Source organism: Streptomyces natalensis ATCC 27448, from assembly GCF_000935125.1.
Lineage (GTDB): Bacteria > Actinomycetota > Actinomycetes > Streptomycetales > Streptomycetaceae > Streptomyces > Streptomyces natalensis.
On sequence record NZ_JRKI01000009.1, the window covers coordinates 228,396 to 339,816 of the forward strand.

Sequence of the window (111,421 nt, forward strand, 5' to 3'; positions counted from 1 at the left end):
CTTCTCCTCGTACGCCGCCGAGGAGGTCGGCTGGCTGCTCCAGGACCTCTCCGACGTCACGCTGGAGGCGCCCACCGAGGAGCGCGAGGAGGCGATCCAGAGCGGCGGCGCCCACTACGCCGAATCGCTGCCCGTCGAATACCAGCCGAGCGAGCAGTACCAGGCGCTGTTCCACAGCGCGTTGGGGACTTCGGCGCGCCGGATCGCGCAGGCCGTGGGGACGGTCACCGAGACCGTGCTCGCCGAACGCACGAAGAGCCCGGTGCTGGTGTCGCTGGCGCGGGCCGGGACGCCGGTCGGGGTGCTGATGCGCCGCTGGGCGCGGCACGCACACGGCCTGGACCTGCCGCACTACGCCGTCTCCATCGTCCGCGGCCGGGGCATCGACACCACCGCACTGCGCTGGCTGGCCACCCACCACGACCCGGCCGACGTCGTCTTCGTGGACGGCTGGACGGGCAAGGGCGCCATCACCCGCGAACTCGCCCAGGCCCTCGCGGACTTCCCCGGCTTCGACCCGCGGATCGCGGTGCTCGCCGACCCCGGCGGCTGCGTCGAGACCTACGGCACCCGCGACGACTTCCTGATCCCGTCCGCCTGCCTCAACTCCACCGTCTCCGGCCTCATATCGCGCACCGTGCTGCGCGACGACCTCGTGGGCCCGGACGACTTCCACGGAGCCAAGTTCTACCGCGAGCTGACCGGCGCCGATGTGTCGGGAGCCTTTCTCGACGCGGTCGGCGCGCATTTCGACGAGGTCGCCGAGGACGTCGCCGCGCAGGTCGAGCAGTTGGCCGCCGCCGATCGCACGCCCACCTGGGAGGGTTGGGCGGCCGTCGAGCGGATCAGCGCCGAGTACGCCATCGACGACGTCAATCTCGTCAAGCCCGGTGTCGGCGAGACCACCCGCGTTCTGCTGCGCCGGGTTCCCTGGAAGATCCTCGCCCAGCGCGGCGCCGGCGACGATCTCGCCCATGTGCGCCTCCTGGCGGAACAGCGCGGCGTGCCCGTCGAAGAGGTCGACGGCCTGCCCTACACCTGTGTCGGGCTGATCCACCCCCGCTTCACCCGCGGCGCCACCGGCGCCGACGGCAAGGCGGTGGCCGCCTGATGAACGCCCTCGTCGCCAGCGACCTCGACCGCACCCTGATCTACTCGGCCGCCGCGCTGGACCTCGCCATGCCGGACGCCGAGGCCCCGCGCCTGCTGTGCGTCGAGACGTACGAGCGCAGGCCGCTGTCCTATATGACGGAGACGGCGGCCGCGCTGCTCGCCGACCTGGCCGCCGGCACCACCTTCGTGCCGACCACCACCCGCACCCGCGAACAGTACGGACGCATCCATCTCCCGGGCCCGGCACCGGAGTTCGCGATCTGCGCCAACGGCGGCCATCTCCTCGTACGCGGCGAGTCGGACCCCGACTGGCAGCGCGTCGTCGCCCGGCGCCTGGCCGCGCAGTGCGCGCCGCTCGCCGAGATCCGCGCGCATCTCGTCCGCACCGCCGATCCGGCCTGGCTGCTCAAGGAGCGGGTGGCCGAGGACCTCTTCGCCTACCTCGTCGTCGAGCGGCCGCTGCTGCCCGACACCTGGGTGAAGGACCTCACCGGCTGGGCGGCGGAACGCGGCTGGACCGTGTCGTTGCAGGGCCGCAAGATCTACGCCGTACCGAAGCCGCTCACCAAGGGCGCAGCCGTTGCGGAGGTGGCCCGCCGCACCGGCGCGTCCGCGGTCCTGGCGGCCGGGGATTCCCTGCTCGACGCCGATCTGCTGCTCGCGGCGGACCGCGGATGGCGGCCGGGACACGGTGAGCTGGCGGACACCGGCTGGCAGGCCCCGCATGTCACGGCGCTCGCGGAGCGCGGTGTCGCGGCCGGTGAGGAGATCGTCCGGGCGTTCCTCCGCGGCGCCGCAACCCGGGAGGGCGCCCGTCGGCATCGGGACGCGGTGACGGGGGAAGAGTGAAGCGGACAGGAGGAGACCCAGTGACCAAGCCCAAGAGCACACCGATCACCCCCGAGCTGTACGACTACGTCCTCGCCCACAATCCGCCGCTGGACGCCGTGCAGCGCGACCTGGTGGAGCTGACGCACCGGCTGTTCCCGGACGCGGCGGTGATGCAGTCGGCACACGAGCAGGGGCCGCTGCTGGCGTTCCTGGCGCGGCTGATCGACGCGCGGCACATCGTCGAGGTGGGGACGTTCACCGGATTCTCGGCCCTGGCGATGGCCCAGGCGCTGCCCAAGGACGGCACGCTGATCGCCTGCGACATCTCCGAGGAGTGGACCGCCCACGCCCGGCGGGCCTGGGAGCAGGCCGGGGTGGGGGACCGTATCGAGCTGCGCATCGCCCCTGCGCTGGACACCCTGCGGGCGATGCCGGCCGACCCGCATATCGACCTCGTCTACCTCGACGCGGACAAGCCCGGCTACATCGCGTACTGGGAGGAACTGGTGGCCCGGTTGCGGCCGGGCGGCCTGATCGTCGCGGACAACGTCCTCTACAACGGCCAGGTCGCCGATCCGGCGGCGACCGGATCGGCGCGGGCGATCCGTGAGTTCAACGACCATGTGCGGGCCGATGAGCGCATGGAGGCGGTGATGCTCACCGTGGCGGACGGGGTGACGGTGGCCCGCAAGCGCTAGCGGGCCCGGCGTGAACGATTACCGGCGGGCCCGTCGTGAACGGTCACTGGCGGGCCCGGCGTGACCGGTCAGCCGCAGCAGCCGCCCCCGCAGCAGCCTCCGCCTCCGCCACCGGCGGGCGCGGGGGCCGAGGCGGAGCCGCCGACGGCGACCGCGGACAGGAGCTTCACGGTGTCCTCGTGGCCGTCGGGGCAGACGGCCGGGGCGGAGGACTCGGCCATCGGCCGGTTCAGCTCGAAGGTGGTGCCACAGGGACGGCACCGGTATTCGTAACGGGGCATGGCCACAGGTTAGCCGCGGTGCGGTCAGCGCACGACCGTACCGGGCGGTGCGCCCAGCAGGCCCAGCTCCGGGCGGGTCGGCGCGCCCTCCCAGTCCCCCGGGGAGGCGACCGCGAAGGCACCGGTGGTGACCGCCCGCTCCAGACGTTCCGCCAGGCCGGCGCCGTCCAGCAGGGCCGAGAGATAGCCCGCCACGAAGGCGTCGCCCGCGCCCACGGCGTCCACGGCCCGTACCGGGCGGGCGGGCCGGTGCAGTGACCCGTCGCCGGTGAAGGCCGTCGCGCCCGCCGCACCCCGTTTGACCACGACCTCGCCGACGCCCCGCGCCAGCAGGGGCGCCGCCTGCGCGGCGAGCGCGGCGGCCGGATCCGTCGGCTTTTCCGCGTCCGGCCCGCGCGGCGGCAGACACAGCGCCAGCTCGTCCTCGGAGGCGATCAGCACATCGACCGAGGGAACCCACTCGCGCAGGACCGGCGCGGCCCGCTCCGCGGTCCACAGACGGGACCGGAAGTTGACGTCGAGACAGACCAACGCACCGTGCTGTCGGGCGAGTCGAAGGGTGCGGTCGGCCGCGGAAAGCGGGTCCGGGCCCAGGGCGGGAGTGATACCGGTCAGATGCAGGACGCGCGGCGGGGCCGCCGAGAAGGCCCGCTCGACCGCGCTCGCCCGGAGGCGGGAGCCGGCCGACCCCGCGCGGTAGTAGTGCACCCGGGTGACCTCGGGGAGCCGCGGCTCGAAGAGGATCAGGCCGGTCGGCGCCTCCGGGTCGGCCGAGGCGCCGGAGACGTCGACGCCCTCGGCCCGCAGTGTACGGAGCACCAGCGCGCCGGCCTCGTCCTCGCCCACCGCACCCGCCCACCGCACCCGGTGGCCGAGCCGGGACAGGCCGATCGCGACATTGCTCTCCGCACCGGCGACGGAGACCTGCATCGTGCCGCCGAGTTTGAGGGGGCCGCTGCCGCGCAGGGCGACCATGGTCTCGCCGAAGGTCAGGACGTCCGGCCCCTCGCGCCCCTTTTCCTCCTCCCGCCCCTGCCCGCTCACAGGGCACACGCCGCACGGAACTCCGCAGCGCGCCGGCGCAGCGCGTCCAGGTCGCCGCCGTCCGCCGCGTCCCCGATCAGCGGCGCGCCGACGCCCACCGCCACCGCCCCGGCCGCGAAGTAGGCGCCCGCCGTGGCCACGTCCACCCCGCCGACCGGCACGAACGGCAGCTCGGGGAAGGGCGCGCGCAGCGCCCGCAGATGGTCCGGCCCGCCGAGGGAGGCCGGGAAGAGCTTGAGCGCGGAGACCCCCAGGGCGTCGGCGGCGATCACCTCGGAGGGCGTCAGCACCCCGGCGAGCGTGGGCAGCCCCTGCCGTACGGATTCCGCCAGCCCCTCCCCGAGGCCGGGCGTGACCACCAGATTCGCGCCCGCCTCGGCGGCCCGCCGGGCGTCGGACGCGGTCAGGACGGTACCGGCGCCCAGCCAGGCGGCATCGCCGAGTTCGGCCCGCGCCCGCCGCAGGACCGTCAGGGTGTCGCGCCCGACCAGCGAGACCTCGACCAGCGGAATGCCCTCCTCCGCCAGGGTCATGACCGTACGGAAGGACGCCTCCGCGTCCTGGCCCCGGACGATGGCGACCAGCCGCTCGGCCCGGAGCGCCGTGCTGAGGTCCATCGGATTCCTCCTCGCGTCGAGCTCGGATGCGGATTCCCCGGTCACCATTCTGCGAAGGCGCCGTCCTCATGGCGCCAGACGGGGTTGCGCCAGGCGTGCCCTTTCTCGTCGGCCGCGCGCACGGCCGCCTCGTCCACCTCCACCCCGAGTCCCGGCCGGTCGGTGCGCAGCAGCGTTCCGCCGTGGAAGCGGAACGGTTCCGGATCGACGACGTAGTCCAGCAGCTCGGCACCCTGGTTGTAGTGGATGCCGAGGGACTGCTCCTGGATGAGGAAGTTCGGTGTGGTGAAGGCGATCTGGAGGCTGGCGGCCAGCGCGACGGGGCCGAGCGGGCAGTGCGGGGCGAGCTGGGCCCCGTACACCTCGGCCAGGGCGGCGATCCGGCGCAGTTCGGAGATGCCGCCGGCATGCGAGACGTCGGGCTGGAGGACCGACACGCCGGATTCGAGCGGCGCCAGGAACTCACGGCGGGTGTAGAGACGTTCACCCAGTGCGAGGGGTACGGGGGAGGAGTTCACAAGATCATGAAGCACCTGCGGGTAGTCGCAGAGCACGGGTTCCTCGACGAACATCGGCGCGGCTTCGGCCAGCAGCGGAAGCAGCCGTCGGGCGTTGGCGGGGGAGACCCGCCCGTGGAAGTCGAGCCCGAAGTCCCGTTCGTCGCCGAGGACTTCGCGGGCGGTCTCGGCGCGCCGCAGACACGCCCGTACCTCGGCGCGGGTGGCCACCGGGGTCATCCGGCCGCAGCCGTTCATCTTGACGGCCGTGAAACCCGCCTCGATCTGGCCGGTCAGCGCGTCGCGGAGGGCGTCCGGCTCATCGCCGCCGATCCAGGCGTAGGCGCGGACCGCGTCCCGTACGGGCCCGCCGAGCAGCTGGTGGACGGGGACGCCGCAGCGCTTCCCCTTGATGTCCCACAGCGCCTGGTCCAGCCCGGCGACGGCGGACGACAGGACCGGCCCGCCCCGGTAGAAGCCGCCCTTGGTCATGACCTGCCAGTGGTCCTCGATACGCGACGGATCCCGCCCCAGCAGATACTCCGACAGCACTTCGACGGCCGCCCGCACCGGCTCGGCCCGCCCCTCGACCACGGGCTCGCCCCAGCCGACGACGCCCTCGTCGGTCTCCACCCGGACGAACATCCAGCGCGGCGGGGCGAGGAACGTCTCGATGCGGCTGATCTTCATGGAACGGACCGTCCTTCCGGCGCCGGATGCCTAAGCCTCCTCCTGCCCGCGGCCCGCCGCACCGCAACCGCGGTCCTCCGGACGGCCGCACGGATGGCTCGGATCCTGTGGCGAGCGGGCGTCCCCCTACGGGTGATCCCGCGCCGACTTGTCGAGCAGTTCGAGCATCGCCATATAGGCGCCGTCGATGTCCCGGTGGCGTACGGCCTCGACCACGGCGGCGTGGACGGCATGCGGATGCTCGACATCGCCGCCCCCGGCATGCGCCTCCCGGTCGCGCCGGACGAGAACGGGCACGATCACCCGGCGCAGCTGCGCATAGAACCGGTTGTTGGACGCGAGCAGCATCGCCGTGTGGAAGGACGCATCGGCGCGGACGAGCATCACCGGATCGTCGTCGGCGGCGGCCATCGCGTCGAGCGCGGCGTCGAGCGCCGCGAGGTCGCCATCTGTCCGGCGCTCCGCGGCGAGCCCGGCCGCGGCGGGCTCGATGGACCGGCGCAGTTCCAGCACGTCGGCGAAGAAATCGGACGAGGCGCCGGCCGTGAGCTTCCAGCGCAGTACGTCGCTGTCCAGGAGGTTCCAGTCCTCGCGGCGCCGGACCACACCGTCGCCCTTCTGGCTCGCATCGATCAGCCCCTTGGCGTCCAGCACCTTGAGTGCCTCGCGCACCACGGTCTGGCTCACGGCCAGCTCCGCGGTCAGCTCCGGCAGCGCCAGGGTCTCGCCCTGCTCGTAGGTGCCGTCGAAGATGCGCCGGGCGAGTACTTCGGCCGTCGCCTTGTGCGTCCCGCGTCCGGCGGGCGAGTCGGCCTGCCCCGACTGCGTCATGCTGCTGCTCCCTGCTCCTGCCCCCTGCACGGCATCCGGCCGCCGCCCGCGCGGGCCGCGCTCGGGCCCACCGCCTGCCCAGCCGTCAGGGCGTACCGGGCCACGACCCCACCTCGGTACGCCCTGACGCCTCCCCGCCCCGGGTCACGACTCCTTGCTGCCGCTACCGGCGCCGGTCCTGGTGTCGCCGCCTCCGCTGCCGGTCCCGGCGTGGTGGTGCGGGCCGCTGCCCGTGCCGGTGTCGGTGCCGGTCCGGCGGTGCGGGCCGGTGACGCTCGTACCGGGAGCGAGCGAACCGAGCCCGGCGTGCAGGGTGCCCTGAATCCGCGTACGGAACGACATCCGCCCGGCCGTCATCCCGGGCACGGCATGCAGTTCCCCGCGGTCGAAGGCCTCCGCGTCCTCCGGGTGCCGGGCGCGCCAGTACGGGTTGTCCTGCGAGAGCCCGCCGCTCACCCGTCCGTACATCCCGAAGACCAGCAGCAGCAGCCCGACCACGAAGCTGAAGAGGACGTTCTGGATCCGGAAGGCGAGGAAGTTCACGTTCGTCTGGAGCAGGGCCAGGTTCACAAATCCGCTGAGGAGGAACAGGGCGCCCCACACGATGTTGAGGGTGGAGGCGAAGTTCCCGCCGATGACCATGCCGGCGACGAGGATCGCCCCGACGACGATCGAGAGCACGCTCAACGAGTCATTGGTGTTCAGCCCGGCAACGGTGTCGCCGCCGGTGTCGAAGAAGCCGATGTGATGGGTCAGACCGACGATGCCGAAGGCGATCAGCACCAGGCCCATCAGCCCCGCGCCGATGCGGTAGACCTTGCTGAGCCGGTGATCCACCGGCAGATGCTCGTCGAGCCGCGTGTGTCGCCTCTTGCCCCGGCGCAACGGGTTGGCGGGCCCGTGCAGGGTCGGATGGGTAGCCCCAGAAGCCATGTCCGGCCTCCTTCGCGCAGATGTCTCGCCTGGGCCGTACTACACCCCCCAGCATCCGACACGGGACGGCGTCACGCCATTGCGGGGGGTGGGGAGGGGCGGGGGAGCCGAGGGCTCCCCGATCTTCTGCGTCACCCGCGCGCCCCGCCCGTACCTCGCGGCCCAGCCGCCGCCTACGCTTGCCTGGTGCTTGCCTGGTGCTTGCCTGGTGCTTGCCTGGTGCTTGCCTGGTGCCTGGTGCCTCCCGACTGCGCCCTGATCTCCTGCGCTGCCCGCGCCACCCGCGCCCCACGCGCATCGCCCCACGCGCACATAGCCTTACGCGCATAGCCACACGCGACATAGCCCTACGCGCACAGCCCCACGCGCATAAGGTGCATCCCCCGGCTCAGCCGCCGGCCGTCCCCCGGGCCTCCCGGATCTCCTGTACCACCCGGGCCGCGGTCTCCCGTACGGCCTCGGTCTCGGTCAGGAAGTGCCACCAGTCCGGATGCCGCCCCTCCAGGCCCGCGACCGCGCGCTCCAGGCGCGCCACCGCGTCGTCCAGCGGGCCGGCGTGCCGCGGATCGGGGGTGTGGCGCCCGGCCATCGCCAGCCGCTGGGCGTCGCGGATCGCGAAGCGGGTCCGCTCGACCTCCTTCTGCCGGTCGAACGACACCGCATCCAGCCGCTGCAACCGGTCGCCGGCCGCCGACACCGCCGCGTCGGTGCCGTCCAGCAGCGCCCGTACGGTCCCCAGCCGGCTCGTGGCGTCCGCCCAGCGCTGCTCGTCGCGGGCCTGCTGCGCCTCCCGCAGCTTCACCTCGGCCTGCCGTACGGACTGCGTGGCCTGCTCCGGCACCTGCTGCAAGTCCTGCCAGCACGCCGAGCTGTAGCGCCGCCGCAGCTCGCTGAGGATCGGATCGACCTTCTCGGCACGCGTCGTGATCGCCTGCGCCCGTGTCCGCAGTGACACCAGCCGCTTGTCGATCTCCGCCGCCCGCTCCGGCAGCCGCGCCGCCTCGGCCCGTATCTCCTCGGCCTTGCGCAGCACATCGTCGGCGCGCCGGATCGTCTCCTGGACGCCGTGCTGCCCGGCCCCCTCGTTGAGCTTGGTCAGCTCCGGCGCGAGCCCCGCCAGCCGGGCCGCCAGATCATCGGCCTTCAGCCCCTGCGCCCGCACACCGTCCAAGGCATTGCTCGCCCCCAGCAGTGCCTGCCGCGCCCGCTCCACCGCCGGCGCCAGCCGCGCCAGCTGCGTCTCGGCGCCCTGCAACAGCGGCCCCAGCCCCTGCGCAAAACGGTCCAGATCACCCTTGACGCGGTCCAGCTCGTCCTTGGCCCGGGCCAGATCCGCCCGCGCCCGCGACATGGCCGCGCCGTCCACCTCGTCACGGTCGAGATCATGCGAATCGACGGCGGTGATATAGCCCAGGCTCACCTCGTCGATCCGCCGGCCGAGCCCCTCGTACTCCTGCGCCGCCCGCCGGGCCGCCGGCGAATTGTCCACCGCCGTGATCGTCTCTATCGAGATCCGCAGATCCCGCTGCGCGGTGTCCAGTTCGTAGAACGCCGTCGCCGCCGCATCCTTCGCGGCCTGCGCCTCGGCCCGCTGACTCTCCCCGCGCCCGAACCACCGGCGCGTCCCCCCACCGGTGAACGACTGCGGCGCCATCGCCACCAGCACCGGCAACGGCAGCAGCACCAGCGCCACCACATCCCTGACAGGTCCCCCGCGGCGCCGACGGCGTGCCCGCTGCTCATGCGGCTGCGTGTGTGTCGCCGTCACATCCCTCTCCCGACCGGATACGCCCCAGAACCGACTGCCATTCTCCCACTCCCCGGAAACGAACACACCGGCCGGTAAGTTCGCACTTCGAGCACGGGTTTGCAGGGCAGCCCCGTCGGCAAGGTACTCTGTCGGCTCGGCCAGGGCGCATAGCTCAGCGGTAGAGCGCTGCTCTTACAAAGCAGATGTCGGCGGTTCAAATCCGTCTGTGCCCACCAGCCAAAGACCCCCTGTTGATCATGACAGGGGGTCTTTGACATCTGGTTTTGACATCGACGGCGGTGGTCACCCGGAGGTGGGCCGCCGCTTCGGAAGCCGGGCCATATGGCTCATGGGCTCACGCTGCGTGTCCTGCACGACGTCGGCGAGACTGTCGAGGACAGCCTGCGATGAATCGACGGCCGGGGAGTTGGCTGACGCCGGACGAGATCGAGGTCAATATGAGTGAGGTCTTCGCAGTGCGCGTTACCGATGCTCTCCGGAACGGTCCTTCGTGCTTCCGAGCCCACGACGGCAGCGGCCTTCAGCTCTAAAGGCGTGTCCGGTGAGTCAGTAGCGGAGCCAGAGAAGTACGGCATCGTCAGCGCAGCTTCCCTGCGTCTCCGGCTACCCGGATGACCCGCCAGACAGAACTCAGCCCTTCTTCTGTTTGTACAGTTCGATGTCCCTGTTCACGAACAGATGCACATAGCCGCAATTCCAGCAGATCAGCCCGGTTGCCGACTCGTTCGCCCAACCCAGGCTCATGAACTCCATGCCGGAGCTGTTGAGCTTCACCTCGCGGTCCCTGAACAGGTCCCCCTGACAGAAGTTGCATGTGATCCACACGCCCCCGAGAGCCGCGCGAACAGGTTTAGCCATGCCTTCACCTTTCCTATGAGCCGCCGGAGTGGCGCACCCGTCTCACACACAAACGGTGAGCGGGCAGCGTAATCGGGCAGCGTAATGAGGCCCCGAGCCGGACCATGGGTGAGAGAGGCGCCGCATACGCCCTGCCACCGCGTCCGCCCGGTGACTGCCCGGCCACGAACGAGGACGGCGATGGCGCGCTCCGGGAAATCAGGCGATGCCTGCCCGCCGCTGGGAGTCGCGGCGACCGACGAGGAACCAGAGCAGGCATCCGAGGAATGGGGCCGCCAAGGCGAAGACGATCCAGACCAGCTTCATGCCTCCGGTGAGGTCAGACCTGACGATGCTGAGCAGAGCGCCGAAGAACAACACGAGACAGCCGACGATCGCAGAAGCGGCCATGCCGCCGATCACGATGTTGCCCACAGGGGCAAGGGCCATTTGGTGTGCGAGCTGCGCCTGCATCGTTCTTTCCTCTTGCTGATGGGGGGATTGGCAGAGTTCGCCGGTCGGGCAACCTCCGCTGAGCCATTCTGGCCGCTCCGCCATGCCGACCACGTCATACTCCGGGCCCATCTTGGTCATCCCGAGGTCGCACGGGCATCCGAGACTGTCCGCGCTCTGAACCGCGGCGGCAGCGCTACCCCTGACCAGCCCCATCGGCTTCGCCAACAAGCCACACAAGGGCCCGCTCCGGCCGAGTCTGCTGACCAGCGGCGTTCCGCGCCTACGAGCAGCGCCGCCCCGACTGGAGCCGTGGCACCTGGCGCTTCCCCGATGCGACAGCCGGGCACGCGCACTGCTCGAAAACGCCCAACAAGCCAGAACGGTCTGCTGGTTGGACTGCCGAGCCGTCATGAAATGCCGAGGCTAGACGGTGTCATCGCTGCCGACGAAGGTGACGGTCACGCCGTGTCCCGGTTCGACCGCGACGAGCAGGGTCGAACCGAAGGCTCGGGCGATCCTTTCCATCAAAGGGAATGTCGGCATGCATTTTCCGTGCTCCAGCCGGGAAATCGCTGCCTGGGTCAGACCGGAAAGTTCGGCGAGCCGGGTCTGTGTCATTCCGGTTTTTTCGCGCCATTCACGCACGGCTCGCCCGAGAGTTTCCTCCAGCCTTTCATCTGGAATTCTCCTGGGCTCGGCGCGCTCCAAAGTCATCCCCCGTTGATGACCCACCGTCACTCCTGCATGCTCGAAACCGACGAATCTCGGAACAGATGTGCATTCGGAGACTAGCCGAAGTGTGGCCGTGGCCGACGCCCACTTGAGCAAGATCTGAGCTTCTCCTCATTTCTGCCGACGGACGCCTGGAGCATCCCGCCCATGGCGTATAGCGAGACTGGTATACGGCCGGTCGACTCACGCATAAGGCGAGGTCAGGCGCTCGGAGTGTCATATTCCGTATTTCTCGATGCGTCGGCCGAGAGTGAGTCAATTGATCCCGTGGCGCGGACATGTCATCGTTGCCGCCACCTCAACCGGAAAGGGAAAGCAGCCTTGACCAAGTTGCGTGCCACACTGACCGGAATCGCCCTTTCGGGCGCTCTCCTCACCACCGGGGCAGCGCCTGCGCTGGCGGATTCCGCGCCCACCGGAACCGTTTCCCACTCGGCGACCGCCGCCGTGTCCAAGGCGCAGAAGCTCGCCAAGATGAAGAGCCTCACCCAGGACTCGAATGCCTCGACCGGTAAGTGGCTGGACGCGATGAATCAGCACCTTGCCCACAAGCAGTCGATCGACAAGTACAAGTTCAACTGGAACACCGATTACTGCTCCGACTCTCCGGACACGCAGCCGGGCGGCTACAGCTTCAAGATGGGCTGCTGGCGCCACGACTTCGGCTATCGCAACTACAAGTCACTCGTCGGCAATTACTACTTCAAGAGGGATCACAAGAAGCGCATCGACAAGGCCCTCCTCAGGGACCTGTACAGCGCCTGCGACTACAAGCCCTGGGCGGACCCCTACCCGCCCGCGGCGCGCGCTCGGCTGAAGGCGGCATGCCGTAAGGCCGCAAGGACGTACTACGGCGCGGTCAGCGCCGCCGGCTGACCCACCGGGATCCACCGCTGCCCACCGTGACCGGTGGCGAGCACACGGACGGCGGGGCGCGGTGCTGGTCTCCGCGCCCCGCCGTTCCCCTTCCCCCGCCGCCGTGCGGAGCCCCACATCTTCAAGGACGCTGCCCCGGCGTGACACTCGCCCCACACTGCTCAGCACGAAGCCGACGACGCCGGTAGGGCCGATATGTGCCCCTCGCTCCGGGTGCGAGCCAGGTTTGTCGCTCCAGTGCACCCATCACTCCAAAGCCCCCCAAGCCCCCAAGCCCCCCAAGCCCCCCCTGCTGATCATGGCGGGGGGCCTGTGGTGTCTGTCAGGCCGTTCCATGGAACTTCGGTGCCGGCCCGGAAACCACCAGGCTCATGCGGTCGATTCCGCCCCCGATCGCGAGAGTGGAGTGGTGGTGATGCCGGTGAGGGTGGATGCCTGGATTGCCCGAGTGGTGGTTGTGACCGAAGGAGAAGGGGAGCTGAGTGTTCACTAGGGGGTGGTCAACCAGCGGGCTGTTGAAGCATGTGCCGCCGGCGCATGGATATACGACCCTGCCCCGGCCGCTCGCCGCGTTGTGATCTTCAGTGAGCGCATGATGACGCTCCCTCGATCCGAGGGCCGAATCGCGATCTTGAGTTGGGGCGGCTCGGACCGGCGACCGTGCCCGCCGCACGACGACGCTTCGCAGCGGCTTCGTTCTTCCATCCTTTGATCGGCGGCAGCGTGGGGGGTGGACGGCCCAGGGTGCATGAGTCGGTCGGGCAAAGTGCGCCGTTGGCTCGGCCGGCCGTTCGTATCTGTCCCGGCCCGTCGTGTGTGACCAGCGAAAAGGTCGCGTACCGAGGAAGGTCCGGGGCTTGTTGGTGGTGGCTCGTTATGGTCCGTGCATGCAAGCGGGAGATATCGGGACATGGGCGGGCGTAGCCCTCACACTGCTTATTTCGATCGGGGCCTGGACGGATGCGCAGCGGCAGGCCCGGATCGGTCGGGAGGCCAATGAGATCAGCCATCGGCAGGCGGAGGCGGCGGAGCGGCGGGCGCGGGCGGTGGAAGAGGCCCTGGCGTCGGCGCTGCGGCTGTTGGGGGAGCGGGCGCCGTCGTTGGAGTTGCCGGAGATGCCGGAGATGCCGGAGATGCCGGGGGTGGGTGGCGGCGGGCCGGGCGAGGTGCGGTGGGAGGTCGGGCGGCGCGGGCGGTATGGGTTCGAGCTGAGGAATGTGGGGTCGGCCACTGCGTTCGGTGTGCGTGTCGACCCCGACGACCTGGGGGGTGTCGCGCGCAATCTGCCGGAGGATGCCACGGTCCGGCCCGGTGAGGGTGTGCGGTTCGTGATGGCGGCGACGTTCGCGCGCCGGCTGCCTGGTGAGGTGTGTGTCCGGTGGGGTGGTTACGGGCGGGCGGAGGCGCAGGTGGTGCCGGTTTCTGCGGGGTGAGGTGGCTGGGTGCTGGGTGCCGGGTGCCGGGTGCCGGTTCCGCGGCCCGGGCCCGGGGCCGGGGCCGGGGCCGGGTCCTGGGCGACCCGTGGGTGTGAGTGGAGTGGTGAGCGGGTGGTGAGCGGGGTGGGCTGTTCGGCTTGTTCGGCTTGTTCGGCTTGTTCGTGGTTGTTCGTTGCGGCGGCGGCTGTGTATCGTCGAAGGCATTGACTTGAAGTTTCAAGTAAATCGCCTCGCCTCGTGGAGCCGCCCGAAGACGGCACCCGAAGACGGCACCGGACCACGACAACCGCCTCGACACGGGAAGAGCGCTCACCATGACGTCCCCCCACAGCACCCTCCAGGCCCCCCGGCTCACCATCGAGAGGCGCCACGCCCCCTCCTCGTCCGGTTATGACGCCGGTCTTCTCCTTTTCCGCATCGTGCTCGGGCTGACCATGGCCGGTCACGGGGCGCAGAAGCTGTTCGGCTGGTTCGGCGGGGGCGGGCTGGAGGGGACGGGGCAGTTCTTCACGATGAGCGGCTATCCGTCGGGCACGTCGATGGCCCTGGTGGCGGGGCTGAGCGAGATGCTCGGCGGGCTCGGCCTGGTGAGCGGTCTGCTCACACCGCTCGCGGGCGCCGCGGTCGTGGGCACGATGATCAATGCGCTCGCCGTGAAGTGGGGCGGCGGGTTCTTCGCGCCCAAGGGCGTGGAGTACGAACTGCTGCTGACCGCGGGCGCGGCCGCACTCGCACTGACCGGACCCGGGCGGTACGCCGCCGACCGCCTGGTCCCCGCGCTGCGCTCCCACCGCCTCGCCTACGGAGCGGCCGCGTTGGCGCTCGCCGTGGTGCTCGCCGGGGGAGTGCTGCTGCTGCGGAAGTAGCGCGTTCGGAAGTAGCGCGGTCGGAAGTGGTTCGTTGGGACGTAGTTCGTCCGGAAGTAGCGCGTGTGGTGACAGCAGGCGCAAGTGAAGAGAACTAGGTGGTCCACGGTGTCCTGGGGCGCCGCGGCCGGGAGTTGAGGAGAGGGTCTTGTCCGTACGACGTCTCAATCACGCGGTGCTCTACATCCGCGACGTGGAACGGTCCGTCGCTTTTTACACCGAAGCCCTCGGGCTGACGCTGGACGTCGAGATACCGGGGCGCGCCGCCTTCCTCAGCGCGCCCGGCTCGCTCAATGACCACGATCTGGGGCTGTTCGCGGTGGGGCCGGACGCGCCGGGGCCCGAGGCGGGCCGGGCCGGGCTCTACCACCTGGCCTGGGAGGTCGGCACGCTCGGCGAACTCGCCGCGGCCCACGCCCGGCTGGCGGCTCGCGGCGCCCTGGTCGGTGCCAGCGACCACCTCGTCTCCAAGTCCCTGTACGCCAAGGACCCGGACGGCAATGAGTTCGAGGTGATGTGGCGGGTACCGCGGGAGGAGTGGCCCGCCCCGGACGAGGCGCACCGCCTGCGCCCGCTCGATCTCGCGGCGGAGCTCAAGCGCTGGGGCCCCGACCTGATGACCGGCGCGGCGGCCGGCTCGGCCACCTGACGGGCCAAAGGCCCCGGCCAGGGCTTGTCCGGTCGACCGGCGTCGCGGGCCCCGACGGCCCGTCCGACAGCCCGTCCGACGGCCCGTCCGACGGCCCGTCCGACAGGCCCTACCCCTCCGCCGAAGACCCCCGCGCCGCCCACCGTTTTTCCACGCCCGCCAGGCGCCAGTACGCCAGGGCCGCTGCCCACACCACCACGAACAGGCCGACGATGAGGAAGCCGACATTGTCGAGGTCGAGTCCGGCGATCCAGCCGGTCAGCGGGTCGTCGAGGCCGAGTTTGTCGTGCAGCACGGTCACCAGCTCGATCGTGCCGATGAAGAAGGCGACGGCGATCGACAGGCCGGTGATGGTGAGGTTGTAGTAGACCTTGCGCACCGGGTTGGAGAACGCCCACTGGTAGGCGAAGTTCATGAACGTGCCGTCGAGGGTGTCGAAGAGGCTCATGCCGGCCGCGAACAGCAGCGGCAGGCACACGATGGCGTACCAGGGCAGCCCGGCCGCGGCGCCGCTGCCCGCCATCACCATCAAGGTCACCTCGGTCGCGGTGTCGAAGCCGATCCCGAAGAGGAAACCCAGCGGGTACATCTGGCCGGGGCGCGATATCGAGTGGGTGAGGCGTCCCAGGATGCGGTTCATGAACCCGCGCGCATCGAGCCGTTGCTCCAGCTCGGCCTCGTCGTACCGGCCGTCGCGCATACCGCGGAAGACCCGCCAGATTCCGGTCAGCGCGATGAGGTTGAGCGCGGCGATGAGGTAGAGGAACGTCCCCGAGACCGTGGTGCCGACGGTGCCCAGGATCTGATGCGTACGGGAGGAGTCGTTGAGCAGGATGCCGGCGAGCTGGGCGCCGCCCGCCACCAGGGCCGCCATCAGCACGACCACGCTGGAGTGGCCGAGGGCGAACCAGAAGCCGACCGAGACCGGCCGTTTGCCGTCGGCCATCAGCTTGCGGGTGGTGTTGTCGATGGCCGCGATGTGGTCGGCGTCGAAGGCGTGCCGCATGCCCAGGGTGTACGCGGTGATGCCGAGCCCGACGCCGAAGACCTGGCTGCCGACGGTGTAGTGGCGGGGCACCACCAGCAGGAAGAGCACGCCGAAGGCGACGACGTGCAGCCCGGCTATGACGGCCATCAGGCCCGCGGTACGGACGGTGTCCTGCCGGCGCCAGCGGAACGCGGCGGGGGCAGGGGTGGTCGGTGTATCGGTTGACGTATCGGTGGACAGGGCCATCCGCGGTCACGCTCCAGCACCTCGTGGATCAGTTCGTGAGATGCCGTGGCCGGTCTCCTGGCTTACGGGTGGTGCGCGCCCGTCCCCGCCTTCCCGGCCGCGGGCTGCGGTCAGTGGCGCCGTATCCGCGGGGCCGCGCATACGGAAGAGGGACGGAAACTCCCCGATCACAGTGGCGAGGGCCGCTCCGGCCTGGGACCCACTGGGTCCGTCACCGGTCTTCCCGAACACCACGGCAGGGTCACTCTATCGGGCGATGCCTGATGGCCGATGACCGATGGCCGTTGGCCGCGGAGAGGAACGTGCGCAGTGCGTGGTCGAAGGCGGCGGCGTTTTCCAGGTTGACCATGTGGGCGGCGCCCGGTACGCGGACCCGGTGGGCGCCGGGGACGGCCAGGGCGATGGCATGGGCGTTGGCGGCGATGTCCCTGCTGTCGAGGTCGCCGTCGAACACCACCGTCGGCACCCGTATCTCGGACAGCCGGTCGGCCGCACCGACCTCCAGCGGCATCCCGGCCCCCATGCCCTCGGCGTGCGCCTCGGCATTGGCCGCGGCCGAGGCGCGGAGCCGCTCGCGCAATCCGGGGTGGACGTCGCAGGGCCGGCGGTGCGGGCCGTCCACCCACATCCGCAGGAAGTGCTCCACGAAGCGCTCCATGCCGTCGCCGTCCGGCGCGCTGATCGCCGCCACCTGGCCCTTGATGTGCTCCAGGAGGAACGGATCGGTCAAGGCGCGGCCGCTGACACCGGGGGAGGCCAGGGCCAGGGCGCCGACCCGCTCCGGGTGGGCGAGGGCGGTGTCCAGGGCGACCCGGGCGCCGTGCGAGAGGCCGACGAGGACGGCGCGCGGGACGTCGAGCGCGTCCAGCAGGGCGCACAGATCGTCGTGGTGGGCCCAGTCCCCGGACACCGTGGAGGACAGGCCGTGGCCGCGGAAGTCGTAGCGGATGACGCGGTGGCCGGACCCCACCAGCCAGGAGAACTGCTCGTCCCACATGCGCTGGTCGAGCATTCCGCCGTGCAGCAGCACCACCGCGGGACCTTCGCCGGCCGTTTCGTAGAACAGCTCGCCGTCCTCGACCGGCACCAGGCCGTTGTCGATCTCGGTCCAGGCGGCGAAGGGGTGGGTCATCGCGGGTACTTCCTTGTGGCGCGGTCGGCGGCGGTCGGGGGCGGTGCGGCGGTCCTCGGCGTCGGGATCCACCGGTGCAACGTCCGGGCCGTCCGCCAGGTGCCGGAAACGCTCATTTCGCTGCATTCGGCGGCAGAGGGGCTTCTTCGGGGGCGAAGGTGATGACGAGATCGGCGCGGTGGCGGGTCGCCGCCACCGTGCGGGCGTTGGCCTCGTCCGAGGCGTGGACGAACCGTTCGGCGTCGGCGCGCGGGCGGCCGAAGCGGGTGTGACGGTCGATCAGCCGCGGGACGCGGTCGCGGGCGTCCAGATCGACGTACCACGCCTCGTCGAGCAGTCCCCGGATCCGGCTCCACGGCGCGGAGTCGAGGAGGAGGTAGTTCCCCTCGGTGACGACGAGGGGGACATGGGGTGGCACGGGGATGCTGCCGGCGACCGGCTCCTCGATACGGCGGTCGAAGGCCGGGGCGTAGACGTCGGTAACGGGCTCCGGCTCGCGCAACCGGGTCAGCAGCGCCGCGTATCCGGCAGGATCGAAGGTGTCGGGTGCGCCCTTGCGGTCGAGCCGGCCCAGGCGGCGCAGCTCGGCCTCGGCGAGATGGAAGCCGTCCATCGGGACCAGTACGGCCTGTCCGGCCAGCTCCGCCACCAGATGGGCGGCGAGGGTGGACTTGCCGGCGCCTGGCGGACCCGCGATGCCGAGCAGCCGACGGCGGCCGGGGCGCGCGGAGGCGGCGAGGCGGCGGGCGCGGGACAGCAGGTGCGGGGTGTCCATGGTGCGTCCATGGTGCCCGATGGACGGCGGGTCGCCGGGGCGGGCTTCAGCGCCGGTATTCCATCCCGTGTGCGGCGCCGATCTCGTTGAGGCGGTCGAGGTCGGGGTGTCCGTTCTTCATGACCACCGGACCGGCTTCGAGCATGTCCTCCACGAACTCCTCCCAGCCTCCCGGTGACGAGATCTGGAGGCACCTGGCGGGCGGGCGGGAGGCGTTGCGCAGGGCGTGGGGTGCCCAACTCCTCGCCCGCGGCAAGGAGGAGGGCACCGTGCGGACGGATGCCGAGGTCGGTGATGTGGTGATGATCGTCTGCGGGCCGGCCGCGGTGATCCGTCATGACGCCGGGGACTGGCGCCGCTGTGTGCGCAATGCGTGCGCGGGTCTGCGGGCTCCGGGCTGAGACCTGGGGCGAGCGGGTGATCCGGCGCGTGGCCCGCAGGTCTTACGGCCTCGGCTCGTCGCAGGCAGATCTTACGGCGTCGGCGCGTCGCCCGCAGGCTTACGGTGTCAGCCCCGTGCCCCCAGCCGCCACAGCGAGGTGACCTCGGCCGCGCGAGCCACATGGAGCGGGTCGGAGGTGTCGCGGGCGCGGGGGTGGCGGGGGGTGATGTCGAGGCGGTCCAGGACGGTCAGGCCGCCGCGGGCGAAGGCGTCGAGGAGTTCGGTGCGGGGGCGCAGGCCGAGGTGTTCGGCCAGGTCGGAGAGGATCAGCCAGCCCTCGCCGTCCGGTGTCAGATGGTCCGCCAGGCCGTCAAGGAAGCCGTGCAGCATCCGGTTGCCCGGGTCGTAGACCGCGCGCTCCACCGGGGAGGTCGGTTTGGCGGGGACCCAGGGGGGATTGCAGACGACCAGGGGGGCGCGTCCGGCGGGGAAGAGGTCGGCCTCGACGACCTCCACCTGACCGGCGACGCCGAGACGTTCGGTGTTCTCGCGGGCGCACGCCAGCGCGCGGGGGTCCTGGTCGGTGGCCACGATCCGCCGCACCCCGCGCCGCGCCAGCACACAGGCCAGGACTCCGGTGCCGGTGCCGATGTCGAACGCCAGCTCCGTGCCGGGCAGCGGCGCCTCGGCGACCAGGTCCACGTATTCGCCTCGGGCCGGTGAGAAGACGCCGTAGTGGGGATGGATCCGGTCGCCGCCCAGGGCCGGGATCTCGACGCCCTTGCGGCGCCATTCGTTGGCGCCGATCAGGGCGAGCAGTTCGCGCAGGGAGAGCAGGGAGTCGCCGGGCGGGGCTCCCGCGGCGTCCGGTGCCGACGGCGGCCCGTACGCCCTGGTGCAGGCCTCGCGGACATCGGGCGCGCGGTGCAGCGGGACCGTGTAGGACGCGTCGAGCGGGATCAGCAGCATGCCCAGGATGCGGGCGCGCTGGTTCTGGGCGGCACGGTGCAGATGGAACGCCTGGGTGACATCGGTGGGCGGCGTTTTGCGGGGCCGGCGGTCGATTCGGTGGGCCAGCGCCGTCAGCAGCTGCCGGGCGTTGTGGAAATCGCCGCGCCACAGCAGGGCGGTGCCCTCGCAGACGAGTGTGTAGGCGTCGTCGGCGCGGGTGCGGTCGTCGGCGAGGACGATCCGGCGGGGCGGCGGGGAGCCGTTCTCGGAACGCCAACGGGCGGAGCGGGGCTCGTCGGCCTCGGTCCATGCGACGACCGTCGGAGAGTTCACCGGAATGTGCCTCGGGGGGTGAGTGGTGCGGGCCCCTCCCTGCGAAGGGGGAGGAGGGTGACGGTCGACTTTACTCCGTGCCGGACTCCGTGCCGGACTCCGTGCCGGACTCCGTGCCGGACTCCGTGCCGGACTCCGTGCCGGACTCCGTGCCGGACTCCTGCCGGGCGGGAACCCCGTCGACTGTCGTTCCGATGCGGGCGGGCGCAGGATGGAGACGGGAGGGGAGCGGGGGAGTCGGGACGGGGAGCGTAAGGGGCGGCATCGCGGGGGCCGACGTTCAGGGGCGTGTATGGCGGACAGCGGCAGCCTCCCGGTCGTCGTTGCGGTGGACGGCTCCGTGGACGGCGAGCGGGCGCTGCGGTGGGCCGCGGAGGCGGCGCGGCTGCGGTCCGTGACGCTCCGGGTGGTGCATGTCTGGCCGTACGTCGCCGCGCACCAGGTCGCCGACGACGATGCCACCGGAGATCCGGTGCTGGACGAGCTGCGGGCGCAGCCGCTGACCCGGAGCCTGCCGGAGGTGGAGTTCCGCAGCCTCAGCGGACTGACCGGCGCCCAGCTGCCCACGCTCGGCGACGCGGCGCATCTGCTCGTCCTGGGCTCGCGCGGCCGCGGCGGCTTCGACGGACTGCTGCTCGGCTCCAACGGCCTGGTCTGCGCCGACCGGTCGGCCTGCCCGGTCGTGGTCGTGCCCCGCCCGGACCGGGCGGGCACCCGGCGCGACGAGGACGGCGAGCCGCTGCCGCCGGATGTCCCGCAGGTGACGCTGGGCCTGGACGCGTCCGCCGGCGAGCCCGGCGCGGTCGGCTTCGCGCTGGCCGAGGCGAGCCTCCGTGGCGCGCGCCTGAAGATCGTCTCCGGCTGTGCCTGGCCCGAGCGGGTGCCGCCCGTCGTCGCGGCGGGAGCGGTGCATGCGGCCACACAGCGGGAGTACGAGGCCGCGCTCGACGCCCGGCTGTCCGGTGTCCTCGCCCCGTACCGCGCTCGGTACCCGGAGGCCGACATCGAGGTGGAGCTGCGGAACGCGGACGCCGCCGGGCAGTTGGTGGCGGCGTCCCGGGACAGCGATCTGGTCGTGGTCGGCCGGCGCCGTCGGCTGGGCCCCGTGGCGCACGCCGTACTGCTGCACGCCGCATGCCCGATCGCGGTCGTTCCGGAGCAGCCGGAGCCGACGGGGTAGCGGGGACCGCGGCCCACCGCCCTCAGTCGATGCCGAAGGCCGCCGCGTAACGGACCGTGCCCCGCGGAGGTATGGAGTCGTCCAGGGACAGCGCCAGGAAGGCGTCGTCCGGCCAGGGCTGCGGGGGCTGGATCCCGTAGCGGGACGCGGCCGGTACGAAGCCGAAGCGCGGGTAGTACGACGGGTGGCCGAGCACGAGCGCGGTGCGCTCACCGGCCGCCCGCGCGGCCGCCGGCAGCGCCCGGATGACCGCACTGCCCGCGCCGCTCTTCTGATGCCCGGGCAGCACCGCGCACGGGGCGAGCGCCACGGCCGGGACCTCGCCGACGTAACAGCGCGTCAGCAGGGCGTGGGCGGCGGGCGTGCCGTCCGGGGCGTCGGCGACATACGACAGGCCGGGGAGCCAGGCCGGCGGATCGCGGCGCAGCGCGTCGACGAGATCCGCTTCCTCTGCGGCCTCGAACGCGGCGAGATGGATCCGGCGGACGGCCGGTATGTCCGCGGCGGTCTCGGGCCGCGGACGCCAGTAGCCGTACGGATCGCTCGGCACGTTCGAAATGCTCATGCCCGCAATGGTCGCAGCCGGGTCTGACAACGGGCCATGCGTTTTCCGCCCGCCGGAGCCAGGGGCCCCGGCCGCGCCGCCGTCAGTGGGCGGGCTGCCGCTCCGGCCGCCGTATGAGGAACAGCGCCGCCGACCCCGCCGCGAAGAGGGCCAGCACCGGGACCGCGGTGCTCACCCAGGACGTGCCCAGCCACCGGCCGCCGAAGTAGCCCAGGCTCACGCTGTACGCGGCCCAGGCCAGCCCGGCCAGCGCGGACCACGGCAGGAACTCGCGGACCGTACGGTGGGCGACCCCCGCACCGAGGCTGACCACCGAGCGCCCGGCGGGGGCGAAGCGGGCCAGGACCACGAGGCCGCCGCCCCCGCGCGAGAGCGCCGCGCCGAGACGTTCCTGCGCGGCGGCCAGGCGGCGGGAGCGGGCGAGGGCCCGGTCGAAGCGGTCCCCGCCGCGCCAGGCGAGGCGGTAGGCGACCATATCGCCCAGCACCGACGCGGTGGCCGCGCACAGCACCAGGGAGAGCATCGCGGCCAGGTGGTGGGTCCCGCTGTGGACCGCGGTGGCGGTCCGTACGGAGTCGACCGTATCGGCGGCGGTGCCGGCGCCCGCGGCCGTGGTGGCCGCGGCGACCACCAGGACGCCGCTGGGCAGGATCGGCACGAAGACGTCAAGGACGATGGAGAGGCTGACGATCGCGTATACCCAGGGGGTGCCGCTGAGCGGCCCCAAGTCTTCCCACAACGTGCCACTCCCGGTCCGGACCCCGCCGCGACGTCGCTTCGTGCGGCAGGGGCGGCTCTAGCGCCATACAGCGTACGCCTGGCCTTTTGGGGCCTCTGACCTGGGGCGGGCGAGGCGCAACGGCGACCGGTGACGACAACGGCCCGTACGGCGCCGTGCTGCGCGCCGTACGGGCCGGAGGGTGCCGGGCGCGGGGCCCGGGCAGGGGTGCGTCAGACGGCGCTCGCCTCGGGCTGCGCGGCGGGGGCCTGCGCGGCCTGGCGGTCGCCGAAGAAGAGGCGGTCGAGCGACCAGGCGCCGGGGCCTATGAAGGCGATCAGCAGAAAGGCCCAGCAGAACATGACGGACGGCTCGCCGCCGTTCTGGAGGGGCCACAGCGCGGTGCCCTGGTGGACCGAGAAGTAGGCGTAGGCCATCGAGCCGGAGCTGACGACCGCCGCCGCGCGGGTGCTCAGGCCGACCAGCACCAGGATGCCGCCGCCGAGCTGGATGACCGCCGCGTACCAGGCCGGCCAGGCGCCCGTGGGCACGGATTGGCCGGAACCCATGGCGCCGCCGAGGACGCCGAACAGCGACGACGCGCCGTGGCAGGCGAAGAGCAGCCCGACGACGACGCGGAACAGCGCGAGGACGTGCGGGGTCGCTCTCTGGGTGAACGACGCGAGGGAAGCGGACATGTCAAACTCTCCTACGGTTTCTGGGGACGAGGGAACCGTTGGAGGCATAGGTTAGGGCCACCTAACCAATGCTTGCAAGTTCAACATCTGGCGGGATCGGCGACGGCCGGAACGTTTCGGCGCCCGCACCGCGCCGCCACCTGGAGCGCAGCCCGCGCCACCGCATCCGTATCGGAGAGCGTCACCGACCCCACTCCGGGCCGCGCCCCGGCCGCCGTCACCCAGTGCACCCCCTCCGTCGGCACCCCCACCGCGAAGCGCCGCGGGTGGCGGCGGCCGTCGGCCTCGATGAGGTGGTACGGGCTGGGCGACACATCCAGCCCGCCGGTCTCGTAGCCGTCCACCGTGTGCGGCCGGCAGCCCCCGTCGGCCAGCAGACCGGCCAGCAACTCATCCCCGGTGCGCCGCAGATCCGGCTCCGGCAGCCGCGCCTCTATCAGTGCGCCCGCCGTCACCGCGGCCCCCGGAACGGCCCGCGACGACGCCGTGAAGCCCGCCCCGCGGTCACCGGGAGCGCCCAGGCGGATCTCCATCCGGGGCCCGACCACCTCCAGCACCCCGGCCTCCAGGAGCGCGGCCATCTCCTCTATACGGCGCCGCGGCGGCCCGATGGACAAGAAGGCGTTGAGCGGGGTGTACCAGCGGTCCAGGTGGTCGCGGCGGGAGGCGCCCCGAAGACCGCCGTGGTCGACGATCTGCCGCAGCTCGTTGCGCAGATCCCGCAGCACGTCCAGCGCCGCCTTCACCGGGCCCGCGACATTGCCCTGCCGGGCGTCCGCGACGTCCTCCCGCAGCCGCGCCAGCAGCCAGGCGCGGAAGGCGGCGCGGTCGGCGAACCGGCGGTCCCCGTACGGGCGGGAGATCCGGTCCCAGCACCAGCGCTCGGCGGGCGCGATCCCGAACGCGTCGAGGGCGGCGGCCTCCTGCGGGCTGCGGTGCGCGCTGCCCAGGAAGCGCGTACGGAACCGCTCCCGGAGCGCCGCGCCTCCAGGAGCGCGGCGCCGCAGCAGCGCCTCGTAGTAGACCGACTCCACCTCCTTGGCCACCAGGGGCCACACCTCCCCCAGGAAGTCGGGCAGTTCACCGGAGTCGGCCCGTTTGCGGAAGGCGGCTATCACGTCGGGGGTGAGCAGCAGCGGCAGATGACGCCCGTGCGCACCCTTCGCGTTGTCGCCGCGGGCGTGGTACGGCAGGCCGCGCCGGGACCCCGCGTACAGCCGGGGTTCGTGCCCGGAGGCCCGGTAGGCGAGCCCGCCGTCCGCGCCGCGGACGAACCGTCCGCCGCGGCCCGTGGTCAGCAGCGCCATGTGATCGAAGAAGTTCAGCCCGAGCCCGCGCAGCAGGACGGGTTGGCCCGGGGGCAGCGCCGCCAGATCCTCGGTGAGATCGGCGGGATTGGCGGGCGGGAGGTAGTGCAGCCCGTGCGCGGCGGCGTAGTCGGCCAGCCGCTGCTGCTCCGGGGCGGGCGCGGACGGCAGATGCCCCTGGGCGAGCACCACCGCCCCCAGGCCGTGCAGCGCCCGGCCGTCGTCCAGGTGGAGCGACTGCGAGCCATCGGGCGCCTCCGTCAGGCGCACCGCACGGGCCCGGTGCGGCACCACCGTCACCTCCGGGGGAGCGGTGCGCACCACCTGGTCGTGGAACCACTCCAGATAGCGGCCGTACAGCGCCCGCCCCGGATAGTCGTCCGGGCCGACGTCGCAGCCCTCCCAGGCGTGCAGGCTCGGCCCCGGGCGGACCGGCCCGGCGCACTCCACGCTCTCATCGGTGAACAACGTGACCTGTGAGGCGACCGTGTTCATCAGCAGCTCGGGCGACTGGGCCGTACGCCAGACCTGACCGGCACCGGGCGGTGCGGGGTCGATGACATGGACGGTCAGGCGGGCGCCCGGGGCCAGTTCGGCGGCGGAGGCGCAGATCCGCTCCAGCACACTCGTCCCGCGCGGCCCGGCGCCGACGAGAGCGAGGGCGGGCCGGGCGGGGCGGTCGGCGATGAGGTCGGCGGCCAAGAGGGGCTCTCCCTGGGGGCGGGCGGAACGTGCCGCCTATCATCACCGCACGCCCCCGCGGCCCAGCACCCGGGGCACCCAAAGAAACTCGCGCGATACCAGGGGCCGTCGGCCCCGTGACCGCCGGCCTACGGGGCCCGATCACCCGCATCACCGCGTTCCCGGTCAAGCCGTGCGAGGGCGGCCGAAACCCCTCGGATGCCCCCAACGCGCCCGCCGCCCCGGTGGCGCCGCCCCCGCCGCACCGGCCCTCGTCGGACGTCTCGGCAAACGTCTCAGCCGAGCACCAGCGTTCCGGCCGGCGCCGTGGCCGCGCCCAGGGCGACCGAAACGTGACGCGTGCAGACCTTCGCCATCGGAACTCCCGTGAAGTGGGGGGAAGGTGGCATGCGGTGCGAGCCAGGTTGGCGAGGTGGGGTGTCCACCGGACGGGCCCCGAGTAACGGCGTGGCGACATGTGCACGTCACTTCAAGGCGTTCGGTGCCGCCCTGCCAGCCCGCCATGAGTGGGCCGGAGCAGTCCGGTTGGGACGTGCCCGCGCCGCGCCCTCCTAGAGTGAGCGGGTGCTGCTGCCGGTCAACGCCACCCTCGGGATCGTCCTCGCCGTCCTGTTGGCGGCCGCCGTGGCCGTCGCCGCCGTGGCGCGCCTGGGGCACTCCCGGGCCATCGCGCTCGCCGGACTGCGCGCCGCCGCCCAGCTGGCCGCCGTCTCGTACCTCATCGGCTGGGTGGTGCGGGCGCTGCCCTGGCTGCTGTGCTTCCTCGCGCTGATGTTTGCGGTGGCGGCACGGACCGCGGGCCGCCGGATCACCCAGAACCGCACCTGGCGGTGGGCCGCCGTACCGATCGCCGTCGGGGTCGCCCCGGTGATCGCCCTCCTGCTGCTCACCGGCCTCCTCCCGCCCCGCGGCCTCACCCTCATCCCCGTCACCGGCATCCTCATCGGCGGCGCGCTCACGGCCACCGTGCTCGGCGGGCGGCGCGCGCTGGACGAGCTGGAGATGCGGCGCGGGGAGTTCGAGGCGGGGCTGGCGCTGGGGCTGCTGGACCGGGAGGCGCGGATGGAGGTGGCCCGCCCGGCCGCGTCCGATGCGCTGCTGCCGGGGCTGGACCAGACCAGGACCGTGGGGCTGGTCACACTCCCCGGTGCCTTCGTCGGGATGCTGCTGGGCGGCGCCTCGCCCGTACAGGCCGGTGCGGTCCAGCTGTTCGTGCTGGTCGCGCTGCTCGCGGTGCAGGCTGCGGCGTGTGCGGTGGTGCTGGAGCTGGTCGCGCGGGGACGGATCCACCGCGTACCCTTGCGGGCAGCAGAAGGGGAGTAGCTCTCTGCCGGACCGTCGACATACTGCCCACTCGTCGCCCGACCACCGCCCCCGGTGGAGCGCGCTTCGCGCGTTGTGACTCGTGAGCCGGCGCCCGGAGGCGTGTGACGCGCCCAGCGAGACCTTCGGCCGCAGTGTTCGACGCTGCCGTGCCGAAGCGATCCCTCCCCCGGGCCCCTTTGGTGCGGCCCTACCGATCGAGGTTCCACTCCGTGTTCAGCTTCACCGTCGCCGCCGTGGTGTTCGGCGTCATCTTCCTTGCCGAACTGCCCGACAAGACCGCGCTCGCCGGCCTCGTGCTCGGCACCCGGTACCGGCCGTCCTACGTCTTCGCCGGAGTCGCCGCCGCCTTCCTGGTGCATGTCGCGCTGGCCATCGCCGCCGGCAGCGCGCTCGCCCTGCTCCCGCACCGCGCCGTCCAGGCGGTCGTCGGGGTGCTCTTCCTGGCGGGCGCCGCCGTCCTGCTGTTCAAGAAGGACGACGGGGAGGACGAGGTGACCGCGCCCGCCGACCAGAGCTTCTGGAAGGTCTCCGGGGCGGGCTTCATGATGATCCTGGTGGCCGAGTTCGGCGATCTGACCCAGATCATGACCGCCAACCTCGCCGCCCGTTACGACGACCCGCTCTCGGTCGGCATCGGCGCCGTGCTCGCGCTCTGGGCGGTGGCGGGTCTGGGCATTTTGGGCGGCCGCACGCTGATGAAGTACGTACCGCTGAAGCTGATCACCAAGGTGGCGGCCGGGGTGATGGCGCTGCTGGCGGGGTTCAGCCTGTACGAGGCGGCCACGGGCTGAGGCGGCCACGGGCTGAGGCGGGGCCGGGCGGGGGCCCGGGGGCCGCTCGCGTGCGGGATGCGCCGGGCGCCGGGCCGCTCGCGTCTCAGGCCGTGAGGTGCAGCGCGATGAGGCCGTCCGGCAGCGCCTCGACGCGGACCTGGGTGAGGTCGCGGACGTGGGCGGTGGGTGCGAACGCGGCGGCGCGGTCGCCGACGCCGAGGACGCGCATCCCCGCCGCGCGCCCGGCCAGGATGCCCGCCTCGGAGTCCTCGAAGACCACACAGTCCTCGGGGCGGTGACCCAGTTCGGCGGCCCCCTTGAGGAAGCCCTCGGGGTCGGGCTTGCTGGCGCTCACGTTCTCCGCGGTGATCCGTACGGACGGCATGGGCAGCCCGGCGGCGCCCATCCGGGCGTCGGCGAGCGGGCCGTTGGCGGAGGTCACCAGGGCGTGCGGGAGCCGGGCTATGGCGGCCATGAAGGCGGGGGCGCCGGGGACCGGCACCACGCCGTCCGTGTCGGCGGTCTCCTGCGCGAGCATGCGGCGGTTGTCCGCCAGGTTGAGCTCCATCGGGCGGTCCGGGAGCAGCGCGGCCATGGTGGCCCAGCCCTGGCGCCCGTGGACGACCGCGAGGACCTCGTCCGCGGCCAGCCCCTGCTCGGCCGCCCAGCGGCGCCAGCAGCGTTCGACGACGGCCTCGGAGTTCACCAGCGTGCTGTCCATGTCCAGCAGCAGGGCGCGGGCGGTGAGCGTGGTGGTGGCCGTCATCGGCGGGCTCCTGGGCGCTACGGGCGGACGGGACGGGAGCTGCGAAAAAACACAAGCGGTCCCGCCCGCCGGTCAGGGAGTGCGGGCGGAACCACTTTGTTTCTACACGATACAAAACGCTCCCGGGTGCCGACAACCGCCCTGGTGAGCGCCGCTGTCAGAGCCTGTGGCTCCCGGGTCGGCGACTGCGCGTCCAGGGCCCCCTGGGTCACCGACTCCAGGTCCCGGGCTCCTGGGTCAGCGACTCCAGGGAAGCCCGCGTGCGCGCCCCGTAGACGCCGGTGGGGTCGCCGGTCACTCCGTACGCCTCCTGATAGCGCGCCACCGCGTCCCGTAGGTCCGCGTCGTAGCTGCCGTCGGCCGGGCCCGGATAGCGGCCCAGCTGCCGCAGCCGGTTCTGGAGCTCGGCCACCTCCGGACCGCTGGATCCCTCGCGCAGCACGATCGGGCCGGTGGGCGCGGCGCTCGGGCGCCCGCCGGAGGCGGGGTCGACGCTGCCGGAGACCCGGGTGGGAGCGGGCGGGGGCGGCGCCGTCCGGTACGGCGCGGGGGTGTCCCCGGGGGCCGGGGCGGTCCCGGTGGGATGCGCGGGCGCAGAGCGCGCGGGGGCGGCGGGGGTGGCGGTCCGGGAGGGGTGGGGGTCGGCGTGCGTGGGGACGGCGGCGGTGGGGGCGGTCGTGCCGCGGTCGGGCGGCGCGGCCCGGTCCCGCTGGCCGCCGGAGAACGCCTCGGCGCCGATCAGCACCGCCGTGGCGGCCACCGCCGCGCCGGTGACCGCCAGGAGGGCGGGTACGGCGCGCTTACGGGGCGCGCTGGGGCCGGCCGGGCGGTCCGGGCCGTCCGCGGAGGCGTCGGCCGAGTGGAAGATCCGGAAGGTCCGGGAGGTGGGGCCGGGGCGGGGCGGCCTCAAGGGCGCGGGGGGCGCCTCCGCGGTGTCGCCTACGGGGGCGTCGAAACGGACGTCTGAGCGGTCGTCCAGGCGGGCGTCAAAGCGGCCGCCCAAGGGGGCGTCTGAACGGGCGCCCCATAAGGGTCCGCCTAAGGGCCCGTCCGCCTCATCCATCTCATCCGCCCCGTCCGCCCTGTCCTCCTCGGCCCCCGGGAGCGACACATACGGCCGGATGCGCAGCGGATCGAAGTCCTCCGCATCGACCGCCGCACACAGGCAGGTCGGTCGGCCGTCGCCGCGTACGGGAGCGCGGCAGTGCGAGCAGGTCTGTACGGTCACGAACGGTCGCCTCCAGGGAGCCATCCAGCCATCGAGCCCTCGAACCGGCAGCGATTATCCAGAGCCCGCACGGGTCTGCACAGGAACTCGGGACATCCGCGGGGCATCAGCAGGACGTCCGACGGATGTCCGCCAGGGGGCCTTACGGCCCCGGGGCCGGAGGCCCGCCCCCGCAGGCGCCGCTCGGCGGGCCATATCGGGCGGAACCCACCACGATGGAAGGAACGCGCAGGGCGGTCCACCAGGGGCGGGCCGCCCCGGACCGAGGGAGACGCTCATGGCGCACGACACGCGCGCGCCGAACATACCCGGTGAGGGCCGGTCCCAGCGGACGGTCCTCGTCGCGATCGGCGCCCTGTTGCTCGGCATGCTGATCGCGGCACTCGACCAGACCATCGTCGCCACCGCACTGCCCACCATCGTCAGCGATCTGGGCGGCCTGGACCATCTGTCCTGGGTGGTCACCGCCTATCTTCTGGCCTCGACGGCCGCCACGCCCCTGTGGGGCAAGCTCGGCGACCAGTACGGCCGCAAGAAGTTGTTCCAGACCGCGATCGTGATCTTCCTGATCGGCTCGGTGCTGTGCGGTATCGCCCGCACCATGGGCGAGCTGATCGCCTTCCGGGCGCTCCAAGGGCTGGGCGGCGGCGGTCTGATCGTGCTGTCGATGGCGATCGTCGGCGATCTCGTACCGCCCCGGGAACGCGGCAAGTACCAGGGCCTGTTCGGCGCCGTCTTCGGCGGTACCAGCGTCCTGGGGCCGCTGCTGGGCGGGCTGTTCGTCGACCACCTCAGCTGGCGCTGGGTCTTCTACATCAACCTCCCCATCGGCATCGTCGCCCTCGCCGTCATCGCCGCCGTCCTGCACATTCCGCGCCGCCGTACCCGGCACCGGATCGACTACCTGGGCACCGTCCTGATCGCCGGCGTCGCCACCTGCTTCGTGCTGATGACCTCGCTCGGCGGCGTGAGCTACCCCTGGGGCTCCTGGCAGGTCGAGGGATTCGGCGCACTGGGCGTCGTCCTGCTCGGCGCCTTCATCCTGGTGGAGCGCAGGGCCGCCGAACCCGTCCTCCCGTTGCGCCTGTTCACCCTGCGCACCTTCACCCTCTGTGCCGTCATCGGCTTCGTCATCGGCTTTGCGATGTTCGGTTCGATGACCTATCTGCCGACGTTCCTCCAGGTCGTGCAGGGGGTCAGTCCGACGATGTCCGGTGTGCACATGCTGCCGATGGTGCTCGGCATGCTGATCTCGTCGACCGCCTCCGGGCAGATCGTCTCCCGCACCGGCCGCTACAAGGTCTTCCCGGTCCTCGGCACCGCCGTGGTGGCCCTCGGCCTGCTGCTTCTCCACCAGCTCACCCCGGCCAGCAGCGTCGTCGAAATGAGCGGCTACTTCTTCGTGTTCGGCTTCGGCCTCGGCCTGGTCATGCAGGTCCTGGTGCTCATCGTGCAGAACGCCGTGCCCTACCAGGACCTCGGCGTGGCCACCTCCGGAGCCACCTTCTTCCGTTCCATCGGGGCCTCCTTCGGCGTCTCCATCTTCGGGACGATCTTCACCAACGCCCTCGGCCCGCGGATCGTCCGTGCCCTCACCGGTGCGCAACTGCCGCCCGGCGTCACCCCGGCGACGATCGCGCAGGACCCGCGCACCGTCCACCGGCTCCCGCCCGCGGTGGTGGCCCGGGTCCTGGACGCCTACTCCGTCTCGATCACCGATGTCTTCCTCTACGCCGTCCCGGTCGTCCTCCTGGCCTTCGCCCTGGCCTGGTTCCTCAAGGAGGAGCCGCTGCGCCGCAGCGTCACCGCCCCCGAGACCAGCGAGGTTCTCTCCTCCAACCCCGTCGAGCGCTCCTCGCGCGACGAATGCGCCCGCGCGCTGTCCAAACTGGGCAGCCTGGAGGGCCGTAAGCACATCTACGAGAAGATCACCGCGCGGGCCGGACTCGACCTCAAACCGGCCGCCGCCTGGCTGGTGTTGCGCATCTACCGGTACGGATCGGTGGAGGCGGCGCTGCTGGCCGAACGCACCAATGTGCCGCTCGGCGTGATCACCGAGGCCGTCCGCCAGGTCGAGGAGCGCGGACTGGGCGAGCGCGAGGGCCTGATGCTGATGCTCACCGACCTCGGACGCGATGCGGCCGCCCGCCTCTCGATCGCCCGCCAGGAGTCGCTGGCGGAGCTGCTCGGCGACTGGTGGACCAAGGACCGCCCCACCGACCTGACCGAACTCGTCCGCGAGCTGACGGCGGAGCTGTGCGGCTCGGACGCCGAGGAACCGCACAACGGCGACGCCCGCCAGACCGTACCGCGCACACCGCGCGCCTCGCGGCCGCCGGGGTGACGCGGTGCGGGGACGCCCTCGCGGCGGACCGGGAAGCGCCGGGCGCGGGCGCGCCGGGGGATTGTCGGTGGGTTCGGTTACGGTCGTGAGCAGGTGCTGAGAAGTGCCGGAATCGGCAGCGGAGGAGGGGGCCGGCGTGTCCGGGCAGCGGGAGTTCTTCGATCAAGTCCCTTGGGTGGGGGTCAACTCACCCACCCAGCCGCTTCTCAAAGAAGATCTCCGCATAGATGTCGTCGTGATACCGCGGGATCTCGGCGAACCCGTGCCGCCGGTAGAGCGCAAGCGCCTCCACCAGATCCAGCCGGGTGTCCAGCCGGATCCGTTCGGCCCCCATCCGTATCGCGGCCGCCTCGGCGGCCGTGAGCAGCGCGTTCGCGCCGCCCCGGCCGCGGTAGGGGATCCGTACGAACATCTGCTTGAGCTCCGCGGTCCGCTCGTCCAGCAGCCGCACCCCGGCACAGCCCGCGGCGACGCCGCCGTAGCGCACGATCAGCAACACGCCATGAGGGGGCGTCAGATGGTCGGCCGGATACTCGGCCAGGCCCTCCGTGATCTCCTCGGGCGTCGCGCGCCGCCCCTCGTGCAGCTCGAAGTACCGGTCGGCGACCTCGGTGTAGTAGTCCCGCAACAGCGCCCGGGCATCCGGCGAAGCGAAGGGCTCGGCGGAGACGGCCCCCGGGAGACGGAGGGCGGCGGTGTGGCTCATGGCCGCATTGTCACCGCGGAAGGGGAGCGGGAGGCAAGGGATTTCCTGCGATGTCCTGCGCCCCGGCCTCAAAGAGAACGGGGCGCATCCGCGACGAGCTCGGACCGGGCAGCGGCCGGTGACGGCGTCGGAGGCTAGGCGGTCTTGGGCGCCGCCTGCTGTGCGACCTCGAAGGACCACACGGTGGAGCCGCTGGCGGCGGGCTTCGGCCGATCGCTGCCACCCTGGTGCGCGGCCTTCATGGGCCCTTCCATCCATGCCTGGAACGACTCCTCGTCACGCCACCGCGTGTACACCAGGTAGTCGTCGGTGCCTTCGACCGGGCGGAGGAGCTCGAACCATTCGAAGCCGTCCGAGCTCTCCACCGCGTGGGCACGGGAGGCGAAGCGCTTCTCAAGGGTTTCCCGCTGTTCGGCGGGGACGGTCAGCACATTGATCTTGACGATGCTCATGCTGCCCATCGTGCCGTATCCGGCCGACCGGTCGGCGACCAGGTCGGCGGTGGCGCGGCGCCTCCCCCGGGCGGTCACCGGGGGTCACCTCGCCGACGGCTCCTGCGCCGCGGCCGCGGCTGACCCGCGCCGCCGGGCCCGTCGCCGGGACGTCAAGGCGATTGCCAGGGCCGTCACATGGAGGAGGACGAGCGCGCCGCCGACCACCACGATCCAGGCCGGGACGCCGCCCAGCTTCAGCAGTACCTCGATGTAGTGGACGCGCCGATAGGGCGTATCGGTCGCCGCGCGTCGTAGCTCGTGGTCGCCGGTGATGCGTTCCGGATGAGGGAAGTGCTGGTCGAGGGCGGTCAGGTAGGTCGGGGCGGGACCGGTGAGGCGGCGTACGGCCCCGGTGGGCCTGATGCGGCCGGCGAAGAAGACGTGCGGTTCCGCGCCGCCGATGGCGCTGCGGGGCTCCATGCGGTGGGGGGCGAACACGTACAGGCCCAGCGACTGCGGGGTTTTGGCGAGCCGGGACAGGCGCATGGGATACACCAGCCGGTCGCTGGCGAAGGACAGGCGCAGCGGGTCGAGGGTGCCGGTCAGATAGCCGCGATAGCCGTGCCGGTCGTCGGGAGCCAGACGCACCGCGACGTACTCCCAGTGCTGCGCGACGTACGGGCGCAGCGCACCGGCCAGCGCGGACGGCAGGGTGAAGCCGTGGGAGCGCAGCCAGCCGCGCAGCGCCTCGGGGTCGGTGGCGGTCAGCCGGGCCACGTCGAACGGGCCCAGGCGCTGGCGGCCGACGACGCCGACCCCGGGGCGGGCGCCGGGCAGCGGGGCCTCGGCGCTGTCCCCCGCGCCCCAGGAGAACGGCCAGTCGCCGCTGTGCGGCCAGAAGTAGGTGCGCCTCTTGTCGGCCGGTGCCGTGACCCTGGCGAGCTCGTCGAACAGGGCGGAGTCGCCGAGCTTCACCGTGGCGCGGTGCGGCACCGGCATGATCCAGGCGGCGTCCGGGGCAGTGCCGGCCACCGCCAGGCTCATCACGATCTGCTCGGTCTTCCCGTCCCAGCGCACCGCCGAGGTCTCCCGGTCCACCGACAACGTGGTCTTCGGATCGACCACCATCGCCCCGCAGCCGCAGGCGTACGCGGGTCTGGCCAGCCACACCAGCTGTACCGCCAGCAGCATCAGCACCACCAGCAGGGCCTGCCGCCGCCGGAAGCCTCGTACCGCGCCCATCTCGTCCCCCGATAGCCGTGACGTCGCCGATCACGGTGATCGACGACGTCACAGACGGGCGGGGAGGTGGCTGCGGTTCCCCCGTGGCCGGCCGGAGCCGTCAGGCCGCCGAACCCACCTCGGCGCGGCGGGCGGCGCGCACGAGCTCGCGGGCCTCGGCCTCGGTCTCGACGGCCGGCGGCGAGCCGGGCAGCGGCCGGCCGGCGCTCTCGGACATCCGCCAGACGGCGATACCGCCGATCACGGCCGCCGCCATCATGTAGTAGGCGGGCATCATCTTGTTGCCGGTCGCCCCGATCAGCGCCGTGACCACCAGGGGCGTCGTACCGCCGAAGAGCGAGACGGAGATGTTGAAGCCGATCGACAGCGAGCCGTAGCGCACCTTGGTGGGGAAGAGCGCGGGCAGCGTGGACGGCATCGCCGACGTGAAGCAGACCAGCAGCAGCCCCAGGGCGGCCATGCCCAGCGCGATGGCGGCCAGCGAGCCCTGCCGGATCAGCAGCAGCGCCGGAACGGACAGCACCAGGAAGCCCGCGCAGCCCGCGGCGATCACCGGGCGGCGGCCGAAGCGGTCGGACAGTTTGCCCGCGAACGGCTGCACAGCCATCATCACGACCATCACGCCGAGCACGACCAGCAGTCCGTGCGTCTCGTCGTACTTCAGCTCCGAGGTCAGATAGCTCGGCATGTACGACAGCAGCATGTAGTCGGTGACGTTGAAGACCAGGACCAGCCCGACGCACAGCAGCATCGACCGCCACTGGCCGAACACCATCTCGCGGACGCCGATGCGCTTCTCGGCCTCCCGGCGCTCCTTCTCCTTGGTCCGCGCCTCCTTCTCCAGCTGCGCGAAGGCCGGGGTCTCCTCCAGGCGCATCCGCAGGTAGAGGCCGATGATGCCCATCGGGCCCGCGATCAGGAACGGAATGCGCCAGCCCCAGGCGTTGAGGTCATGGGTGGACAGCAGCGCGGTCATCAGGGTGACCAGGCCGGCGCCGCCGACGTATCCGGCCAGCGTGCCGAATTCCAGCCAGCTGCCGAGGAAGCCGCGCTTCTTGTCGGGCGCGTACTCGGCGATGAAGGTGGACGCGCCGCCGTACTCGCCACCGGTGGAGAAGCCCTGCACCAGGCGCGCGACCAGCAGGAGGATGGGCGCGCCGACGCCGATGGTGGCGTAGGAAGGGATCAGGCCGATGGCGAAGGTGCCCGCGGCCATCATGATCATGGTGATGGCCAGGACCTTCTGCCGGCCGATCCGGTCGCCGAGCGGCCCGAAGACCATGCCGCCGATGGGGCGCACCAGGAACGCCGCCGCGAAGGCGCCGAAGGTCGACAGCAGCTGCGCGGTCGGGTTCCCGGACGGGAAGAAGACATGACCGAGAGTGACCGCGATATAGCTGTAGACGCCGAAGTCGAACCACTCCATCGCATTACCGAGGGCGGCCGCGGACACCGCGCGTCTGACCATTGCGGGATCGACGACGGTGACCTCGTCCGACGTCCGCTTCTCCAGGTCGGGTGCGGCGTCGGTACGGCTGCGGCCGTGGGGAAGGGCCCCGGATGCGACGGGGGACTGCGTCGGCACGTGTTCGCTCGCCTGCGCTCTCTTGGACGACTGCATGACAGCGCCCGCCGTGGGGTGACGGGCGCAAGCCCGCCATGGTGAGACGGGCAAAGGTCGACCATAGGGGCAGAACAGGTCATCACGGACGGTATGCGGATGACCGCGTGATCGGTTGCCTACCCGCTCCTCGCTGGGCAAACGTGTTTCCGTAGGTAATTTCGCGGGACCTTCGTCTGTGATCCATCTCGCGGCAATTCACTGCAACCATCACGCTCTGTGAGGAACGGGTTTCACGTTCCGTGACGTGACACCACGCAAAGGCGTGCCGCAACGAAAACGGCGCGGCGGCCCTCGGCCACCGCGCCGATGGATCGTCGCGTCCCTCCAGCATCGACCCTCCGCGCGGGCCCCGCCACTTGGGACCACGCCCGCCGTGCCGCGTACCAACTGCTGGCGCGGCGCCGCGGGGTTGGCCGGCGGGTACGGTCACCGGGCGGCCGGGACGCCGCGGGCATGCGACGACGGCGCGACGGGCGGCTCGGCGGCCTTGGCGCTGCCCGCCCCCGAGAAGGTGCCGCATCCCCGATTATCTGGCGGCCGACGGATTCACCACGCTCAACACCGTCTCCAGTATCTTCTCCTTCCTCCTGGGAATGTCGATCCTGCCGTTCCTCTACAACATCTGGAAGACCGCCAAATACGGCGAGAAGGTCGCATCCGACGACCCCTGGGGCTACGGGCGTTCGCTGGAGTGGGCTACCTCCTGCCCGCCGCCGCGGCACAATTTCCGTACCCTGCCGCGCATTCGCTCCGAATCCCCGGCATTCGATCTGCATCATGCGGAGAGCGTGCGCGAGGTGGAAAGCGGGGTCCGCGGATGAACGACGTCGAGGCGGCACTCAACGAGATCGAGGGATATCTGCTCTGGGAGGCGGAGAAGGGTCTCGCCCGTACCCGCGCGGGCGCCTTCTGCGCCGGACTGCCCTGGCTCACCGACACCCAGCGCGAGGACGTGGAGTTCCGTTATTGCCAGGACCAGCGCGAAATCACCCGCGCCTGTCTGCACCGCATCGCCGCCCGGAGCGCCTCCCTGCGCGCCGAGTACGAGGGCGCGTACCGGGCCTTGCGACGGCGCCTGCTCGCGGCGTACCTCGGCGCGACGGTGGCGGCGACGGCGCTGGTGACGACGGCCGTCGGTCTCCTCGCACACTGAGATCCCGGATGCCGGGGGCTCGTCAGCCGTACCGCACCCGAAGCTCCTTGACACCGTTGAGCCACGCCGAGCGCAGCCGCCGGGGATCGCCCGCCAGGGAGATGTCCGGCATGGCGTCCGCGAGGGCATGGAACATCAGGTTGATCTCCAGGATCGCGAGGGATTTGCCGAGGCAGAAATGGGGGCCGCCGCCCCCGAATCCCAGATGCGGATTGGGGTCGCGGGTGATGTCGAAGACCTCCGGCCGGTCGAAGACCTCCGGATCGTTGTTGGCGGAGGAATAGAAGATCCCGACCCGTTGCCCCTGCTTGATTTTCGCTCCGCCCAGTTCGGTGTCCTGGGTGGCGGTGCGCTGGAAGGCCACGACCGGCGTCGCCCACCGCACGATCTCCTCGGCCGCCGTTTCGGGGCGTTCCCGTTTGTAGAGCTCCCACTGGTCGGGGTGGGTGAGGAAGGCATGCATACCGTGCGTAATGGCGTTCCGCGTCGTCTCATTGCCCGCGACCGCCAACAGCAGCACGAAGAAGCCGAATTCATCGGAGCCGAGATTGCCCTCGTCCTCCGCCGCCACCAGCCGGCTGACGATGTCCTTGGCCGGACACTCCTTGCGCGCCGCGGCCAGATTCATCGCGTACGAGATCAGCTCCATGGCCGCGTTGGTGCCGACCTCTTCGGTGATGGCCAGTTCGGGATCGTCGTACGCGATCATCTTGTTCGACCAGTCGAAAATGCGGGCCCGGTCGTCCTGGGGAACGCCGATGAGTTCGGCGATGGCCTGGAGGGGGAGTTCGCAGGCGATATCCGTGACGAAGTCCCCGGTCCCCTTGGCGCGCGCCGCCTCGACGATCCGCGTCGCCCGCCCGCGCAGCGCGTCCTCCAGGGCGCGGATGGCGCGCGGGGTGAAACCGCGCTGCACGATCTGCCGGACCCGGGTGTGTTCCGGCGGGTCCATGTTCAGCATGATCAGTTTCTGGACGTCGATCTGGTCGCGGGTCATGGCCGCGTTGAAGCGGATGATGGAGGTGTTGAGATGGGCGGAGAAGAGGTCGGGTTTGGTGGACACCTCCTTGACGTCCTCGTGCCGGGTGACGACCCAGTAGCCGTCGTCGCCGAAGCCCGCGATGCCGTGCGGCTGGGCGTTCCACCACACGGGCGCGGTCCCCCGCAGCTGTGCGAACTCCGGGAGCGGGACGCGGTGCTGGTAGACGTCGGGGTCGGTGAAGTCGAACCCTTCGGGCAGGGCGGGGCATGACATGGGCGACTCCTGACGGGCCATCAGTTCCAGTCGCGGCGAAGGTAATGACGAGTTCGGCAAGTAGCAAGGGGGACGGCACGGCCTGTTGCGGACAGTGCGGTGCACGCCCCTTGCGCCCCGGGGTGGCCCTCGTGAGACTGGTCGGAGAAGTAGAACGCGTACTAGTTCTTCTTCCGTGGGTGCCGGGACGCCCCGCGGACGCGAGGAGAGGACGAGTCAGTCATGGCCGCGGAACCCGTCATCGTCGAAGCCGTACGCACCCCCATCGGCAAGCGCCACGGCGCGCTCGCCAACCTCCACCCCGCCTACCTCCTGGGCGAGACCTACCGCGAACTCCTCGCGCGTACGGCCATCCAGCCCGACTGCGTCGAGCAGATCGTCGGCGGCACCGTCACCCACGCCGGCGAACAGTCCATGAACCCCGCCCGCAACGCCTGGCTCACCATGGGCCTCCCGTACGAGACCGCGGCCACCACCGTGGACTGCCAGTGCGGCTCCTCCCAGCAGGCCAACCACATGGTCGCCAACATGATCGCGGCCGGGGTGATCGACATCGGCATCGGCTGCGGCGTCGAGGCGATGTCCCGGGTGCCGCTGGGCAGCGGCTCCAAGCACGGCCCTGGCAAGCCCTGGCCCGACGAGTGGAACGTCGACCTGCCCAACCAGTTCGAGGCGGCGGAACGCATCGCCCGCCACCGGGGCCTGACCCGCGAGAGAGTCGACGCACTCGGCCTGATCTCCCAGGAGCGGGCGGCCGCCGCCTGGTCGGAGGAACGCTTCAAACGCGAGACCTTCGCCGTCCAGGTCCCCACCACCGAGGAGGAACAGGCCGCGGGCCAGGGCATGTGGCGGCTGGTCGACCGCGACGAAGGGCTGCGCGACACCAGCATGGAGGCGCTCGGCGGCCTCAAACCGGTCATGCCGACCGCCGTCCACACCGCGGGCAACTCCTCGCAGATCTCCGACGGCGCGAGCGCGGTGATGTGGGCCTCCAAGCGCATGGCCCGCGCCCTCAAACTCAGGCCCCGGGCCCGTATCGTCGCCCAGGCCCTGGTCGGCGCCGATCCGCACTTCCACCTCGACGGGCCCGTCGACGCGACCCGCGCCGTCCTCGGCAAGGCCGGAATGTCGCTCAAGGACATCGACCTCGTCGAGATCAACGAGGCTTTCGCCTCCGTCGTGCTCTCCTGGGCCCAGGTCTTCGAACAGGACCTGGAGAAGGTCAATGTGAACGGCGGCGCCATCGCCCTCGGCCACCCCGTCGGCGCCACCGGCGCCCGCCTGATCACCACCGCGCTGCACGAACTCGAGCGCAGCGACAAGGAATTCGCCCTGATCACCATGTGCGCGGGCGGGGCGCTGGCGACCGGGACGATCATTCAGCGCTTGTAGTCCGTCCCGGCCCGAAGGACACCGGGGCCTCGAAGGCGGCGCGGCGGGTGGCGCGACGGAGGGCCTTGAGGAGGGGGCCGCCGAGGGCGGAGGTCAGCACCACGGTGACCAGGGCGCGCGGGAGGTCCCAGCCGAGGGAGGTGGCCAGGCAGTAGGTGAGGAAGCGCGTGAGGTTGTCGTGGAGCGGGGCGCCGGGGACGAAGGAGACGCCCGAGGCCATCCCGGCGATATAGGGCCAGCCCTGGAGGTTCATGATCAGGCCGTAGAGGACGGCGGCGAGGGCACCGTAGGCGGACAGCAGGGCGAGTTCGCGGCGGCCGCGCCATCGGTCCGGGCCCGGCAACAGCCCGGCGCCCATCGACACCCAGCCCATGCTCAGCATCTGGAACGGCATCCACGGGCCGACCCCACCCGTCAGCAGCGCCGACGCGAACATCGACACGGAGCCGAGGACGAAGCCGAAACCGGGCCCGAGCACCCGGCCCGACAGCACCATCAGAAAGAACATCGGCTCGATACCGGCCGTTCCCGCACCCAGCGGGCGCATCGCCGCCCCGGCCGCGGCCAGGACGCCGAGCATGGCGATGGCCTTCGCATCCAGCCCGGCGTCGGCGATGGTCGCCACGACGACGGCCAGCAGCATCGGCAGCAGCGCGGCGAACAGCCACGGGGCGTCCTGGGAATGGGCGAGCCCGGAGGCCGAACCGGCGAGCAGCGGCCAGCCGAACGCCATCACGCCGAGGGCCGAGACGAGCACCAGGGCGGCGAGGGCGCGGGGGCCGAGGCGGACCGCGCGGGTCATGGCCTGGCCTCCAGGGCACGGGCGACCTGCGGAACGGTCAGCCAGGGGAGCGGAGCGAGCACCTTGGAGACCTGCGGCGCGAAGGAGGGGGAGGAGAGCACGACCTCACCGGTGGGACCGTCGGCGACGACCTCGCCCTCGGCCAGGATGACGACGCGGTCGGCGAGTTCGGCGGCGAGCTCGACGTCATGGGTGGCCAGGACGAGGGCATGCCCCTCGGCGGCCAGCGCGCGCAGCACCTCCACCAGACGGGCCTTGGCGGCGTAGTCCAGGCCGCGGGTCGGCTCGTCGAGAAGCAGGAGCGGGGGACGGGCGGTGAGGACGACGGCCAGGGCCAGGGCGAGACGCTGGCCCTCGGAGAGGTCGCGCGGGTGCATGCCGTCCGCCACATCGGGCAGCAGCCGGCTGACCAGAGCGCGGCAGGTTCCGGCGGGGGCGTCCGCGTCCTGGTCGGCGGCGGTGCATTCGGCGGCGACGGTGTCGGCGTAGAGGAGGTCGCGCGGCTCCTGGGGGACGAGGCCGACGTGCCGGAGAAGGGCGCGCGGCTTGGTGCGGTGCGGGGTGCGGCCGCCGACGCGGACCGTGCCGGACGTCGGCTCGTGCATCCCGGCGAGCGTGGTGAGCAGGGTGGATTTGCCCGCACCGTTACGGCCCATCAGGGCGAGCGTCTCGCCCGGCGCCACGGTGAGGTCCACCCGGCGCAGCGCCTCCACCCGACCGCGCCGGACGCCGAGTCCGGAGATCACCGCGGGGGCGGACCCGGACACCGCGACCGCCTCGGCCGTCGCCCCCGCCCCGCCGTGCCCCTGGGCCGTCGCCCCCGTCAGCCGCTCCCGCAGGCCCCCCGCCTTGCGGCGGGCGTCGCGTACGGACAGGGGAAGCGGGGACCAGCCGGCGAGGCGGCCCAGGGCCACGACCGGGGGGTGGACGGGGGAGACGGCCATGATGGCGGCGGGGTCGCCCATCAGGGGGGCCGCGCCGGGGGCGGGAAGCAGGATGACCTGGTCGGCGTACTGGACGACGCGTTCCAGGCGGTGTTCGGCCAGCAGGACCGTCGTCCCGAGGTCATGGACCAGCCGCTGGAGCACGGCGAGGACCTCCTCGGCCGCGGCCGGATCGAGGGCCGACGTCGGCTCGTCCAGGACCAGCACCTTGGGGTGCGTGGTGAGTACCGAGCCGATCGCCACCCGCTGCATCTGGCCGCCGGAGAGCGTGGCGAGGGGCCGCTCGCGCAGGTCGGCCAGACCCAGCAGGTCCAACGTCTCCTCGACACGGCGGCGCATCACGTCCGGGGCGAGGCCCAGCGACTCCATACCGTAGGCCAGCTCGTCCTCGACGGTGTCGGTGACGAAATGGGACAGCGGGTCCTGGCCCACTGTGCCGACGACATCGGCCAGTTCGCGCGGCGGGTGGGTGCGGGTGTCCCGGCCGTCGACGGTGACCCGGCCGCGCAGGGTGCCGCCGGTGAAATGCGGGACGAGCCCGCTGACGGCCTGGAGCAGGGTGGACTTGCCGACGCCGGAGGGGCCGACCAGCAGGCACAGCTCGCCCTCGGGAACGGTCAGGTCGATGCCCTGGACGGCGGGCGCGGCGGCGTCCCCGTAGGTGACCGAGACCTGCTCGAACCGGATCAACGGCTGGGCTCCTTCGTGAACGGGGCGGCGGACCGCGGCGCACCGGCCCCGTGACCGCGGGGTGCGGGTGCGGGCGGCGCCGGAGCGATGAACGCCGGCAGCAGACCGGCCAGGACACAGAGGGCCGGCCAGAGGGGGAGAACGGGGGCGGTGAGCGGGACCGCGGGGGGATGGAGGGCGTCGGGCGCGTAGGCGTTCGCCGCGATCATCAGGGCGGCCACGGCGATACCCGAGCCGGCGACCAAGCAGGCGCGCGGGCCCCAGCGTTCGGGCCGGTAGCGGGTGCGTACGCAGCGGCGGCCGCCGAGCCACAGCCCGCCGAGCGCCGCCGCCAGCCCGGCGAGCAGCACCCACAGCCCGTAGCCCGCGCCCGTATCGGACAGCAGACCGTACGTCCCCGCACACACCCCGAGCAGCCCGCCGAGCGTGAGGACGGAGGTCAGGCGCCGTACGGCGGGCGGGACCTGGGCGGTGCGCCCGTAACCCCGCGCATCCATCGCGGCGGCCAGCGCGACCGACCGCTCCAACGCCCCCTCCAGCACCGGCAGTCCCACCTGAAGCAGCGCCCGGAACCCCCGGTCGGGCCGCCCGCGCAGCCGCCGCGCCGCCCGCAGCCGCTGCACATCGGCCACCAGATTCGGTGCGAAGGTCATCGCGACGACGACCGCCACCCCCGCCTCGTACAGCGCACCGGGCAGCGACTTCAGCAGCCGGGACGGATTGGCCAGCGCATTGGCGGCGCCCACACAGATCAGCAGCGTGGCCAGTTTCAGCCCGTCGTAGAGGGCGAAGACCATGCCCTCCGCGGTGACCCGGCCGCCGATCCGCACCCCCTTCGCCCAGTCGGGAAGCGGCACTTCGGGCAGCGTGAGCAGGGTGTGCGTCCCGGGAATCGGGGAGCCCAGGACGCAGGCGAAGACCAGCCGGATGGCGACGACGATCAGCCCGAGCCTGACGAACGCCCCGTACGAACGGGCCCAGGGCGCATCGCCCCGGCGGGCCGCCACCACATATCCGGCCACCCCGATCAGCAACCCGAGCAGCAGCGGATTGGTCGTACGCGAGGCCGCGGTCGCCAGACCCAGCGCCCACAGCCACCACGCGCCGGCGTGCAGCGCGGTGCCGCGGGTCGCCCGTGGGGCGCTCATCCGCGCCGGCGGCGCGCCTGCCACACCGCGGCCGCACCCAGGAGGACCACGGCCGCGAGGCCGCCGAGCAGACCCGCGGAGGGCCCGCCGTCCCCGTCCACCGCCTTCGGCGACGACGCCGCGGAGGGCTTTTTCGCGCCACCCGATCCGCTCACCTGCTCCGCACACCCGGACTTCGGATACCCGCCGATGGCACACAGCAGCGCATTGGGGTCATAGCGCAGTGGCTGGGCGACCGCGGCCAGCGCCTCGCCCGCCGAGGCGTCCTCGGGCACCCGGGCACACTCCGTACGGGCCTTCGGCGGCCGCTCGCCGCCGGGCGCATCCGCCGCGGTGCCGAAGTCGATGACGACGCCGATCCGTTTGCTGCCGTGCCGGGCGGGCGTGTCATGGCACAGCGCCGCGAAGTCCGCGGCGGCGCGCGGCTTTCCGGCCGCCGCCGAGTCGGCGCTGACGGTGAAGCGGAAGCCCTGGACGCTGCCGTCGGCCGGGCGCACCGTGGCCGGGCCCTCGGAGGCGTACGCCCAGGAGCCGCCCTTGCCGTCCCAGAACGACCAGTAGCGGTAGTCCTGCGCCTGCGCGGGCGCGGCGGCCAGCCCGGAGGCCGCGCCCGCCAGCAGCAGCACTCCGGCCACCCTGCGGCGCCGCGGGGAACCGCCCCGCCAGGGGGAACCGCCCCGATACGGGGAACCGCCCCGCCGCCCCGCGGCCGGTATGACGGCCGGCTTCACAGCTGGTTCTTCTTCTTGCGCCCGCTGATCAGGAACCCGATCCCGGCGCCGAAGGCCAGCCCCACCCCGATGACCCACCAGGGGATCCCGCCGTTGTCATTGTCCTCGGCGTCCTTCTCCGGGCCGGCCGACGGCGCCGCGCTGCCGGCCGGCTCGGGCCCGGTGGCGTTCAGCGCGGCCACCAGGTCGTGGCCGCCGAACGAGCGGGGATCGGCACCGGTGGCGTGCGCGGCCAGCACCAACTGGGCGTACGCGGCCGGGCCGCTCTGCCGGGCCCAGTCCGCGGAATGCTTCTCCAGCCACTTCAGCGGCCGTTGCGCGGCGGCGCCGTGCGAACCGGCCGCCAGCGCGACCACCGCATCGACCGTGTTGCCGACATCGGGCTGCTGCGCGGCGCCCGGCATCGCGGACGGCAGATGCTGCCCGTTCGCGTCGAGCTGCGCGACGAGGTAGGCGTCCGCGGCCGGCGCCGCCTGCCGCGGATCGTGCGCCCCGCCCGAGGCGCCGCCCGTGCAGCCGAGCGCCTTGACCGGCTCGTCGACGTCCTTGCCCGCGGGCGCCACGACAAAGCCCTCGCCCAGGGCGCCCAGCGCGGCCGCCGCGGTGGCATCGGCGTTCGGGGCGAGCTTGCCGTCCTTGGGCTGGTAGGCGAACGCCCCGCGCTCACCCTCCTTGGCATCGCAGCCCAGCTGGAAGGCGAGCAGCGCATCGTAAGGGCTGTGGCCGCCCTTGGTGACGGATGCGGGCTTCTCCCCGGCCGCGGCCAGCGCCCCGATGACCACCGAGGTGGAGTTGGCGTCACTGGGCGAGCCGGGCATCGCGCTCCACCCGCCGTCCTTGTTCTGTACGGACTTCAGCCAGCCGACGGCCTTCTGCACGGCCGCGTCGTGCCCGCCGAGCGCGGCCAGCGCCTGCACCGCGGCGCCCGTCTGGTTGGTGTCCCGCATCGTCTTGGTGTCGCAGCCCTGGTGCGGATCGGCACGGAAGGCGGTGAACGCACCGTCGGCGCACTGCTGCCCGGCCAGCCACGCGACACCGGAGGCGGCGGGCCGCACGCCCACCGTGTGCTGCGCCAGCAGGGCCAGCGACTGCCGCCAGACACCGTCGTACTGCGGGTCCTTGGTCCCGTACAGCCCGTCCGGCAGCTTCGGCGACGCGGACGGAGACGGGGAACCGGCGTATGCGGCGGGGGCGGCCGCACCCAGCAGGGCCGCGGTGGCCAGCGCCGGGGCGGCGCGGCGTGCCAGGACGGCGAGCAGATGCGTCGTGGGAGCCATGGTGGCCATCGGGTCGGTGTGCCTCTCGGGTCGGTTCGCAGCGCACACCGGCCCGACCCAACGGCGGACCTGGTGGCGGGAGCCTTGGTTCGTGCCCCGGCGGGTGCTCCGGCTCGAACGAAGCCGAGAGCTTGGGGGAGGGTCAGCGCCGGATTTCCACCGGCTTCCCCCGATCGGGCACGAATGAAGTTGTCCCGCACACCTTAACGGGCGGCCGGATCGGCGCCGCCGCCGTGTGGCGCTCGGCAGCTCCGGCCCGCGGCCTCAGACCGCCACGTACCGCGTCGGGTCCGACCCCGGCACCGGTTCGGCCCGCCCCAGTTTCACCAGGCGCCGGACATGCGCCTCGGCCTCCGAGACGGCGATGGTCCGGGAGGCGTAGGGGATCTGCGCCCAGGGGCGGTTCCACTCCATGGACTCGGCGAGCTGCCAGGCGGTCAGCGGTTCGCGGAGCAGCGCTCGCAAGCCGGACAGCCGCTCTTCGTGGTGGGCGATGAGCTCGCGGACGCGCCCCGGCGCATCGCTGAACGCATGCTGATGCGCGGGCAGCACCTCGGCCGGCGCGAGCCGCCCGATCCGCTCCAGGGAGTCGAGATAGTCCCCCAGAGGATCGGTAACAGTAGCCTCCTCCGGATCCTCGTACAGCCCGATGTGCGGGGTGATCCCGGGCAGCAGATGATCACCGGAGAAGAGCCGCCCGAACCCGACGCCCCCGCCCGCGGATCCGGCCGCCGGATGCTCCTCCTCCAGATGCAGGCACACATGCCCCGGCGTATGCCCCGGCGTCCAGATGGCGCGCACCCGCCGCCCCGGCAGATCGAGCAGCTCCCCGGGGGCGATGTCCCGGTCCGGCAGCGCCGCCCCCCGCCCCGGCGCCCGGCGCCCGCGCCCGGCCGCCCGTGCCTCCAGCAGCGGCGCCAGATGCTCCTGTGGCGCACCCGCCGCCGTCAGCTTGGCGAGCAGATACTCCAGCCACTGCCCCGGTGGGGCCTGCCGGGTGCGCCGGACCACCGCCGTATCGGCGGCGTGCATCGCGAGCCAGGCGCCGGTGGCCTCCCGCACCTTGCCGGACAGCCCGTGGTGGTCCGGGTGGTGATGGGTGAGCAGGACGCCGTGCAGGTCGGCGAGCGCGAACCCGCAGGCCGTGACCCCCGCGACGAGGGTGTCCCAGGCGGTCGGATCGTCCCAGCCGGTGTCGATGAGCACCGGGCCGCGGTCGGTCTCCAGCAGGTGGACGAGGGTGTGCCCGAGCGGGTTGTCCGGGATGGGGACGGCGATGCTCCACACCCCGCCGCGGTGGTCGGTCACCTGCACCGTCATCCCAGTTCCCCTCTCGATGCGCCGTCCCGTCACTATAACTAGAACTGGTTTCAATGGGTGCTCAAGTCGACCGATGCCGTGGAGTGTTGGGCTGACCTGCGCTGATGTGCGCACCACCTGTCACCGGTTGTCGACGTTGGTCACTGCCGGACGGCCCCGAGACGGCCCAGCTCTCGCAGCGGTGCTCCTGGTGGAGACGCCGACTTCTCCGCGCGAGCGATACATGTGGTGAGCCTGCTCGGCTGGCGTGCGCTCCCTTTGTGCGCTGGTGCCACCTTGTGTGCCCCGCCTAGACGCAGCACGGTTTGAGTGGATGCTGCTCGGTGCTGTTCCGCAGGACCATCAGGGAAGGGCGGTACGTCGTGGGTTCCGCCAGTCAATGGGCGCGTGAGACCTTCGGGGACATAGCCGGTGAACTGGCGGACGTCATCCCGGCCTGCCTCCTCCGGGCTCATGATCGTGCTCGGACCGGGCACGAGGGCGTCCACACTCAGACGCTTGAAGCCTACGGACATGGCCTCTACGCGGTGCAATACGAGGAACTGGCCGCCGGCATCTCCGGGCTTGGGGAAGCTGTGCGCCTGCAAGGACGAACGATGATGCTCGTCCGCGGCCACCTGATCTACCCCCTCCGCTATGCGAAGAAAGACGTGCCCGTCACGGCTGCACGTCTCCGTCGGGCCACAGGCTTTCGAGCAGACCTGATCCGCCGGCATGGCCCGCCTCCCAGACAGCAGGCATTCGACCTGGACTGGGGAGAACTCGACGACTCCGAGGTGCACCCAGACGTGGAGCTGCTTCCCGAAGACGTGCAGCTCGTACTGGTCGCCTATGCCTGCTCCATGGACAAGGGTGTCATGCGCATTGAGTGGGGTTCCGCGGAGTTGCGCCGCGAGGACCGGTACCTGGTTTGGCACCGTCACGAGCTGTTGCCAACCAGAGAATGACCTGGAGCCGCGATCAGTTGGATACGAGCGTCAACGGCTCACGACGCTAGTTCTCCGGGCTTAGGCATGGCCATACCAGTGTCGCAGATCAACTCCGGCAGCCCAGGCCAGAGCGGGGTGGGGGCGGTCACCCATGGGTGCCGACTGTCGGCGTTGGTCGGCTTCGGACGGCCCAGGGACGGCCCAGGCCACGCCTGGCTGATGCATCCCAAGCCTCTACAGCTTCGGTGCGGGCAACGAGGTTGCGCTAGTGTGGCGCGGTGAATCTCGAGTTGCCTGTGATCAGTCTCTTCTCCGGTGCAGGTGGCTTGGACTGCGCTGTCGAGCGTTGCGCCGAGCCGCCGCTAACCCATGATGGCAGCGGGTCGCCACTTCGTGTTGCCGTGGCAACCGACTGCGACGAGACAGCTCTGCAAACACTCGCCCTGAACTCTCCTCACACCAAAACGTTGTGTGGGGACATCCAGACCACACCAACTCAAGAGATCTTGGAAGCAGGTGGACTGAAGCGTGGCGATGCCACCCTGCTGATTGGCGGCCCTCCGTGCACGCCGTTCAGCAAGTCTGGTTTCTGGATTGAAGAGAAGCGGAATAGCGCCGACCCAAATGCCTCTCTGCTTGATGAGTACGTTCGGGTGGTTCGCGAGAGTAAGCCTGAAGCGTTCATTCTAGAGAATGTTCAAGGGCTCACTTACAAGACACACAAAGCCCAGTTTGATCGCCTCATCGAGGGGTTGAGAGATGCAGGCTACAACCCTTCGTACAAGATCCTGCTTGCCGCGGAGCACGGCGTCCCTCAACTCCGCCGCAGGGTTTTCGTCGTAGGACGCAGAGACGGGAAAGAATTTCGCTTCCCTCAGCCTACGCATTCCGGCGAATCAGAGCGTGACCGCATCGTCGATCATTCAAAGATCCCGTTCGTGGGACTAAGGCAGGCTTTCCAGGGTCTACCGAAAGAGCAAATCGACCTGAGCGATATCGTGGAAGGTACGTACGCCGATCTGGCTGCCGAAGTACCCCCGGGGCAGAATTACCTGTGGCACACCGACCGCTACGACGGACGCGATGTCTTCAAGTGGCGGAGTCGGTACTGGACTTTTCTTCTGCGCGCAGAACCCGACCGTCCTTCCACAACACTTCAAGCACAGCCAGGCCCCTGGGTAGGCCCCTTCCATTGGGAGAATATCCAGAACGAAAAGGGCGAATCTCGCGCTCGTCGGTTCACCGTTTCCGAGATGAAGCGCATCATGACTTTCCCTGACGAGTTCAAATTCGCAGGAGGGCGACGTGAAGTGCAAAGGCAGATTGGCAATGCCGTCCCAGTGGAGCTAGGGAAAGTAGTCGTTCGCTCCCTCATGGAGCAGATGGGGTATGTGCAACCCATGCTCGATGGGACAGAGCAGGCCTGCAATGAGCAGCTTTCACTGATCTAACGTTTCCCAGGGGTGGGGTAAAAATGGGGATTCGAATCGATAAGAGAACAGCTGCCTACGTATTGAGGGCGGCCTTCACCGAGGCTACGGAGGCGAATGACCTTCCGGAGTACTGGATTCACCTTGCGCAGACTTTGCGTGAGGAGGAGGCTCCTCGGACCTACACGCCGGCCTTGTGTGTCGCCCTGCTGGCGAGAGCATGCAATGACGCCGTCGATCCGCTGTCAATCAAGGACGTGTACAGCGATCGCACATACTCCCACAGGACTTTGGCACACGGCGTTCTGGTGCCCCTGTCCGTGGAATTGGGCTTCGACCTCAAAGCTACCGGGCGGGAGCCGCTGAACAACCAGCCGTTCTTCCGTTACGATCACTACTCCGAGATTGAGCGCATACAGAGAAGTGCTCGACCATACTTTGAGCGCCTCCAAACCGCATTGCAGATGGTGGACACCGAAGGGTACACACGTCAGCAGGCTCAATCCGCCCTAGCTGCCGTCCTGACGGTATGTATCGAAGCGAACCGCAAGAAGCAGCGAGTTGTGAGCGGAAGTTCAATCGTCGAAGCGAGCCTTATCGCTCAGACGGAAGCCTTCGTAACATCGGGCGCCGACATGCCGCGAAAGCTTCAAGCTTGCGTAGCCGCTGCACTCGACATGACCTATACCGAAGTGGCCTCACGAAGGCTAAACGACCCTTCAAGGGACTTCCCTGGAGACGTCCACGCACTTGGCAAGGACGGGTCACCGCTGCTCGCCGTAGAGGTGCGCGGAAAGCCGGTCACCCCCGAAGAACTTGAGCAGTTCGTCCGCAGCGTCACCGACGCGGGCATACCTCGGGCGGCTCTCGTAGTTCACGCCGTTGGCCACAGATCCCTTCTTCTGAATGAAACGACAACCATAAGGCTCGAGCAGAAGTACGGCCGCCTGGTAAAGATTAGCGAGAGCGTTTCGTCCTTCGTGCGAGATCTCTTCGTTTGGTCAAGTCGCGACACACTTGAAATCCTGTCCTCCTTCCCGGATGACATGTACAAGCGCATGTCGGAAATTGAAGTCCGTCAACAGGAATTGGATCGCTGGGCGGACCTGTTTCCGGACGAAGGATAGATATTCCCCGCGTTGCGCGGTAAGCCGTGGAGCCGACCGCCCCAGCCACAGAGGGTGTCTCCCCCTTCATGCCCGCAGCCGCCGAGCGCGCCGCCTGGCGCGGCCAGCCGGGGCGGAGACAGGAGGCAGGCCGCGCCGCAGAGGCGGCGCGCGCCCGCGCCGTGCGCGGGCCTTGATGAAGTAGGGAAAGTTCTACCGCGCTGCGATCATGAACCGTGGTCGTGGCCTGTCGGCTCCCTGCTCGTCTCGGCTACCGTTCCATCCATGCCTTCTGCACTGGACACACCCCAAGGGGCGGCAGACCTCGCCGAGTCCCTGCTTCCCCCGCTCGGGAACCGCTGGCTGCACACTCAGGCCGTGGCCGCTCGGGCGCAAGAGGTCGCCTGGGCTGTGTCTGAGGCTGATCGGGATCTCCTTGTCGCCGCCGCGTGGCTGCACGACCTCGGCTACGCCCCCGAGCTGCGTGATACCGGCTTCCATCCCATCGATGGCGCGCGTCATCTGGAATCGCTGGGTGCGCCGGCGCGTCTCGTGCAGCTGGTCGCCCATCACTCCGGTGCTGTGTACGAGGCGGAGCAACGCGGTCTCTCTGCGGAGCTGGCCGTCTACGAGCGGGAAGACTCGCCCGTCCTGGACGCCCTGATCTTCGCCGACATGACGACAGGCCCCGCGGGGCAGTCCTTCGACTTCGACACCCGCATCGACGAGATCCTCGTCCGCTACGAACCGGGCAGCGAAGTGCACAACGCGATCAGCAAGGCGCGGCCGTACCTGAAGGGTGCCGTGGAACGGACTCGGGCCCGCATGGTTCATCAGCCGATGTAGGGCTCTGCCCGGCCGGCCAACCCGTGCTCGATGCGCATCCGCATGGACGGGTGGATGTTCAGCTCGTCCAGCCTGCTCGGGTCGACGAACGCCACTTCCTTGCTCTCGCTGCTGGTCCGCAACTCGCCCCCGGTGATCCGGGCCGTGAAGCAGATCGAGAACTGCTGACGGACTTCGCCGTCGTCGTAGGCCATGACGTGGCCGGGATCGGTGTAGAGGCCGACCAGGCCTGTCACCTCGACGTCGAAGCCGGTCTCCTCCTTGGTCTCGCGCACCGCTGCATCCGCGACCGACTCGCCGACGTCGACGCCGCCACCCGGAAGAGCCCATAGGTTGTTGTCGGTCTTGTGGATGAGCAGCACCTCACCAGCCTCGTTGCACGCAACGGCGGTGACCGAGGGGACGATGCTGTTCGCCTTCGGAGCGTTCGGATCGTTGATGTAGTCGACGCGGGCCATGCCTCCAGCCTCGCACGCCACGCCCGCAGTTGAGCTACACGGTCCGGCCCCGCTCCCACGTGTAGTCGAAGCTCCGCATGTAGTGCCGGAACGTGCGGGCGCCCGGGATGTAGCGAAAGTGCAGAACCGGGTTCTGCCCGGCGGGAGCTCCGAGCACATGCGGGTTCACCAGCACGTCGTCGTCGAAGCGGTAGATCGAGTTGTAGAGGATCGTGTCGTGCAGCCGGACCTCGACGCCCGGTGTCGTCATGGCCGGTTCGAGGTAGCGCCGGGTGATCCGGGCGCGCGCCGCCAGGTCGTCCCCTATGCCTTCCTCTTCGCCGCGCTGCCGGACCATCTCCGACTCCGGGTCGCCGAGGAGGACGCGCACCTGGGCCCCTGCCTTGGCCTTGTCGGCCAACTCGTAGGGCAGATCCGGGTGGTTGTCGAAGAGGAACAACCCCGCGTACACGAGGATGTCCACCTGGTCCGACGCCTTCTCGATGAGCGATGACCACAGCGCGGCCGGCACCGCGCCCCGGTGCGGGTAGTACGTGATCAGCTCGGACGTGCTCGCCGTCTCGGCCTGCTTCTCGACGGCAGGCCATAGGTAGACCTCGTCGACGCCCAGGTAACTCGCTGCCTTCCAGCGGTGCCCCCGATGGGGCGTGCGGTCGGTCGTGATCCAGCGCTCCACGCTCTTGGGGTCGACCCCGACGTGCTGAGCCACGGACTGGATGGTCTCGCCCTTCGCTGAAATCGCCGCGCGCAGACGCTCGTTAGCCATGGCTTGCCCTTCCTCGGACGCCGCAGGGACGTTTTGACGATAACTCAGACGTCCCTAAACGTCCATACGGACCGTGATGTGTCCACCCTCTCTCGCGGTCTCCTGATCTCACCGACGGGAGTCGGTCAACAGCCGCAAACACCAAAGGACAAGACGATGCGTCAGATCTCCGTGGACACCTCCGCCGCGACCGTGATGGTCGCCAAGGCTCCGCAGCCCAAGGTCAAGGACCGCCGTACCGGTGAGATCGCCGTCGACAAGGACGGCGTCACGTTGATGACGGTGGAGGTCATGTTTTCCACGCCGGACGAGGTCGAGATCCTCAAGCTCACCGTTCCGCAGCCCGGCGTCTCCGAGGACCTGGCCATGGGCACCCCGGTCGCCCTGACGGGTCTGGTCGCCTCGGCGTGGGAGAACGAGTTCAACGGGCAGAAGCGGCACGGCATCGCCTTCCGCGCGGTCGCCGTGACCTCGCTCGCCGCCGCTGCCTCGAAGCCCAAGGCTGCCTGAGATGACCGCCTTCACGGTCGTTGTGGTGCTGGTCGTCGCCGCTGCGGGTCTCCTGCGGTGGCGGCGTCCCGCCTGGTACTGGCTGACCTTCGGCGTTGCCCTCGCCACGCTGCGGGTCCTGGTCCGCTACTCCTCGGTCATGGACGCCTGCGGGCTGACGGTCCCGCCCTCCCGCTGGCGTCTGGCCCTGGCGCGGGTGGCCAACCGGGACGTCCCGCAGTCTCGCCCGCCGCGCATCCTGCGCATCCGCCCGACCCGTACCGGCCTGGTCCTGCGGCTGGGTCTGCGCCCGGGACAGGACGCCTTCGACGTCGCGGCGGCCTCGGACCGGCTGCGGCACTCCTTCGGCCTGTACGGCGTCACCTCGCGGGAGCTGCGCTCCGGTGTGGTCGAGGTGCGGATGACGGGCTACGACGTCCTCAAGCGGGTGCAGATGCCCGCCGGGACCGACACCCGCCCCATGCGGGTACCGGTCGCCCTGCGCGAGGACGGCTCGGTGCACTACCGCGACTACCGGGCCGTCCCCCACGGGCTCACGCTCGGTGCCACGGAGTCCGGGAAGTCCGTCTACCAGCGCAACCTGGTCGCCGGGTTCGCTCCGCTGGATGTCGCGCTGGTGGGAATCGACTGCAAGCAGGGAGTGGAACTCTTCCCGCTGGCACGCCGGTTCTCCGCGCTCGCCGACAACCCCGACACCGCCCTCGCCCTCCTCGAAGCGCTGGTCGCGCACATGGAAGACGTCTACCAACTGATCCGGGCCGAACAGAGGATCACCGTCGACGTGCCGGACATCGAGATCGCCGCCGACATCTTCGACCTGCCCGCCGACCTGCGCCCGGTCCCCATCGTCGTCTTGGTCGACGAGGTCGCCGAACTCGCCCTCTTCGCCACCAAGGAGGACGAGAAGCGGCGCGACCGGATCATCACCGCACTGGTCCGCCTCGCCCAGCTCGGCCGCGCGGCCGGCATCTACCTGGAGATCTGCGGGCAGCGCTTCGGCTCCGAACTCGGCAAGGGCATCACCATGCTCCGTGCCCAGCTCACCGGCCGCACCGCCCACCGCGTCAATGACGAGTCCTCTGCGAGCATGGCCTTCGGCGACATCTCCCCGGACGCCGTCCTCGCTGCCATCCAGATCCCCACCGAGACCCCCGGCATCGCCGTCACCGGGGATTCCTCCGGCGGCTGGACCCGTATCCGTGCTCCGCACACCTCGCTGCGCGAGGCCGTGAACATCTGCAACAAGCACGCTGAGCGCACCCCGGACTTGCCCGCCCTGGCGGCCTTCCGTCCCGCGGTCGCCCTGCTGCCCTCGGCCCGCGTGCCGCTGTCCAAGACAGCCCCCGCCACCGTCTGACCTCACCCCTCTCCTCGGTCGGCGCGACCCCTGCGCGCCAAGTCCCTACCCCCTGCATGCCTCACGACAGGAAGGAACGCCCGTGTTCTGCGAGCACTGCGGCGACACCGACGGCACCGAGACCGGCGTCGACCACGACGAACGCGACTGCCCCTGGTACGACGCCGACACCGACGACACCCCCGTGACGATCGATGCCGCCGAGCTGGCCGACACCCTCCAGGCCACGGCGGACGGTTCCCTCGCCCTGCGCGCCGCGGTCGGCCTCCTCATCGACCACGGCCTGTGGGTCAAGCGCCTCGCCGAGCGGCCCGCCCTGCTGCTGATCGACTACTCCGGCACCATCCCCGACGCCTACGGCGTCGACTGGCCCAAGGTCGTCACGGCCCTGGAAGCCAAGGACCTGTCCGCCTCCAGCGGAGAACTCCGCATCCTGGCCATCGCCGCATCCCTCGCCGACACGACCGCCCGCATCCCGCTCGGCGACGCCGTCACCGGCCTCGACACCAGGAACCTCGCCCTGGTCCTGAAGGCCATAACCCTGGCCAACGGCCGACCCGCGGCGAGGTGACCGTCATGGCCTCGCGACTGCGTGTCGATGCCGTCCTCGTCCAGGCCGTCATCGCAGGTGCGCTCTCCTTCGCCCACCTGCACGACCTCGCCGCCGCTGCCGGACAGGACGGCTGGAAGGCCTGGGCCTACCCGATCTCCGTCGACCTGCTCCTGGTCGCGTCCTGGCGGCGGCTGCGCTCGGACGGTCCGTCCCGGCTGGCCTGGTGCTGGTTCGTGACCGCCCTGGTGGCCTCGCTCGGTGCCAACGTCGCCACCGCCGGACTCCTCGACCTCGGCCAGGTCCCGGCCTGGCTGCGCATCCTCGTCGCCGCCTGGCCCGCACTGGCCTTCATGGGCGGCACCCTCCTCGCCCACTCGACCGAATCCCCGGCGCCCATTCCGCCGGCACCCGCCCTCGAAGCCGAACCCCACCACGACACCCGCCCCGAACAACCGACCCCCGCCGTGGAGTTGGACGCCGCCCCTGTGTCTGAGGCCGAGGACATCCTCGCGCTTCCCGCTCCTGAGCCCGTCCCCGCTGTCCCGGCTCCGCCGGTCCCGGCCGCGCTGGTCGACCACGCCCGCAAGGTCGCCGACGACCACCACGCCCGTACCGGCTCGCCGATCGACACCGACACCCTGCGCGCCCGCCTCGGCGTCCCGCCCCAGCTGGCCGACGCCATCGCCGCCCAACTCGCCTGACCCGAAGGGAAACGACCCTCGATGCCTGCCCGCGATCACTTCCACTCCGTCATGCGGATCGGCCCCGTGCAGATCGGCACCCACCGCGACCGCCGCGGCCACACCAAGCACGCCGCCGTCTGCACCAACGACCGCTGCGGCTGGTCCGCCGACTACACCAGCCAGACCGCCGCCCAGCTCGCCGCCCGCACCCACCGCTGCAAGGTCCGCTAGGAGGCCCTCGCCATGGACGTCCCCCTCTGGTTCGCCCTCGCCGTCGTCGGCTACCTCGGCTGCAAGCTCATCCGCCCGCCGCTCTGGCTGGTCCTGGTGCTGTTCCTCGGCGGCTACCTCATCGCCGACAGCCTGCTCGCCCCCGTCATCGACACCGCCATCAAGTAGGGAGATCCGCCATGCTCCGCCCCAAGCTCCCGGTCATGCCGCAGCCCACCGGCCTCGTCACCCCGCCCGCCCGGGTCGTCGAGCCGACCGCCGTCATCCAGCAGCAGCCCGCCCCTGTTGCCCCGCCGGTCGCCCCGGTCGCGGCCCCGGTGTCCTCACGGCCCATGGTGCAGCTCACCCCGGGGTCTGTGCTCGCCCTGGTCGGCGGCGGAACGGCCGTGGTCCTGGTGGTCGGCACCGTCCTGGTCTCGATGCTCCTCGCGGTCGCCGTCACCGCCGTCTCGGTCGCCGTCTGCGCCCTGGTCATCCGCTCGCTCAACTCCTCCCAGCACTGCCGCTGAAGGGTCCCCGGGGCGACGCACAAGCCGCCAAGCACGCCGCCGGACCTCGGGGACCGCGCTCCACCAGCCAACCGCCATCGCCAAGGAGAACGTCATGGACCCGCACACGACCGTGAGCATCCTGCCGTTAGTCGGCTGGGCCCTGCACGGCGGCATCCTCGCCCGCCGCCTCGCCTGCGCCCGCCGCGACCCGCTCACCGGCCTGCACACCCGCGCCGGATGGACCGACCGCGCCCACCACCTCATCCGCCGGCATCCGCACGCCGCCGTGCTCCTGGTCGACCTCGACCGCTTCAAGGCCCTGAACGACACCCACGGCCACGCCGCCGGGGACGCCGCCCTCGTCGAGACCGCCGACCGGCTGCGCGCCTGGTGCGGACGCAACGGCACCGCCGGCCGACTGGGCGGGGATGAGTTCGTCGCCGTGGTCCGGGACCTGGCCGCCGCCGACCTCGGCGCGCTCACCGCCGCGCTTCACCGGCCGCTCGACTACGGCGGCGTCTCGCTGCCGCTGGCCGCCTCGGTCGGGGTCTGCGCCGTCGCCGATCTGTCGGTGCCCGTTCTGGCTGATGCGCTCGCCGCCGCCGACGCGGCCATGTGCGCCGCAAAGGGCCGTGGCCGACGGGGCTCCCGCGCCTCTCGCTGACCGGCCACCGGGTGGCGCACAAGCCGCCAAGCACGCCGCCACCCGGGGCCGTTCCTTCCAACCGCAATCGCAAGGAACCCCCATCATGGCCCACCACAGCTCGCCCTCGCCGAGGATCTGCCCGGCTTGCGACGGCTTCGCCTCCGTCGCCGTCACCCTCGGCGGACGCGACCACCGTGGCCACCTGCGCACCGTCACCGCGCACTGCCCGGCCTGCCACGGCACCGGCACCGCCCGCCGCCGCAACCGGGAGGGCGCCTGTGCCTGACGCCCTGCTCGACCCGACCACCCTCGGCGACCTGCTGAGGGTGGCTTCGGCGTCTGACTTCGACCGCTGGGAAGACCAGATCCGCCGCACCGGCGGCTGCGCCGACCCCATCCACCTGACCGGCTGGACCCTCACCAAGGACAAGACCACCGGCGAGACGCTGCACCGCTACTCCACCGAGAACGAGCCCGGCGGACGCCTGCGCCTAGCCTGCGGCAACCGCCGCGCATCCCGCTGCCCGTCCTGCGCCTGGACGTACGCGGGCGACACCTACCACCTGATCCGCGCCGGGCTGGCAGGGGACGACCGCCGCGACATTCCCGCCACCGTCCGCAACCATCCCCGCGTCTTCGCCACCCTCACCGCCCCGTCCTTCGGTCGTGTCCACAACCGGCCCGACCGGGGCGTCTGCCGCTGCGGCACCCGCCACCAGGCCGACGACCCCGCGCTTGGCACCGCCCTCGACCCGACCACGTACGACTACGCGGCCGCGGTCCTCTTCAACAACCACGCCAGACAGCTCTGGCAGCGCTTCACCAACCGGCTCCGCCGCGAGATCGCCGCCCGCGCCGGCCTCTCCCAGCGAGAACTGAAGGAGGCCGCCCGCCTCTCCTACGGCAAGGTCGCTGAGTTCCAGAAGCGCGGCGTGCTGCACTTCCATGCCGTGATCAGGATCGACGGCCCCGACGGACCGGACACCCCGCCCCCGGCCTGGGCCACGGTCGACCTCCTCGCCGCCGCCATCCGGGCCGCCGCCTTCCACTCCTACACGTCGGTGTCAGCGCCCGCGGCCGGGGACCAGCCCGCCCGTACCTTCCGCTGGGGCACACAACTCGACGTCCGCCCGATCAAGGCCTTCGGTGACGGCTCCGACATCACCGAGCAGGCCGTCGCCTCCTACGTCGCCAAGTACGCCACCAAGGCCGCCGAGAACACCGGCACCCTCGACCGCCGCATCGGCGAACTCTCCGAACTCGACCGCCACCACGTACCCGACCACGCCCGCCGCCTCATCACCGCGTGCAAGGAACTCGACCCGCTCTACCCCGACCGCCGCCTGTGGGCCTGGGCCCACATGCTCGGCTTCCGCGGCCACTTCTCCTCAAAGTCCCGCCGCTACTCCACCACCCTCGGCGCACTCCGCCAGACACGCGCCGACTACCGCGCCGCCCAGGAACACGCCGCCCTCGGCCTGGACGACGTCGAGCCCGACACCGTCCTCGTCCTGGCCGACTGGCAATACGCCGGACACGGCCACACTCCCGGCGAATCCGCCCTCGCCGCCACCATCGCCCGCAACCTCCAGCACAACCGCGAAACCGCCCGCGAAGCGATACGCGACCAGCTCGCCCTGGAAGGAACCGCCGCATGACCGTCACCACGCTTCCCGAGCGGTACCTGACTCCGGTCGACCCGAACGACGTACGCGCCTGGGTGGGCTCTCTCATGGAAGGGGCCGCGTAGTGGCTGGGCACATCCAAGACCGCTGGTACAAGGCCGAGACCACCTCGGACGGAAAGACCGTCAAGGTCAAGACGGACCGGCACGGCAACGGCATGCGCTATCGCGCCCGCTACATCGGTCCCGATGGGACGGAGAAGTCCAAGAGCTTCCCGGACGGAAAGAAGCGCCTCGCCGACCAGTGGCTCGCGCGCATCGATGCGGACATGTCGCGTGGCCACTACGTCGACCCCAAGGCCGGGAAGGTCACCTTCCAGCAGTACGCCACCGAGTGGCTGGCGGGGCAGACGACCGACCCGACGACTCGGGAGAACACAGAGCGTCGCCTTCGGCTTCATGCCTTCCCGTACCTCGGAAGCCGTCCGCTCTCCTCGCTCCAGCCGTCCGACATCCGAGCTTGGATACGCAAGCTGGAGGACGCGGGAAGCGGCGGATCGTCGCGCCGCGTGATCTTCGGGAACGTGTCGGCGGTGCTCGCCGCCGCAGTTGATGACGGCCGCCTCGCGCGCAATCCCTGCGGGGTTCGCTCGGTCCGGCGCCCGAAGCCCGCCCCTGGTCGCGTCGCGCCGTGGTCCGCAGACCGTGTGTTCTCCGTGCGGCGGGGGCTGCCTGAGTGCTTCCGCGCCATGGTCGACGTCGGGGCCGGATGCGGACTTCGGCAAGGGGAGATCTTCGGGCTGGCCGTCGACGAGGTGGATCTGCTGTCCGGCGTTCTGCACGTCACGCAACAGGTCAAGGTCGTGGAACGGAAGCTGGTCTTCGCCCCGCCGAAGAACGGCAAGCTCCGCGACGTGCCGCTGCCGGACTCGGTCGCCCTCGCGCTCGCCGAGCACATGACGGCCTTCCCGCCGGCCGAAGTCACATTGCCCTGGATGCGCCCCGACGGAGAGCCGGTGACCAGGCTCTTGTACTTCACAGGTGCTGAGGGCGGGGCGGTCTGGCGCAACGCCTTCAACGTGCACGCCTGGAAGCCCGCGCTCGCCGCGGCGGGAGTGATCCCCAAGCCCAGGCCCGGAGAGCGGTACAAGGAAGCCCGCGAAGACGGCATGCACGCGCTACGGCACTTCTACGCCTCGGTGCTCCTCGACTCCGGGGAGAGCATCAAGGCGCTGAGCGCCTACCTCGGTCATGCCGACGCAGGGTTCACGCTCCGCACCTACACCCATCTCATGCCGAGCAGCGAGACCCGTACCCGGAACGCCGTCGACGAGATGTACCGGACGGCCCGTAAGCCCCCGACGGCCCCCTGACGGCCCACGGCTTCCGCACCCGCCCCTGATCATCGGGAAACCGCTGGTCAGGGGCATTCTCGTCCTGTCCGTGGACTACTTTAACTAGAACTGGTTTCAAGAGACCCGAAGTGCCGGGCCGAAGGCGGAGGTTGGGGGAGTGCACGGGAGTGCAGGGGAGTGCGGGGATCCGTCCCGCACCGTGGACTCCTCCCACTGGAACTGGTATCAGTTCCAGTGCGATGCGCAATGCTGACGCATCGTCAGAACTGCTGTCAGGAACCACTCTCACGAACCACTCTCACGAACCACCGTCAGAAACCGTCGATCCGTCGGGAGGCGGCAGCGATGAGCGACGACCTCGTCGAGCACGGAAAGCTCTACATAGGCGGTGAGCTGGTCGATCCGGCCGGCCGCGACACGATCGAGGTCGTCTCGCCGCACACCGAACGGGTCATCGGCCGCGTCCCGCACGCCTCGCGGGCCGACGTCGACCGGGCGGTGGCCGCGGCCCGTACGTCCTTCGACTCCGGCATCTGGGCGCGGGCGCCGCTGGCGGAACGGATCGCGGTGGTCACCCGTATCAAGGACGCCGTCGCCGTACGCAGTGAGGAGATCGCCAGGGTCATCAGCGCGGAGAACGGGACCCCGTTCACCTCCGGTGTCATGGTGCAGTCGCTGGCCGCGATGATGGCGTGGGACGCCGCGCTGACCGTGGCCCGGGACTTCGCCTTCGAGGAGCGCAGGGACGGGGCGCTGGGGCCGATTCTCGTACGGCGCGAGCCGGTCGGGGTGGTCGCGGCCGTGGTGCCGTGGAACGTCCCGCAGTTCACCGCCGCCGCCAAGCTGGCCCCGGCCCTGCTGGCGGGCTGTTCGGCGGTGCTGAAGGTGTCGCCGGAGACCCCGCTCGATGCGTACCTCCTGGCGGAGATCGCGACCGGGGCCGGGCTGCCGGAGGGGGTGCTGTCGATCCTGCCGGCGGACCGCGAGGTGAGCGAGTACCTGGTGGGGCACCCGGGCGTCGACAAGGTGTCGTTCACCGGCTCGGTGGCGGCGGGCAAGCGGGTCATGGAGGTCGCCTCCCGCAACCTCAGCCGGGTCACCCTCGAACTCGGCGGCAAGTCCGCGGCGGTGATCCTGCCGGACGCGGATCTGGACGCCGCGGTGGCCGGGATCGTCCCGTTCGCCTGGATGATCAACGGGCAGGCGTGCGTGGCCCAGACGCGCATCCTCGCCCCGCGCAGCCGCTACGACGAGATCGCCGAACGGTTCACCGCGGCGGCCTGTGCCCTCACGGTCGGCGACCCGCTGGATCCGGCCACCGAAGTGGGCCCCCTGGTCGCCCGCCGCCAGCAGCAGCGGTCGCTCGACTACATCGCACTCGGCCGGCAGGAGGGCGCCAAGGTCCTGACCGGCGGCGGCCGCCCCAAGGACCAGGCCGCCGGCTGGTACGTCGAGCCGACCCTCTTCGGCGAGGTCGCCAACTCCATGCGGATCGCCCGCGAGGAGATCTTCGGCCCGGTCATCTGCCTGCTGCCCTACGACGACGAGGCGGAGGCGGTACGCATCGCCAACGACTCCGACTACGGCCTGTCGGGCTCGGTGTGGACGGCCGACGTCGAGCACGGCATCGACATTGCGCGGCGGGTGCGCACCGGTACGTACTCCGTGAACACCTTCAGCATCGACATGCTCGGCCCGTTCGGCGGCTACAAGAACTCCGGGATCGGGCGGGAGTTCGGGCCCGAGGGCTTCGGCGAGTATCTGGAGCACAAGATGATCCATCTGCCGGCGGGTGCGTGATGGCGGACCGCTGGCGGGTGGAGGTGGACCGGAGCGTGTGCATCGGCTCCGGGATGTGCGCCGCCGTGGCGCCCGGGGGTACTCCCCAAGCTACCGCCGGGGGGACCCCCACCCGGTCGGACACCGGGGGAGGCTTCCGGCTGGATTCGGCGCGGCAGTCGCACCCGGTGGCCCCGGAGACGGACGCCGACGAGAACGTACTGGCGGCGGCCGAGGGGTGCCCGGTCGAGGCGATCACGATCACGGTCGCGGAGACGGGGGAGAGGGTGTTCCCGCCGGAGGAGTGAGGCGGGGTGGGGCGGGGGGTGGGGTCGGGGCCCTTAGGGGTGGTCCCCTAAGGGTTGAGAGGGCCCCTTGCGGATCCAACTACCCGGGGCGGGGGGAGGGTTAACGCGGACGGGACGTCACCGCGATCAGGCGGCAGACCGTTTCGATGTCGATCTTGACCTGGGCGATGGAGGCGCGGCCCGACAGCCAGGTGATCAGGGCCGAGTGCCAGGTGTGCTCGATGACCCGGACCGCGGAGAGCTGTTCGGGGGTGGGCGGGCCGTCCAGGCTCATGGCGTCCAGGATGATCGCGGTGGTCAGCCGGGAGACGGTGTCCACCTCGGGGCTGACGGAGCGGTCCGCGAAGGTCAGGGCGCGCACCATCGCGTCCGCGAGATGCGGTTCGCGCTGGAGGGCGCGGAAGGCCCGCATCAGGGTCTGGGCGACGCGGGCGCCCGGGTCCTCCTCCGACGGCGGGCGTTTGCGCAGGGTTTCGTGCAGGTGCTGGAGCTGGTCCTGCATGGTGGCGACCAGCAGATGCACCTTCGAGGGGAAATAGCGGTAGAGGGTGCCGAGTGCGACGCCCGACAGCTCGGCGACCTCCCGCATCTGTACGGCGTCGAATCCGCCACGGGACGCCAGCTTGGCGCTGGTGTGCAGAATGCGGCGGCGCCGGGCCTCCTGACGTTCGGTCAGGGGAGGACTCGCGGGAAGCTCCGGCCTGGCCGGCTTGGATTCCGTAGTCATATGTCCCATTCCGTGGCTTTCCATCCGCGATGCGGTGAGTGCCGGTGCTGTGATCGGCACAGCATGGCAGGGGGTCGGGTGGTGGCGCGAATCACCTGGTGCGCCTCTGTCGCCCTCGTTTCCGGCCGGTAGATTCAAGGCTTCGTGAACTGGTCGGTAACCGGTCGGCGAGCCGATCGCCGGCCGGTCGCCGGGGGTCCGCCGCGGCCGGTCGCCGGTCGGGGTGGCCGATCGACGGCCGCCCGTCGGCCGATCAGTTCTGAAACTTGTTCTAGATTACCGCCAGCGGTTACGCTCCGGCGAAAGTCCAGCGAGAAGGGGGCCGAGCGTGACCGCAGAGGCCGTCCAGGCAGCCGCGCCCCGCCCGGCAGAGGCCCCCTCGGCCCCTGTCCCTACGGGCGGCGACCGGCCCCTGAGCATTGCGATGCTCACCTACAAGGGGAACCCGTTCTGCGGCGGACAGGGCGTCTACGTACGGCATCTCTCGCGCGAGCTGGCACGGCTGGGCCACACCGTCGAGGTCATCGGCGCCCAGCCCTACCCCGTCCTCGACGAGGGGGTGACCCTGACCAAGCTGCCCAGCCTCGACCTCTACCGCCAGCCCGACCCGTTCCGGACGCCGAAACGCGACGAATTCCGCGACTGGGTCGACGCCCTCGAAGTCAGCACGATGTGGACCGGCGGCTTCCCCGAGCCGCTCACCTTCTCGCTGCGCGCCCGGCGCCATCTCGCCGCCCGCCGCGGCCAGTTCGACGTCGTCCACGACAACCAGACCCTCGGCTACGGCCTGCTCGGCGGCCCCGGCGCGCTCGGCGCCCCGCTGGTGACCACCATCCACCACCCCATCACCGTCGACCGCCGCCTGGACCTGGCCGCCGCCACCGACTGGAAGCGCCGCGCCTCCGTCCGCCGCTGGTACGGCTTCACCCGGATGCAGAAGCGCGTCGCCCGCCGCCTGCCGTCCGTGCTGACCGTCTCCGGCTCCTCCCGCCAGGAGATCGTCGAGGACCTCGGCGTACGCCCCGACCGCATCCATGTCGTGCACATCGGTGCCGACACCGACCTCTTCTCGCCCGATCCCGCCGTCCCCGAGGTGCCGGGGCGGATCGTGACCACCTCCAGCGCCGATGTCCCCCTCAAGGGCCTGATCCACCTGGTGGAGGCGCTCGCCAAGGTCCGCACCGAAAACCCCGACGCGCATCTGGTGGTCGTCGGCAAGCGCGCCGACGACGGGCCGGTCGCCGCCGCGATCGAACGGCTCGGACTGTCCGGCGCCATCGAGTTCGTCAAGGGCATCAGCGACGCCGAACTCGTCGATCTCGTCCGCGGCGCCCAGATCGCCTGCGTCCCCTCCCTCTACGAGGGTTTCTCGCTGCCCGCCGCCGAGGCGATGGCCACCGGGACGCCGCTGCTGGCCACCACCGGCGGCGCCATCCCCGAGGTCGCCGGGCCCGACGGCGAGACCTGCCTGGCGGTGCCCCCGGGCGACGCCGGTGCGCTCGCCGCCGGACTGCTGCGCCTCCTGGGCGACGACACCCTCCGCCGCCGCCTCGGCGCGGCCGGCCGCGAACGTGTCCTGGCCCGCTTCACCTGGCGGCAGGCCGCCATCGGCACCGCCGAGCGCTACCGCGAGGCCCTCGCCCGCCAGGGCGGCAGTCAGCTCGGCTCGTCGTTGGCCGCCACCCGCCGTACGTAACACCCAGCCGAGCAGCCCACCCCCGAGCCCCCGCCCGTCGCCCGACCTCCACCCCCAGAAGACGGCGCTCACGCGCCGACCGCCCATCTACCGCCGCCGTCGAAAGCAGAACGCTGTGCTGACCGTCGACTTTTCCCGTTTCCCGCTCGCCCCGGGCGACCGCGTACTCGACCTGGGCTGTGGCGCCGGCCGGCACGCCTTCGAGTGCTACCGGCGCGGCGCGCAGGTCGTCGCCCTCGACCAGAACGGCGAGGAGATCCGCGAGGTCGCCAAGTGGTTCGCCGCGATGAAGGAGGCCGGCGAGGCCCCGGCCGGTGCCTCGGCCACCGCCATGGAGGGCGATGCGCTGGCCCTGCCGTTCCCCGACGAGAGCTTCGACGTCGTGATCATCTCCGAGGTGATGGAGCACATCCCCGACGACAAGGGCGTGCTCGCCGAGATGGTCCGCGTCCTGCGGCCCGGCGGCCGGATCGCGGTCACCGTTCCCCGCTACGGCCCCGAGAAGATCTGCTGGGCGCTCAGCGACGCCTACCACGAGGTCGAGGGTGGCCATATCCGCATCTACCGCGCCGACGAACTGCTCGGCAAGATGCGCGAGGCGGGTCTGGAACCGTACGGGACCCACCATGCGCACGGGCTGCACAGTCCGTACTGGTGGCTCAAGTGCGCGTTCGGCGTGGACAACGACAAGGCGCTGGCGGTGAAGGCGTACCACAAGCTGCTGGTCTGGGACATCATGAAGAGGCCGCTGGCCACGCGGCTGGCCGAGCAGGCGCTCAACCCCGTCATCGGCAAGAGCTTCGTCGCCTACGCCACCAAACCGCATCTTCCGGAGAATGCGGCCGCCGACGCGGCGAGCGAGCCCGCCGCCAAGACCCGTGAGCCCGCGGCCAAGCCCGCCACCGAGCGCGCTGCCAAGCCCGCTACCGAGCGCGCTGCCAAGCCCGCCGGCAAGACCTCCGCGAAGACCCCCGCCCAGCGCGCCGCCAAGTCGGCCGCCCCCTCCGCCAAGCGCGCCTCCGGGGCCGCCAAGTGACGAGTCCCGGGCGTACCGAACGGCTGGTGCTGCCGGGGGTGCTCACCGCCGAACAGGCGGCGCGCACGGTCGCCGGCATCCTGGCGACCCAGCGCGAGGACGGCGCGATCCCCTGGTTCCGCGGACACCACCTCGACCCGTGGGACCACACCGAGGCCGCCATGGCCCTGGATGCGGCCGGCGAACACGAGCGCGCCGAGGCGGCGTACGACTGGCTGGTGCGGCACCAGAACCCCGACGGTTCCTGGTACGCCGCCTACGCCGACGGCGACGCCGAGGCGCCCACCGACCGCGGCCGGGAGACCAACTTCTGCGCCTATATCGCCGTCGGCGTCTGGCACCACTACCTGTCCACCGGCGACGAGACCTTCCTCGACCGGATGTGGCCCGCCGTCCACGCGGCCATCGCCTTCGTCCTGGAACTCCAGCAGCCCGGCGGCGAGATCGGCTGGAAGCGCGAGGACGACGGCACCCCTGTCACCGACGCGCTGCTGACCGGCTCCTCCTCCGTCTACCAGGCGCTGCGCTGCGCCCTGGCCCTCGCCGAGCAGCGCGAGGAGCCCCAGCCCGACTGGGAACTGGCGCTCGGCCGCCTGGGCCATGCGATACGCCGCCACCCCGAACGCTTCCTGGACAAGTCCCGCTACTCCATGGACTGGTACTACCCGGTCCTGGGCGGCGCGGTCCGCGGCGAGGCGGCCGAGGCGCGGATCGACGCCGAATGGGAGCACTTCGTGGTGCCCGGCCTGGGCGTGCGCTGCGTCCTGCCCAACCCCTGGGTCACCGGCGGCGAGAGCGCCGAACTGGCGCTCGCGCTGTGGGCGATGGGGGAGTCCGAGCGGGCCGTGCAGATCCTCAAGTGGATCCGGCATCTGCGCGCCGAGGACGGCATGTACTGGACCGGCTATGTCTTCGAGGACGAGGCGATCTGGCCCCGGGAACTCACCTCCTGGACGGCCGGTTCGGTGCTGCTCGCGGTGGCCGCACTGGGCGGGGACGAGGCGACCACCATGGTGTTCGGCGGCGAACAGCTGCCGACGGGGCTCGACCCGGACTGCTGCCGGTAGGCGCGGCGGCATCAGCGGCACGGCATCAGCGGCCCCGGCGCGCCGTCAAATAGGACGCCCCGGGTCCGCGATGCGCACTACCGTGCGGCACATGACTCTTCAGGGATCCCTCACCCACGAGGAATACTGCGCCCAACTCCTCGACGAGACCGCCGAGTTCCGCAAGATCGTGCGCAGCGCCGATCTCTCGGCGACCGTGCCCACCTGCCCCGACTGGACGCTCGCCGATCTCGCCCGGCATGTCGGAGGCGCGCATCGCTGGGTCGGCACGCTCGTCGCCACCCGCGCCTTTGAGAACGTCGACCGTGCGGACGTCCCCGAGGCCGCCGGGCCCGAGGGCGAGGACGCCGCGGCGCTGGACGCCTGGCTGGCGGCGGGCGTCGAACAGACCGTGGCCGCGCTGCGGGAAGCCGGGCCCGATACCAAGGTGTGGAGCTGGACGACGGCCCACGACGCGGGGTTCTGGGCCCGCCGGATGGTCCATGAGACGGCCATCCACCGCGCCGATGCCGCGCTGACCGCCGGCGTCCCGTTCGACCTCCCGGCGCCGGTCGCCGCCGACTGTCTGGAGGAGTGGCTCCAGATCGGCGAGCTGCCGATGGTGGTGGCCCGTTTCGCCGAACGCGGGCGCACGGCGTTCGGCCCCGGCCGGACGCTCCACATCCACGCCACCGACGCCCCGCCCGAGCTGAACGCCGAATGGCTGCTCGACCTCACGGGGGAGGCGCCCACCCACCGCCGCACCCACGAGAAGGCCGCGGTCGCGCTGCGCGGCGGCCTCACCGATGCGCTCCTGGTCCTCTACCGCAGGCTGCCCGCCGACAGCGACCGGGTCGAGGTGCTGGGCGAGCGCGAGGTGCTCGACCAGTGGCTGGAGTGGGCGTCCTTCGGGTGAGCGGCCGGCCGGGCTCAGGAGTTCAGCTCGGCCAGCACCCGTAGCGTGTGCGGGTCCGGCGCCGTCACCAGGAGGTCGGTGACCGGGCCCGTACGCCACAACTCCAGCCGCTCGGCGATCCGTTCGCGCGGGCCGACCAGTGAGATCTCGTCGGCGAAGGCGTCCGGTACGGCCAGCACCGCCTCCTCCTTGCGGCCCTGGAGGAAGAGGTCCTGGATCCGCCGCGCCTCCGCCTCGTATCCCATCCGCGCCATCAGATCGGCGTGGAAGTTCTTTGCCGCATGGCCCATCCCGCCGATGTAGAAGCCGAGCATCGCCTTGACGGGCAGCAGCCCCTCGGCGACGTCGTCGCAGAGCACGGCGCGCGCCATGGGGGCGATGAGGAAGCCGTCGGGCGCGTCGGCCAGCGACGTCGCATGGACGTCGGTGCGCTGCGGCGACCAGTAGAGCGGCAGCCAGCCGTCCGCGATCCGGGTGGTCTGCGCGATGTTCTTGGGGCCCTCCGCGCCCAGCAGGACAGGCAGATCGGCGCGCAGCGGGTGGGTGATGGACCTGAGCGGTTTGCCCAGGCCGGTTCCGTCCGGGCCGCGGTAGGGGTGCGGATGGAAGAGCCCGTCCGCCGCCACCGGGCCCGCGCGGCGCAGGACCTGGCGGATCACGTCCACGTACTCGCGGGTGGCGGTCAGCGGGCTCTTGGGAAACGGCCGCCCGTACCACCCCTCGACGACCTGCGGCCCGGACAGCCCCAGGCCCAGCAGCATCCGGCCGCCGGAGAGATGGTCCAGCGTCAGCGCCTGCATGGCGGTGGCGGTGGGCGTACGGGCGGCCATCTGTGCGATGCCGGTGCCGAGTCCGATCCGGGAGGTGTGCGCGGCGATCCAGGTCAGTGCGGTGAAGGCGTCCGAGCCCCAGGCTTCCGCGGTCCACACCGAGTCATAGCCGAGCCGCTCGGCCTCGCGGGCGAGTTCGAGATGCCGGGGGTCGGGGCCGCGGCCCCAGTAGCCCAGCGCCAGACCGAGTCGCATACCGCCGCCCCTCTCTCCCGTTCCTGACACTGCGTCAGAAAGTGGAGTGCCCGGCGAACTGTACGACCGCGTCCCGGACATGGCAACGCACGGGCACCGGCACGGCGACGGCCCCCCGCCCGCGAGGGGCGAGGGGCCGGGGAAAGGACCGCTGTGCGTCCGGCGTGCGTCCGGCGCCGGTGCGAGGCCGTCAGCCGCGCTGGATGCCGGTGGTGTCCTGGAGGACGCCGCGCCGGCCGTCCTGGGTCTGCGCGATCAGGGCCTGGCCGCGCTGCTCGACCGCGAGGTACCAGGTGCCGGGCGCGAGTTCGGCGATCGGCGCCGCGGCACCGTCCTCACCGTAGAGCGGACGGGCGACGGGCACCGCGAACCAGAACGGCGCGAAGTCGGACGGAGTCCCGGCCGCCGGGGTGGCACCCGCCGGGGCGGCCTGGGCCGCCTGCGGCGCCGCGCCCTGCGCACCGCCCGCCGTCGCATCGGCCGGCTGCTGCTGGCCGTAGGGCTGGCCGGCCTGCGGCTGACCGGGCTGCTGGCCGCCCGGGTAGCCGTAGCCACCGGCCTGGGGCTGCTGCTGGGCGCCGGGGTAGCCGTAGCCGGGGTTGGGGTTCACACCGTACGGCGACGGGCCGCCGGCCGGCTTGTCCGAGATCAGCGCGGCGTTCAGCGCGGGCACCAGCGGGCCGGCGACCGCGGCGCCGGCCAGGACCAGGGCGGCGATCAGGCCGACGATGATGCCGGGACCGGCGCTCGTGATGTCGACGATGGTCCAGAACGCCGTCCACGCCGCGAAGATGGTCAGGCCGACACCGAACTGGCCGAGGTCGAGACCGCCGACCTTGCGCTGCTGCGGCAGCGCACGATTGATGACGATGATCGCCGCGCCGATCACCCCCGCCATGTAGATGCTCATCACGGTACCCAGCATGTGCCAGGCGTTGAAGCTGGAGGAGGCCACCGCGTCCTGGCAGACCTTGGCATACGGGCCGGAGCAGTCCGGGCCACTGACGAAATTGAGGAACGAGGCGATGAACAGCAACACCGCTGCTCCGATCACCACGCCGTCGCCTCGAGTGAGGGAGCGGATGTTCACGTAAGGGTCCTTTGTCTTTTTCGTGGGTCTGGTCGACGCTGTCGCTGGCGCGCACGGTACGAGGCACGGCAGGGCCCCATCGTAAAGGGGAACCCGTCGCCGAATCCGCCGGGCCGTCTTCTTGGTATCGGTTCCCGTACGGAATGCCGTATCGCCCGCCGTAACGGATGCCGTACGGATGGCGTACCGCGCCGGGCATCGCCACGACCGGTCAGCTCGTCAGGAAGTCCGTAATGCCCTCGGAGATCCCGCGCGCCGCGTTTTGCCGCCATGCGGCATCGGTCAAATGCGCCGCATCCTTCGGATCGCGCATATTGCCGCATTCGATGAACACCTTCGGCACCGTGGAGAGGTTGAGGCCGCCGAGATCGGAGCGTACGTCAAGACCCGTACCGCCGCCGATGTAATTGGACGGCGCGCTTCCGGTGACCGCCACGAACCGCCCGGCCACCCGCTCCCCCAACTGGCGCGAGGGCGCGACGATCGCGGAGGTGTCGGCCGCACCGGCCGTCACGCGCGCGGGCAGGATGACGTGGAAGCCGCGGTTCCCGACCGCCGAACCGTCCGCGTGGATGGAGATCGCGGCATCGGCATGCGCCTTGTTACCGGCGGCCGCGCGCTCGTCCACACACGGGCCGAACGGGCGGTCGCCGTCCTGGGTGAAGACGACCTTGGCGCCCTGGTGCTGAAGGATCGTACGGGCCCGGCGCGCGACGTCCAGGGTGAACGACGCCTCGGCGTATCCGGCGTCGGTGGAGGTGCCGGTGGTGTCGCACTCCTTGCGCTCGTTGCCGATGTTCACCAGCCGGGCGATCTCCCGGACATGATTGTGGTTGCGCGTGTTGTGCCCGGGGTCGATCAGTACGGTCTTCCCCTTGAGGCTGCCGTGCGGGTTCCCCTTGCCGGAGTGCGCACCGGATCCGCTGTCCTGGGAGCCGTCCCCCTTGCCGTCCTTCTTGTCCGGACGGTTGCCGTCGCCCGCGGACGCGCTCGGTGCGGGGTGCGCGGCCCCCGGTGGCGCTCCGCCGCCGCCTCTCAGCGACCGGAGCACCAGATAGCCCGCGCCGGCGGCCACCAGGACGGCGGCCAGGACGACGAGGACGATGGCGCCGCGCGGGCGGCGGGGCGGGGGGAAGGTACTGCCGTTCGACACGTCCGCGATCGTAGCCCGCGCCGCCCGGGTCGCCCGTCCGGCCTGTTCGGACGGGCGACCCGGGTCGGGTGTCAGATGCCGGACCCGGTGCGCCGCAGGACGTGCAGCGAACCGTGCACCGCGACCTCGGTGAAGGCGCCGGACTCCAGCGCCCGGCGGTAGATGCGGTACGGCGCCTGGCCGCCGTCCGCCGGGTCCGCGAAGACGTCGTGGATGACCAGCAGGCCCCCGGGCGCGAGATGCGGCGCCCAGCCCTCGTAGTCGGCGGTGGCGTGCTCGTCGGTGTGCCCGCCGTCGATGAACACCAGCCCCACCGGCGCACCCCAGACGGCCGCGGCCTGCGGGGACCTGCCCACCAGGGCGATCACCTGCTCCTCCAGGCCGGCGGCGTGCAGGGTCCGGCGGAAGGTGGGCAGCGTGTCCATCCGGCCGACCTCCGGGTCGACGACCGTCGGGTCGTGATACTCCCAGCCCGGCTGCTGCTCCTCGCTGCCCCGGTGGTGGTCGACGGTGACGGCCATCACGCCCGCGGCCCGCGCGGCGTCCGCCAGCAGGATCGTGGACCGGCCGCAGTAGGTGCCGACCTCCAGCAGCGGCAGCCCGAGCGCCGCCGCCTCGACCGCGGCGGCGTGGAGGGCGAGCCCCTCGTCCACGGGCATGAAGCCCTTCGCCGCCTCGAACGCGGCGAGAATCTCCGGCTGCGGAGCTGTCGGAGCCGTGGGAGCGGCCATGGGCTTCCTCCTGGTGTGCGGTCGGGGCCGGGTCCGGCTCATGCTGCCGTACGGGGCGCGGCGGGCGACGTGCGGGGCGGGCTGCCTGACGTGCGGGGGGGCGACGGGGGCGCGATATCCGCTCGGCCGCCCCGTCCGGCGCTGTATCGGCTCCAAGCCTCACATCTCCGGAATCACATCTTCCGATTCTGGATATGCACTTCGCGGTTCGCTTTTCTTCGTCGTCGACTTGCCCGCTTGCCTGATTGCCCGATTCCCCGCAAGTCCGAATGCGGAAATTCCGCACCGGCTGCGGCAGTGGAGGCACATGGGACAACCGGCGACAACCGGCGACGGAAATTCATCAAACCGTTTCCTTTTCGGATCCGGACCGTTTCCCGTCAAATGGTGCTCCGGCTGCTGAAAGGCGCCGAGCGCACGCCCGGTCCGCAGACGGCGGCGGCGCGCACCGGGGCCCACCCTCCCCGGGTGCCTGACCTTCCGTCAGATTGAAACGTGTTCTACCCTGCCCCGCATGGGCATCGGAATCACGCAAGAACACCGTGACCTGGCCGAGGCGACGCGTGGTTGGGCCGCGCGGGCCGTACCGCCCGAGGAGATCCGCACACTGCTCGACGCCCCACCCCAACGGCACGGCAGGCCCGCCCACTGGGACCGGCTCGCCGCGCAGGGCCTGCTCGGACCGCATCTGCCCGAGGCCGACGGCGGAGGCGGCGGCGCACTGCTCGACCTCGCCGTCGTCCTGGAGGAGATGGGCCGCGCCGCGCTCCCGGGCCCGTATCTGCCCACCACCCTCGCCGCCGAACTGCTCCGCCGCGCCGGACACCGGGACCTCGTACGGGCCCTGGCCACCGGCGAACTCCTCGCCGCCGTCGCACTCGGCACGGGCTCGCTCACCGCCGTCCAGGAGGCGGACGGCTACATCCTGGACGGAACCGCGCCCCCGGTCCTGGCCGGCGGTGACGCCGACGTGATCGTGCTCGCCGCTACGGCCCCCACGGGCCCGGTCTGGCTGGCGGCCGACGCCGCGACGCTGACCGTACGGGTCCAGGAGAGCGCCGACCCCACCCGGCCGGTCGCCGAGGTGAGCGCGGACGGCGTCCTGGTGCCCGCCGCACGCCTCCTGGCCGTCGACGGCGCGCTCGTCCGCGACCTGGCCGGCGTCCTGTTCGCCGCCGAGTCCTGCGGTACGGCCGGCCGGGCGCTGGAGACCGCCGCCGAACACGCCGCGGTACGCGAACAGTTCGGCCGCCCCATCGGCCAGTTCCAGGCGGTCAAACACCTCTGCGCCGACATGCTGGTGCGCTGCGAACAGGCCCGCGCCCTGGTCTGGGACGCCGCCCGCGCCCTGGACGAACCGCCCGCCGTCCGCGGCCTGGTCGCCGCGCTGGCCACCGCCACCGCCCTGGACGCCGCCCACACCTGCGCCAAGGACTGCATCCAGATCCTCGGCGGCATCGGCTTCACCTGGGAACACGACGCCCATCTCCATCTGCGCCGGGCCACCGTCGCCCGCCAGCTCCTCGGCAGCGGCGACAGCCACCGCCTGCGCGCCGCCCGCCACGCCACCGGCGGCGCCCGCCGCGCACTGCGCCTGGACCTCCCGGCCGAGGCGGCGGCACACCGCACACAGGCCCGTACGGTCATCGACGCGGCCCGCGGCCTCGACCCCGCCGCCGCCCGCCGCGCCCTGGCCCCCACCGGCTACGCCGCCCCGCACCTCCCCGAGCCCTACGGCCTCGGCGCCGGTCCCGTCCGGCAACTGGCCGTCCAGCAGGAACTGCGGGAAGCCGGCGTCGAGATCAGCGACCTGGGCATCGCCACCTGGGTCATCCCCTCCCTCATCGCCCACGGCACCAAGGAGCAGCAGGACCGTTATCTGCCGCCCTCCCTGCGCGGTGATCTGCTGTGGTGCCAGCTGTTCTCCGAGCCGGAGGCGGGCTCGGACCTGGCCTCGCTGCGCACCCGCGCCGAGCGGGTGGACGGGCCCGGCGGCGGCTGGCGGATCAACGGCCAGAAGGTGTGGACCTCGGCCGCCCAATGGGCCGACCACGGCATCCTCCTCGCCCGTACGAACCCGGACGCGCCCAGACACAAGGGCCTGACCTTCTTCCTCGTCGACATGAAGACCCCGGGGATCGACATCCGGCCACTGAAGGAGATCACCGGCGACGCGCTCTTCAACGAGGTCTACTTCGACGACGTCCTGCTGCCCGCCGATGCGGTGGTCGGCGAGATCGACAACGGCTGGAAGGTCGCCCGTACCACCCTGGACAACGAACGCGTCCATATGGCCGACCAGTTGACCTTCGACACGGGGCTGGAGGCCCTCCTGGAACGCTCCGCGGATCTGGACGGTTCCGTACGGGCGCGGGTGGGCGCGCTGGCCGCCGAGGCGCATGCGCTGGGGTGCATCGGGCTGCGTACCACGCTTCAGCAGGTGTCGGGGCTGGAGCCCGGCGCCGGCGCGGCCGTCCGCAAGCTCGTACAGACCCCGCATCAGCAGAAGGTCGCCGAACTCGCGCTGGAACTCCTCGGACCGGCCGGCGCGGTACGCGAGGGCGCGGGCGAACGGGCCCTGCACGGCTTCCTGATGTCCCGCTGCCTGACCATCGCGGGCGGCACCACCCAGGTCCAGCTCAATGTGGTCGCGGAGCGGCTGCTGGGGCTGCCGCGCGATCCGGAGCCCCGGCCGTTGATCTGAGGGCCGGCCGGTGGTGTCTTCCGGCTGCTGTCCGGCGGGCGTCCAGCGACCGTCCGGGCGGCTTCCCGGCGACCGCTTGGCGTACTTCCCGTTCCCGGCAACTCCTCGGCAACTCCCTGTTCCCGGCAACTCCCTGGTGACTCTGGAGGATGCGCATGACCGGCAAGGCGTACATCATCGGCGTCGGGATGACCGCGTTCGAGAAACCCGAGACCCTCGACTGGCAGTACTGGGACATGGCCAAGGAGGCGGGCGGCGCGGCGCTCGCCGACGCCGGTATCGACTACGAGGCCGTCGAGCAGGTGCCCGTCGGCTACTGCTACCAGCCCTCGACGGCCGGCCAGCGCGCCGCGTACGAACTGGGTCTGACCGGCATCCCCGTCTACAACGTCAACAACAACTGCGCGACCGGATCGACCGCTTTGATGATGGCCCGCCAGTTCGTCGAGGCGGGCATCAACGACTGTGTGCTGGCGCTCGGCTTCGAGAAGATGAAGCGCGGCGCGCTGGGCGGCGGCGCGGACGGCGGCGACTTCAGTACGTCTCCCGTCGCCCGCCACTACGGAGTGATGGCGGCCGCCCACGGCTTCGAGATGACCCCGCCCACCGCCCAGATCTTCGGCAACGCGGCCCGTGAGCACATGGAGCGGTACGGCACCACCATCGAACAGCTCGCCGCCGTCGGCGCCAAGAACCACCGGCACTCGGCGCACAACCCCTACGCCCAGTTCCAGGACGTCTACACGGTCGGGGAGGTCCTCGCCGCCAAGACCATTCACCGGCCGCTGACCAAGCTCCAGTGCTCCCCGACCTCCGACGGCGCGGCCGCGGCCGTCATCGCCTCCGAGCGCTTCGTCCGCGAACACGGGCTGGCCGACCGGGCGGTGGAGATCGCCGCCCAGGCGATGACGACCGACACCGACGAAAGCTTCGCCTCGGGCTCCTGCATCGATGTCGTCGGTAAGCCGATGTCCCGCGCCGCGGCCCGCCAGGTCTACGCGGCGAGCGGCCTGGGCATCGAGGACGTGGATGTCATCGAGCTGCACGACTGCTTCTCGATCAACGAGCTGCTGACGTACGAGGCCCTGGGCATGTGCCCCGACGGCGACGCGGGCAAGCTGGTCGCCGACGGCGCCACGACCCACGGCGGCCGCTGGGTGGTCAATCCGTCCGGCGGCCTGATCTCCAAGGGCCACCCCCTCGGCGCCACCGGCCTGGCCCAGACCGCCGAACTGGTCTGGCAACTCCGCGGCACAGCCGGCCCCCGCCAGGTCCCCGACGCCCACGTGGCCCTCGCCCACAACATCGGCCTGGGCGGAGCGGCGGTGGTGACGATGCTGCGGAGGTGAGGGAAGTGGGGTGAAGCGGCGTGAAGCGGCGTTAAGTGAAGTGGCGTGAGGTGAAGTGGCGTGGGGTGGCTGGCTATCCGCCTGTCCGCCTGCCCGGCCCGTGCGACCTAGGACCCGGGCAGCCGGGCGTTGCGTCGATATACCGATGCAGGGTGCATGAAACGAATGCGAACATGGTCCGCATGCCCCCGATAGCCGCCTCCCCCACCCTGTCCGGAACCGAGCGCCGTACGGCCGCGCCGCCCTGGCTGGTGATGCTGCTGGTGTGCGCGGGGCAGTTCCTCGTCGTGCTGGACGTTTCCGTCGTGAACGTGGCGCTGCCCGCCATGCGGACCGGGCTCGGGCTGAGCGAACTGGGCCTGCAATGGATCGTCAACGCCTACGTCATCACCTTCGCGGGCTTCATGCTCCTCGGCGGCCGGGCCGCCGACCTCTTCGGCCGTAAGCGGATCTTCGTCGTCGGGCTGGCGCTGTTCACCGTCGCGAGCCTGGCCGGCGGGCTGGCCCAGGAGCCCTGGCAGCTGATCGCGGCCCGCACCATCCAGGGCGTCGGCGCGGCGGTGCTCTCCCCGGCCACCCTCACGATCCTGACCACCTCCTTCCCGGCGGGCCCGGCGCGCACCAGGGCAATAGCCACCTGGACGGCGGTCGGCGCGGGCGGCGGTGCGGTGGGCGGTCTGGTCGGGGGAGTGCTCACCCAGTATCTGACGTGGCGTTGGGTGCTGTTGATCAATGTGCCGGTGGGGGCGCTGGTGCTGGCCGGTGCGGCGCTGTGGCTCATCGAGAGCCGGCAGGGCGCCGCGCGCCGCCTGGATGTGCCCGGCGCGCTCCTGGTGACGGCCGGGCTGGCGCTGGTGGCGTACGGCATCGTGCAGACCGAGACGGACGGATGGACCTCGGCGTCCGCGCTGCTGCCGCTGGCCGCCGGGCTCGTCGTGATCGCCGTCTTCATCGCCGTCGAGGCGCGTGCCAAGGCCCCGCTGATGCCGCTGGGACTCTTCCGGCTGCGCTCGGTTTCGTCCGCGAACGCGGCGATGGTGCTGGCCGGTGCCGCGATGTTCTCGATGTGGTACTTCTTGTCCCTCTATGCGCAAAATGTGCTGGCCTATACGCCGTTCCAGGCGGGGCTCTCGTTCATTCCGCACTCGCTGTCCATCGTCCTGGGCTCCAAGATCGGACCGCGGCTGATGAACCGGGTGGGCGCCAAGACCCTGGCCATCGCGGGCGCGGTGCTCTCCGCGTGCGGCATGGCCTGGCAGGGCACGATGGACGTCAACGGCACCTATCTCGGCACCATCCTGGGCCCCGGCATCTTGATGGCGCTCGGCGCGGGACTGACCGCCACCCCCGTCGCCTCGATCGCCACCTCCGGCGCCGACCCCGCCGACCAGGGCCTGGTGTCCGGCCTCATCAACACCTCCCGCCAGATGGGCGGCGCGCTCGGCCTCTCGGTCCTGTCCACCATCGCCGCCGCCCGGATCGCCCAAGGCCACGGCCGGGCGGCACTGGCGGCCGGCTACGGCCTGGCCTTCCACGTCGGGGCGGTGGTGCTGCTGGGCAGCATCGCGCTGATGATCCTCGCCCTGCCGCGCCGCCAGACGGACATCGGGCACGGCTGACCGGCCGGCCGGACGGCCGGACAAGGGGCAGACGGGCGGCCGGGCGAGGCTTTCGGCCGGGTGGTTGCCGGACCGGCGTCCGCCCGGTGGTCCCCAGCCCTACAGCCACCCGTTGCGCCGTGCCGCCCGTACCGCCTCCATACGATTGCGGGTCCCGGTCTTCCCGATGGCCGCCGAAAGGTAGTTGCGGACGGTGGCCTGGGACAGATGGAGCTTGCCGGCGATATCGGCGACCGTGGCGCCGTCCACGGCCGCGGTGAGCACATCGCGTTCGCGCGGGGTGAGCGGGCTGGGTCCGGCGCTCAGCGCGGCGGCGGCCAGGCCGGGGTCGATGACCCGCTCCCCGGCCAGTACGCGCCGGATGGCCGCCGCCAGATCCCCTACGGGCCCGTCCTTGACCAGGAAGCCGCACGCTCCGGCCTCCATCGCACGGCGCAGATAGCCGGGGCGGCCGAAGGTCGTGACGATCAGCACCTTGCAGGAGGGCAGCCGGTCGCGCAGATCGGCCGCGGCGTCCAGGCCGCTGCAACCGGGGAGTTCGATGTCCAGGAGGGCGACGTCGGGCCGGGCGTCCAGAGCGCTGGGGACGATCTGATCGCCCGTTGCCACCTGGGCCACGACCTCGATGTCCTCCTCCAGGTCGAGCAGCAACGCCAGCGCGCTCCGCATCATGCCCTGGTCCTCGGCCAGCAGGACCTTGATCACCGGGTCAACTCCTCCACATCCGCCATATCGCCCGTGCCGACCGGAAGTTCGGCCGTGACCCGGAATCCGCGCCGGCCGTCCGGGCCGCTGTGCAGCGTGCCGCCGGCCGCGGCCAGCCGCTCGGTCAGGCCCTTGAGCCCGGTGCCGCCCAGGGGACCGGGACGGCCACGATCCGCGGATTCGCGATACGCCGCGGCGCCTGCGCCGACCGGGCCGTCCGTACCGCCTGAACCGCTCGCACCGGCTGAACCGCTCGCACCGCCTGAACCGCTCGCACCGCCTGAACCGCTCGCACCGCTCGCACTGCCCGTATCTCCGGCCCCGTTCCGGTCGTTCGGCACGCCGACTCCGTTCATCCCGTCCCCGCCATCCCCCGTGTCGCCGCCGGCCGCCTCGCCGCCGCTTCCCGGAATCCTGTCCCGTAGCCAGGCCAGGCCATGCGCCGCGGCAGCACCGGAGCTTACGGGACCGCGGCCGTCGTCCGTGATCGTCAGCCGTACCCGGTCCGTATCGGCGTTGACGTCGATCTCGCAGCGGGTGGCGTGGCTGTGCCGGACGGCGTTGGTGACGCCCTCGCGGACCACCCAGCCCAGCAGCGCTTCGGCCTGGGTGGGCAGCGGCGGTCCCGCCTGCCGTACGACGGGCTCGATACCGGCCGCCTCCAGCACCGAGCGGGCCCGGTCCAGCTCGGTGCTCAGGCTGCCCTCGCGGTAGCCGGTGACCGCCTCGCGGATTTCGGTCAGAGCCTGGCGGCCGACCGCCTCGATATCGGCGGCCTGGCCGAGGGCCGCGTCCAGATTGCGCGGCGCCAGCCGCCGGACCGCCTCGGCCTTGACCACCACCACGGACAGGGTGTGCCCCAGCAGATCGTGCAGATCGCGGGAGAACCGCAGCCGCTCCTTCTCCACGGCCGAGCGGGCCAGTTCCTGGCGTGTGGCGTTCAGCTCCTGGATGGTGTCGAAGAGGCTGAGGACCGTGGCGGTGACCATGCCGGAGAGGAAGGTGCCGTAGCCGATGCCGAACGAGCCCCAGGGATCTTTGTCGTGCCAGCCCGACAGATAACCCGCTGTCCCGCTGAGCGCGATCAGCCACAGGGCCAGCTTCTTGCCGCGCAGGGTACGCACCGTGCCGGAGGCCAGCGACAGAAGGGGGAAGAACACGAACCATTCGCCGCCGAAGCCCAGCGCGATGGCGAAGGTGAGGGCGGTCAGCACGCCCAGGGCGATTACCGGATAGCGGGAGTCGCGCAGCCGTGGGCTGAAGGCGGACCAGACGACGGTGACATAGAAGGAGTTGAAGGCGAGCAGGCCCAGGCTTGCCAGCCACGGGTGGTCCGTCTTGCCCTGGACGATGTTCGAGAACGCGCCCGTGCCCATCAGCAGCCAGGGCAGAAAGGCGTACTTGCCGGGCCCCTTGTCCGGTTTCTTGCCCCGCCCCCTGACGGTGCAGGAGCCGCCGTCCATGGCGACGTCGCAACCGGCGTCCTGCTGCTTTGTGTCGTGCACTGTCGCTTCCCAGGTTTGCGTCATCGTCGGTCACACCGTTCGTGCGGCCCGACGGTACGCGTACACCGCGTAACCGCCGAAGAGTGCCAGCCAGGCGGCCAACACCGCCACCGTCGCCAGACCGGGCGCACCGCCCTCGGTGACGCTCCGGCCGAGCTCCGCGAAGCGGTTGCCGGGCGTCCAGGAGGACAGCGAGCGCAGCCAGCCGGGGAACAGTTCGGCCGGGAACCACAGTCCGCCGATGACCGACAGCAGCAGCATGCAGCCGGTGTTGACCAGGCCGGTGGACTGCGAGGAGAGCCGGTAACCGTTGCCGAGGCCGAGCAGGGTGAAGGGCGCGGTGCCGAGCCACAGCACCGCCGCCAGCGCCACCCACTGCCAGCCGGGCATCCGGACGCCGTTGACCAGCGCGCCCGCCAGCAGTACGGCGGCGAGGGCGGGCAGCACCGTCACCGTGCTGGTCAGCCCGCGGGCCACGACCACTCGTATCGGGCTCAGCGGGGTGATCCGCAACTGCCGCAGCCAGCCCAGCTGTTTGTCCTCGGCGACACCGGTGCCGACGCCGATCGCCGGGCCCAGCGCGCCGTACGCCGCCATCCCGACCATCGAGGCGATCTTCCACTCCATCGGGGCGCCGTCGGGGCCCATGCCGATATTGGTCATCAGCACATACATCAGCACCGGCATCCCGGTGCCGAAGACGACAAAGCTTCTGTCACGCAGGGTGCGACGAACTTCGAGAAGGATGTAGTCGAGCATTACGCGGTCTCCTTCGGGGACGACGGGGAGGAGGGGGAGGAGGGGGAGGCCGACAGGGATGACGGCGCTCCGGTGAGGGCCAGGAAGGCGTCCTCCAGGTCGGCGGGGGCGACCTCCAGGCCCCGTATGAGACCGAGCTCGGCGAGTGCCAGGACCGTCGCATCGGAGTCCGCCGTACGCAGCTGGGCGCGGTCGCTCCGTATCTCCACGGCGCTCACACCGGGCAGTGCTCGCAGCGTCTCGGTCGGCGCGCCTGCGAGGTCGAAGGAGACCAGCGAGCCGCCGGTCCCTCGCTTGATCGCCTCGCCGCTGCCGTCGGCGACCACCCGGCCGCCGTCGATCACCAGGATCCGGTCGGCGTGGTCGTCCGCCTCCTCCAGATAGTGGGTGGAGAACACGATGGTGTTGCCACGGCGGGCATAGGCGCGCATCGAGCGCCAGAAGGCGCGGCGTGCCTCGACATCCAGCGCCACGGTGGGCTCGTCCAGCACCAGCAGCTCGGGGTTCCCGGCCAGCGCCACCGCACAGCGGACCCGCTGGGCCTGTCCGCCGGACAGCCGGTCCACCCGCCGTCCGCCGAACTCGCCCAGGCCCGCCAGCTCCAGGGCCTCGTCGACGTCCATGGGGCGCGGGTACGTGGCGGCGACGAAGGCGACCAGTTCGCGGACGGTGACCCGCGGAATGGGCCGACCGTCCTGAAGCATGGCGCCCACCCGGCCCGCCCGCACCGCGGCCTCCGGCTCCCCGCCGAACAGCCGCACCGTCCCCGAGCTGGGCGGCAGCAGCCCCAGCAGCATGTTGAGAGTGGTGGACTTCCCCGCGCCGTTGCGCCCGAGGAGCGCCACCGTCTCGCCCGCGGCGATCTTCAGGTCCAGACCGCGGACGGCACGCACCGCGCCGTAACTCCGGGTCACCCCCGCGAATTCCACGGCCGCGGCGCCGCCCGCGGACCGCGTCGCGCCGGCCGGCCCGGCCGTCTGCGGCCTTCCCTGTGTCGTGCCCTGTGTCGTGCCCTGCGCCGCGTTGTGCGGCAGGCCCTGCGGCAGGCCCGTCGGGCTGCCGTTGGTGAGGTGTGTCGCCCTGCTCGTCGCCATGTCCGGCCTCCCCGTCGTTTCTTGTCCACGACGTTACGGAGCGTGGCGGCGGGGCGGCAGAGTCGAATGTGGGGGATCGTGCCTGACAAATGTCATGGGTCCGGAGAGGGGGCTTCGGGGGTACCCCGAGGCGAGGTCAGGGGGAACCCCGAGACGGGGCCAGGGGGCACCCTGAGGGGAGTCGGGGGCGGTGGAGGCGGGTGCCAGGGGCACGGACCGGTCGCCCCCGGCCTGACAACGAGTCAGGGGGGTTCCGAGTGCCCGGTGGATCGGCTATACATGGGACGCATCGGCTAGAACGCGTTCTAGAAGTGTGCCGACGGATGTCCCCGGCGGAACGTCACCCGGCCGATCCGGAACGACCCCGGCCCGGCCGACGGTGCGGACGGCCGGGCCGGGGTCTTCGCACTCGCCGCACTCGTCGCATCCGCCGGCCCGTCACACCCGTTACGCCCGTCAGACCCTTCGAGCCCGCCCTACCCGTTCGCACCGTGTCACACCGTGGTGAAGGAGCTACCGCCCCCATGCCCATCGACGCCGCCAAGGCCCTCTCCGCCGCGCCGCGGAGTACCGAACTCGCCTGGGACCACAAGGACATCCAGCTCTACCACCTCGGCATCGGGGCCGGCGCCGCCACACCGGAGAAGCCGCACGCCGCCACCGACCCCGACGAACTGCGCTACACCCTGGAGAGCGCGCTGCACGTCCTGCCCAGCTTCGCCACCGTCGCCGGCGGCGGAATGGCGCTGGCCGGCGGGCTCTCCGCCCCCGGCATCGAGGTCGACCTCGCCGCCGTCCTGCACGGCGGTCAGACGGTCACCGTCCACCGCACCCTCCCCGTGCGCGGCCGCGCCACCCAGACCTCCAGCGTCCCCGCCGTCTACGACAAACAGAAGGCCGCCGTCATCGTGCTGCGCTCCGAAGTAGCTGATGACGACGGCCCGTTGTGGACCTGCGACACCCAGATCTTCGTCCGCGGCGAGGGCGGCTTCGGCGGCGAACGCGGCCCCTCCGCCCGCCTCGAACTGCCCGACCGCGCCCCCGACCGCACCACCGAACGGCTGATCCGCGAGGACCAGGCCCTGCTCTACCGCCTCTCCGGCGACTGGAACCCGTTGCACGCCGACCCCGAATTCGCCAAGCTCGCCGGCTTCGACCGGCCGATCCTGCACGGGCTGTGCTCGTACGGCGTGACGCTCAAGGCCGTGGTCGACACGGTCCTCGGGGGAGATGTCGCGCGGGTGCGCTCGTACACCACCCGCTTCGCGGGCGTGGTCTTCCCCGGCGAGACCCTGCGGATCCGGATGTGGGAGGACGGCGGCCGCACCCAGGTGTCGGTCACGGCGGCCGACCGGGACGATGCGCCGGTCCTGGCGGACACCGTGGTCGAGCACGGCTGAAACAGGGGGACCGGCCAGGCCGCCCCAAAGGCCGGCGGCAGCTGCCCCCTGGGACGGCCACGCCCGCCCCTGGGACGGCCACGCCCGCCCCAGGGCCGGCCCGCCGCCCCGCTACCCGCCCGCAACCCGAGAGGAGCCGCGCCATGCGCGCAGCCGTACAGCACGAGACAGGGCAGGAAAAGCTCGAGGTGCTCGACGATGTGGAGGCGGTGGGGTTCGGGCCCGGCAAGGTCCGGATGCGGGTACGGGCCACCGGGCTGTGCCATTCCGACCTCTCCGCGATGAGCGGGGTGCTGCCGCAGCCCGCGCCCTTCGTCCCCGGGCACGAAGGAGCCGGCGAGATCCTGGATGTCGGCGACGGCGTCACCGGGCTCAGCCCGGGCGACCGCGTCCTGATGTGCTGGCTGCCGGCCTGCGGCAGCTGTCCGTCCTGCAAACGCGGTCAGACCCATCTGTGCCTGGCCGGGTTCATGAACGCCGGCACCCCCAACTTCGCACGCTCCGGGGGCGAGGTCTTCGGCTTCGCCGGGACCGGCACCTTCGCCGAGGAGGTCGTGGTCGCCGCCCACTGCGCGGTCCCGATCCCCGACGACGTCCCGTACGAGATCGCCGCCCTGATCGGCTGCGGGGTCACCACCGGGCTCGGCGCGGCCCTCAACACCGCCGAGGTGGAGGCCGCCTCGTCGGTCGCCGTCATCGGGTGCGGCGGCGTCGGCATCTCCGTCATCCAGGGCGCCAGGGCCTGCGGCGCCGCCCAGATCATCGCCGTCGACCCGGTGGCCGGCCGCCGCGAGGCCGCGCTCCGCTTCGGCGCCACCGAGGCCGTCGCCCCCGGCGAACTCGCCGACGCCAAACAGCGGATCACCGCGGGCGAGGGCTTCGACTACGTCTTCGAGGTCGTCGGCAAGTCCGCCACCGCCCGCACCGCCTACGAGACGACCCGGCGCGGCGGCACCCTGTGCGTGGTCGGGGCGGGTGCACTGGACGACACCTTCCAGGTCAACATGTTCGAGCTGTTCTTCGACGAGAAGCGGATTCTGCCCTCGCTCTACGGGGGCGGGGATGTGCTGCGCTCCTACGAGCGGGCCATCGCCCTGTGGCGGGCCGGCCGGATCGACCTCGAGGGAATGATCACCCATCGCGTCCGGCTCGCCGAGATCAATGACGCGCTCGACCAGATGCGGTCCGGTACGGCGTTGCGCACCTGCATAGAGATCTGACGTGGCCCCCGGCCCCCTGGGGCCGGCCGATCCCGCTCAGGGACCCGCACACCACCTGGCAACTCGCCCCGACAGCACAGGAGAGGACAGCAATGGCACAGCCTCAGCCACAGCCACTGCCACTTGAGGGCCGCAGCGCGATCGTCACCGGTGCCGGGCGCGGTCTGGGGCGCGCCGAGGCCTTCGAACTCGCCCGTCTCGGCGCCGGCGTCGTCGTCAACGACTTCGGGCAGCCGGGCCGGGACGGCACCGGCGACGCCTCTGCCGCGCCCGCCGAGGAGGTGGCCGCCGAGATCCGGGCGGCGGGCGGACGGGCCATCGCCCACCTGGGCGACGTCGCCGACTTCGGGCAGGCCCGGGCGCTGGTCCACCTGGCCGTCGAGAGCTACGGGAAACTGGACATCCTGGTCAACAACGCGGGCATTCTGCGCGACCGGATGGTGTTCTCCATGAGCGAGGACGACTGGGACTCGGTGATCCGCGTCCACCTCAAGGGTCACTTCAACACCACCCACTTCGCCGCGGCCCACTGGCGCGCCCGCTCCAAGCAGTCCGGCGGTCCCGTCTACGGGCGGATCGTCAACACCTCGTCCGAAGCGTTCCTCGCGGGCTCGGCGGGACAGCCCAATTACGCCGCGGCCAAGGGCGGCATCGTGGGCCTGACGACCTCCACGGCGCTGGCGCTGGCCAAGTACGGAGTGACCGCCAACGCCATCTGCCCGCGCGCCCGCACCCGGATGACCGAGGACGTCTTCGCGTCCGTTCCGGCATACCAGGAGGGCGCGGAGCCGGGGGAAGGCGGGCTGGACGCGCTGTCGCCCGAGCATGTTTCGCCGCTCGTCGGCTATCTGGCGTCACCGGCGGCCGCCCAGGTCAACGGGCAACTGCTGGTCGTCCACGGGGGGATGGTCGCCATCGCCGAACGCCCCCGGATCGCCGCCAAGTTCGACACCGCCAAGGACGTCTTCACCTTCGAGGAGCTGGACGGCCTGCTCACGCCGTATTACGCGCAACGGCCGCCGAACGAGACCTTCGGCGCGGCCGAGGTGCTGGGTCTCAAGCACGGATAACGGGCGGCAGTTAACGGACAGCAGTTAACGGAGAGCGGACAGTGGAGGGCGGGTAACGGCCGGCGGCTGACGGGATGCGGGACTGCTGACGGAACGCACTACGGCCGTGGCCGCCGCCCCAGGGAGTCGGGGCGGCGGCCACGGCCGTACTGGTCCGGGTGGCGGAAAATCGCCGCTCCGGAACCGGGCGCGTCAGGCGCCCTGGGTCTGCCTCACCCGGCGATGCCGGCCGTGCACATCGGCCTGCACGTCCTCCGTGGCCGCCGGGCCACGGTGCCTGCCGGAGCTTGCCGCCTCGGCAGCCTGGGCGGACGCCCCCTGGTAGCGCGCCTCGGTCGTGTCGGTTCGGGCTTCGGACATGAAAAGAGTCACTCCGTCAGATCGCTTACTGCTGTACGCGTCGGGACCTCCCCCAGCAACCGCCGGGGCTGCTGCCCCCAAGCGGAACTGTCGGTGGCCGGGTCAACCGGCTGCGTAGCCCCCGTCGGAATTCTAACTTGGCGGGAAATGGCGCTCCACTGGGCCTCCTGGGTCGAGAGAGGCGCCTGCTGGAGGGGAACTGGCCTGTGCATAAGGGGATGTGCGGCGCGGCGCGACGGTTCCGTACGGGTGTCCGGAAGTTGTGCAGATGCTGTGGAGCGGTTGTCGGCATCCCCTGCATCCGGGACAATCCCGCCCTTGCTCCCCGGCGCCGTGCCGGCCGCGTCGGTGGCGTCCCCCGTGCCCCCGATGCCCCTCGCGCCTCCCCTGTCCACGATGTCCGTCACATCGGTCAGGCTGGCCACGCCCGTCGCGGTCACCCTGTCCACCACAACAGCCACCTCCGCCCCGGTCACCCCGCCGCCCGCGCCCGCCCCGCCGGGCGCCTCCGCCCCCAGTGGCACCGCCATCCGTGCCACCCCGCACGGCATCGTCTCCGTAGCGCACGGCAGCAGCAGTTCGCCGGACGCCGTCCACAGACCGGCGCCTTTCAGCCATCCCTCGGGTGCCGGGAACCGGCGCAACCGGCGTTCCGACGGCCGCCATACGCCCAGCCGCGTCCCGTCCGCCGTATCGATCCGCAGGGCCACCGCGCAGCTCTCCGGTGTCAGCATCTGGCCCGGCTGTGCGGCGAACGGCGTGGCGAAACCGTCCGCCGGACGCAGGCATTCGGGGAAGCGCACCGGCAGGCTGCTGCCGAGGACGCCCCAGCCCAGCCGGTCGTGCCCGGGGGCGTCCGAGCGGAGCAGCAGCAGTCCGCTGTCCGGATCGGCCAGCAGCAGACGGTCGTTGCTCTCCTCGGTGATCTGGAGCAGCGGACTGGCCTCGCCGCCCCGCTCCAGGTCGAGCACCACGGTCTTCGTCCGGCCGCCCAGCTCCCGGTCCAGGGCCAGCAGCCGGCCGTCGCGATCCAGCCAGACGCCGCCCGTGCAGCGCCCCGGCACCTCGGTGACCCGCTCGGGGCCGCGCCTGCCGCCGTGCACCCGCCACAGCGCGGTGCCGCGCTCGCCGACCGCCAGGGCGTAGGCCAGCACACCGCCCGGGGCGGGCGGCAGCAGGGTCAGCTCCCGCGCTTCCACGGCGCCCAGCAGGAGTTCGCCCGTTCCCGGACCCGTCGGATACAGCAGGGAGAGCGCGAAGCGGTCGGCGACGCGGCGCAGGATCAGCACCCGGCCGTCGGCGAGCGGCAGCAGCTCGCTGTCCGGCTCCTCGGGCTGACTTCCGGCCAGCGGCACGGCATACGGCTCGGGGCCGCTCAGCGTCCAGCGCTCCGGAAACCGGCTCCCGGCGGCGTCGTCGTGACGGGCGAGCCGGGCGGCGTACGAGCCGTCGGCGGCGATGGTCAGGGCCGGGCGGTGCGGGCTGCCGAGCGCCGTGGCACCCTCGGGGGCACAGATCGTCATCGAGTGGTCACCTCCAGTCAGGAAGGGACGGTAGTTTTCGCACTTCCGGCCGATCAACGAGAGTTGCCGCACTTCACGCATAAGAGTGTCAGTTGTCCGGTTCGTCGGTCATGCGAGGGGCGGATGTGCTGCGCGGGGCCGGTCGCGGAGCCTGGGGGCGGACGGCCGCGCGGTGTCAGAGGCGGGAGGTAATCTTCCACCCGTGCCCGTACTGTCTGAAGTCCTCACCGCGCTCGACGCCCTCTGGCCCCCCGAGCGGGCCGAAGGGTGGGACGCCGTCGGCACGGTCTGCGGTGACCCCGACGCCGAGGTCCGCCGCGTGCTGTTCGCCGTGGACCCGGTCCAGGAGATCGCCGAGGAGGCGGTGCGGCTGGGCGCCGATCTGCTCGTCACCCACCATCCGCTCTATCTGCGCGGGACGACGACGGTCGCGGCCTCGACGTTCAAGGGCAAGGTCGTGCACACGCTGATCAAGCACGACATCGCCCTGCACGTCGCGCACACCAACGCCGACACCGCCGACCCCGGCGTCTCCGACGCCCTGGCCGGCGCGCTGGACCTGCGCATCCTCGGCCCGCTGGTGGCCGATGCGACCGATCCGGCCGGCCGTCGCGGCCTGGGCCGGATCTGCGAGCTGCCGCGCCCGATGACGCTGACCGGGTTCGCCTCCTACGCAGCCGCCCGTCTGCCCGCCACCGCGCAGGGCATCCGGGCGGCCGGCGACCCGGACCGCGAGATCCGTACGGTCGCCGTCTCCGGCGGCTCCGGCGACAGCCTCTTCGGCGACGTACGGGCTGCCGGTGTGGACGCGTTCCTCACCGCCGACCTGCGCCACCACCCGGCCTCCGAGGCCGTGCAGCACCTCCAGCCCGACGGGCAGACCCCGCCGGTCCTGCTCGACGCCGCCCACTGGGCCACCGAATGGCCCTGGTGCGAACAGGCCGCCGCCCAGCTGGACGCGGTCTCCGACCGGCACGGCTGGGGCCTGCGCACCCACGTTTCCCGTACGGTCACCGACCCGTGGACCGCCCACGCGGCGTCTGCCCAGCTCACCAGCCCCCCTGAAACTACGCACACCCCAGGAGCCCCCCGCTGAACGCCGCGCCCGCCGACCAGATCCGCCTCCTCGACGTCCAGGCCCTGGACGTGAGGCTCACCCAGCTCGCGCACCGGCGCAAGAACCTCCCCGAGCTCGCCGAGCTGGCGGCCCTGGAGGCCGACCTCACCCAGCAGCGCGACCTGCTGGTCGCCGCGCAGACCGAGGAGTCCGACACCAGCCGCGAGCAGACCAAGGCCGAACAGGACGTGGACCAGGTGCGCCAGCGCGCCGCCCGCGACCAGAAGCGCCTCGACTCCGGTGCCGTCACCTCCCCCAAGGACCTGGAGAACCTCCAGCACGAGCTGACCTCGCTCGCCAAGCGGCAGGGCGACCTCGAGGACGTCGTCCTGGAGGTCATGGAGCGCCGCGAGACCGCCCAGGAGCGGGTCGCCGAGCTCACCGAGCGGGTCGGCGCGATCCAGGCCAAGGTCGACGACGCCGCCGCGCGCCGCGACGCCGCCCACGCCGAGATCGACGCCGAGACCGCCACCGTCACCAAGGAGCGCGAGCTGACCGTCGCCGACCTCCCGGCCGATCTGGTCAAGCTCTACGACCGCATCCGCACCAAGGAGGGCGGCGTCGGCGCGGCCCGCCTCTACCAGCGCCGCTGCGAGGGCTGCCGCCTGGAGCTGAACATCACCGAGATCAACGACGTCCGCGCGGCCGCCGCCGACCGCGTCCTGCGCTGCGAGAACTGCACCCGCATCCTGGTCCGTACGCCCGACTCGGGCCTGTAGGCCATGGCGCGGACGTTCCTCGTCGAGGCGGACGGCGGGTCCCGGGGCAACCCGGGGCCGGCCGGCTACGGCGCCGTCGTCCTCGACCCGGCGAGCGGTGAGGCGCTGGCGGAGGCCGCCGAGTACATCGGCACCGCCACCAACAACGTCGCCGAGTACAAGGGCCTGCTCGCCGGGCTGCGCGCCGCCAAAGCCCTCGACCCCGAGGCCACCGTCCGCGTCCGGATGGACTCCAAGCTGGTCGTCGAGCAGATGTCGGGCCGCTGGAAGATCAAGCACCCGGACATGAAGCCGCTGGCCGCCGAGGCCGCGGCGGTCTTCCCGCCCGGGCAGGTCAGCTACGAGTGGATCCCCCGCGAGAAGAACAAACACGCCGACCGGCTCGCCAACGAGGCGATGGACGCGGGCAAGCAGGGCCGGCAGTGGGAGCCCGGCGCCTCGACGGCGGCACTGGACGCCGGTGCCGGGGCGCCCGCCCGCAGCGCCGCCGCCCGCGCCGCCGACGAGGCCGCCGAGGCGGCGGAGGCCGCCCCGGTGACCCGCGGCTGGGGCGCGCCCGATCTGGGCGCGCCCGCCACCTTCGTGCTGCTGCGCCACGGCGAGACCGCGCTGACCCCCCAGAAGCGCTTCTCCGGCAGCGGCGGCAGCGATCCCGAGCTCTCCGCCGCCGGCCGCCGCCAGGCCGAGGCCACCGCCGCCGCGCTGGCCGCCCGCGGCACGATCCAGGCCGTCGTCAGCTCACCGCTGCGGCGCTGCCGGGAGACGGCCGGTGCCGTCGCCGCGCGGCTCGGTCTGGAGGTCCGTATCGAAGAGGGCCTGCGCGAGACCGACTTCGGCGCCTGGGAGGGGCTGACCTTCGCCGAGGTCCGCGAACGCTTCCCCGACGACCTCGACGCCTGGCTCGCCTCCGCCAAGGCGGCGCCCACCGGCGGCGGCGAATCCTTCGCCACCGTCGCCCGCCGGATCGCCGTCACCCGCGACAAGCTGATCGCCCGTCACACGGGCAGGACAGTCCTCCTGGTCACCCATGTCACCCCCATCAAAACCCTGGTCCGGCTGGCGCTGGGCGCCCCGCCCGAGTCGCTGTTCCGGATGGAGCTGTCCGCGGCGTCGCTGTCGGCGGTGGCGTACTACGCGGACGGAAACGCCTCGGTGCGGCTGCTGAACGAGACCGCACATCTGCGCTGAGCGGCCCGCGGCGACGAAGCCGTACTGCCCGCCGGCCAAAGGAAGTTGACGGGACGTCATCGCATTCCCTCCGGGATGCTCCGGCCGTCAGCCGCGCAGCCTCGCCGCCTCCCGTGCCAGGCGCTCGATCCGTGGCCAGTCCTTCGCGGCCAGCGCATCGGGCGGGAGCATCCATGTGCCGCCGACGCAGCCCACGTTGGGCAGGGCCAGATACGCGGGGGCCGTGGCCGGGGTGATGCCGCCGGTGGGGCAGAAGCGGGCCCGGGGGAGCGGGGCGGCCAGGGAGCGCAGATGGGACGTCCCGCCCGCGGTCTCGGCCGGGAAGAACTTCAGCTCGGTCAGGCCCTCGTCCAGCAGGGTCACCACCTCCGACGCCGTCGAGACGCCCGGCAGGAACGGCACCCCGGAGTCCTTCATCGCGCCCAGCAGCCGCGGCGACCACCCGGGACTGACCAGAAAGCGGGAACCGGCCGCCCGGGCCGCGTCCACCTGGTCGGCGCTGAGGACGGTGCCCGCGCCGACCACCGCGTCCGGGACCTCTCCGTCGATCGCCCGGACGGCCTCCAGGGCGGCGGGCGTGCGCAGGGTGACCTCGATCGCCGGCAGCCCGCCCGCGACCAGGGCGCGGGCGAGCGGTACGGCGTCGGCGGCGTCGTCCAGGACGACGACCGGGATGACGGGGGCGAGGGAGAGGACCGAGAAGGCGGCGCTGGTCACGCCGCCCATGGTGCGCCAGGTTTCTCACCGAGTGCAACGGGCATTGCACATGCTGCAACTACCGCCCGTGCTAAAGCTCCGTCACGATCACATCGAGCCCCCACGCCTTGCCGCCCTTCGCCGACGCCTCGGCCTCCACCGCGTAACCGAGCTCCCGCAGCGCCGCCACCAGCTCCGCCGGGTCCTTCGGCCGCAGCCCGGCGGTCAGCAGATCGCGGACCAGCCGCCCCTTGGTCGCCTTGTTGAAGTGGCTGACCACCGACCGCTTCTCCACCCCGTCCACGATCTTCGACTGGAGCACCCGCACCGTGGCGGTCCGCCCGGCGACCTCGCCCTTGGGCTTCCACGCCGTCGCATACGCCGCCGAACGCAGGTCGAGCACCAGGCCCTCCCCGGCCGCCGCGGGCAGCACCTCGGCCATCGGCGCCCGCCAGTACGCGCCCAGCGCCCCCAGTGCGGGCAGCTTCACCCCCATCGAGCAGCGGTACGACGGAATCCGGTCACCGATCCGTACGGCGCCCCACAGCCCCGAGAACACCAGCAGCGACTCCTCGGCCAGCCGCCGCGCCCGCGCGTCCAGGGAAGCCAGCCCGAGGGCGTCGTAGAGCACCCCCGTGTAGATCTCCCCGGCCGGGCGTGTGCCGGCCGTGCGCAGTCCGGCGTTCTTGGCGATCTCGCCCTTGAGGCCCTGGCTGAGGCCGAGGACCTCCTGCGCCTTGGTCTCGTCCGCCGCGCACAGCCCGACGAGCTCCTCCAGCACCGCCTCGCGCACCGCGTTCAGCCCCGGGAGCGAGAGCGAGCCCAGGTCCAGCGTCGGCCCCGTTTCCCCCGCGGCCTTCCCCTCGGACGGCGGCAACAGCACGAGCACGGTGTTCTCCTTCATGGCGGTACGGGCGGGGGTGCGGCCCCGGGAAAGCGTAGGGCCTGCGCGGCGGCGGGCCGTAACAGGGGAGCGGCGGGGCGGACGCCGCGCGGCCCCCGGGCCGGACGGTCACACCGCGGCACCGGCGCCGGGTGCGCTGGGCCGGACGGTCGCACCGCGCCACCGGCGCCTGGAGCGCTGGGCCGGACGATCACACCGCGCCACCGGCGCCTGGAGCGCTGGGCTGGACGATCACACCGCGCCACCGGCGCCGGCCCGCCATACGCTCGGTGGTATGCCCCGTCGCCATATGCACGTGACCGACGCCGCCGAGGCCCCGCTGCGTGCCGCGCTGCATGAGCTGCGCGGGCATCTGGAGATTCCGGACCACTTCCCGCCCACGGCCCAGGCCGAGGCGGAGAGCGCCGCCCGGGCCCCGCGCATCCCGGCCGCCGACGGGGCGGTGGTGACCGAGCACACCCTGGAGGACGCCACCGACCTCCCCCTCTTCACCATCGACCCGCCCGGTGCCCTCGATCTCGACCAGGCGATGTTCCTCTCCCGGCGGCGCGGCTGGGGGCCGCCCACGGCGCGCACCGGGGGAGGCTTCCGCGTCCACTACGCCATCGCCGATGTGGCCTCCTTCGTCACCCCGGGCGGCGCCCTTGACGCCGAGGCGCACCACCGCGTCACCACCCTCTACTTCCCCGACGAACGCATCCCGCTGCACCCGCCCGACCTCAGCGAGGGCGCCGCCAGCCTGCTGCCCGACCAGGACCGCCCGGCCGTCCTGTGGCAGCTCGACCTCGACGCCGACGCCGCGCTGACCGGCATCTCCGTACGCCGCGCCCTGGTCCGTTCCCGTGCCCGGCTCGACTACGCGGGCGTCCAGCGCGTCCTCGACGACGAGACGGCCGAGGAACCGCTCGCCCTGCTCCGCGAGATCGGCCGGCTGCGCGAGGAGCGGGAGGCCGCCCGGGGCGCGATCTCCCTCCATGTCCCCGAGCAGGAGATCGTCGAGCGCGACGGCCGCTACACCCTGGAATACCGCGCGCCGCTCCCCGCCTACGGCTGGAACGCGCAGATCTCCCTGCTCACCGGCATGGCCGCGGCCGAGCTGATGCTCGCCTCCGGGACCGGCATCCTGCGCACCCTGCCTCCCCCGAGCTCTCCACCTCTCCCCCACTCTCAACTGCGTTCGAGCGGGGGGACCCCCATGCGCAGCGAGGGACCCCCACCCCGCGACGGCTCCGTGGCCCGGCTGCGGCGGACCGCGCAGGCGCTGGGCATCGACTGGCCGCACCACACCTCGTACGCCGCCCTGCTGCGCTCGCTCGACCCGCGCCGCGACACCGACGCCGCCTTCCTCCAGGAGTGCACCACCCTGCTGCGCGGCGCCGGCTACACCGTCTTCGACGGCACCCCGCCCGACGCCTCCGCCGCGCAGCACGCCGCCATCGCCGCCCCGTATGCGCATGCCACCGCGCCGCTGCGGCGGCTGGTCGACCGCTACTCCTCCGAGCTGTGCCTGGCCGCCTCGGCGGGCGCCGCACCGGCCGAATGGGTGCGCGGCGCGCTGGCCGCCCTGCCGCACGAGATGGAGACCGGCACCCAGCGCGCCAACCAGGTCGAGCGGGCCTGCGTCGACCTGGTGGGGGCGGCGCTGCTGCGCGACCGGGTGGGCGAGACCTTCGACGCCCTGGTCGTCGAGACCCAGGAGGACGACCCCACCCGGGGCACCGTCCAGCTCCACGACCCCGCCGTCATCGGCCCCGTCGAAACCGCCCCCGACGGCCCGGCCCTCTCCCTCGGCCACCGCCTCCGCGTCCGCCTCGCCGCCGCCGACCCGGGCCGCGAACCGGTCCGGTTCATCCCTGCCTGACCACCATGGACTCCCCGGCCGCGGCCCGTACGGCCGCCACCGCGCCCCGCGCGTCATCGGCATGGAACCGCACCGTATGCACCACTTCCCGCCGCCCCAACAGCCGTACGGCAACGACCGGTTCGGCCAGCTCGACGGTCACGGAGGTCTGCCCGCACACCGCCATGGCCAGCACCCCACCCGCCCCCTTGCCGTCCGTGTCGTCCTTGGTGAACCGCAGGTCGTGCCCTACGGAGGCGATCCGCTCAAGCGGTATCCGTATCTCCGTCCGGGCGCCGTCCCGCAACAGCAGGCTCTCCGCCCCGAGCACATGCGGCCGGGTGACCGCCGCCGCCTGGAGCCCCAGCATCATCAGCACCGTGTAGACGTCGAGGACCAGCATCACGGCATGCGGCACCGGACGGTCCGCGAGCAGCACGCCGACCGCGACGGTCTCCACCACGCACACGAACGCCAGCCCGTAGATGTTCGCCGCCTGCCCCGCCGCGTACGGCAGGGGACGTTCGTCCGCCGCCACCCCGATCCGCCGCCGCGCCACCCACCACACCAGGCCGGCCAGCCACCGGGCCTCGTAGCCGGCCAGCCGGCGCAGCGCGCCGCCCCGGCTCACCGTGCACGCTCCGCGACCAGCCGGAGTGCCCCGCGTACGGCCGCGGCCTGGGCGGGCGCGAAGTGGGCGTAGTACGCCGCCAGGAAGCCGCCGTCCGCCTCCGCGCCCGCCGCGGCCGCCCGCTCCCAGTGCTGCCCGCTGAGCCCGGCCACCACCGCGTCCGGAATGCACGCGGCGAGCGCCCGCGCGGCCTGCGCCACCCGCGGATCGTCCGGCGCGGCCGATGCCAGCGCATCCAGCAGCCCGTACACCTCATACGCCCGTGCCATCGCCTCCGGCGTCCCCGAGGCCTGCCCGAGCAGATCCGCCACTCTGCTGCCCGAATCCCCGCCGTCCACCGACTCCAGCAGCGCCAGCACCTCCCGCTCCGTCGCCGCCGTCGCGGGCTCCGGACCGGGCCGCGCGGCCGCCGTCCGGGCCATCTCCCCGAACAGCGCCGCCAGTTCGTCCGACACCGGCCCCTCCGCGGGCAGCCCGCCGTGCTCCTCCGCCTGCCGCCGCAGCGCCGCCAGCCGGGCCCGCCGCGCCCGGATCTCCTCCTCCTGACGGGCCAGGTCCGCGTCCAGCTCGGCCAGCACCTCGTGCAGCTCGCGCCCGGAGTCGTCGGCGAGGACGTCCCCCACCTCCTCCAGCCCGAGGCCCAGCTCCGCCAGCCGGCGCAGCCGGGCGAGCGCGACCGCGTCGCGCAGCCCGTACGCGCGGTAGCCATTGGCGCGGCGCTCGGGCTCGGGCAGCAGCCCGAGGTGGTGGTAGTGGCGGATGGCGCGGGTGCTGACGCCGACCAGATCTGCGAGTTCTCCGATCCTCATGCGGCCAGTAGAAACGTTGCCGCTGCGGCAAGGTCAAGCGTCCGCGGCGCGCCAGGTAGCATGGTCGGCACGGCGGACGAGCCGGCCGGACGGCCGCGTGGGGACCTCACGGTTCCCCCGAGGAAAGTCCGGGCTCCACAGGGCAGGGTGGTGGGTAACGCCCACCCGGGGTGACCCGCGGGACAGTGCCACAGAAAACAGACCGCCGGGGCCGAAAGGCCGCGGTAAGGGTGAAACGGTGGTGTAAGAGACCACCAGCCTCCGAGGTGACTCGGAGGGCTAGGTAAACCCCACCCGGAGCAAGGTCAAGAGGAGCCGTCGAGAGACGGCTCTGCGCGGACGATCGAGGGCTGCCCGCCCGAGTCCGCGGGTAGACCGCACGAGGCTGCCGGCAACGGCAGTCCTAGATGGATGGCCGTCTCCCCTCGGCCCGCAAGGACCGGGGGTGACAGAACCCGGCTCATAGGCCGACTCGTCCGCCGCCCGATCCTTCGGGGCCCCGGCGCCCCGGGGCCCGGCTTGTGGTGATCATGCTTCGCCGCAGTCGTGCGGCCAGTACCCTCCTCCCGACAGTAATCGCATGTGTGTACGGGGCGGGGGCGGGGCGGCGGTGCTCAAGCACTACTACCGGCTGGTCTATTGGAAGCGGCGGATCGGCTGGGCACTGGGATGGCGGGGTGCCGGCCAAGGTGCGGGCCTGCGCGGCCATCCCCGGGGGCGCGGACGCGGCGCGCGGCGGATCGGCCGGTTCGCCTCCCGCGCCTGGCCGTTTGTGATGTTCGGGCTGCTGGTGGCGGTGGTGGTCGCGCTGTCGGCGCTCCTCGCGTCCGCGCAGGACCCGTTCGGCATGGGGGAGTTGGGCGTGCGGCAGCCGTCCGGGTGGGTGGCGCAGCGGTAGGGACCGGGCCCGGTCCCTACCGGCTCCGTGGGGGCGGTCAGCCGCCCTCGATCCCCGTAGCCGTCCCGCTGACGTGCACCCGTGCGTCTCCCTCCCGCAGCTCCACCGACAGGAGGCCCGGTCGTCCCATGTCCTCGCCCTGGTGGAGCGTCAGCTCGGCCGAGGGGGCGACGAGGCCCAGTTCCCTCGCGTACGCGCCGAAGGCGGCCGCCGCGGCGCCCGTTGCCGGGTCCTCCACGACGCCGCCGACCGGGAACGGGTCGCGGACGTGGAAGACCGACGCGGACTCGCGCCAGACCAGTTGGAGGGTGGTCAGGTCCAGGCGGCGCATCAGGGCGGCCAGGCGGTCGAAGTCGTAGGCGAGGTCGGCGAGGCGGGCGCGGGTGGCGGCGGCGAGAACCAGGTGGTTGTTGCCGGCGAAGGCGATACGGGGCGGGAGGGCCGGGTCCAGGTCGGCGGCGGGCCAGCCGAGGGCGGCCAGGGCCTCGGTGAGGTCGGCGTCGGTGACGGCCGTGACATGGGGCGCGACGCTGGTGAGGGTGGCCGTGAGGGTGCCGTCCTGCTCCCGTACGGTGACCGGGACCGGGCCGGCCTGGGTGGCGAAGAGCAGGTCGCCGGGGCCGATCCGCTCGGCGAGGGCGACGGCGGTGGCGACCGTCGCATGGCCGCAGAACGCCACCTCGGCGAGCGGGCTGAAGAAGCGGATGGTGAAGGCGCGGCCCGCCGTGCCGCCCAGGTCCGCGGGCGGCGGGGTGAGGAAGGCCGTCTCCGAATAGCCCAGTTCCGCAGCGATGGCGAGCTGCGCGGCATCGTCCAGGCCGCCGGCGTCGAGGACGACACCGGCCGGGTTGCCGCCCTCGGGGTCGGCCGAGAAGGCGGTGTAGCGCAGGGCTTCGGGTGCGGTACGGGCCGCGGTAGGGGCGGTGTCCTGCGCGGTGTCGTTGAGGTTCATGATCGGGGAACGCGGCGCTCCGGGGGGCTATTCCCGTACGTGGGGGAGGGCTCCGCGTGGGCCGGTCAGCGGTTCAACCCCGCCCGATATATGGCATGTTGGTCGCCATCACCGTCGCGAACTGCACATTCGCCTCCAGCGGCAGCGAGGCCATGTGCCGCACCGTGCGGGCGACGTCGGCCGCGTCCATCACCGGCTCGACCGCCGTTTGCCCGTTGGCCTGGAGGATGCCGGTCTGCATCCGGCCGGTCATCTCGGTGGCGGCGTTGCCGATGTCGATCTGGCCGCAGGCGATCCGGTACGGACGGCCGTCCAGGGAAAGGGACCTGGTCAGCCCCGTGACCGCGTGCTTGGTGGCGGTGTAGGCGATCGAGTGCGGGCGCGGCACATGGGCGGAGATGGAGCCGTTGTTGATGATCCGGCCGCCCTGCGGATCCTGTTCCTTCATGGCGCGGAAGGCGGCCTGGGCGCAGAGGAAGGCGCCGGTGAGGTTGACGTCGACGACCGCGCGCCAGTCCTCGTACGACAGCTCCTCCAGGGGGCCGGGCCTGCCGAACGTGCCCGCGTTGTTGAACAGCAGGTCCAGCCGGCCGAAGCGGTCGCGGACGGCGCCGAAGAGGGCGTCGACGTCGTCGGGGCGGGTGACGTCGGTGGGCACCGGGACGACGGCGGGGCGCTCGGTGCCGACCTGGGCGAACCGGTCCGCGGTGGCGTCGAGGGTTTCCCGGCGGCGTCCGGCCAGGACGACATGCCAGCCGGCGGCGATCAGCTCCTGGGCGACCGCCCGGCCGATGCCGGAGCCCGCGCCGGTGACCACGGCCACCTTGCCGTTGGCCGGTGCGGTCGCCTCCCGGTCCGCCTCGTCCGTCCCGTGGGCCGCGCTCTCGTTCTGTGCCATGGCGGCAGGGTAGACGGCGGACGTGGGGCGGGGCGGGGCCGTCTCAGCCGTCGGCCGGGGAGCCTCCGTGGGCACATGGCGGGGAGCCTCCGTAGAGGCACCTGGGACGTCCGACGTAGGACCGGGCGTAGGACCAATGGCGGGCCGGAATTCCGGCCGGGCGGCGTCGTGCGCGTGCCAGGATGATGCGGACACCACTCACCCATGGAGACGCTCATGACGGAGCCCGGCCCCAGCACGGCCGCATCCCCGGCCGGAAGACCGGACCAGCCCGGCATACCCGGGCGGACCGGGGCCGCAGCACCGACCGCACCGAGCGCGTCGACCACATCGCCCGCCCCGTCCGCGTCCCGCCGCACCGGCCTCCTGGTCACCCTCGTCCTCGGCGGTCTGACGGCCCTCGCGCCGCTCTCGATGGACATGTATCTGCCGGCCCTGCCGCAGGTCACCGCCGCCCTGCACAGCCCCGCGGCCACCGTCCAGCTCACCCTCACCACCTGCCTGGCCGGTATGGCCGCGGGCCAGATGATCGTCGGCCCGATGAGCGACAAATGGGGACGCCGTCGCCCCCTGCTGGCCGGCATGGTGCTCTACGTCCTGGCGACCGCCCTGTGCGCCGTCGCCCCCGACGTCCGGCTCCTGATCGCCTTCCGTCTGGTGCAGGGCCTGGCGGGCGCGGCCGGCATCGTCATCGCACGGGCCGTGGTGCGCGATCTGTACGACGGCATCGCGATGGCCCGGTTCTTCTCCACGCTGATGCTGATCTCGGGCGTCGCCCCCGTGGTGGCACCCCTGATCGGCGGGCAGATTCTCCAGATCACCGAGTGGCGGGGCGTGTTCGTCGTCCTGACCCTCGTCGGCATCCTGCTCACCGCCTTGGTGTGGCGCACGCTGCACGAGACCCTGCCGCCCGCCCGGCGGCACGCCGGCGGCCTCGGCCAGACCCTGCGCACCATGCGCGATCTCCTCGCCGACCGGGCCTTCTCCGGCTACCTCCTGGTCGGTGCCTTCGCCTTCGCCGCCCTCTTCGCCTACATCTCCGCCTCGCCGTTCGTCGTCCAGGAGATCTACGGCGCCTCCCCGCAGGTCTTCAGCCTGCTCTTCGGCCTCAACTCCGTCGGCCTGGTGCTGGTCGGCCAGATCAACGGCAAGGTGCTGGTCGGGCGGGTCGGCCTGGACAAGGTGCTGGGCACCGGTCTGGCGGTGATCGCGGTCGCCGCGGCGGGGCTGCTGCTGATGTCCTCCGGGGTCTTCGGCCGGGTGGGCCTGGTCCCGGTGGCCGCCGGACTCTTCGTCCTGATGGCCGCGATGGGGCTGGTCATGCCCAGCACCAGCACCCTGGCCCTGCTGCGCACCCCGCACGCCGCGGGCTCCGCCTCCGCCCTCCTGGGCACCTCGACCTTCCTCCTCGGCGCCATCGCCTCCCCGCTGGTGGGCATCGCGGGCGAGCGGACCGCCGTTCCGATGGCCGTGGTGCAGTTTTCCTGTGCCGTTTTGGCGCTGGTGAGCTTCCTGGGGATGTGCCGCCCGTGGCAGCGTAGGGGGCAGGGGGTACCCCCTGCTCCTTAAGAGCTCGGGGGAGACAGCGCGAGCGGCACGGGCGGGAGGAAGACGCTCTGAACGCACCGGGACTCAGATACGGCACACCGGCCGAGGCGGGACTGGATCCCGCAGGGATGGCGCGGCTGGTGGCGGGAGTGCGGACACTGCCCGAGGGGCGGCCCGCCTGGTGCGCGGGCGCGGTGGTGCTGGCCGGGCGCGGCCCGGTCGTCGCCGTCGAGGCCGCCACGGGCTGGGCGGTGCGCTACCGGGCCTACGACCCCGAGCGCGACCGGGGCCTGGATCTGCCGCGCGATCTGTGGGAGCCGATGCGGGTCGGTACGGTCTTCGACCTCGCCTCGCTCACCAAGCTCTTCACCGCGCTCGCCACGATGCAGCAGGCCGAGCACGGCCTACTGGACCTTGACGCCCCGGTCCGCGCCCATCTGCCGGACTTCGCCCCGGGCGCCACCGTCCGCCAGCTGCTCACCCACACCTCGGGTCTGCGCCCGGAGGCGCCGTTCCACGCGCACCGGGGGCGCACCGCCCAGCTGGCGCTGCTGTGGGCCGAGTCGGCCGCCCCGGCGGGCCCGCCCGGTGGCGCATACCGCTACTCCGACCTCAACCTCATCGCCCTCCAGCTGGTCCTGGAGTCGCTCACCGGGCGGCGCCTGGATGCGCTCGTACGGGAGGGCATCACCGGCCCGCTGGGCATGACCGGCACCTGCTACGGGCCGCTGACGCCGCCGGGGGTGGCGGCGACCGAGGACCAGCGGCGGCCGTGGGGGAAGGCGGACCGGGGGCTGCTGCGCGGGGTGGTGCACGACGAGAACGCCTGGGCGCTGGGCGGCGTCGCGGGCCATGCGGGGCTGTTCGCCCCGGCCCAGGATCTGGCGGTGCTGTGCCGGACGCTGCTCAACGGAGGGGCGTACGGCTCCGCGCGCATCCTGGGGCCGGCGGCGGTGGCCGCGCTGCTCGATCCGCCCGGCCTCGGGTTCGTCGTCGACCAGCCGTATTTCATGGGGGAGTTGGCGGGGCGGGGCGCGGCCGGGCACACCGGCTTCACCGGTACCAGCCTGGTCCTGGACCGGGCCACCGACACGTTTCTGGTGCTGCTGGCCAACACCGTCCACCCGCGGCGCGGCAACGGCGGCAGCGGTCCGCGGGCGGCCGCGGCGACCGCTCTGGCCCGCGCGGTCCTGCGCTGAGCGGGTGCCGGAAGCGCGCGGCCGGGCACCCGGCCTGCGCCCCGTAAAATCGGCCGCATGCACGAGGAACTGCGCGCCGCCCTGGCCGGCCTGCTCGACGGCCTGCCGCCCAAGCAGGCCGCGCAGGCCGTCGAGCGGCTGATCGCCAACTACCGGGGCACCACCCCCACCGACGCGCCGGTCCTGCGCGACCGCGCCGATGTCGCCGCGTACGCCGCCTACCGGATGCCGGCCACCTTCGAGGCCGTACGGTCCGCGCTGACCGCCTTCGCCGCCCGCGTTCCGGACTGGTCCCCGGGCACCCATGTCGACATCGGCGGCGGGACGGGCGCCGCCACCTGGGCCGCGGCCGCCACCTGGCAGGGCCACCGCAGCACGGTCCTGGACTGGGCGCAGCCCGCCCTGGACCTAGGCCGCGAACTGGCCGCCGGGACCCTGCCGGACACCGACTGGCAGCGGGCGGTCATCGGTGCGGGCCTGAGCGTGCCGCCGGGCACGGACCTGGTGACCGTCTCCTACGTCCTGGGCGAGCTGCGCCCCGAGGCCCGCCGCGCCGTGGTCGAGGCCGCGGCCGCCGCCCGGGCCGTCGTCCTGATCGAACCGGGCACCCCCGAGGGCTATCTGCGCATCCGCGAGGCCCGCGACCAGCTGATCGCGGCCGGACTGCGCATCGTCGCGCCGTGCCCGCACAGCGACACCTGCCCGATCACCGTCGGCGAGGACTGGTGCCACTTCTCGGCCCGGGTCAGCCGCTCCTCGCTGCACCGCCAGGTCAAGGGCGGCTCCCTCCCGTACGAGGACGAGAAGTTCAGCTACGTCGCGGCCACCGCCTTCGACGCCCCGGCCGCCCCCGCCCGGATCGTCCGCAAGCCCCAACTCCGCAAGGGCCAGGTCCTGTTGGACCTGTGCACGGCGGAGGAGGGGCTGCGGCGGACCACCGTCACCAAGCGGCACGGCGCCGACTACCGCGCCGCCCGGGACGCGGCCTGGGGCGACGCCTGGGCCTGAGCGGCCCGTCCGTCAGGCCCGTCCTCACTCCCGGGCGTCTCGCTTCTCCTGGAGTTTGCGCAGCAGCTCGCGCCGCTGCGCCTGCGGATCGGGGCGCCCTTCGGCGGTGTGGCCGCCGTGCCCGCCGCCGCGCAGCGCGCCGCGGGAGAGGTTGTTACGGGTGCCGCCGACCCCGAGCATGCCGCCCGCGTTTCCCTTGCTCATGGAGCTGTCCCTTCGTCGCAACGGTAAGGCGAGACGCTTCGTCTCGCTCGATATCGAGCATGCCGCAAGACGCTCCGTCTCGTCAATGCATTTCAAGACGATACGTCTCGCCTCACACCGTCGCTAAAATCGGCCCATGGCCGACCCCAGAGCCCCCAAAGCCCCCGACGCCTCCCGCCGCAGCGAACGCTCCCGCCGCGCGATCTTCGACGCCGCCCTCGCGCTCGTCGGCGAGGTCGGCTACGACAAACTCACCATCGAAGGCATCGCCTCCCGCGCCGGTGTCGGCAAGCAGACGATCTACCGCTGGTGGCCTTCCAAGGCTGCGGTCCTCCTGGACGCCTTCGGCGCCGTCGTCGACGAGTACGACCACGAAGGGCTCCCCGACACCGGCGACCTCGCCGCCGACCTCAAGTTCGTTCTCCGTGCCACCGCCGATGAGTTCAACGACGCGGCCTGGCAGGCCCCCTACCGTGCCCTCGCGGCGGCCGGCGTCAACGACGAGGAACTCTCCCGCACCTTCGTGGCCCGCCTCATGGAACCCAGCACCCGCGTCTACGTCGACCGGCTGCGTGCCGCCCAGGAAACCGGTGAGGTGGCCCCGGGTGTCGACCTCCGGATCGCCACCGAGATGTTGTTGAGTCCCTTCTCACAACGCTGGCTGATGCGCACCGGCGAACTGACCCACGACTACGTCGACACCCTGGTCGACCTGGTGTTGCACGGTCTGCGGCCGCGCGGCTGACCCGCCTGGACGATGCCGCGATAGCGGCAATTGCCGGGATTGACCCCCCGTTCGTTCACCGCGGATCCGTACACCGGTCACCTGGAGCCCAGGATGGTGGCAGCATTGATCCCAGACCACCGCTCGAAGTGAGGGGATAGATGGACCGCAAGAGCAGGTTCTCCCAGTGGCTGCGCCGCCCGAAGAGCGGATCGGGCGGCGGCGATACGGACACGGGATCGACGGCTGCGCGCAGCCGCGAGGACCTGCTGCTGGCCGCGGCCGAAGCGGGATTCCCGGTGGCCCCCGCGGCACACCCCTCCGGCTACGGCTGTTCCTGCGAACGCATCGGCTGTCCCACCCCCGGGCGGCATCCGGTCTCCTTCGGCTGGCAGACCGTCGCCACCACCGACCGCGACAAGGTCGCCGCCTGGGTCCGCACCCTCCCGCAGGCCAACTTCGTCACCGCCACCGGCATCGCCCACGACGTCCTCGACGTCCCCGTGGAAGCCGGCCGCAGCGCCCTCGGCCGGCTGGACGCGGCGGGCATCGAGGTCGGCCCGGTCTCCCTCAGCGGCGCCGGCTTCGGCGACGGCCGGATGCTGTTCTTCACCGCCACCCGCGGCACCCCGGACGACGAGGACGAATGGTGGCCCTGCGAGCTGGACTGCCACCCCGAGACCCTCGACGAGCACCCCGGCCTGCGCTGGCACTGCCGCGGCAGCTACGTCCTGCTGCCCCCCTCGACCCTCCCCGGTGAGCAGCCCGCCGTCACCTGGCTGCGTGGCCCCGAGCGGCCGCTGCCCGATCCGCTGACGCTGCTGGAATCGCTCACCGACGCCTGCGCCCAGTACCTGGAGGGCGCTCCCGACCACGAGACGACGGCCTGGCCGATCGGCCGCTGAGACCGGCCCCGTACGCCCGAGGGGTACGGGGCCACCGGTCCACGGGGCCCCCGGCCCTACTGCGCCTTCAGCGACGTCTTCGCGTCCACCCGGTAGAGGAATTCCACCTTGCCGCCGGCGCTCTTGGGCGGCACCTTCACCGCCTGGGTCGAGATGTTGGAGATGGCCATCTGCGTGGTCTTCTTCTTCATCGGGCCCTGGAGTATCCCCCGCAGGTCCGGCCCCACCGTGATGATCTTCCCCGGGGACACCGTCTTCTGCTGGTGGTAGTACGTCGCGAAGAACACCAGCGCCCCGCCGTCCTTCGTGCGCAGCGCCACCGGCGGGAAGTTCGCGGGCGAGTCCTCGTACAGGATCCGCACGCCCACCCCGTTGGCGTCCCTGACCCGCGTCTGGCGCCAGGCGTCGGTGTTCGCGCCCGGGGCGAAGACCTCGCCCTTGCCGCTGTTGAGGTAGTCCGCATACGACGCGCTCAGCGTGCCCGGGTCCGCCGCCAGACCGGATGCGCCGCCCGCCGGGACCGCCTCGGCGAAGCCGTGGTCCATCGCGAGCTCGGGCGCCCGGTTGTCCGGGAACGTCGCCTGGTACGTCACCCGCCACGGCGCATCGATGCTGTCCCGGCCGAACACCAGGTACCAGCGGATGTAATCACCACTGCTGAACCTGATGTTGGTGCGCACATCCGCCAGGAACGACTTCGGCCAGCCGGTCTGCTTCGGGATCGCGAAATGCGCGTCCTGGAACGTGACCGGCTTGACGTTCGGCGAGCCCTGCGGATGCAGACCGTGCGCCGCCTTGACCTTCGCCTGGTCGAGGGCGAGCATCGCGCCCGCCTCGTACTTCGGGTTCAGCGAGGGGTCGAGGGTGCGGCGGATCTTGTTGAAGCCGTCGGCGAAGTGCGAAAGCGCCTTGGTGGCGTCAGCCTTCGTCACCGCCGGCAGCTTCTCCCGTTCGCCGTGCACCGTCATGCACCCGCTCAGTATCACCATCGCCGCCGCTGCCGACGTCAGTGTTGCGGGCACCCGGAACGGCGACCTGCGTGTCATGGGGCTCGGGCTCCTTCGGGGCGACCGGGGCGGACTGAGGGGCCGCCGGGGTGGCACGATTCGGCGCCACCCTACCGGGGGCGAAGAAGAATCCGAGCGTGGGGATCAGATACAGAGCCCACACCGTGACCTGAAGAACGGTCGGATCCGGCTGGAAGTTGAAGATGCCCTTCAGCAGCGTGCCGTACCAGCTGTCGGCCGGGATCTGCGCGCTGATGTCGAACGCCTGAGCATCCAGCCCCGGCAGGACGCCCGCCTCCTGGAGATCGTGGAAGCCGTACGCCAGCACGCCCGCCGCCACGACCACCAGCATCCCGCCGGTCCAGGTGAAGAACTTCGCGAGGTTGATGCGCACCGCACCCCGGTAGAACAGCCAGCCCAGCACCACGGCCGTCAGCATGCCCAGCAGTGCCCCGATCAGCGGCCGTACGCCGTCGTCCGCGGACTGCGCGGCCGTCCAGATGAACAGCGCGGTCTCCAGACCCTCCCGGCCCACCGACAGGAACGCGGTGACCACCAGCGCCACCGTGCCCATCTGAAGGGCCGCGTCCAGCTTGCCGTGCAGTTCCTTCTTCAGATGCCGCGCGGTGCGCCGCATCCAGAAGACCATCCACGTCACCAGGCCGACCGCGACGATCGACAGCGAACCCCCGAGGCCCTCCTGTGCCTGGAACGTCAGCGTCTGTGACCCGAACTGGAGCGCCGCGCCGAACGCGAACGACAGCACCACGGCGAGCGCGATGCCGATCCAGACCGGCCGCAACGCCTCCCGCCGGCCCGTCTTGACCAGATAGGCGATGAGGATGCACACGACCAGGCTGGCTTCCAGCCCCTCGCGCAGACCGATCAGGTAGTTGCCGAACACGGCGGTACCCTTCCTTCCTTCGTTGAACCGATGACGCCGGACGCGTCAGGCGAACAGCTCCCGGCCCCACCAGTCGTCCGCGCCGCGGACACCCGGCGGAATGGCGAAGACCGCCGAACCCACGTGCTGGATGTACTCGTTGAGGGCGTCGTTGGCCGCCAGCTTCTGCTGGAGCGGGACGAAGCCGTGCCGGACGTCGCGCTGATACGCGAGGAAGAACAGCCCGGCGTCCAGGCGCCCCAGACCGTCCGTACCGTCGGTGAAGGAGTAGCCGCGGCGCAGGATCCGCACCCCGCCGTTGGAGTCGGGGTGGGCGAGCCGTACGTGCGCGGTCGGCAGCATCGACTTCAGATGCGGGGTGTCGCGCTCGTGCTTCCTGCCGACCGGCGCGCCCTCGGCCTTGTCCCGGCCGAAGACGTCCTCCTGCTCCTTGAGGGAGGTGCGGTCCCAGGTCTCGATGTGCATCCGGATCCGCCGCGCGACGAGATACGAACCGCCGGCCATCCAGCGCTCGTCGCCCTTGGCGTCCTTCTCGCCGACCCACACATGCTGGTCCAGGGCCGCATTGTCGGTGCCCGCGATGTTGTGGGTGCCGTCCTTGAAGCCCATCATGTTGCGCGGCGTCTGGGCGTCCGGCGTCGTCGACGACGTCTTGCCGAAGCCGAGCTGCGACCACCGGATGGCGATCTTCCCGAAGCCGATCCGCGCCAGGTTACGGATCGCATGCACCGCCACCTGCGGATCGTCCGCGCACGCCTGCACACACAGATCGCCGCCGCTGCGCGTCGAGTCGAGGTTGTCCCCGGAGAACTTCGGCAGGTCGATCAGCGCCTCGGGGCGCCGCTTCTTGAGGCCGAACCGGTCCTTGCCGTCCTTCTCGAACAGCGTGGGGCCGACGCCGAACGTCAGCGTGAGCCGCGACGGCGGCAGGCCCAGCGCCTCGCCGGTGTCGTCCGGCGGCGCCTCCGCCGGCCCGCCGACCGCGCCGCCGCCGACCGCATCGCCCGCGGTCATCCGCGCCGCCGCCTTCGTCCAGTCCTTCAGCAGCGCGATCAGCTCATCGCGGTCGTCGGTCGTGACGTCGAAGGAGGCGAAGTGCAGCCGGTCCTGGACCGCGGTGGCGATCCCGGCCTGGTGCCTGCCGTGGAAGGGGACCGCGGATCCGGACGTGGCATCGGCCCCGGCCGGCTGCGCATCGCTGCCGGTGCGCAGCGCCGCCGCCGTCCCGCCCGCCGCGACGGCGCCGAGCGCGAGCCCGGCACCGCCCCAGCCCAGCAGCGCCCGCCGCGAGGGTGCCCGCCCGGCCGGGGCGTCGGTCGTCGTCTCGTCCTGAGACATGGGACGTCTCCTCTTCCCTCTTCCGTACCGGACTACTTGGATTCGGCCACGGCGGCGGCCAGCTTCGACAGCGGCTCGGCCAGCGCGTTGACGCTGTCCGACAGCGTCTTGCGCTCGCCCTTGCCGACCGTGTCGTACGAGGCGAAGCCGTCGGCGGACTTGCCGTCGCGGTGCCCGTCGAGCTGCTTGAGGATCGCGGCGAACTGCTTGTCCAGCTCCTTGGCCAGCGCCGGGTCGTTCTTGGTGACGACCGGCTTCAGCAGCTCGTAGGCCTTCTGGGCGCCCTCGACGTTGGCGTGGAAGTCGATCAGGTCGGTGTGGCTGTAGCGCTCTTCCTCACCGGTGACCTTGCCGGTGGCCACCTCGTCGAGCAGCTCCTTGGCGCCGTTGGCCATCGTCGTCGGGTTGATGACCGCCTTGCCGACCCGCTTCTGCCAGTCCTTGAGGTCGGTGATCAGCTGGTCGGCGAGCTTCTTGTCGTCCGCGGAGATCTTCTTCTTCTCCCACAGGGACTGCTCCAGCTTGTGCCAGCCGGTCCACTTCTGGCCGTCCGACAGCCCGTCCGCGCGGGTGTCGACCTTGGGGTCGATGTCACCGAACGACTCGGCCACCGGCTCGGTGCGCTCCCAGCCCACGCGCGAGAGCGCATAGGTCTTCTTCGCGGCCTCGATGTCCCCGGCCTTCACCGCATCGGCGAACTTCTGCGCCTTGGGCAGGGTCTGGTCGGCCTGCTCCTGGACCCACGTGCGGTACGCCGAGACCGCCGCGTCCAGCTTGGGGTTCCGCTTGACGGCGGCCCCCTTGCCGCTCGCGGTCACCTTCTGCCGGATCCCGTGGCCCTTCATGCCCGGCTTGCACGCGATCTCGTACGCACCCGGCTTGATCTCGGCGGTGATCTCGGCGTGGGTGCCGGGCCCGATGTTCTCCCGCTCGGTCATGATCCGGTCGCCGGGCGCGTAGACGTACACCTCGGTGACCTTGGAGCCCTTGTTGTCCACGGCGAACTGCACATGCCCGGCCGGGAACTCCTTGGCCGAAACCTTGCAGTCGCTGTCGCTCGCGGTCACGGCGATCGCACCCTTGCCGGCGCCCTTGCCGTCGCTCTTCGCGGCGCAGCCGGCAACGGCGGTCAGGGTCGCGGCCACGGCAATGGCGGCGACGACGGAGGAGCGGTGGGCTCGCATACGGACTCCAGGCGGGCTCGGGCGGTGCACAAAACAGGGGACGGACACGGGGGCCGCCACTAAGGCAGCCCTAAGTTATCTGAGGCTTACCTGCTTATGCCCACGGGGCCCAGTGATCCCGCTCTCACGAACAACGGATCGATGACGAGTTGGGTCGACTCCGGTCATGGAAAGGTCATGAAGTCGTCAAGGTAAGGGGCATTGCCGGCGACGGTCCATGACCGGTGTTATTCGGCGGACGAAGATCGCCGACCGGATGTTGAATGCAGGGATGATCGAACCGCACATCCTCCGGGTGTTCACCGGCGACGGCGACCGGGGCGGCAATGCGCTGGCCGTCGTCACGGACGGCACCGCCTGCCCGCACCGCGCCGAGCGCCAGGCCCTCGCCGCGCGGCTCGGCTTCAGCGAGACCGTCTTCGTCGACGATGCGGCCCGCGGTGCCGTCGACATCTACACCCCGGGCCTGCGGCTGCCGTTCGCCGGGCATCCGCTCGTCGGCGTGGCCTGGCTGCTGCGTCACCTCGGCCGTCCGGTGACGGTGCTCCGGCCGCCGGCCGGCGAGGTGGCGGTCACCTACGACGGCGACGTCATCTGGGTGCGCGGCCGCCCGGAGTGGGTGACCGGGCGCCGCACCGAGGAGTACGCCTCCCCCGACGAGGTCGACGCCCTGCCCGCGCCGCCGCCCGGCGAGGGCTGGCTCTACGCCTGGGCCTGGCGGGACGAGGCGGCCGGCGTCGTACGGGCCCGCGGTTTCCCCCGTCGCGCCGACGGAGCCATCACCGAGGACGAGGCCACCGGCGCGGCCGCGCTCACCCTCACCCATGAACTCGGCCGCGCCCTCGACATCCGCCAGGGCGCGGCCTCCCGGATCCTGACCCGGCCGCGGCCGGACGGCGCCATCGACATCGGAGGCCGGGTGGCGCCGTCAGAAGCCCCCTAGGGCCCTCAGGCGGTCAGCGGGAACTCCTCGCCCAGTTCCCGGAAGACGGCGCTGTTCAGCGCGAACGCCCGCTTGCACTCGTCGACCACCCGCTGCTTCTCCAGGTCGTCCACCGGCAGGCCGTCCAGCAGCGCGCGGTAGGCGCGCTTGAAGGCGGCGGGGTTGCCGATGCCCTCGAAGACGTAGAACCGCACGCCGTCGCCCTTGCGCGCAAAGCCCCAGGTCTTCTCGGCCGTACCGCGGATGATCTGGCCACCGGAGAGATCGCCGAGGTAGCGGGTGTAGTGGTGGGCCACATAGCCGCCCGGCCATTCCCGGGCGCAGGTGCGGACGCGGTCGGCGTAGGCGGCGGTGGCGGGCAGTGGCTCCAGGCCGTCGCACCAGCCGGGGCCGCCCAGGTGTGTCAGGTCCCGCTCCAGCGCGGCGGTCCGGGCGAGTTCCGGGCGGAGGAAGGGGCCCGCCACCGGGTCGTCGGCCAGCGCCTCGGAGGTCTCCTCCAGCGCGCGGTAGACGAACCACAGCTGCTCGGTGTAGCGCCGGTAGGCCGCCACCCCGAGCCTGCCGCCGAGGAGGTCGCTCATGAACGAGGAGTTCTCGGCCTCGGTGTGCTGCTCGTGCGAGGCGGTGCGGATGACCGTCGAGAAGGGGGATGCCGACGGGGTCGGGCGGGACGCTTCCAAGGCGGGCCTCCGGGGGCCGGAAAGGAGCGGACGGGGAACGGGCGGCCAACAGATCGCACCGTTCCCGACAACCTGTCGGTAACTAGCCTACCCCTGTTCCCGACGGCCTGTCGGTAAAATTCGGCCCAGTTCTCCACCCGTCCCGCCTGGGGGCGCGCCCCTCAGGACGCGCCCCCAGGACGTGCCCCGTCAGGGCAGCGTGAGAATCTCCGCTCCGGTGTCCGTCACCACCAGCGTGTGCTCGAACTGCGCCGTCCGCCTGCGGTCCTTGGTGACCACGGTCCAGCCGTCCTCCCACATGTCGTACTCGTGGGTGCCCAGCGTCAGCATCGGCTCGATGGTGAAGGTCATACCGGGCTTGATGTCGGTGGTGTGGTGCGGGCTGTCGTAGTGCGGCACGATCAGGCCGGAGTGGAAGGCGGAGTTGATGCCGTGGCCGGTGAAGTCGCGGACGACGCCGTAGCCGAAGCGCTTGGCGTACGACTCGATGACCCGGCCGATGATGTTGATCTGCCGGCCCGGCTTGACCGCCTTGATCGCGCGGTTGAGCGCCTCGCGGGTGCGCTCCACCAGCAGCCGGGACTCCTCGTCGACCTCACCGCACAGATAGGTGGCGTTGTTGTCGCCGTGCACACCGTGGATGAACGCGGTCACGTCCAGGTTCACGATGTCGCCGTCCTTGATGACGGTCGAGTCCGGGATGCCGTGGCAGATGACCTCGTTGAGCGAGGAGCACAGCGACTTGGGGAAGCCGCGGTAGCCGAGCGTGGACGGGTAGGCGCCGTGGTCGCACATGAACTCGTGGGCGACCCGGTCGAGTTCGTCGGTCGTCACCCCCGGCGCGATGTGCTTGGCGGCCTCCGCCATCGCCTGCGCGGCGATCCGGCCGGCGATCCGCATCTTCTCGATCGTTTCGGCGTCCTGCACCTCGGGCCCGGTGTACGGCGTGGGCGCGTCCTTCCCGACGTATTCGGGGCGCGGGATCGAGGCGGGGACGGGGCGGGTGGGGGAGATCTTCCCCGGGACAAGAAGCGACTGGCCAGACATGCCAGCGAGTGTATCCGCGGGCCATCGGGCAGGATGGCGGGACGGGAGTGACCCACGGGAGGCGGCAATGGCCCTGTTCAAGCGGCGTACGGTCGGAAAGCCGGGCGAGTGGTACTACTGCCTCAAACACGGCACGGTCGAGGAGGGCCCCCAGTGCCGCGCCGCCGACCGCTTCGGCCCGTACGCCACCCGCGAGGAGGCGACGCACGCCATGGAGACGGCCCGCGAGCGCAACGTGGAGTGGGAGACGGACCCGAAGTGGGACGACAAGGGGAAGGGCGAGCCGAGCCCGTAGAGCGGCCGGCAGCCTGCCGCACCCGACGCCCTCCGCCCGCCCCCACCGTCTTTCCCCACCCCCAACGGGGAGGGGCCGGGCCGCAGGACGAAGTCCGGAGGCCCGGCCCCGCAGCCGAACAGCCCCGCGTGGGGGCACCTCCCAGCGTTAGCCGGGGGAGCAACGGCGAGAACCCCTACGGCGGGAAAGCCAAAAACGTGGGGCCCAGGCAAAGCGCAGCGGACTACCACCGCGGCGGCGGCGGCGCCGTCAGCCCCTCGGCGAGCCGGGCCAGCCGGTCACGGAAGCGGCGACGGGGCGCGGCCCGGAGGGCGGACGGCAGGCCGTTCTCGCCGGCGGCCGCGCTGACCAGGTGCTGGAGTGTGTCGAGATCGAGGTCCTGGGGGCGCTCGCCGTCGGCCGCCGGGGCGGCCAGCGCGTCGTGGGCCAGGGTGTGCAGATCGCGGTCGCCGCCGTCCAGTGCGAGCACCGTCGCGCCGTTGCGGCGGGCGTCGTGCACCCGCTCCAGCAGCCCGGCACCGGGCCGCTGCGGCGTGACGACCAGCAGCGTGGCACCGCGCCCGGCGTCCGCCAACCGGCCCAGCCCCACCGACAGATGGGCCGGTGCGCCGCCCGGGACGCGGTGCCGTACCAGGGTGGGCGACAGCTCCGGCAGGCCCGACCAGGCGGCCTCGTCGTCCAGATGGGCGGCCAGATGCCACGGCTCGTAACCGGCGCTGCCGACCAGCAGCAGTCCGCCGTCGTGCCCCGCCACCGAGGCCCGCAGCGATCCGGCGAAGCGGCGGGTGGACTGGATCCACTCGGTTCCGGCGAGGACCTCGCGCAGCAGGGCGACCCGTACGGCATCCATGGAGCCGCATCCTGCCGCGGGACGGCACGGACTTGTTGCGGTTTCAACGGGCGTCACCCGTACGGGCTCAACGGCCCGGCGGCTCAACGGAACCAGCGGGCAACGCCCTACGCCCCAACGGCTCAGCGCACCGGCGGCAGCCCGGCGGCGGTCAGCCTGCGTGCCACCTCCGCCACCGCCTCCCGGCTCAGCGGGATCTGCGGAAAGGCGGTGGCGCCGTGGTCGATCACGCCGAGGAGCCACAGCGCCGCCTTGAAGGAACCCAGCGCGGCGGAGCTGCGGCCCATCGCGTCCTCGGGGCCGATATCGGTCATGGAGAACAGCGTGACCAGCCGCTCCTGTTCGGTCGCCGCCCGCGCCCAGTCGCCGGCCCGCGCGGCCTCGTAGAGCCGTACATAGCCCGCCGGGTCGACGTTGCCGAGGCCCGGGACCACGCCGTCGGCGCCCGCCAACAGGGCCGCGTCCACGGTGAGTTCGGAGCCGGTGAGGACGGCGAAACCGGGCGCGGGGCCGCCGGGGCGGGCGGTGCGGCCGCCGAGGGCGACCAGCAGCCGGCGCAGCGCACCGTCGTCGCCGCTGCTGTCCTTGACGCCCGCGAGGGTGCCGTCCTCGGCCAGCTCCTGCACCACCGGGAGGGGCAGCTTGTGGTGGACGGCCACGGGGATGTCGTACGCCACGACGGGCAGCCCGGTCTCGGCGCGCAGCCGGCGGAAGTGCGCGGCGATCTCGCGCGGGTGGGTGCGGGTGTAGAAGGGCGCGGTGGCCACCAGGGCGTCGGCGCCCAGTGCGGCGGCGGCGCGGGCGTGGTCGAGGACCCGGGGGGTGGTGGTGTCGATGACCCCG

General features: G+C 71.9%; 111 protein-coding genes, 1 tRNA gene, 1 other RNA gene, 2 pseudogenes and 1 riboswitch (2 of these 116 only partly in view). Of the genes and pseudogenes, 56 read left to right on the forward strand and 59 right to left on the reverse strand.

The features are described from left to right. The 3 genes in view from SNA_RS07720 to SNA_RS07730 are tightly spaced (at most 20 nt apart) and all read left to right on the forward strand, a layout consistent with a single transcriptional unit that may run on beyond the window. Positions 1-1,111, forward strand: partial view of a phosphoribosyltransferase gene (locus SNA_RS07720; RefSeq protein WP_241779573.1) — the 3' end only. The gene continues 1,379 nt to the left of window position 1, outside the view; only the last 1,111 of its 2,490 coding nucleotides appear in the window; its start codon lies beyond the left edge, outside the window; the stop codon is at positions 1,109-1,111. Next, on the forward strand, positions 1,111-1,962 hold the full coding sequence (locus SNA_RS07725) for an HAD family hydrolase (protein ID WP_044363930.1): 852 nt from the start codon (positions 1,111-1,113) through the stop codon (positions 1,960-1,962). The genes SNA_RS07720 and SNA_RS07725 overlap by 1 nt, the downstream gene beginning before the upstream one ends. Before the next feature lie 20 nt (positions 1,963-1,982). Further along, entirely contained in the window at positions 1,983-2,642 is a 660-nt protein-coding gene (locus SNA_RS07730; protein ID WP_030071533.1) for an O-methyltransferase, read from the forward strand. Between the two features lie 68 nt (positions 2,643-2,710). Here the strand turns inward: SNA_RS07730 and SNA_RS07735 are convergent, their stop codons facing one another. The 7 genes from SNA_RS07735 to SNA_RS07765 all read right to left on the reverse strand — a co-directional run bounded on the left by SNA_RS07735 (position 2,711) and on the right by SNA_RS07765 (position 9,303). Beyond that, positions 2,711-2,923, reverse strand: coding sequence for an FmdB family zinc ribbon protein (locus tag SNA_RS07735; protein WP_044363932.1), 213 nt, complete (start codon positions 2,921-2,923; stop codon positions 2,711-2,713). 24 nt (positions 2,924-2,947) lie between these two features. Then, entirely contained in the window at positions 2,948-3,976 is a 1,029-nt protein-coding gene (locus tag SNA_RS07740) for a sugar kinase (protein WP_275041986.1), read from the reverse strand. Further along, positions 3,964-4,584, reverse strand: coding sequence for a bifunctional 4-hydroxy-2-oxoglutarate aldolase/2-dehydro-3-deoxy-phosphogluconate aldolase (locus tag SNA_RS07745; protein ID WP_044363934.1), 621 nt, complete (start codon positions 4,582-4,584; stop codon positions 3,964-3,966). The genes SNA_RS07740 and SNA_RS07745 overlap by 13 nt, the downstream gene beginning before the upstream one ends. A gap of 41 nt (positions 4,585-4,625) precedes the next feature. Further along, positions 4,626-5,771: a galactonate dehydratase gene (gene dgoD, locus SNA_RS07750; protein ID WP_030071529.1), complete on the reverse strand. Its 1,146-nt coding sequence runs from the start codon at positions 5,769-5,771 to the stop codon at positions 4,626-4,628. Positions 5,772-5,897: 126 nt separating this feature from the next. Beyond that, positions 5,898-6,602: a FadR/GntR family transcriptional regulator gene (locus tag SNA_RS07755; protein ID WP_030071528.1), complete on the reverse strand. Its 705-nt coding sequence runs from the start codon at positions 6,600-6,602 to the stop codon at positions 5,898-5,900. A gap of 144 nt (positions 6,603-6,746) precedes the next feature. Then, positions 6,747-7,535 carry a DUF4383 domain-containing protein gene (locus tag SNA_RS07760; protein ID WP_078969751.1) on the reverse strand — a complete coding sequence of 263 codons (789 nt, stop codon included), beginning with the start codon at positions 7,533-7,535 and terminating at the stop codon, positions 6,747-6,749. Between the two features lie 388 nt (positions 7,536-7,923). After that, entirely contained in the window at positions 7,924-9,303 is a 1,380-nt protein-coding gene (locus tag SNA_RS07765) for a coiled-coil domain-containing protein (protein ID WP_030071523.1), read from the reverse strand. A 143-nt stretch (positions 9,304-9,446) separates the two neighbouring features. Between SNA_RS07765 and SNA_RS07770 the strand changes: the two genes are divergently transcribed. After that, positions 9,447-9,521: transfer RNA gene (locus SNA_RS07770), tRNA-Val, on the forward strand. A 415-nt stretch (positions 9,522-9,936) separates the two neighbouring features. Here SNA_RS07770 and SNA_RS07775 read toward each other — a convergent pair. From SNA_RS07775 to SNA_RS39250, 3 genes are all read right to left on the reverse strand, one after another. Continuing rightward, positions 9,937-10,164: a hypothetical protein gene (locus tag SNA_RS07775; RefSeq protein WP_030071521.1), complete on the reverse strand. Its 228-nt coding sequence runs from the start codon at positions 10,162-10,164 to the stop codon at positions 9,937-9,939. Between the two features lie 198 nt (positions 10,165-10,362). Next, entirely contained in the window at positions 10,363-10,737 is a 375-nt protein-coding gene (locus tag SNA_RS43670) for a PLD nuclease N-terminal domain-containing protein (protein ID WP_241779574.1), read from the reverse strand. Between the two features lie 285 nt (positions 10,738-11,022). Beyond that, entirely contained in the window at positions 11,023-11,313 is a 291-nt protein-coding gene (locus tag SNA_RS39250) for a helix-turn-helix transcriptional regulator (RefSeq protein WP_044363937.1), read from the reverse strand. Positions 11,314-11,652: 339 nt separating this feature from the next. On the opposite strand from SNA_RS39250, the gene SNA_RS07790 reads away from it, so the two are divergent. The 4 genes from SNA_RS07790 (at position 11,653) to SNA_RS07805 (ending at position 15,158) form a co-directional block, all read left to right on the forward strand. Further along, positions 11,653-12,207: a phospholipase A2 gene (locus tag SNA_RS07790; RefSeq protein WP_051877510.1), complete on the forward strand. Its 555-nt coding sequence runs from the start codon at positions 11,653-11,655 to the stop codon at positions 12,205-12,207. Between the two features lie 887 nt (positions 12,208-13,094). Further along, complete coding sequence (locus tag SNA_RS07795) at positions 13,095-13,640, forward strand: hypothetical protein (protein ID WP_030071512.1); 546 nt, start codon at positions 13,095-13,097, stop codon at positions 13,638-13,640. 317 nt (positions 13,641-13,957) lie between these two features. Further along, on the forward strand, positions 13,958-14,509 hold the full coding sequence (locus SNA_RS07800; RefSeq protein ID WP_030071510.1) for a DoxX family protein: 552 nt from the start codon (positions 13,958-13,960) through the stop codon (positions 14,507-14,509). A 148-nt stretch (positions 14,510-14,657) separates the two neighbouring features. After that, entirely contained in the window at positions 14,658-15,158 is a 501-nt protein-coding gene (locus tag SNA_RS07805) for a VOC family protein (RefSeq protein WP_030071509.1), read from the forward strand. Between the two features lie 109 nt (positions 15,159-15,267). Here the strand turns inward: SNA_RS07805 and nicT are convergent. The 3 genes and pseudogenes from nicT to SNA_RS07820 all read right to left on the reverse strand — a co-directional run bounded on the left by nicT (position 15,268) and on the right by SNA_RS07820 (position 18,299). Next, a pseudogene (gene nicT, locus SNA_RS07810) lies at positions 15,268-16,424 on the reverse strand (Nickel transporter NicT). Continuing rightward, positions 16,423-16,642: riboswitch (cobalamin riboswitch) on the reverse strand. Its footprint overlaps the pseudogene before it by 2 nt. Then, on the reverse strand, positions 16,634-17,524 hold the full coding sequence (locus SNA_RS07815) for an alpha/beta fold hydrolase (RefSeq protein ID WP_044364062.1): 891 nt from the start codon (positions 17,522-17,524) through the stop codon (positions 16,634-16,636). (Overlaps the previous riboswitch by 9 nt.) A gap of 112 nt (positions 17,525-17,636) precedes the next feature. Continuing rightward, positions 17,637-18,299: a nucleoside/nucleotide kinase family protein gene (locus SNA_RS07820; RefSeq protein ID WP_030071502.1), complete on the reverse strand. Its 663-nt coding sequence runs from the start codon at positions 18,297-18,299 to the stop codon at positions 17,637-17,639. Positions 18,300-18,442: 143 nt separating this feature from the next. On the opposite strand from SNA_RS07820, the gene SNA_RS43675 reads away from it, so the two are divergent. Then, positions 18,443-18,700: an SbtR family transcriptional regulator gene (locus tag SNA_RS43675; RefSeq protein WP_030071500.1), complete on the forward strand. Its 258-nt coding sequence runs from the start codon at positions 18,443-18,445 to the stop codon at positions 18,698-18,700. 107 nt (positions 18,701-18,807) lie between these two features. Here SNA_RS43675 and SNA_RS07830 read toward each other — a convergent pair whose 3' ends face one another. Further along, positions 18,808-19,965 (reverse strand): methyltransferase, encoded by a 1,158-nt coding sequence (locus SNA_RS07830; RefSeq protein ID WP_044363940.1) that lies wholly within the window; start codon positions 19,963-19,965, stop codon positions 18,808-18,810. Positions 19,966-20,257: 292 nt separating this feature from the next. Here SNA_RS07830 and SNA_RS07840 point away from each other — a divergent pair, with 292 nt between their 5' ends. Further along, positions 20,258-21,145, forward strand: coding sequence for a universal stress protein (locus SNA_RS07840; protein ID WP_030071497.1), 888 nt, complete (start codon positions 20,258-20,260; stop codon positions 21,143-21,145). Between the two features lie 22 nt (positions 21,146-21,167). Here SNA_RS07840 and SNA_RS07845 read toward each other — a convergent pair whose 3' ends face one another. The 4 genes from SNA_RS07845 to SNA_RS07860 form a co-directional block, all read right to left on the reverse strand. Beyond that, complete coding sequence (locus SNA_RS07845; RefSeq protein WP_044363942.1) at positions 21,168-21,710, reverse strand: GNAT family N-acetyltransferase; 543 nt, start codon at positions 21,708-21,710, stop codon at positions 21,168-21,170. Between the two features lie 82 nt (positions 21,711-21,792). Further along, positions 21,793-22,449: a DedA family protein gene (locus tag SNA_RS07850; protein WP_030071492.1), complete on the reverse strand. Its 657-nt coding sequence runs from the start codon at positions 22,447-22,449 to the stop codon at positions 21,793-21,795. 212 nt (positions 22,450-22,661) lie between these two features. Continuing rightward, positions 22,662-23,126 carry a DoxX family protein gene (locus SNA_RS07855; protein ID WP_030071490.1) on the reverse strand — a complete coding sequence of 155 codons (465 nt, stop codon included), beginning with the start codon at positions 23,124-23,126 and terminating at the stop codon, positions 22,662-22,664. An 80-nt stretch (positions 23,127-23,206) separates the two neighbouring features. Then, positions 23,207-25,135, reverse strand: coding sequence for an FAD/NAD(P)-binding protein (locus SNA_RS07860; RefSeq protein WP_044363943.1), 1,929 nt, complete (start codon positions 25,133-25,135; stop codon positions 23,207-23,209). A gap of 564 nt (positions 25,136-25,699) precedes the next feature. Between SNA_RS07860 and SNA_RS07865 the strand changes: the two genes are divergently transcribed. Both SNA_RS07865 and SNA_RS07870 read left to right on the forward strand, forming a co-directional pair. After that, a complete protein-coding gene (locus SNA_RS07865; RefSeq protein WP_030071485.1) occupies positions 25,700-26,458 on the forward strand; it encodes an ABC transporter permease in 759 nt (252 codons plus the stop codon). 212 nt (positions 26,459-26,670) lie between these two features. Beyond that, complete coding sequence (locus SNA_RS07870; RefSeq protein WP_030071484.1) at positions 26,671-27,252, forward strand: TMEM165/GDT1 family protein; 582 nt, start codon at positions 26,671-26,673, stop codon at positions 27,250-27,252. Positions 27,253-27,337: 85 nt separating this feature from the next. On the opposite strand, the gene SNA_RS07875 is transcribed toward SNA_RS07870, so the two are convergent. Then, entirely contained in the window at positions 27,338-28,000 is a 663-nt protein-coding gene (locus tag SNA_RS07875) for an HAD-IA family hydrolase (protein ID WP_030071482.1), read from the reverse strand. Between the two features lie 208 nt (positions 28,001-28,208). Continuing rightward, positions 28,209-29,228 carry a peptidoglycan-binding domain-containing protein gene (locus tag SNA_RS38200; protein ID WP_052808890.1) on the reverse strand — a complete coding sequence of 340 codons (1,020 nt, stop codon included), beginning with the start codon at positions 29,226-29,228 and terminating at the stop codon, positions 28,209-28,211. 277 nt (positions 29,229-29,505) lie between these two features. On the opposite strand from SNA_RS38200, the gene SNA_RS07885 reads away from it, so the two are divergent. Then, positions 29,506-31,572: an MDR family MFS transporter gene (locus tag SNA_RS07885; RefSeq protein WP_030070646.1), complete on the forward strand. Its 2,067-nt coding sequence runs from the start codon at positions 29,506-29,508 to the stop codon at positions 31,570-31,572. 187 nt (positions 31,573-31,759) lie between these two features. Here SNA_RS07885 and SNA_RS07890 read toward each other — a convergent pair whose 3' ends face one another. From SNA_RS07890 to proP, 4 genes are all read right to left on the reverse strand, one after another. Further along, complete coding sequence (locus SNA_RS07890; RefSeq protein WP_030070645.1) at positions 31,760-32,278, reverse strand: GNAT family N-acetyltransferase; 519 nt, start codon at positions 32,276-32,278, stop codon at positions 31,760-31,762. 134 nt (positions 32,279-32,412) lie between these two features. Further along, the gene (locus tag SNA_RS07895) at positions 32,413-32,730 is read right to left on the reverse strand and encodes an antibiotic biosynthesis monooxygenase family protein (RefSeq protein WP_030070643.1); all 318 of its coding nucleotides are present in this window, start codon (positions 32,728-32,730) and stop codon (positions 32,413-32,415) included. Between the two features lie 84 nt (positions 32,731-32,814). Then, positions 32,815-33,954 carry a DUF2330 domain-containing protein gene (locus SNA_RS07900; protein ID WP_044363945.1) on the reverse strand — a complete coding sequence of 380 codons (1,140 nt, stop codon included), beginning with the start codon at positions 33,952-33,954 and terminating at the stop codon, positions 32,815-32,817. 100 nt (positions 33,955-34,054) lie between these two features. Continuing rightward, on the reverse strand, positions 34,055-35,467 hold the full coding sequence (gene proP / locus SNA_RS07905; protein ID WP_044364064.1) for a glycine betaine/L-proline transporter ProP: 1,413 nt from the start codon (positions 35,465-35,467) through the stop codon (positions 34,055-34,057). A gap of 626 nt (positions 35,468-36,093) precedes the next feature. Between proP and SNA_RS07910 the strand changes: the two are divergent. Together SNA_RS07910 and SNA_RS07915 are read left to right on the forward strand one after the other, a co-directional pair. Beyond that, positions 36,094-36,399 (forward strand): annotated as a pseudogene (locus SNA_RS07910) (aa3-type cytochrome oxidase subunit I); the annotation flags it as partial. After that, positions 36,396-36,731 carry a hypothetical protein gene (locus SNA_RS07915; protein WP_030070633.1) on the forward strand — a complete coding sequence of 112 codons (336 nt, stop codon included), beginning with the start codon at positions 36,396-36,398 and terminating at the stop codon, positions 36,729-36,731. The pseudogene SNA_RS07910 and the gene SNA_RS07915, both read left to right, overlap by 4 nt. A 22-nt stretch (positions 36,732-36,753) precedes the next feature. On the opposite strand, the gene SNA_RS07920 is transcribed toward SNA_RS07915, so the two are convergent. After that, positions 36,754-37,986: a cytochrome P450 gene (locus SNA_RS07920; RefSeq protein WP_030070631.1), complete on the reverse strand. Its 1,233-nt coding sequence runs from the start codon at positions 37,984-37,986 to the stop codon at positions 36,754-36,756. A 222-nt stretch (positions 37,987-38,208) separates the two neighbouring features. Between SNA_RS07920 and SNA_RS07925 the strand changes: the two genes are divergently transcribed. Then, positions 38,209-39,378 (forward strand): steroid 3-ketoacyl-CoA thiolase, encoded by a 1,170-nt coding sequence (locus SNA_RS07925; protein ID WP_030070629.1) that lies wholly within the window; start codon positions 38,209-38,211, stop codon positions 39,376-39,378. Here SNA_RS07925 and SNA_RS07930 read toward each other — a convergent pair. The 6 genes from SNA_RS07930 to SNA_RS07955 form a co-directional block, all read right to left on the reverse strand. Then, on the reverse strand, positions 39,362-40,180 hold the full coding sequence (locus SNA_RS07930) for an ECF transporter S component (RefSeq protein ID WP_044363947.1): 819 nt from the start codon (positions 40,178-40,180) through the stop codon (positions 39,362-39,364). The two genes, SNA_RS07925 and SNA_RS07930, sit on opposite strands and share 17 nt — an antisense overlap. Then, positions 40,177-41,814: an ABC transporter ATP-binding protein gene (locus tag SNA_RS07935; protein WP_044363949.1), complete on the reverse strand. Its 1,638-nt coding sequence runs from the start codon at positions 41,812-41,814 to the stop codon at positions 40,177-40,179. The genes SNA_RS07930 and SNA_RS07935 overlap by 4 nt, the downstream gene beginning before the upstream one ends. Next, positions 41,811-42,962 carry an energy-coupling factor transporter transmembrane component T gene (locus tag SNA_RS07940; protein WP_044364065.1) on the reverse strand — a complete coding sequence of 384 codons (1,152 nt, stop codon included), beginning with the start codon at positions 42,960-42,962 and terminating at the stop codon, positions 41,811-41,813. The genes SNA_RS07935 and SNA_RS07940 overlap by 4 nt, the downstream gene beginning before the upstream one ends. After that, positions 42,959-43,597, reverse strand: a complete 639-nt coding sequence (locus tag SNA_RS07945) for an SCO2322 family protein (protein WP_030070618.1) — start codon at positions 43,595-43,597, stop codon at positions 42,959-42,961. The genes SNA_RS07940 and SNA_RS07945 overlap by 4 nt, the downstream gene beginning before the upstream one ends. Positions 43,598-43,689: 92 nt before the next feature. Beyond that, a complete protein-coding gene (locus tag SNA_RS07950; RefSeq protein WP_044363951.1) occupies positions 43,690-44,979 on the reverse strand; it encodes a prenyltransferase/squalene oxidase repeat-containing protein in 1,290 nt (429 codons plus the stop codon). 255 nt (positions 44,980-45,234) lie between these two features. Next, positions 45,235-46,290, reverse strand: coding sequence for an MBL fold metallo-hydrolase (locus SNA_RS07955; protein WP_044363953.1), 1,056 nt, complete (start codon positions 46,288-46,290; stop codon positions 45,235-45,237). Between the two features lie 362 nt (positions 46,291-46,652). On the opposite strand from SNA_RS07955, the gene SNA_RS07960 reads away from it, so the two are divergent. The 4 genes from SNA_RS07960 to SNA_RS07970 all read left to right on the forward strand — a co-directional run bounded on the left by SNA_RS07960 (position 46,653) and on the right by SNA_RS07970 (position 50,601). After that, positions 46,653-47,237: a hypothetical protein gene (locus tag SNA_RS07960; RefSeq protein ID WP_037793086.1), complete on the forward strand. Its 585-nt coding sequence runs from the start codon at positions 46,653-46,655 to the stop codon at positions 47,235-47,237. Between the two features lie 260 nt (positions 47,238-47,497). Beyond that, entirely contained in the window at positions 47,498-48,670 is a 1,173-nt protein-coding gene (locus SNA_RS07965; protein ID WP_030070610.1) for a DNA cytosine methyltransferase, read from the forward strand. 23 nt (positions 48,671-48,693) lie between these two features. Next, complete coding sequence (locus SNA_RS39265; RefSeq protein ID WP_078969755.1) at positions 48,694-49,776, forward strand: restriction endonuclease, SacI family; 1,083 nt, start codon at positions 48,694-48,696, stop codon at positions 49,774-49,776. A gap of 264 nt (positions 49,777-50,040) precedes the next feature. Further along, positions 50,041-50,601, forward strand: a complete 561-nt coding sequence (locus tag SNA_RS07970; RefSeq protein ID WP_030070608.1) for an HD domain-containing protein — start codon at positions 50,041-50,043, stop codon at positions 50,599-50,601. On the opposite strand, the gene SNA_RS07975 is transcribed toward SNA_RS07970, so the two are convergent. Both SNA_RS07975 and SNA_RS07980 read right to left on the reverse strand, forming a co-directional pair. Further along, positions 50,589-51,059, reverse strand: coding sequence for an NUDIX hydrolase (locus SNA_RS07975; protein ID WP_030070606.1), 471 nt, complete (start codon positions 51,057-51,059; stop codon positions 50,589-50,591). The two genes, SNA_RS07970 and SNA_RS07975, sit on opposite strands and share 13 nt — an antisense overlap. A 34-nt stretch (positions 51,060-51,093) precedes the next feature. Beyond that, a complete protein-coding gene (locus tag SNA_RS07980) occupies positions 51,094-51,825 on the reverse strand; it encodes a helix-turn-helix domain-containing protein (RefSeq protein ID WP_030070604.1) in 732 nt (243 codons plus the stop codon). Positions 51,826-51,981: 156 nt separating this feature from the next. Between SNA_RS07980 and SNA_RS07985 the strand changes: the two genes are divergently transcribed. The 13 genes from SNA_RS07985 to SNA_RS08040 all read left to right on the forward strand — a co-directional run bounded on the left by SNA_RS07985 (position 51,982) and on the right by SNA_RS08040 (position 61,362). Next, the gene (locus SNA_RS07985) at positions 51,982-52,335 is read left to right on the forward strand and encodes an SCO3933 family regulatory protein (protein ID WP_030070602.1); all 354 of its coding nucleotides are present in this window, start codon (positions 51,982-51,984) and stop codon (positions 52,333-52,335) included. Between the two features lies 1 nt (position 52,336). Beyond that, positions 52,337-53,692, forward strand: a complete 1,356-nt coding sequence (locus tag SNA_RS07990) for an FtsK/SpoIIIE domain-containing protein (RefSeq protein ID WP_030070600.1) — start codon at positions 52,337-52,339, stop codon at positions 53,690-53,692. An 82-nt stretch (positions 53,693-53,774) separates the two neighbouring features. After that, positions 53,775-54,263 carry a hypothetical protein gene (locus SNA_RS07995; RefSeq protein ID WP_030070598.1) on the forward strand — a complete coding sequence of 163 codons (489 nt, stop codon included), beginning with the start codon at positions 53,775-53,777 and terminating at the stop codon, positions 54,261-54,263. 5 nt (positions 54,264-54,268) lie between these two features. Then, complete coding sequence (locus SNA_RS08000; protein WP_044363954.1) at positions 54,269-54,946, forward strand: DUF2637 domain-containing protein; 678 nt, start codon at positions 54,269-54,271, stop codon at positions 54,944-54,946. 21 nt (positions 54,947-54,967) lie between these two features. Then, positions 54,968-55,159 carry a mobile element transfer protein gene (locus SNA_RS08005; RefSeq protein ID WP_030070594.1) on the forward strand — a complete coding sequence of 64 codons (192 nt, stop codon included), beginning with the start codon at positions 54,968-54,970 and terminating at the stop codon, positions 55,157-55,159. 12 nt (positions 55,160-55,171) lie between these two features. After that, positions 55,172-55,327, forward strand: coding sequence for a hypothetical protein (locus SNA_RS41115; RefSeq protein ID WP_104531933.1), 156 nt, complete (start codon positions 55,172-55,174; stop codon positions 55,325-55,327). Positions 55,328-55,338: 11 nt separating this feature from the next. Further along, a complete protein-coding gene (locus tag SNA_RS08010) occupies positions 55,339-55,668 on the forward strand; it encodes a hypothetical protein (protein WP_030070592.1) in 330 nt (109 codons plus the stop codon). Between the two features lie 94 nt (positions 55,669-55,762). After that, on the forward strand, positions 55,763-56,314 hold the full coding sequence (locus tag SNA_RS08015) for a GGDEF domain-containing protein (RefSeq protein ID WP_044363955.1): 552 nt from the start codon (positions 55,763-55,765) through the stop codon (positions 56,312-56,314). Positions 56,315-56,399: 85 nt separating this feature from the next. Next, a complete protein-coding gene (locus SNA_RS08020; RefSeq protein WP_030070588.1) occupies positions 56,400-56,582 on the forward strand; it encodes a hypothetical protein in 183 nt (60 codons plus the stop codon). Continuing rightward, entirely contained in the window at positions 56,575-57,954 is a 1,380-nt protein-coding gene (repSA, locus tag SNA_RS08025) for a replication initiator protein RepSA (RefSeq protein WP_030070585.1), read from the forward strand. Before SNA_RS08020 ends, repSA begins: the two co-directional genes overlap by 8 nt. Before the next feature lie 91 nt (positions 57,955-58,045). Further along, the gene (locus SNA_RS08030; protein ID WP_044363957.1) at positions 58,046-59,293 is read left to right on the forward strand and encodes a tyrosine-type recombinase/integrase; all 1,248 of its coding nucleotides are present in this window, start codon (positions 58,046-58,048) and stop codon (positions 59,291-59,293) included. A gap of 327 nt (positions 59,294-59,620) precedes the next feature. Continuing rightward, positions 59,621-61,075: an aldehyde dehydrogenase gene (locus SNA_RS08035; protein WP_030070581.1), complete on the forward strand. Its 1,455-nt coding sequence runs from the start codon at positions 59,621-59,623 to the stop codon at positions 61,073-61,075. After that, positions 61,075-61,362 (forward strand): ferredoxin, encoded by a 288-nt coding sequence (locus tag SNA_RS08040; protein ID WP_030070580.1) that lies wholly within the window; start codon positions 61,075-61,077, stop codon positions 61,360-61,362. The genes SNA_RS08035 and SNA_RS08040 overlap by 1 nt, the downstream gene beginning before the upstream one ends. A 100-nt stretch (positions 61,363-61,462) precedes the next feature. On the opposite strand, the gene SNA_RS08045 is transcribed toward SNA_RS08040, so the two are convergent. Further along, on the reverse strand, positions 61,463-62,089 hold the full coding sequence (locus SNA_RS08045) for a TetR family transcriptional regulator (protein WP_030070579.1): 627 nt from the start codon (positions 62,087-62,089) through the stop codon (positions 61,463-61,465). Between the two features lie 328 nt (positions 62,090-62,417). Here SNA_RS08045 and SNA_RS08050 point away from each other — a divergent pair, with 328 nt between their 5' ends. The 4 genes from SNA_RS08050 (at position 62,418) to SNA_RS08065 (ending at position 66,783) form a co-directional block, all read left to right on the forward strand. After that, complete coding sequence (locus SNA_RS08050; RefSeq protein ID WP_044363959.1) at positions 62,418-63,785, forward strand: glycosyltransferase family 4 protein; 1,368 nt, start codon at positions 62,418-62,420, stop codon at positions 63,783-63,785. A 115-nt stretch (positions 63,786-63,900) separates the two neighbouring features. Then, the gene (locus tag SNA_RS08055) at positions 63,901-64,821 is read left to right on the forward strand and encodes a class I SAM-dependent methyltransferase (protein WP_030070576.1); all 921 of its coding nucleotides are present in this window, start codon (positions 63,901-63,903) and stop codon (positions 64,819-64,821) included. Then, positions 64,818-65,888, forward strand: a complete 1,071-nt coding sequence (locus SNA_RS08060; protein WP_044363961.1) for a prenyltransferase/squalene oxidase repeat-containing protein — start codon at positions 64,818-64,820, stop codon at positions 65,886-65,888. Before SNA_RS08055 ends, SNA_RS08060 begins: the two co-directional genes overlap by 4 nt. 91 nt (positions 65,889-65,979) lie before the next feature. Further along, the gene (locus SNA_RS08065) at positions 65,980-66,783 is read left to right on the forward strand and encodes a maleylpyruvate isomerase family mycothiol-dependent enzyme (protein ID WP_044364083.1); all 804 of its coding nucleotides are present in this window, start codon (positions 65,980-65,982) and stop codon (positions 66,781-66,783) included. 14 nt (positions 66,784-66,797) lie between these two features. Here the strand turns inward: SNA_RS08065 and SNA_RS08070 are convergent, their stop codons facing one another. From SNA_RS08070 to SNA_RS08085, 4 genes are all read right to left on the reverse strand, one after another. After that, the gene (locus SNA_RS08070; RefSeq protein ID WP_030070573.1) at positions 66,798-67,808 is read right to left on the reverse strand and encodes an LLM class F420-dependent oxidoreductase; all 1,011 of its coding nucleotides are present in this window, start codon (positions 67,806-67,808) and stop codon (positions 66,798-66,800) included. A gap of 190 nt (positions 67,809-67,998) precedes the next feature. After that, positions 67,999-68,898, reverse strand: coding sequence for a DUF5336 domain-containing protein (locus SNA_RS08075; RefSeq protein ID WP_044363964.1), 900 nt, complete (start codon positions 68,896-68,898; stop codon positions 67,999-68,001). Between the two features lie 211 nt (positions 68,899-69,109). After that, positions 69,110-70,051, reverse strand: coding sequence for an N-acetylmuramoyl-L-alanine amidase (locus SNA_RS08080; RefSeq protein WP_030070572.1), 942 nt, complete (start codon positions 70,049-70,051; stop codon positions 69,110-69,112). A gap of 71 nt (positions 70,052-70,122) precedes the next feature. Continuing rightward, complete coding sequence (locus SNA_RS08085) at positions 70,123-70,782, reverse strand: class I SAM-dependent methyltransferase (RefSeq protein ID WP_030070571.1); 660 nt, start codon at positions 70,780-70,782, stop codon at positions 70,123-70,125. A gap of 514 nt (positions 70,783-71,296) precedes the next feature. On the opposite strand from SNA_RS08085, the gene SNA_RS08090 reads away from it, so the two are divergent. The 3 genes from SNA_RS08090 (at position 71,297) to SNA_RS08100 (ending at position 76,454) form a co-directional block, all read left to right on the forward strand. Continuing rightward, positions 71,297-73,486, forward strand: coding sequence for an acyl-CoA dehydrogenase family protein (locus SNA_RS08090; RefSeq protein ID WP_044363967.1), 2,190 nt, complete (start codon positions 71,297-71,299; stop codon positions 73,484-73,486). Between the two features lie 155 nt (positions 73,487-73,641). After that, the gene (locus tag SNA_RS08095) at positions 73,642-74,835 is read left to right on the forward strand and encodes a lipid-transfer protein (RefSeq protein ID WP_044363969.1); all 1,194 of its coding nucleotides are present in this window, start codon (positions 73,642-73,644) and stop codon (positions 74,833-74,835) included. A gap of 173 nt (positions 74,836-75,008) precedes the next feature. Beyond that, entirely contained in the window at positions 75,009-76,454 is a 1,446-nt protein-coding gene (locus SNA_RS08100; RefSeq protein ID WP_030070566.1) for an MFS transporter, read from the forward strand. Between the two features lie 99 nt (positions 76,455-76,553). Here SNA_RS08100 and SNA_RS08105 read toward each other — a convergent pair whose 3' ends face one another. Genes SNA_RS08105 through SNA_RS08120 form a run of 4 tightly spaced genes read right to left on the reverse strand, consistent with a single transcriptional unit; the run spans position 76,554 to position 80,352 of the window. Further along, the gene (locus SNA_RS08105) at positions 76,554-77,159 is read right to left on the reverse strand and encodes a response regulator transcription factor (RefSeq protein ID WP_030070565.1); all 606 of its coding nucleotides are present in this window, start codon (positions 77,157-77,159) and stop codon (positions 76,554-76,556) included. After that, positions 77,156-78,688: a histidine kinase gene (locus SNA_RS08110; protein WP_063894072.1), complete on the reverse strand. Its 1,533-nt coding sequence runs from the start codon at positions 78,686-78,688 to the stop codon at positions 77,156-77,158. The genes SNA_RS08105 and SNA_RS08110 overlap by 4 nt, the downstream gene beginning before the upstream one ends. Positions 78,689-78,694: 6 nt before the next feature. Next, on the reverse strand, positions 78,695-79,423 hold the full coding sequence (locus tag SNA_RS08115) for an ABC transporter permease (RefSeq protein WP_044363970.1): 729 nt from the start codon (positions 79,421-79,423) through the stop codon (positions 78,695-78,697). Then, entirely contained in the window at positions 79,423-80,352 is a 930-nt protein-coding gene (locus SNA_RS08120) for an ABC transporter ATP-binding protein (RefSeq protein ID WP_037793058.1), read from the reverse strand. The genes SNA_RS08115 and SNA_RS08120 overlap by 1 nt, the downstream gene beginning before the upstream one ends. Before the next feature lie 689 nt (positions 80,353-81,041). On the opposite strand from SNA_RS08120, the gene SNA_RS08125 reads away from it, so the two are divergent. The 3 genes from SNA_RS08125 (at position 81,042) to SNA_RS08135 (ending at position 84,207) form a co-directional block, all read left to right on the forward strand. Further along, a complete protein-coding gene (locus SNA_RS08125; RefSeq protein ID WP_044363973.1) occupies positions 81,042-81,917 on the forward strand; it encodes a MaoC/PaaZ C-terminal domain-containing protein in 876 nt (291 codons plus the stop codon). Positions 81,918-82,060: 143 nt separating this feature from the next. Next, the gene (locus SNA_RS08130) at positions 82,061-83,137 is read left to right on the forward strand and encodes a Zn-dependent alcohol dehydrogenase (RefSeq protein WP_030070560.1); all 1,077 of its coding nucleotides are present in this window, start codon (positions 82,061-82,063) and stop codon (positions 83,135-83,137) included. Positions 83,138-83,229: 92 nt separating this feature from the next. Then, a complete protein-coding gene (locus SNA_RS08135; RefSeq protein WP_044363974.1) occupies positions 83,230-84,207 on the forward strand; it encodes a 3-oxoacyl-ACP reductase in 978 nt (325 codons plus the stop codon). A gap of 192 nt (positions 84,208-84,399) precedes the next feature. Here the strand turns inward: SNA_RS08135 and SNA_RS43120 are convergent, their stop codons facing one another. Together SNA_RS43120 and SNA_RS08140 are read right to left on the reverse strand one after the other, a co-directional pair. Continuing rightward, positions 84,400-84,567: a hypothetical protein gene (locus tag SNA_RS43120; protein WP_198534997.1), complete on the reverse strand. Its 168-nt coding sequence runs from the start codon at positions 84,565-84,567 to the stop codon at positions 84,400-84,402. An 8-nt stretch (positions 84,568-84,575) separates the two neighbouring features. After that, positions 84,576-86,090, reverse strand: a complete 1,515-nt coding sequence (locus tag SNA_RS08140) for a hypothetical protein (protein ID WP_030070557.1) — start codon at positions 86,088-86,090, stop codon at positions 84,576-84,578. Between the two features lie 202 nt (positions 86,091-86,292). Between SNA_RS08140 and SNA_RS08145 the strand changes: the two genes are divergently transcribed. The 3 genes from SNA_RS08145 to SNA_RS08155 are packed head-to-tail and all read left to right on the forward strand — an operon-like array spanning position 86,293 to position 89,114. Further along, positions 86,293-87,186 (forward strand): Nif3-like dinuclear metal center hexameric protein, encoded by an 894-nt coding sequence (locus SNA_RS08145; protein ID WP_030070556.1) that lies wholly within the window; start codon positions 86,293-86,295, stop codon positions 87,184-87,186. Next, positions 87,183-87,926 (forward strand): zinc ribbon domain-containing protein, encoded by a 744-nt coding sequence (locus SNA_RS08150; RefSeq protein ID WP_030070555.1) that lies wholly within the window; start codon positions 87,183-87,185, stop codon positions 87,924-87,926. The genes SNA_RS08145 and SNA_RS08150 overlap by 4 nt, the downstream gene beginning before the upstream one ends. 3 nt (positions 87,927-87,929) lie before the next feature. Continuing rightward, on the forward strand, positions 87,930-89,114 hold the full coding sequence (locus tag SNA_RS08155) for a bifunctional RNase H/acid phosphatase (RefSeq protein ID WP_044363976.1): 1,185 nt from the start codon (positions 87,930-87,932) through the stop codon (positions 89,112-89,114). An 87-nt stretch (positions 89,115-89,201) separates the two neighbouring features. On the opposite strand, the gene eda is transcribed toward SNA_RS08155, so the two are convergent. Together eda and yaaA are read right to left on the reverse strand one after the other, a co-directional pair. Next, positions 89,202-89,840 carry a bifunctional 4-hydroxy-2-oxoglutarate aldolase/2-dehydro-3-deoxy-phosphogluconate aldolase gene (eda, locus tag SNA_RS08160; RefSeq protein ID WP_030070551.1) on the reverse strand — a complete coding sequence of 213 codons (639 nt, stop codon included), beginning with the start codon at positions 89,838-89,840 and terminating at the stop codon, positions 89,202-89,204. A 61-nt stretch (positions 89,841-89,901) separates the two neighbouring features. After that, complete coding sequence (gene yaaA / locus SNA_RS08165; RefSeq protein WP_030070550.1) at positions 89,902-90,699, reverse strand: peroxide stress protein YaaA; 798 nt, start codon at positions 90,697-90,699, stop codon at positions 89,902-89,904. Positions 90,700-90,988: 289 nt separating this feature from the next. Here yaaA and SNA_RS08170 point away from each other — a divergent pair, with 289 nt between their 5' ends. Beyond that, positions 90,989-92,575 carry an RNB domain-containing ribonuclease gene (locus SNA_RS08170; RefSeq protein ID WP_044363978.1) on the forward strand — a complete coding sequence of 529 codons (1,587 nt, stop codon included), beginning with the start codon at positions 90,989-90,991 and terminating at the stop codon, positions 92,573-92,575. Here SNA_RS08170 and SNA_RS08175 read toward each other — a convergent pair. Both SNA_RS08175 and SNA_RS08180 read right to left on the reverse strand, forming a co-directional pair. Then, complete coding sequence (locus SNA_RS08175) at positions 92,562-93,185, reverse strand: hypothetical protein (RefSeq protein WP_044363980.1); 624 nt, start codon at positions 93,183-93,185, stop codon at positions 92,562-92,564. The genes SNA_RS08170 and SNA_RS08175 overlap by 14 nt on opposite strands. Further along, positions 93,182-93,994 (reverse strand): MerR family transcriptional regulator, encoded by an 813-nt coding sequence (locus tag SNA_RS08180; protein ID WP_030070546.1) that lies wholly within the window; start codon positions 93,992-93,994, stop codon positions 93,182-93,184. Before SNA_RS08180 ends, SNA_RS08175 begins: the two co-directional genes overlap by 4 nt. Before the next feature lie 77 nt (positions 93,995-94,071). On the opposite strand from SNA_RS08180, the gene rnpB reads away from it, so the two are divergent. After that, positions 94,072-94,473: RNase P RNA component class A (gene rnpB / locus SNA_RS38205), an RNA gene on the forward strand. A gap of 101 nt (positions 94,474-94,574) precedes the next feature. Further along, positions 94,575-94,892 (forward strand): hypothetical protein, encoded by a 318-nt coding sequence (locus SNA_RS08185; protein WP_157879869.1) that lies wholly within the window; start codon positions 94,575-94,577, stop codon positions 94,890-94,892. A gap of 37 nt (positions 94,893-94,929) precedes the next feature. Here SNA_RS08185 and SNA_RS08190 read toward each other — a convergent pair whose 3' ends face one another. After that, positions 94,930-95,844, reverse strand: a complete 915-nt coding sequence (locus tag SNA_RS08190; protein WP_044363982.1) for a PhzF family phenazine biosynthesis protein — start codon at positions 95,842-95,844, stop codon at positions 94,930-94,932. A gap of 73 nt (positions 95,845-95,917) precedes the next feature. Beyond that, positions 95,918-96,742, reverse strand: a complete 825-nt coding sequence (locus SNA_RS08195) for an SDR family oxidoreductase (protein WP_037793045.1) — start codon at positions 96,740-96,742, stop codon at positions 95,918-95,920. Positions 96,743-96,958: 216 nt separating this feature from the next. On the opposite strand from SNA_RS08195, the gene SNA_RS08200 reads away from it, so the two are divergent. From SNA_RS08200 to SNA_RS08210, 3 genes are all read left to right on the forward strand, one after another. Next, entirely contained in the window at positions 96,959-98,311 is a 1,353-nt protein-coding gene (locus SNA_RS08200) for a multidrug effflux MFS transporter (protein WP_030070542.1), read from the forward strand. A gap of 107 nt (positions 98,312-98,418) precedes the next feature. Then, positions 98,419-99,489, forward strand: coding sequence for a serine hydrolase domain-containing protein (locus tag SNA_RS08205; RefSeq protein WP_044363984.1), 1,071 nt, complete (start codon positions 98,419-98,421; stop codon positions 99,487-99,489). Positions 99,490-99,546: 57 nt separating this feature from the next. Next, complete coding sequence (locus tag SNA_RS08210) at positions 99,547-100,497, forward strand: small ribosomal subunit Rsm22 family protein (RefSeq protein ID WP_030070539.1); 951 nt, start codon at positions 99,547-99,549, stop codon at positions 100,495-100,497. 24 nt (positions 100,498-100,521) lie between these two features. Here SNA_RS08210 and SNA_RS08215 read toward each other — a convergent pair whose 3' ends face one another. Further along, positions 100,522-100,701, reverse strand: coding sequence for a DUF6243 family protein (locus tag SNA_RS08215; RefSeq protein ID WP_044363986.1), 180 nt, complete (start codon positions 100,699-100,701; stop codon positions 100,522-100,524). Positions 100,702-100,837: 136 nt separating this feature from the next. On the opposite strand from SNA_RS08215, the gene SNA_RS08220 reads away from it, so the two are divergent. Further along, positions 100,838-101,446: a TetR/AcrR family transcriptional regulator gene (locus tag SNA_RS08220; RefSeq protein ID WP_030070538.1), complete on the forward strand. Its 609-nt coding sequence runs from the start codon at positions 100,838-100,840 to the stop codon at positions 101,444-101,446. A 140-nt stretch (positions 101,447-101,586) separates the two neighbouring features. Continuing rightward, entirely contained in the window at positions 101,587-102,330 is a 744-nt protein-coding gene (locus tag SNA_RS08225; RefSeq protein WP_030070537.1) for a bifunctional DNA primase/polymerase, read from the forward strand. Positions 102,331-102,386: 56 nt separating this feature from the next. Here SNA_RS08225 and SNA_RS08230 read toward each other — a convergent pair whose 3' ends face one another. Genes SNA_RS08230 through efeO form a run of 4 tightly spaced genes read right to left on the reverse strand, consistent with a single transcriptional unit; the run spans position 102,387 to position 106,763 of the window. Then, complete coding sequence (locus tag SNA_RS08230; RefSeq protein WP_476718242.1) at positions 102,387-103,319, reverse strand: SCO2278 family lipoprotein; 933 nt, start codon at positions 103,317-103,319, stop codon at positions 102,387-102,389. After that, complete coding sequence (gene efeU / locus SNA_RS08235; protein WP_030070535.1) at positions 103,249-104,241, reverse strand: iron uptake transporter permease EfeU; 993 nt, start codon at positions 104,239-104,241, stop codon at positions 103,249-103,251. Before efeU ends, SNA_RS08230 begins: the two co-directional genes overlap by 71 nt. 45 nt (positions 104,242-104,286) lie before the next feature. Then, positions 104,287-105,579, reverse strand: a complete 1,293-nt coding sequence (efeB, locus tag SNA_RS08240) for an iron uptake transporter deferrochelatase/peroxidase subunit (RefSeq protein WP_030070534.1) — start codon at positions 105,577-105,579, stop codon at positions 104,287-104,289. A 32-nt stretch (positions 105,580-105,611) separates the two neighbouring features. Then, on the reverse strand, positions 105,612-106,763 hold the full coding sequence (gene efeO, locus SNA_RS08245) for an iron uptake system protein EfeO (RefSeq protein WP_030070533.1): 1,152 nt from the start codon (positions 106,761-106,763) through the stop codon (positions 105,612-105,614). Positions 106,764-107,034: 271 nt separating this feature from the next. Between efeO and SNA_RS08250 the strand changes: the two genes are divergently transcribed. Further along, on the forward strand, positions 107,035-107,706 hold the full coding sequence (locus tag SNA_RS08250; protein WP_044363989.1) for a PhzF family phenazine biosynthesis protein: 672 nt from the start codon (positions 107,035-107,037) through the stop codon (positions 107,704-107,706). 5 nt (positions 107,707-107,711) lie between these two features. On the opposite strand, the gene SNA_RS08255 is transcribed toward SNA_RS08250, so the two are convergent. Together SNA_RS08255 and map are read right to left on the reverse strand one after the other, a co-directional pair. Continuing rightward, positions 107,712-108,386 carry a biliverdin-producing heme oxygenase gene (locus tag SNA_RS08255; protein ID WP_030070530.1) on the reverse strand — a complete coding sequence of 225 codons (675 nt, stop codon included), beginning with the start codon at positions 108,384-108,386 and terminating at the stop codon, positions 107,712-107,714. Positions 108,387-108,575: 189 nt separating this feature from the next. Then, positions 108,576-109,433 (reverse strand): type I methionyl aminopeptidase, encoded by an 858-nt coding sequence (gene map, locus SNA_RS08260; RefSeq protein ID WP_030070529.1) that lies wholly within the window; start codon positions 109,431-109,433, stop codon positions 108,576-108,578. Between the two features lie 67 nt (positions 109,434-109,500). Between map and SNA_RS08265 the strand changes: the two genes are divergently transcribed. Beyond that, positions 109,501-109,728 (forward strand): hypothetical protein, encoded by a 228-nt coding sequence (locus SNA_RS08265; RefSeq protein WP_044363990.1) that lies wholly within the window; start codon positions 109,501-109,503, stop codon positions 109,726-109,728. A 223-nt stretch (positions 109,729-109,951) separates the two neighbouring features. Here the strand turns inward: SNA_RS08265 and SNA_RS08270 are convergent, their stop codons facing one another. Both SNA_RS08270 and SNA_RS08275 read right to left on the reverse strand, forming a co-directional pair. Then, positions 109,952-110,578: a hypothetical protein gene (locus tag SNA_RS08270; protein WP_044363992.1), complete on the reverse strand. Its 627-nt coding sequence runs from the start codon at positions 110,576-110,578 to the stop codon at positions 109,952-109,954. Positions 110,579-110,700: 122 nt separating this feature from the next. Further along, positions 110,701-111,421, reverse strand: partial view of a dihydrodipicolinate synthase family protein gene (locus tag SNA_RS08275; protein ID WP_044363994.1) — the 3' portion only. Its footprint extends 239 nt past the window's final position; only the last 721 of its 960 coding nucleotides appear in the window; its start codon lies off the right edge, out of view — the gene reads right to left on this strand; it ends in the stop codon at positions 110,701-110,703.

Coding starts and splice junctions, on each gene's coding strand:
- SNA_RS07725 (WP_044363930.1), top strand. CDS start 1,111: ATGAACGCCCTCGTCGCCAGCGACCTCGACCGCACCCTGATCTACTCG.
- SNA_RS07735 (WP_044363932.1), bottom strand. CDS start 2,923: ATGCCCCGTTACGAATACCGGTGCCGTCCCTGTGGCACCACCTTCGAG.
- SNA_RS07745 (WP_044363934.1), bottom strand. CDS start 4,584: ATGGACCTCAGCACGGCGCTCCGGGCCGAGCGGCTGGTCGCCATCGTC.
- dgoD (WP_030071529.1), bottom strand. CDS start 5,771: ATGAAGATCAGCCGCATCGAGACGTTCCTCGCCCCGCCGCGCTGGATG.
- SNA_RS07755 (WP_030071528.1), bottom strand. CDS start 6,602: ATGACGCAGTCGGGGCAGGCCGACTCGCCCGCCGGACGCGGGACGCAC.
- SNA_RS07760 (WP_078969751.1), bottom strand. CDS start 7,535: ATGGCTTCTGGGGCTACCCATCCGACCCTGCACGGGCCCGCCAACCCG.
- SNA_RS07775 (WP_030071521.1), bottom strand. CDS start 10,164: ATGGCTAAACCTGTTCGCGCGGCTCTCGGGGGCGTGTGGATCACATGC.
- SNA_RS43670 (WP_241779574.1), bottom strand. CDS start 10,737: ATGACCAAGATGGGCCCGGAGTATGACGTGGTCGGCATGGCGGAGCGG.
- SNA_RS39250 (WP_044363937.1), bottom strand. CDS start 11,313: ATGACTTTGGAGCGCGCCGAGCCCAGGAGAATTCCAGATGAAAGGCTG.
- SNA_RS07795 (WP_030071512.1), top strand. CDS start 13,095: ATGCAAGCGGGAGATATCGGGACATGGGCGGGCGTAGCCCTCACACTG.
- SNA_RS07800 (WP_030071510.1), top strand. CDS start 13,958: ATGACGTCCCCCCACAGCACCCTCCAGGCCCCCCGGCTCACCATCGAG.
- SNA_RS07815 (WP_044364062.1), bottom strand. CDS start 17,524: ATGACCCACCCCTTCGCCGCCTGGACCGAGATCGACAACGGCCTGGTG.
- SNA_RS07820 (WP_030071502.1), bottom strand. CDS start 18,299: ATGGACACCCCGCACCTGCTGTCCCGCGCCCGCCGCCTCGCCGCCTCC.
- SNA_RS43675 (WP_030071500.1), top strand. CDS start 18,443: ATGTCCTCCACGAACTCCTCCCAGCCTCCCGGTGACGAGATCTGGAGG.
- SNA_RS07840 (WP_030071497.1), top strand. CDS start 20,258: ATGGCGGACAGCGGCAGCCTCCCGGTCGTCGTTGCGGTGGACGGCTCC.
- SNA_RS07845 (WP_044363942.1), bottom strand. CDS start 21,710: ATGAGCATTTCGAACGTGCCGAGCGATCCGTACGGCTACTGGCGTCCG.
- SNA_RS07855 (WP_030071490.1), bottom strand. CDS start 23,126: ATGTCCGCTTCCCTCGCGTCGTTCACCCAGAGAGCGACCCCGCACGTC.
- SNA_RS07875 (WP_030071482.1), bottom strand. CDS start 28,000: ATGACGGCCACCACCACGCTCACCGCCCGCGCCCTGCTGCTGGACATG.
- SNA_RS07885 (WP_030070646.1), top strand. CDS start 29,506: ATGGCGCACGACACGCGCGCGCCGAACATACCCGGTGAGGGCCGGTCC.
- SNA_RS07890 (WP_030070645.1), bottom strand. CDS start 32,278: ATGAGCCACACCGCCGCCCTCCGTCTCCCGGGGGCCGTCTCCGCCGAG.
- SNA_RS07895 (WP_030070643.1), bottom strand. CDS start 32,730: ATGAGCATCGTCAAGATCAATGTGCTGACCGTCCCCGCCGAACAGCGG.
- SNA_RS07900 (WP_044363945.1), bottom strand. CDS start 33,954: ATGGGCGCGGTACGAGGCTTCCGGCGGCGGCAGGCCCTGCTGGTGGTG.
- SNA_RS07915 (WP_030070633.1), top strand. CDS start 36,396: ATGAACGACGTCGAGGCGGCACTCAACGAGATCGAGGGATATCTGCTC.
- SNA_RS07920 (WP_030070631.1), bottom strand. CDS start 37,986: ATGTCATGCCCCGCCCTGCCCGAAGGGTTCGACTTCACCGACCCCGAC.
- SNA_RS07925 (WP_030070629.1), top strand. CDS start 38,209: ATGGCCGCGGAACCCGTCATCGTCGAAGCCGTACGCACCCCCATCGGC.
- SNA_RS07930 (WP_044363947.1), bottom strand. CDS start 40,180: ATGACCCGCGCGGTCCGCCTCGGCCCCCGCGCCCTCGCCGCCCTGGTG.
- SNA_RS07940 (WP_044364065.1), bottom strand. CDS start 42,962: ATGAGCGCCCCACGGGCGACCCGCGGCACCGCGCTGCACGCCGGCGCG.
- SNA_RS07950 (WP_044363951.1), bottom strand. CDS start 44,979: ATGGCCACCATGGCTCCCACGACGCATCTGCTCGCCGTCCTGGCACGC.
- SNA_RS07955 (WP_044363953.1), bottom strand. CDS start 46,290: ATGACGGTGCAGGTGACCGACCACCGCGGCGGGGTGTGGAGCATCGCC.
- SNA_RS39265 (WP_078969755.1), top strand. CDS start 48,694: ATGGGGATTCGAATCGATAAGAGAACAGCTGCCTACGTATTGAGGGCG.
- SNA_RS07970 (WP_030070608.1), top strand. CDS start 50,041: ATGCCTTCTGCACTGGACACACCCCAAGGGGCGGCAGACCTCGCCGAG.
- SNA_RS07975 (WP_030070606.1), bottom strand. CDS start 51,059: ATGGCCCGCGTCGACTACATCAACGATCCGAACGCTCCGAAGGCGAAC.
- SNA_RS07980 (WP_030070604.1), bottom strand. CDS start 51,825: ATGGCTAACGAGCGTCTGCGCGCGGCGATTTCAGCGAAGGGCGAGACC.
- SNA_RS07985 (WP_030070602.1), top strand. CDS start 51,982: ATGCGTCAGATCTCCGTGGACACCTCCGCCGCGACCGTGATGGTCGCC.
- SNA_RS07990 (WP_030070600.1), top strand. CDS start 52,337: ATGACCGCCTTCACGGTCGTTGTGGTGCTGGTCGTCGCCGCTGCGGGT.
- SNA_RS08000 (WP_044363954.1), top strand. CDS start 54,269: ATGGCCTCGCGACTGCGTGTCGATGCCGTCCTCGTCCAGGCCGTCATC.
- SNA_RS08005 (WP_030070594.1), top strand. CDS start 54,968: ATGCCTGCCCGCGATCACTTCCACTCCGTCATGCGGATCGGCCCCGTG.
- SNA_RS41115 (WP_104531933.1), top strand. CDS start 55,172: ATGGACGTCCCCCTCTGGTTCGCCCTCGCCGTCGTCGGCTACCTCGGC.
- SNA_RS08010 (WP_030070592.1), top strand. CDS start 55,339: ATGCTCCGCCCCAAGCTCCCGGTCATGCCGCAGCCCACCGGCCTCGTC.
- SNA_RS08015 (WP_044363955.1), top strand. CDS start 55,763: ATGGACCCGCACACGACCGTGAGCATCCTGCCGTTAGTCGGCTGGGCC.
- SNA_RS08020 (WP_030070588.1), top strand. CDS start 56,400: ATGGCCCACCACAGCTCGCCCTCGCCGAGGATCTGCCCGGCTTGCGAC.
- SNA_RS08035 (WP_030070581.1), top strand. CDS start 59,621: ATGAGCGACGACCTCGTCGAGCACGGAAAGCTCTACATAGGCGGTGAG.
- SNA_RS08040 (WP_030070580.1), top strand. CDS start 61,075: ATGGCGGACCGCTGGCGGGTGGAGGTGGACCGGAGCGTGTGCATCGGC.
- SNA_RS08045 (WP_030070579.1), bottom strand. CDS start 62,089: ATGACTACGGAATCCAAGCCGGCCAGGCCGGAGCTTCCCGCGAGTCCT.
- SNA_RS08065 (WP_044364083.1), top strand. CDS start 65,980: ATGACTCTTCAGGGATCCCTCACCCACGAGGAATACTGCGCCCAACTC.
- SNA_RS08070 (WP_030070573.1), bottom strand. CDS start 67,808: ATGCGACTCGGTCTGGCGCTGGGCTACTGGGGCCGCGGCCCCGACCCC.
- SNA_RS08085 (WP_030070571.1), bottom strand. CDS start 70,782: ATGGCCGCTCCCACGGCTCCGACAGCTCCGCAGCCGGAGATTCTCGCC.
- SNA_RS08090 (WP_044363967.1), top strand. CDS start 71,297: ATGGGCATCGGAATCACGCAAGAACACCGTGACCTGGCCGAGGCGACG.
- SNA_RS08095 (WP_044363969.1), top strand. CDS start 73,642: ATGACCGGCAAGGCGTACATCATCGGCGTCGGGATGACCGCGTTCGAG.
- SNA_RS08100 (WP_030070566.1), top strand. CDS start 75,009: ATGGTCCGCATGCCCCCGATAGCCGCCTCCCCCACCCTGTCCGGAACC.
- SNA_RS08110 (WP_063894072.1), bottom strand. CDS start 78,688: ATGACGCAAACCTGGGAAGCGACAGTGCACGACACAAAGCAGCAGGAC.
- SNA_RS08115 (WP_044363970.1), bottom strand. CDS start 79,423: ATGCTCGACTACATCCTTCTCGAAGTTCGTCGCACCCTGCGTGACAGA.
- SNA_RS08125 (WP_044363973.1), top strand. CDS start 81,042: ATGCCCATCGACGCCGCCAAGGCCCTCTCCGCCGCGCCGCGGAGTACC.
- SNA_RS08130 (WP_030070560.1), top strand. CDS start 82,061: ATGCGCGCAGCCGTACAGCACGAGACAGGGCAGGAAAAGCTCGAGGTG.
- SNA_RS08135 (WP_044363974.1), top strand. CDS start 83,230: ATGGCACAGCCTCAGCCACAGCCACTGCCACTTGAGGGCCGCAGCGCG.
- SNA_RS43120 (WP_198534997.1), bottom strand. CDS start 84,567: ATGTCCGAAGCCCGAACCGACACGACCGAGGCGCGCTACCAGGGGGCG.
- SNA_RS08140 (WP_030070557.1), bottom strand. CDS start 86,090: ATGACGATCTGTGCCCCCGAGGGTGCCACGGCGCTCGGCAGCCCGCAC.
- SNA_RS08155 (WP_044363976.1), top strand. CDS start 87,930: ATGGCGCGGACGTTCCTCGTCGAGGCGGACGGCGGGTCCCGGGGCAAC.
- eda (WP_030070551.1), bottom strand. CDS start 89,840: ATGGGCGGCGTGACCAGCGCCGCCTTCTCGGTCCTCTCCCTCGCCCCC.
- SNA_RS08170 (WP_044363978.1), top strand. CDS start 90,989: ATGCCCCGTCGCCATATGCACGTGACCGACGCCGCCGAGGCCCCGCTG.
- SNA_RS08180 (WP_030070546.1), bottom strand. CDS start 93,994: ATGAGGATCGGAGAACTCGCAGATCTGGTCGGCGTCAGCACCCGCGCC.
- SNA_RS08185 (WP_157879869.1), top strand. CDS start 94,575: ATGTGTGTACGGGGCGGGGGCGGGGCGGCGGTGCTCAAGCACTACTAC.
- SNA_RS08190 (WP_044363982.1), bottom strand. CDS start 95,844: ATGAACCTCAACGACACCGCGCAGGACACCGCCCCTACCGCGGCCCGT.
- SNA_RS08195 (WP_037793045.1), bottom strand. CDS start 96,742: ATGGCACAGAACGAGAGCGCGGCCCACGGGACGGACGAGGCGGACCGG.
- SNA_RS08200 (WP_030070542.1), top strand. CDS start 96,959: ATGACGGAGCCCGGCCCCAGCACGGCCGCATCCCCGGCCGGAAGACCG.
- SNA_RS08205 (WP_044363984.1), top strand. CDS start 98,419: ATGGCGCGGCTGGTGGCGGGAGTGCGGACACTGCCCGAGGGGCGGCCC.
- SNA_RS08210 (WP_030070539.1), top strand. CDS start 99,547: ATGCACGAGGAACTGCGCGCCGCCCTGGCCGGCCTGCTCGACGGCCTG.
- SNA_RS08215 (WP_044363986.1), bottom strand. CDS start 100,701: ATGAGCAAGGGAAACGCGGGCGGCATGCTCGGGGTCGGCGGCACCCGT.
- SNA_RS08220 (WP_030070538.1), top strand. CDS start 100,838: ATGGCCGACCCCAGAGCCCCCAAAGCCCCCGACGCCTCCCGCCGCAGC.
- SNA_RS08225 (WP_030070537.1), top strand. CDS start 101,587: ATGGACCGCAAGAGCAGGTTCTCCCAGTGGCTGCGCCGCCCGAAGAGC.
- SNA_RS08230 (WP_476718242.1), bottom strand. CDS start 103,319: ATGGTGATACTGAGCGGGTGCATGACGGTGCACGGCGAACGGGAGAAG.
- efeB (WP_030070534.1), bottom strand. CDS start 105,579: ATGTCTCAGGACGAGACGACGACCGACGCCCCGGCCGGGCGGGCACCC.
- efeO (WP_030070533.1), bottom strand. CDS start 106,763: ATGCGAGCCCACCGCTCCTCCGTCGTCGCCGCCATTGCCGTGGCCGCG.
- SNA_RS08250 (WP_044363989.1), top strand. CDS start 107,035: ATGATCGAACCGCACATCCTCCGGGTGTTCACCGGCGACGGCGACCGG.
- map (WP_030070529.1), bottom strand. CDS start 109,433: ATGTCTGGCCAGTCGCTTCTTGTCCCGGGGAAGATCTCCCCCACCCGC.
- SNA_RS08265 (WP_044363990.1), top strand. CDS start 109,501: ATGGCCCTGTTCAAGCGGCGTACGGTCGGAAAGCCGGGCGAGTGGTAC.
- SNA_RS08270 (WP_044363992.1), bottom strand. CDS start 110,578: ATGGATGCCGTACGGGTCGCCCTGCTGCGCGAGGTCCTCGCCGGAACC.